This window comes from Kitasatospora sp. NPDC101801, assembly GCF_044766665.1.
Classification (GTDB): Bacteria; Actinomycetota; Actinomycetes; order Streptomycetales; family Streptomycetaceae; genus Kitasatospora.
The window spans coordinates 57672-172547 of sequence record NZ_JBIWML010000009.1 but is presented as its reverse complement, the minus strand read 5'-3'; the positions used below and the strand labels follow the sequence as shown (position 1 = coordinate 172547).

Here is a 114876-nt window from a genome sequence, read left to right as displayed (position 1 = left end):
CTTCTTCAACGTGCTGCCGCCGGCCGCACCGCTGGAGCTGCCCGACTGCTCGGTCGAGCAGCTGCCGTTCCCCGAGATCGACAGCAAGTTCGACCTGACCCTCTATGTCTCCACGGTGGACGGGCAGTTGGCCCTCGACGCGGTGTACGACGCGGAGCTGTACGAGGCCGAGCGGGTGACCGACCTGCTGGAGCAGGTCGGCCTGGTGCTGGCCCAGGCCGTCGCCGAGCCGGCCCGCCCAGTCGGTGCCTTCGCCCTCGCCACCGCCCGCGCCACCGCGCTCACCCCCGACCCGACCCTCGAACTGCCCGCCGGCTACCCGGGATCGGTGCTGGATCGGCTGGCCGCGCACGCCCGTCGGCAGCCCGACCGGCCCGCCCTGATCGGCCCGGACCGCAGCTGGACGTACCGCGAGCTCGCCGAGCAGACCGACCGGACGGCCGCGCGGTTGCTCGCCCACGGCGTCCGCCCCGGCGACGTGGTGGCGGTGCAGGCGACCCGTGACCCGGCCGTCGTGGTGGCACTGCTCGCGACCCTGCGCGCCGGGGCGGCCTTCGCGATCCTGGACGCCGACTACCCGGCAGCCGAACTCGCCCTGCGGGCCGCCGAACTGAAGCCGGTCGCATGGATCTCGGCCGCCCCCGGCCGGGCCGTCGAGAGCTTCATGACCGGCCCGGTGATCCCGTTCGACGCCACGGGTGACCCGCTGCCCGCTCCGGTCGGGCCGACCGCCGGGGACCTGGCCTACGTCAGCTTCACCTCCGGCACCACCGGGCGCCCCCAGCGGGTGCTCGGCGACCACGGCCCGCTCGCGCACTTCCTCGACTGGTACACCCGGACCTTCGCACTCGGCCCCGAGGACCGGTTCTCGGTGCTCTCCGGCCTCGGCCACGACCCCTTCCTGCGCGATGTGCTCGCGCCGCTCTGGGCCGGCGCCGGCGCCGTCTTCCCCGGCGCCGATCTGCGGGACACCGCCGCGCTGGCCGAGTCGCTGCGCCGGGACCGGATCACCGTCACCCACCTGACCCCCGCGCTGGGGGCCGCACTGGCCGCCGCGGACGGCGCGGGCTGGCCCGTCCTGCGGCTGGCCGGCTTCGGCGGCGACGTGCTCGGCCACCACACCGTGCGGGACTGGGCGGCGCTCGCCCCGGCCGCCGACCTGCTCAACCTGTACGGCGCCACCGAGACCCCGCAGGCCGTCTCGGTGCACCTGGCCCGGCGGGCCGGGCAGCCCGCGCCGGGCGGCGCCGGCCCGGTGCCGCTCGGCCCCGGGATCGACCAGGTACAGCTGCTGGTACTGGCCGGTAACCGGCCCGCCGCGATCGGCGAGATCGGTGAACTCGTGGTCCGCACGCCGCACTTGGCGCGCTACGGCGAGGGCACCGGCGGGTTCGGCCGGAGCCCGTTCGCGGCCGCCGGTCCCGACCCGGTCTACCGCACCGGCGACCTGGCCCGGCTGCGCCCCGACGGCCTGATCGACCACCTCGGCCGGGCCGACCACCAGGTCAAGATCCGCGGCCACCGGGTCGAACCTGCCGAGATCGAGGCCGCGTTGACCGCGCAGCCGACCGTCCGGCAGGCCGTGGTGCTGGCCGTGCCGGAACGCTCCGGCGGCCACCGGCTGGTCGGCTACCTGGCCACCGGCGGCCTCCGGCCCGACCTGGCCGGGCTGCGGGCCGAGCTGGCCGCCGCACTGCCCGAGCACAAGGTGCCGTCCGCCTTCGTCGTGCTGGACGAGCTGCCGCTCACCGCGAACCGGAAGACCGACCGGGCCGCGCTGCGCCGACTGGGCCGCGAGGAGGCCGCGGTCGGCCGGTACGTGGCTCCGGCCGGGGAGCTGGAGGAGCAGCTCACCGGGATCTGGCGGGAGGTGCTGGGCCGCGAGCGGATCGGCAGCCGGGACAACTTCTTCGCGATCGGCGGCCACTCGCTGCTGCTCAGCCAGGTGCTGGTGCGCGTCCGCCGCACGCTGGGCGTCGCCCTGTCGCTGCGCGAGCTGTTCCAGCACCCGACCGTCGCCGGGCTGGCCGCCCTGGTCGAGCGGACGGGCCGGGGCACGGGCGCCGAGCGGCCGGTCCCCCGGTCCGACGAGCACGCACCGGCGCCGCTGTCCTGGACCCAGGAGCGGCTCTGGCTGGAGGAGCAGCTGCGCCCAGGTGATACCGCGTACAACATGCCGTTGGTACTGAAGGTGCGCGGGCCGCTTGACCTCGGGGCCCTACAGGTCGCGGTGGACGCCGTACTGCGTCGTCACGCGGTGCTGCGGACCGGCTTCACGTCGGCCGGCGGAGCTCCGGTCCAGCAGCCCACGCCGGGGGCGAAGGTGACGGTGCGTGAGGTGGACCTGCGCACCGCGCCCGACCCGGCCGGGGCGGCGCTGGCCGAGGCGATGCGGGAGACCAAGCGGCCCTTCGACCTGGCCGTCGGCCCGCTGCTGCGGGCGCTGGTGCTGCGCAGCGGCGCGGAGGAGCAGCTGCTGGTCCTGACGGTGCATCACATTGTGTTCGACGGCTGGTCGTTCGGCGTGCTGCTCGACGACCTCTCCCGGGCCTACCGGGCGGCCCTGGCCGACGGTGCGGCGGAGCTCGGCTCCGGGCTGCAGTTCGCCGACGTGGCCCGCTGGCAGCGGGCCGAGCCGGACGGCGACGCGGCGGCCGAGCTGCTCGCCGGGTGGACGGCGCAGCTGGCCGGGGTACCGACCGTGCTGGAGCTCCCCACCGACCGGCCCCGACCCGCCGTCCAGGCGCACCGTGGCGCGCGCCGCCGGCTGGTGCTGGAGCCGGCCGTGTCCGAGCGGCTGCGCGAGCTGTCGCTGCGGAGCGGCGGCACGCTGTTCATGACGCTGCTCTCCGCGTTCGGCGTGGTGCTCTCGCGTTACACCGGCCAGGACCACCTGCTGGTCGGCACCCCGGTGGCCAACCGGGAGCGGGCCGAGTTCGAGGACCTGGTCGGCTGCTTCCTGAACACCGTGCCGGTCCGGCTCGACCTGCACGGCGAGCCCGGGTTCGACGAGGTGGTCCGCCGGGTCACCGACAGCGCGCTGGCCTCCTTCGCCCACCAGGAGCTGCCGTTCGGCAAGCTGGTGGCCGAGCTCGCGCCGGAGCGTGACCTCTCCCGGAGCCCGCTGGTCCAGGTGCTGTTCGCGCTGCAGAACGTCCGGCTCGGCGGCTTCGAGGCGCCCGGGGTGACCAGCGAGCTGGTCGAGGTGTCGGAGGCGAACAGCCAGTTCGACCTGAACCTGCGGATGCTGGACACCGGCGAGGAGATCCTCGGCTGGCTGGACTACGACACCGACCTGTTCGACCCCGCGACGATCGAGCGGCTGATCGGGCACCTCACCAACGTGCTGGCCGCCGTGGCGGCCGACCCCGCCGTGCCGGTGGCCACCGTTGAGCTGCTGGGCCGGGCCGAGCGCCACCGGGTGGTGCGGGAGTGGAACAGCACCGCCGTCGGCTGGGACCTGGAGCGCACCCTCACCTCGCTGCTGGAGGAGCAGGCCGAGCGCTCCCCCGAGCGGACCGCGGTGCGCATCGGCGGGCAGCAGGCGAGCTACGCCGAGCTGCACCGGCGGGCCAATCGACTGGCCTGGCGGCTGCGCGAGCTCGGGGTCGGCCCCGACGTGGTGGTCGGCGTGCACCTGGAGCGCTCGGTCGAGCTGATGGTCGCCCTGCTGGCGGTGCTCAAGGCGGGCGGCGCCTATCTGCCGCTCGACCCCGGCTACCCGCAGGAGCGGCTGGAGTTCATGCTCACCGACTCCGGCGTACCGGTGCTGCTCACCGGCGCCGACGGCGCGGCGGACGCACCGGCCGCCGACGGCGTCACGGTGATCCGGGTCGGCCCCGAGGCCGGGGCCGGGTACCCGGGGCACGCCCCGGAGCCGACCGCCGGTCCGGACCACATCGCGTACGTGATCTACACCTCCGGCTCCACCGGCCGCCCCAAGGGTGTCCAGGTGCCGCACCGGGGGATCGTCAACCGCCTGCTGTGGATGCAGGACGCCTACCGGCTCGGCGCGGACGACACGGTGCTGCAGAAGACGCCGATCAGCTTCGACGTCTCGGTCTGGGAGCTGTTCTGGCCGCTGCTGGCCGGGGCCGGGATGGTGCTGGCCGAGCCCGGCGGACACCGCGACCCGGACTACCTGGCAGGGCTGATCCAGCGCGAGCGGGTGACGGTGTGTCACTTCGTCCCGCCGATGCTGGAGACCTTCCTGACCGCCGCCGCGGCGCCGGACTGCCACTCGCTGCGGCTGGTGGCGTGCAGCGGCGAGGCACTGCCGGCCGAGCTGGCCCGGCGCTTCCACCGCGCCCTGCCGACCGCCGCCCTGGAGAACCTCTACGGGCCCACCGAGGCGTCCGTGGACGTCACCCGGTGGTCCAGCCGCCCCGGCTGGACCAAGCCCACCGTGCCGATCGGCGCGCCGATCGCCAACACCCGGGTGTACGTGCTGGACCGCTCGATGGCCCCGGCCCCGATCGGGGTGCCGGGCGAACTCTTCCTGGGCGGTGTGCAGTTGGCGCGGGCCTACGGCGGCCGGCCGGAGCTGACCGCCGACCGCTTCGTACCGGACCCGTTCGCCGAGCCCGGTGCCCGCCTCTACCGGACCGGCGACCTGGCCCGCTGGCGGCCCGACGGCACGGTGGAGTACCTCGGCCGGATCGACCACCAGGTCAAGGTGCGCGGCTTCCGGATCGAACTCGGCGAGATCGAGGCGGCGCTGGCCGGACAGCCGGGCGTCGGCCAGGCCGTGGTGATCGTCCGGGAGGACGAGCCGGGCGACCGGCGGATCGTCGCCTACCTGACGCCGACCGCCGACGGCGGCCCGGTGCCCGACCGGGCCGCGCTGCGGGCCGGGATCGGGCGGCTGCTGCCCGACTACATGGTGCCCGGTGCGTTCGTCGCGCTGCCCGCGCTGCCGCTGAGTCCCAACGGCAAGGTGGACCGCCGGGCGCTGCCGGTGCCCGACCGGGACCGGTCCTCGACCGCCGGGTACACCGCGCCGCGCGAGGGCACCGAGCAGCAGCTCGCCGAGCTCTGGCAGCAGGTACTGCGGCTGGACCGGGTCGGCGCCACCGACAACTTCTTCGAGATCGGCGGCGACTCCATGCACGCCGTCCGGGTCGTCGGCCTCGCCCGCGAGCAGGGCCTCGACCTCCCGCTGACCGAACTGTTCGCCCATCAGACGGTCGAGGCGGTGGCCGGCTGGCTGGCCTCCCGCACCGAGGTGGCCCAGGAGCAGCGCCCGGTCGCCGCCTTCGGCCTGCTCTCCCCGGCGGACCTGGCCAAGCTCCGCGCCAAGTAGCACGCCCCTCCCCGACCGTCCCTGGAAAGGACCGCCATGACCCTCGGCGACATCGTCGACGCCTACCCGCTGACCAGGCTCCAGTCCGGCATGCTCTACCACAGCCTGGTGGACCGGGACACGCCCACCTACCACGACATCTCCGCCATCCGGCTGGCCGGCCGCTTCGACCGGGCCGCGCTGGACGAGGTGTTCGCCGGGGTGATCGCGCGCTCCGACATGCTGCGCAGCTCGATCGACCTGACCAACTTCAGCGAGCCGATGCAGCTGGTGCACTCGGCCGTGCCGACCCCGCTGACCGTCGAGGACCTGCGCGGCCTGCCCGCCGAGGACCAGCGGCGGCGGGCCGCCGAGTGGACCGCCGCCGAGAAGGCCACCGCCTTCGACCTGGCCGTCGCCCCGCTGCTCAGGCTGCACGTCCTGGTCTTCGCCGACGACGACTTCCAGCTCAACCTGAGCTTCCACCACGCGATCCTGGACGGCTGGAGCCTGTCCCTGGTGACCTCGCAGCTGCTCACCGGCTACGACGCCCGGCTGGCCGGGCGAGCGACCGAACTCGAAGCAGGGGGCGTCTCCGCCCCGGCCACCCGGTTCCGCGACTACCTCGCCCTGGAGCAGCAGGCGCTGGCCGGCCAGGAGGCCAGGGACTTCTGGGCCCGCACGCTCTCCGACACCGAGTTCACCGGCCTGCCCCGGTACCCCGACCAGGGCCTGGCCGCCGAGCGCACCGCCCAGGTGTACGAGGTACCGCTGCCGGCCGACCTGACCGCCGGGCTGCGCGCGGTGGCCGCCCGGGCCAAGGTGCCGGTGAAGTCGGTGATGTTCGCCGCGCACGCCCGGGTGCTGGCACTGCTCTCCGGCTCCACCCGGGTGGTGACCGGGCGGGTCAGCAACGGCCGCCCGGAGACCGCCGACGGCGACCAGGTGGTCGGCCTCTTCCTCAACACCCTGCCGCTGGTGGCCGAGGTGGCCGGGGTCAGCTGGATCGAGCTGGCGCAGCAGATCCACCGTCAGGAGAGCGAGGCGCTCGCGCACCGCCGGTACCCGATGGCGCAGCTGCTGCAGGACCTGCGGCGCCCCGAGCTGTTCGAGGTCGTGGTGGACCACCGCAGCTTCCGCAGCTACGACATGACGCTGGAGCAGATCGCCGTCACCGGCGGCGAGTTCTTCGAGCAGACCAACTTCCCGTTCACCGCCAACTTCGGCACCGACCCGGCCACCGGCGAGGTCCGGCTGCGGTTCAACTACGACCGGGCCGAGTTCTCCGCCGGGCGGATCACCGAGATCGGCGGCTACTACGCCGCCGCGCTGGCCGCCCTGGTGGCCGAGCCCACCGCCCCGGCCCAGGCCGCCGGGCTGCTCGCGGACGAGCAGCTGACCCGGCTGGTGAGCGGCTGGAACGACACCACGACGCCGCGCACCCCGGGTCGGACCCTGCCCGAGCTGCTCGCCCGGCGCGCCGCCGAGCGCCCGGACGCGGTCGCGCTGCGCTCCGGCGACACCGTGCTGACCTTCGCCGAGCTGCACGCCCGGTCGAACCGGCTGGCCTGGCGGCTGCGTGAACTCGGGGTCGGCCCCGACGTCCTGGTCGGCGTGCACCTGGCCCGCTCGGCCGACCTGATCGTCAGCCTGCTGGCGGTGCTCAAGGCGGGCGGCGCGTACGTACCGCTCGACCCCGGGTACCCGTCCGAGCGGCTGGAGTTCATGCTCGCCGACGCCGAGGTGCCGGTGCTGCTCACCGACCCGGGGCTGGTCGGCGAGCTCGACCCGGCCGGCGCCCGGGTGCTCGCGGTGGACGCGGCCGCCACGGCCGGGTACCCGGAGCACGAGCCGCCCTTGGCGGTCACGCCGGACCACCTGGCCTACGTCATCTACACCTCGGGCTCCACCGGCCGCCCCAAGGGCGTGCAGATCCCGCACGGCGCCCTGCTCAACCTGCTGCAGTCCTTCGAGCGGGACCTGGAGATCACCGACCGGGACCGGCTGCTGGCGGTCACCTCGCTCTCCTTCGACATCGCGGGCCTGGAGGTGTACCTGCCGCTGCTGGTCGGTGCCGAACTGATCCTGGCCCCCGACATCGCGGTGGACGGTCCCCGGCTGCGCGACTTCCTGGAGACCAGCGGCGCCACCGTCATGCAGGCCACGCCGTCGAGTTGGCGGCTGCTGGTGGAGGCCGGGCTGCGGGCCGACCCGGCGCTGCGGGTGATCTCCGGCGGCGAGGCGCTGCCGGACGACCTGGCGGCCGAGCTGACCGCGCGGTTCCCGGTGGTCCACAACGCCTACGGCCCGACCGAGACCACCATCTGGTCCTGCCTCCAGCGGGTGCTGCCCGGTGCGCCGGTCACCCTGGGCGGCCCGATCGCCAACACCCGGGTGCACGTGCTGGACCAGACCTTCGGCCTGGTGCCCGAGGGCGTCCCGGGTGACCTCTGGATCGCGGGTGACGGGCTGGCCCGCGGCTACCTCGGCCGGGCCGACCTGACCGCCGACCGCTTCCTGCCCGACCCGTTCGCCGGCACGCCCGGCGCCCGGATGTACCGCACCGGCGACGTGGTGCGCCGACTGCCCTCCGGTGAACTGGAGTTCCTCGGCCGCTCGGACCACCAGGTCAAGGTCCGCGGCTTCCGGATCGAGCTGGGCGAGATCGAGTCGGTGCTGGCCCGGCACCCCGGCGTCGGCCGGGTGGTGGTGGTCGCCCGGGAGGACCGGCCCGGTGACAAGCGGCTGGCCGCGTACCTGACCCCGGTGGGCGACGCGCCGGCCACCGCCGCGCTGCGGGCCGCCGTCGCCGCCGAGCTGCCGGACTACATGGTGCCGAGCGCCTTCGTGGTGCTGGACGCCTTCCCGCTCACCCCGAACGGCAAGATCGACCGCAACCAGCTGCCCGCACCGGGCCGCGAGGAGTCCGCCGCCGGGGCCTTCGTCGAGCCGCGCACCGCGACCGAGCGGGCGCTCGCCGAGATCTGGTCCGACGTGCTCGGCGTGGAGCGGATCGGGGTCACCGACGCCTTCCTGGAGCTCGGCGGCAACTCGATCTCCGCACTGCGGGTCATCATGCGGCTGCCGGACATCACCGAGGTCGAGCTGCCGGTGGCGGCCCTGTTCGAGGGCGGCACCATCGAGCGGATCGCCCGGATCATCGACGGCGAGCAGGAGGTCGTCAACAGCGTGGTGGTCGCGCTGCGCTCGACCGGCTCCAAGCCGCCGATCTTCTTCGTCCACCCGCTGGGCGGCAGCGTGTTCAGCTACGCCGAGCTGGTCGAGGCGCTCGACCCGGAGCAGCCGTTCTACGCCGTGCAGGCCCCCGAGTACGCGGGTCCGGACGTGCCCAGGCCGGACACCATGGAGGGCATCGCGGCGCTCTACCTCTCCGAGCTGAGGGCGATCCAGCCCGAGGGCCCGTACCACCTGGGCGGCTGGTGCATGGGCGGGATGATCTCGTACGAGATGGCCCGTCAGCTCCAGGCCGGCGGCGAGGAGGCGGCGATGCTCACCATCGTCAGCGCGAGCATCGACGACCCGGTGCCGCCGCGGTACGTGACCTCGGAGTCGGCCGCGATCCTCGGTGCGTTCGGCCACAAGCTGCCGACCACCGAGGCGGTGCTGGAGGCGATGGACGAGGACGCCCGGCTCCGGTACGTCATCCAGCTCACCCACGGCACCGACGACGAGCGGGCCGACGCCGCCACCGTGGACGACCTGCGCCGGCTGGTCCGGCTCTACCAGCGGCACGCCCGGGCCCTGATCACCTACCGCGACACCCCGCGCGAGCCGTTCCGCGGCGACGCGCTGCTGATCCGCGCCGAGACCGAGCTGTTCACCGGCTGGGACTTCGGCTGGAAGGAGCGGGTGGACGGCCGCCTGCTCATCGACGAGTCGCCCGGCAACCACTTCTCGATGCTGGAGCAGCCCAACGTCCCGAAGGTCGCGGCCCGGATCGAGGCCGCCGCGGCGGGACGGCCGAGCGGCGTCGTCGCCGAGTAGCACCGCGCCCTCCGGCCGGCCGCGAGCAGTGCGGCCGGCCGGCCCTCCTCCCTCTTCCGCCCAACCCCCAGGAGCACCCGATGCCCACCACCACCGAGACCCCACCGGAACAGGCGCGGGACGCCCGTCCGAGCGTCTGGCGCAACGCCGACTTCACCAAGCTTTGGATCGGCCAGACGGCCTCGCAGTTCGCGGCCCAGATCAGCGACTTCGCCCTGCCACTGGCGGCGGTGCTGGCGCTGTCCGCCAGCTCGGCCGAGGTCGGCCTGCTCGCCTCGGTGATCCGGCTGCCCTACCTGCTGGTCTCGCTGTTCGCGGGTGTCCTGGTGGACCGGATGTGCCGACGCAACCTGATGGCCGCCGCGGACCTCGGCCGGGCCCTCGTGCTCGGCGCCGTCCCGCTGCTGTACTGGATGCACCAGCTGGGGATCAGCTGGCTGTACCTGCTGGGCTTCCTGGCCGGCTGCTGCACGGTGCTGTTCGACGTCGCCGCGCAGGCCTACCTGCCCCGGCTGGTCGACCGGGAGGACCTCGCCGCCGGCAACTCGGCGCTCGGGACCAGCCAGTCGGCCGCGACCATCGGCGGCCCGGCGCTGGCCGGTGTGCTGGTGCAGTGGCTGACCGCACCGGTCGCGGTGCTCGCCGCCTCGGTCTCCTACCTGGTCTCGGTGCTGAACATCTGGCTGATCAAGCAGCGGGAGCCGGCCGCCGAACCGTCCGGCGCCACCGGTGCGGCCGGGACGCTGCGTCAGGTCCGGGAGGGGCTCTCGGTGGTGTTCCGCAACGAGCCGCTGCGGACCACCACGATCATGGCCTCGATCTTCAACGTCTCGTTCACCGGCTTCGAGGTCGTCTTCGTCCAGTTCATGCCGCACACCCTGGGCCTGTCGGCGGGTCAGATCGGCCTGGTGATGGCCGCGCTCGGCCCCGGCTTCCTGGTCGGCGCGATGTTCGCGGGCCGGTTGCCGAAGAAGCTCGGCTACGGCCGCACCATGCTGATCACGGCGAGCGTGGCCAACCTGGTGATGCCGGCGATCGCCCTGGTGCACGGTGGCGGGGCGCTCGCCGTCGGCACCCTGATGGTGGTCAACTTCCTGTTCGCCTCCTTCGGGGTGGCCAACAACGTGACGATGCTGACGATCCGTCAGTCCATCACCCCCGACAGCCTGCAGGGCCGGGTCGCCGCCACCAACCGCTTCGTGGCGATGGGTGTCGCCCCGCTGGGCGCCCTGCTGGGCGGCGTGCTCGGCTCCGCCGTGGGCCTGCGCGGCGCCGTCCTGATCACCACCCTCGGGTTCGGCCTCGCGCTGATCCCCCTGGTCACCTCCTCGATGGTGCGGATCAAGCACCAGCTCCCGGACCCGATCTCCGCATGACCGTCCCCTCCTCCGTCGAAAGGCAGTACCACCCCATGTCCGAGCAGGAGTACCAGCCCGTGCACACCGTCGTCGTCAACGCCGAGGAGCAGTACTCGGTCTGGCCGGTCGTCACCCCCGTACCCGCCGGCTGGCGCGAGACCGGCCACCGGGGCACCCGCGCCGAGTGCCTGGCCCACATCGAGACCGTCTGGACCGACCTGCGTCCGCTCAGCGTCCGCTGACGGCCCGCGCGACCCCACCGAGGCTTCCCATGGATTTCAGTCTGTTCTACTTCGCCGACGGGGCGATCGGCGGCCCGCGCGGCCGGTACGACCTGCTGTTGGACGGTGCCAGGTTCGCTGACACCCACGGCTTCGCCGCGGTGTGGACGCCCGAGCGGCACTTCCACGAGTTCGGCGGGCTCTACCCCAACCCCGCGGTCACCGCGGCGGCCGTCGCCGCCGTGACCGAGCGGATCGGCGTCCGGGCCGGCAGCGTGGTCGCCCCGCTGCACCACCCGGTGCGGATCGCCGAGGAGTGGTCCGTGGTGGACAACCTCTCGAACGGCCGGGCCGGGGTCTCGCTGGCCTCCGGCTGGAACGCGGTGGACTTCGCGCTCCGTCCCGAGGGCTACGCCGACCGCAAGGACGCCGTGCTGGAGACGGTCCGGACCGTCCGCTCGCTGTGGCGCGGCGAACCGCTCGCCGTCACCGACGGCGCGGGCAAGCCCGCCGAGGTCAAGGTCTTCCCGCCGCCGGTCCAGGCGGAGCTGCCGATCTGGGTGACCAGCGCCGGCGGTCCGCAGACCTTCCAGGCGGCCGGCCAGGCCGGCGCGGGTGTCCTGACCCACCTGCTGGGCCAGGACTTCGACCAGCTCGCCGAGAAGATCGCGCTCTACCGCAAGGCGCTGGCCGACCGTCCGGACCACGACGGGTGGCCCGGCCACGTCGCGCTGATGCTGCACACCTACCTCGGCGAGGACGCCGACCAGGTCAGGGAGACCGTCCGCGAGCCCTTCACCGCGTACCTGAAGAGCTCGTTCCGGCTGATCGCCCGGTCGGCGACCAGCATCCTGCAGGGCTTCGACGTGGACAAGCTCCGCGAGTCGGACATCGACTTCCTGGTCCGCCGTTCCTTCGACACCTACTACAGCTCCAGCGGGCTGTTCGGCACGCCGGCGCAGGCGGCCGCGGTGGTGGAGCGGGCCAAGGCGGCCGGGGTGGACGAGCTCGCCTGCCTGATCGACTTCGGCATCCCGGACCGGACGGTGCTCACCGGCCTGGAGACGCTGGACGAACTGCGGCGGTCCGTCCAGTGACCGGCACCGACACCCAGCTCTTCCGGCAGGTGGCCGGCCGCTTCGCCACCGGGGTCACCGTGGTGACCACCCGGGCGGCCGACGGCCCGTTCGGCATGACGGCCAACTCCTTCGCCACGGTCTCCCTCGACCCCCGGCTGGTGCTGGTCTGCATCGGCGAGCGGGCCCGGATCCGCGAGCACCTGCTCGACACCGGCAGCTTCGCGGTGACCGTGCTCAGCTCCGGTCAGCAGGCCACCGCCCGCCGGTTCGCCGACCCCTCCCGGCCGAGCGGCACCGCCGCCTTCGCCGACGACGCCTGGGCGCCGGGACCGGTCACCGGGAACCCGGTACTGCTGGACGGCGCCGGCTGGTTCGACTGCGCCGTCCGGGACATCCACCCGGCTGGTGACCACTCGATCGTGGTGGGCGAGGTACGCGCCCTCAGTCCGCTCCCGGCCGAGCAGCCACTGATCTTCGCCGGCGGCGGGTTCCTGACCGCCACCCGTCCCACCCTGGAGGTACCCGCATGACTCCCCCCGCCACGGGCGACGTGATCGCCCTGGACCCGGCAGCCTCGCGCGGCCCGGCCCCGGCCCAGCCCGGCGCCCGCCAGGGCGGCACCCTGCACATCCTGCGCGACGGCGCGTACGACCACCTCGACCCGCAGCGCAGCTACACGCTCCAGTCGCTGGCCATCGGCCACCTGCTGTTCCGCACCCTGACGATGTTCCGCGAGGACGGCGCCGGTGGCCGGGTGCTGGTCGGCGACCTCGCCGAGACGCCCGGCCGGGACCTCGACGGTGACGGCCGCCGGTGGGAGTTCACCCTCCGACGGGGCGTCAGGTTCGAGGACGGCCGCGAGGTCACCGCCGCGGACGTAGCCCACGGCATCGCCCGCTCCTTCGCGCCGGAGATCTCCGACGGCCCCACCCACCTGCGGAACTGGCTCGGCGAGAACGGCGGTTACCGCGGCCCGTACCAGGACGGCCCGGACGTCCCCGGCCTCGAACTGACGGGCAGTCACGGCCTGGTGCTGCGCTTCCGCGACCCGCACCCCGACCTGCCGTTCGCCGTCTCCCAGCCGACCACCGCTCCGGTCCCCGCCGACGCCGACACCGGGGCCGACTACGGCCACGCACCGGTCGCCAGCGGCCCGTACCGGATCGCGGAGCACGTCCCCGGCAGGCGGCTCACCCTGGTCCGCAACCCGTACTGGGACGCCGCCACCGACCCCGTCCGGCACGACCACCCGGACCGGGTGGAGATCGAGATGGGCGTCGAGCACGGCGAGCAGAACCGGCGCACCCGGGCCGACCGGGGCATCGACGCGTACGCCGTGGCGGAGAACAACGCGCCCGAGTCGGTGGCCGCCGAGCTGATCGCCGACCCCACGCTGGCCGGCCGGCTGCGCCGCGACGCCACCCCGCTGGTCTGGTACCTGGCGGTCAACACCGCCCGGGTCACCGACCTCGACGTCCGCCGCGCCATCGCCCACGCCGTGGACCGCAGCGGCATCCGGCAGAACATGCTGGGCGAGGCCCAGGGCAGGCTGGTCCACACCCTGCTGCCCGCCGCCACCATCGGCCACCGCGACTACCCCGACCCGTACCCCGCCGGCGAGCACGGTGACCCCCGGGCCGCCGCCGAGCTGCTCGCCGGGCGGAGCCCCGAGCTGCGCATCCTCTGCCGCAGCGGCGACTACTTCATGGCCGGTGGCCGGGCGCTGGCCGAGAGCCTGGACCGGGCCGGTTTCCGCACCGAGCTGGTCGAGATCGACCGCCCCTCGCACAACGCCACGCTCAAGACCCAGGGCCACCCGTACGACCTCTACCTGATGTGCATGGCCGCCGACTGGCCCGGCGCGTCCACCCTGCTCGGCATGTTCGACGGCCGCACCATCGGCCCCACCGGCAACGACAACTTCGTCTACCTGGACGACCCCGGGGTCAACTCCGAGATCGAGCGGATCGGCCGACTGCCCGCCGCCGAGGCGGCGGCCGAGTGGGCCGCGCTGGACGAGCACCTGCTGCGCGACCACGTGCCGATGGTGGCCCTCTTCTCGTACCTGCACGTGGCCCTCAGCGGGTCCAAGGTGGGCGGGGTCTTCACCTCCTCCTTCCTCGGCACGCCGGTCTACTACAACGCCTACGTCGAGGAGGTCTGAGATGGCCGACCGGCCCACCCTCTACGAACGCTTCGCCGACACCGCCGCCCGCCACCCCGGGCTGGCCGCCCTCGAGCTCGGCGAGGAACGCCTCAGCTACACCGAACTCGCCGAGGAGGCCGCCCGGACGGCGGCCCGGCTGCTGGCCGCGCTGGACGGCCGACGCCCCCACCGGGTCGGGGTGCTGGCCAACCGCAGCGTCGCCGCGTACGCCGGCTACCTGGCGGCCAACCGGCTCGGCAGCGCCGCCGTCCCGCTCAACCCGGGCTTCTCCGCCGAGCGGCTGGCCACCACCGTGGCCCTGGCCGAACTGGACGTGGTGCTCGCTGACGCCCCCACCGCCGACCTGCCGGTGCCGGTGGTACGCGCCGACGCGCCGCTGGCCGCCGACGCGGCCGCGAGCGTGCCGGTCCACCTGCCCGGGCCGGACGACATCGCGTACATCGTCTTCACCTCGGGCTCGACCGGCACGCCCAAGGGCGTGCCGATCCAGCACGGCAACGTCGCGGCGCTGCTCGACTACGCGATCGCGCGCTACGAGCTCGGCCCGGGGTGCCGGCTGTCGCAGACCTTCGACCTGACCTTCGACCCGACGGTCTGGGACATGTTCTCGGCCTGGGGCTCCGGCGCGACCCTGGTGGTCCCCACCCGGAACGAACTGGTCCGCCCGGCCCGCTTCATCGAGCACCGCCAGATCACCCACTGGTTCTCGGTGCCCTCGGTCATCACCTACGCCGAACGGCTCCGGGACCTGACCCCGGCCGGCATGCCCAGCCTGCGCTGGAGCCTGTTCGGCGGCGAGCAGCTGACGCTGGAACAGATCCGGATCTGGCGGGCGGCCGCGCCGCAGAGCGTGCTGGAGAACCTGTACGGCCCGACCGAGGTGACGGTCGCCTGCACCCAGTACCGGCTGCCCACCCGGCCCGAGGACTGGCCGAGCTCGGCGAACGGGACGGTCCCGATCGGGACGCCCTACCCGCACCTGGACTTCCTGGTACTGGACGAGGACGGCAGACCGGCCGATGAGGGCGAGCTGTGCGTGCGCGGTTCGCAGCGCTTTCCCGGCTACCTCCGGCCGGCCGACAACAGCGGGCGGTTCCTGTCCTTCGCCGACGGCCGGGCCGTGCTGCACGAGGCTGGCGGTCCGCCAGGTCCGGAGCTCTACTACCGCACCGGGGACCGGGTGTCCCGGGTCGGCGACGCCCTGGTCCACCTCGGCCGGCTCGACCAGCAGGTGAAGGTCCGGGGCCACCGAATCGAGCTCGGCGAGGTCGAGGCCGCGCTGCGCGCGCTGCCCGGCGTCGGGGAGGCCGTGGTGCTCGCCCTGCCCGACGCCTCCGGCGAGGTGGCGCTGGAGGCGTGCTACACCGGGCCCGGCCAGGACCCGGTGGCCCTGCGCGGCGCGCTCGGCGGGCGACTGCCCGGCTACATGGTGCCGCGCGGCTTCACCCGGCTGGACGCCTTCCCGCTCAACCCCAACGGCAAGACCGACCGCCGGGCCCTCGCCCTCGAACTCGCCGAGCGGGGGCAGCGATGAGCGCGACCGTGGTGCTGATCGGAGCGGCGCCGATGGCCGAGGGGTACCTCAGGGCCGCCGAGCGGCTCGGGCTGCGGGTCGGTCTGGTGGAGACCGCCGACCGGGCCGCCGCGCTGCGCGGGCGGTACGACTGCGTGGTGGACACGGCCGAGGTCGACCCGGCCCTCGCCGGGCGTGACGACGGCTGGATCCGGCCCACCGACGCGCTGGTCCGGAGGCTGCGGCCGGACGGTGTGCTCGCCTCCTCGGAGATCCACGTGCTCGCCGGGGCGATGGCCCAGGAGCAGCACCGTCTGCCGGGCCCTGGGCTCGACGCGGCGGCGGTCTCCCGGGACAAGGCCCAGCAGCGCTTCCGGTTCGCCGCCGCCGGGCTGGCGCAGCCGGAGCACCTCAAGGTGCCCCGGCTGTCCGCCGCGACCGACTGGGCGTCAGCCCGGCTGCCCGTGGTGGTCAAGCCGCTGAACCGGGCCGGCAGCGACGGCGTGGAGCGGATCGGCAGCCCTGCCGAGTGGTCCGACGCGGTGCGCCGCCGGGAGGCGGAGGGGCAGCTGCTGGTGGAGGAGTACGTCGAGGGGCAGGAGTACTCCTGGGAGGGCCTGGTGGCCGACGGCCGGGTCTGCTTCGGCAGCCTGACCCGCAAACTCACCACCGGCGCACCGGACTTCGTGGAGCTCGCGCACTTCTCCGGGCACGAGCGGGTCGACCCCGGCCTCGGCCGGGCCGCCGACGCGCTGGGCCAGGCCGTCGCGGACGCGATCCGGATGCGCACGGGGATCATGTTCGTGGAGTTCCGCACCAGGGGCGACGATCTGGTGATCATGGAGGTGGCGGTCCGGGCGCCGGGCGACCACTGCATGGACGCGATGTCGATCGCCTACGGCGTGGACCTGTTCGGTGAGGTGCTCAACCTCGCGGTGGGCAGCGCCTTCCGGCCGGCCCCGGAGCTGGAGCCGAGGTACTCGGGCAGCTGCTTCCTGGTCGCCGACCGGCCCGGCGTGCTGGAGTCGGCCGGCGAGACCGAGTGGGCGGCCTGGCCCGGCGTCGTCCGCAGCGGCGTGGACGCCCGGCCGGGCACACCGGTCGGGCCGCCCCGGTCCTCCGCCGACCGGCTCGGCTGGGCCCTGCTGGACTGCCCCGATCCGGCCGAACTGACCCGACTGGTGCACCGACTGCGCTCGGTACGGCCCGTGTTGGCCCGATGAGCGGGGGCGCGGGCGCGGGTCGGGCCAGGGTCTGGCGGGTCGAGGTCACCGCACTCAGCGCTGCGGCGGCCACCGAGGCCCGGTGGGTGCTGGACCGGGAGGAGACCCGGCGGGCCGCGACCTTCGTCCGGGCCGCCGACCGGGAGCTCTACCTGGTCGCCCACGTGGCGCTCCGGGTGGTGCTGGCCCAGGCCCTGGGCCGGCCCGCCCACCGGGTGGAGTACGGCCGGGCCGACTGTCCGGGCTGCGGCGGGCCGCACGGCCGTCCGGTGGCCGTCGCCGAGCGGGCGCCGGAGTTCTCGCTCAGCCACACCGACGGGCTGGCGCTGATCGCGCTGGCCGACCGGCCGGTCGGGGTGGACGTCGAGCGACGCGCCGTCTTCACCGGGTCCGACGGCCCGGACATCGCGGCGCAGCTGCACCCGGCCGAGCGGGCCGCACTCGCCCGGCTGCCGGAACCGCGGTGGGCGGACGCGCTGCTGGCCTGCTGGGTCCGCAAGGAGGCGCACCTCAAGGGCACCGGCATCGGCCTGGCCGACGGCCTGGCCGGACACCACGTGGGCTTCGGCCCGGAGTCCGGCTCCTGGGCCGGCCCCACGCCCGCGGGGCCGGCCGGCTGGGGCCTGGCCGGGGTGCCGGTGCCGGCCGGGTACGGCGCGGCGGTCGCGCTCAGGTCGACGGCCGGGACCGCCCCGCAGGTGCGCACGGACGATCTCGACCTGGCCGGCGCGCTGGCCGCCGCTCGGTGCTGAGCACCGGCCGGCCGGTCACCTGCCGAGGAGCGTCACGTCCAGGTCGTCGGCCGCGTACTGGGCCCGGATGACCTTCTTGTCGAACTTGCCGACCGAGGTCTTCGGGACCGACTCGACGATCGACCAGCGCTCGGGCAGCTGCCAGGACGCGATCCGGCCGGCGAGGAAGGCCCGCAGCTCGGCGAGGCCGACGGAGGCACCGGGCCGCAGCACCACGGTGGCCAGCGGACGCTCGCCCCACTTCTCGTCCGGCACCGCCACCACCGCCGCCTCGGCCACCTCCGGATGGGCCATCAGGTGGTTCTCCAGCTCGACCGAGGAGATCCACTCACCGCCGGACTTGATCACGTCCTTGGCCCGGTCGGTCAACGTCAGGTAGCCGTCGGGGGTGATGGTGCCGACGTCACCGGTGCGCAGCCAGCCGTCCGGGCTGAACTTGTCCTCGGGGCGCTCGGGCTGCCGGCCCGCGCCGGCGAAGTACGCACCGGCGATCCACGGCCCGCGGACCTCCAACTCACCCGCCGAGACGCCGTCGTGCGGCATCCGCTCGCCGCCGGGCCCGATCAGCCTGGCCTCCACCGAGGCGGGGAACAGGCCCTGGCTGACCCGGTAGGGCCACTCCTGTTCCGGCGTCAGACCGGCCGGCGGCTGGGCGAAGGAGCCGAGCGGCGAGGTCTCGGTCATGCCCCAGGCGTGCACCACCCGGATGCCGTGCCGCTCCTCGAAACCGCGCATCAGGGCGGGCGGACAGGCCGACCCGCCGATCACCACCATCCGGATCGAGGAGGTGTCGTAGGAGCCCGCGTCCAGCTCGTCCAGCAGGCCGTTCCAGATGGTCGGCACGGCGGCGACCACGGTGGGCCGCATCCGGTCGATCATCTCGGCCAGCGGCTTGGGCTGCAGGAAGCGGTCCGGCATCAGCAGCCCGGCGCCGGACATGAAGGCGGCGTACGGCAGGCCCCAGGCGTTCACGTGGAACATCGGGACCACCGGCAGCGCCAGGTCACGGGCCGTCAGGGCGAAGCTGTCGGCGGAGTTCACCTGCATGCAGTGCAGGTAGACCGAACGGTGGCTGTACGCAACGCCCTTGGGGTCGCCGGTGGTGCCCGAGGTGTAGCAGAGCGCGGCGGCCCGGCGCTCGTCGATGTCGGTCAGCCACGGGTAGTCGGTGGGCCGGTCCGCGATCAGCGCCTCGTACTCGTGCACCCGGCCGGCGAAGCCGTCCAGCAGCGAGCGGTCGCCCGGGCCGTTCACCACGATGTGCCCGAGCGTCGGGTTGAGCTGCGGCAGCACCGCCGCGAGCAGCGGCAGCACACTGCCGTCGACCAGGATCACCCTGTCGGCGGCGTGGTTGACGATGAAGGACAACTGGTGCCCGGGCAGCCGCAGGTTGAGGGTGTGCAGCACCGCGCCCATCGACGGGACGGCGAGGTACGCCTCCAGGTGCTCGGCGTTGTTCCACATCAACGTCGCCACCGTGCTGCCCTCCACCACGCCGAGCTCGTCCCGCAGCGCGTGCGCCAACCGCCCGGCCCGTGCCCCGACCTCGGCGTAGCTGCGGGACACCGGGCCGGTGCCGTCCCAGGTGGTGACGGTGGAGTTGCCGTGCAGGGTCGAGCCATGCGTCAGAATCCGGGCGACGGTGAGCGGTACGTCCTGCATCGTGCTGAACACGCGGGTCCTCCTTGACCGGGCGGGCGGGGCAGCACGCCACGACTACTGGCGGGTAGTGAGATGCTGCTCGGCCCCGATTGTGACGTCAAGGCACCGGACTGTCAGCGGTGAAAGTCACCTCTCCGGGACGGATCGCCCGAGCTCAGGTCGCCACCGGCCCGTCCAGCTGGTTGCGGTCGATGCCGAGGGTGGCGCCGCCCCAGGTCTCCTGGACGTTGCCCTGGTACTGGTGGATGCGCCGGCGGTCGGACCACTGACCGGCATCCAGGCCGCTGACCCCCGCGGTGTCCGCGCGGCCGTCCCAGCGGGCGTACCAGATGGCGTCGGGGAGCGGGGAGCTGCCCGCGCGGGCGGCGGCGGCCAGGTCGGCGATACCGGAGTCCGCGCTGGAGTAGAAGCCGGAGCGGAAGCCCTCCTGGTGCAGCTTCTGCGTCCAGCCGACGGTGAAGTCCACCACGCTCTGGGCGCAGGCCCGGTCGCCCCGGGGATAGGACTCGATGTCCAGGTAGACCGGGCTGCCCGGGCCGAGGCCGAGCGCGCGCAGGGCGGCGGCCGCCTCGGCCGCCTCGGTCTGGCCCTGCCGGACGGCACCGGCCGGGTCGATCCGCTTCGGCTTGTTGCCGAGCGTGCTGCACGGGGCCTGCAGGCCGACGTGGGTGGGCATCAGCTGCCAGCCCATTCCCCGGATCCGGCGGACCCAGTCGGCGGTCAGCCGGGGCTGCGAGCAGCCGCGCTGGCCGCCGCTGACGTAGATGCCGACCGCACCGTAGGGGGAGCTCTGCTTCCAGGCCGCCATGGTCTCCGGCGACGGGGCGGTGCAGGCGTCGAAGCCCGGCCCGCTGAACACCTGCCGGGCCGCGAGCGCCCTCGTCCTGGAGCGGTCGGCGAGCACGGTGGCCCGGAGCACCACGGGGGCCGGGGCCGGCGGAGCAGCGGCGGCCAGCGGGGCAGCGGCGGCTGGCGCAGCGGCCGGCGCAGCGGCCGGGGGCGGCCCGGCCGGGCCGGGCGCGGCGACCGCCACTGGCTCCGCGGCCGAGGCGGTGCTGCCGTCGGGCAGCCCGTCCGTGGCGAGCAGCAGGACGAGGGAGGCCGCGGTGAGGGCAGCGGGGCCCAGAAAGCGCATCACCTTTCGATACTGACTGTTCGTCAGACAAATGCGAGATCCGACCGGTGAATTCACCCGTCCGCACCCGCCGGGTCAGGTGTTTGCCGGGCCTACGATCCTTACGCGAGACTGACCGGTATGTCCCGTCCCGACCTGTCCGCCGGCCCGGCCGACCGCGCCACCCCGCAGCGCACCGGCACCACCGGCACCGCGCTGCCCACCGCTCCCCGAGGCTCCGCCCGGATCCCGGCCCCGTGCTCTGCGTGGTGGCGATGTTCGCCGTGCAGCTCGGCATCGCGCTGTCCAAGCCGCTGTTCGGACAGCTCGGGGTCGGCGGGGCGACCTTCCTCCGGCTGGCCTGCGCGGCGGCGCTGCTGCTGGTGCTGACCCGGCCGGGACTGCGCGGACGAAGCGCGCGGGAGCTCGGCTCGACCGCCCTGCTCGGGGTGGCCTCGGCCGGGATGACCCTGCTGTTCGCCGGGGCGGTGGACCGGTTGCCGATGGGCACGGCCGCGACCATCGAGTTCCTCGGCCCGCTGGGCGTGGCGCTGGCGCTCTCCCGCCGGGTGACCCATCTGCTCTGGGCCCTGCTGGCGGGCGGCGGGGTCGCGCTGCTCACCCTGCTGGGCGAGGGCGGCCACGGGGGCGGCGGCGGTCTGGACCCGGTCGGGCTGGCCTGTGCCTTCGGTGCGGCCGCCTGCTACGCGGGGTACATCCTGCTGACCGACCGGGTCGGCGCCACCTTCCAGGGCTTCCAGGGGCTCGCGGTCTCACTGTCCGTCAGCGCGGTGCTGCTGGCGCCGTTCGGCGCGGTCGAGGCCTGGGACGGGCTGACCACCAGCGGCTCCCCGGTGCGGCTGCTGCTCGCGGTGGCCGGAGTGGCGCTGCTGCTGCCGGTGATCCCGTACGCGCTGGAGATGACCGCGCTGCGCCGGCTGCCGCAGCGGGTGTTCAGCGTGCTGGTCAGCCTGGAGCCCGCGGTGAGCGCGCTGATCGGTCTGCTGGTGCTGCACCAGCTGCTCGGACCAGCCCAACTGGCCGGTATCGCCTGCGTGGTGCTGGCCAGCCTGGGCGCCACCCTGAGCGGCCGGCGCTGACCGGTCGGCCCGGAGCGAAGGCCGGAGCGGCGGCCCGGACATGCCCGTGGGCGGTGCCGTCGAACGGCACCGCCCACAGAGGTCGTGCGCACTGAACCGGGAGTGAGTGACCCTCTCCACCCCGTACGGCTTCGGTCGGTCGTGCGGCCGGGTGCTCAGCTCACCCGGGGCCGCTCCCGCTGCCCGGCGCCCCCGCCGGACGGCTGGGGACCGCTCAGTGGAAGACCGGCGCGAAGACGAAGTTGAAGTCGCGGTTGCCCTGGTCGCTGAAGATGAACCCGGCGTTGTCCTTGACCTGCAGGTTGTTGTTCTGGTTCGACGCGCCGGAGCCGGTGGCCACCTGCTGGGTCTGGTTGTAGTTGCCGGTGACGGTGCCGAAGATGTTCCCGCTGCCGATGTTGGACACCACGCTGCTGTTGGAACCGTCTCCCGCCAGGGCTCCGTTGTCCGCCGAGGCGGCGCCGGCGCCCACGAGCAGCAGGGCGGCTGCGAGCGGGGCGGCGGCCAGCAGGCCGACCAGTCGGGTGGTGCGAGTGCGAGCCATGTAAAGCCTCCAGATAGCTGCTGCGGTACTTCCGGTACTGCGCTCACTGCTTGTACTGCACAGGTACTGCGGTCCTGCTTGCCGAAGTTCGCGGCCAGACGAACAACGACGGGGCTGCGACGCCGGGGACCACATTTCCGCAACAAATCGACAAAGCGCCAGTACCGGCCGGCCTTTTCGCCCATTAGCGTGACGTGACCCCGGATCCGCATAGTGCGGGAACCGCCGGTTCGTGGGCAGACACACCGGTGCCCACCTGCGGTTCCCTTCGAACGGCGGCAGCGCGGTGCGGCCTTGAGACCAGCGCGTCGAAAGGATCACCCACCCGTCGCGCGCCACCCCGGCGCACTCACCTGTCACGCACGCCCTCCGGGGCGCGAACCGGCCATTCCGGCCGGAGTGTTCGGCCATCGGACCGATGCATAGGACAGTGATTTGAATGACAGGAATTCTGTCATTCCGAGAAAACGCGGGCCGGACCCCAGGGGGCGTGGGGTCCGGCCCGCCGGCTCAGCGGACGGTGCCCGTCCGACGGCCGATCAGCGGCGGCTCGGTGACCCGGCCTTCGCCGACCCGGGCGCCGTGCAGCCACTCGACCTTCCGGTACAGCTCGTCGGGCCGGAGCGCGGCCAGCATCGCGTTGCGCTCCCCGGCCCGACGGCCCTCCGGGTGGTACAGCCGACGGCCCAGCTCCCGGGCGACCACCTGGGCTGCGGCGGTGCGCTCACGCCGCTCACCCACGAACTTCTCGAAGCGCTGCTCGAACTCCCCGGCCTCGGTGCCGATCAGCCCGCCCAGCACCACCGCGTCCTCCAGCGCCTGGCAGGCGCCCTGGGCCGCGTACTGCAGCATCGGGTGCGCGGCGTCGCCGACCAGCACCACCCGGCCGTCGGTCCACCGGTCCACCGGGTCGCGGTCGCAGAGCACCCAGGAGCGCCACTCCTCGCCCAGCTCCAGCAGCCGCCGGGGCACCTCGCCGAGCCCGGGGAAGCCGTTCAGCACCAGGTCCCGTCCGACCGGCACGGCGGTCACCGCCTGCCGCGCGCCGTCGTCCCGGGTCGCCGCCAGGTTCAGGTACCGGCCGCCGGCGATGGGGTAGTGCACGAAGTGCCACTTCGGCCCCGCCCACAGCGTGACGGTGTTCCAGCGCAGCTCGACCGGCACCCGCTCGATCGGGATGACGGAGCGGTAGATGGTGTGGCCGGAGACCTTCGGGGCGCCGTCGCCGACCAGCTGCCTGCGGACCGCCGAGTTGATGCCGTCGGCGCCGATCAGCGCGTCGCCGTGCACCCGCCCGCCGTCGGACAGCCGGACGGTGACGCCGTCCCGGTGCTGCCGGTAGCCCGTCACCGCGGCGCCGGTGCGGAGGTCGATGCCCGGCGTGGCCCGGGCCGCCGCCAGCAGCGGGGCGTACACGTCGGTCCGGTGCACCACCGCGTACGGGTTGCCGAACCGCTCCCGGTAGCCCTCGGTGAGCGGCATCCGCGCCACCGCCTCACCGGTGATGCCGTCCATGAAGCACAGCTCGTCGATGTGCACGGCGCGCTCGCGGACCTCGGCACCGACGCCGAGCCGGTCCAGGGCGTGGAAGGCGTTCGGGGCGAGCTGGATGCCCGCGCCGAGCTCGGTGAAGGTGTCACGGCTCTCCAGCACCACCACCCGGTGGCCCTGCCGGGCGACACCGAGCGCCGTCGCCAGGCCGCCGATGCCGCCACCGGCCAGCAGGATCTTCGCCATCGGAGCTCTCCTCACACGGTTCGGGGCGGATCGGTCGGATCGGACGGCGGGTCAGGCCGCGGTGCCGAACTCGGCCAGCCGGGCCAGCACCCGCTCCAGCAGCGCCGCCCTGGCCAGCCGCAGCCCGGCCAGCGCCTCGTGCTCGGCGGCGGCCAGCAGCTTCGGCAGGTCGACGCCGAACCGGTCCAGGTAGCCGAGCACCTGCTCGGCGTCCGCGTACCCGCCGGCGAACCGGGCCGCCGAGGCGGGCCGGCCGTGGTCGGCGAGGGCGGTCAGGGTCCGTTCGGAGAGCAGGGTGACCGAGTTCGGCGCCACCAGCTCCTCGGCGTAGCGGGTGTCCCGGTACCGACGGTCCATCACCTCGGTGGCGTCCCAGAGCAGTCGCTGCGGTCTGGCCCCGAGCGCGGCCAGGCCGCCCCAGCGGGCCGAGCCGAGCGCTCGCTCGTACCGCCGGTACGCCAGCCGGGCCAGCGCGATCCCGCCCTGGCCCCGGAACGCCCGGGCCTCCGGGGTGCCGATCAGGTCCAGCTCCCGGTCCAGCACGGTGTCCAGCAGGCCGACCGGCAGCCCGGCCACCGAGTTGATCCGGGAGACGTCCACGCCGTTCGCGACGGCCAGTTCGAGACCGGCCAGGAACGCCTCCAACACCTGGCGGTAGCGCTCCTCGGTGAGCACCAGCGAGACGTGCACGCCGATCCCCTCGCCCAGACAGCGGGTGATCGCGGGCAGCGCCTCGGGCGTGGCCGGGATCTCCAGCAGCAGGTTCGGCCGGTCCACCGCCAGGTGCAGCGAGCGGGCCTCGGCCAGCGTGAGGCAGGTGCCCTCGGCGAACGCGGGGTCGATCCTGGCCGAGACCAGCCCGTCCAGACCGGCCGTCCGCAGGTACACCGGCTCCAGCTCCTGGCAGGCCCAGCGCAGGTCACTGATCGTCAGCTCGCGCAGCGCCGTCGCGGCGGTGGCACCGCAGGCGGCCAGCGCGGCCAGCTGCTCGCGGTACGCGTCGCCGTCGCCCAGCGCACCCGTGACCCCGACCACGTACCGGTCGCGGACCAGCCCGGTCAGACCGCCGTCCGCCAGCCGGTCCCGGCCCAGGCCGTCCAACCAGAGCGACACGCCCTCCTCGGAGAGCTCGCGCAGGATCCCGCCCATCAGGCGGTGGCACCGCCGTCCAGCACCAGGTCGTGGCCGACCACGAAGCGGGCCTCCTGGCTGGCCAGCCAGAGCACCGTGTCGGCTATCTCCTCGGTCCTGGCCACCCGGCCGACCGGCAGGCCGGCCCGGACCCGCTCGGAGCGCTGCTGCTCGCTCTCGTCGGAGCGCCGGTCCGGGTCGGTGTCGACCGTGCCGGGGCTGATCGCGTTGATCCGGATGCCGTCCTTGATGTACTCCCGGGCGGCGGTCCTGGTCAGGGTGGAGAGCGCGGCCTTGGAGGCGGCGAAGGCGCCGAAGCCGGGCACCCGGCCGTGGATGCTGATGTTGGCCGCGGTGTTGATGATGACGCCGCCGCCGTTCGCCTTCATGTGCGCGATCTCGTGCTTCATCAGCAGCCAGGCCCCGGTCAGGTTGGTGGCCAGGATGTCGCCCCAGACCGCCTCGCAGACCTCGGCCAGCGGGCTGGCCTGTCCCATCACCCCCGCGTTGTTGAAGGCGATGTGCAGACCGCCGTGCCGCTCGACCGTGGAGCGCACCAGCTTGATGACGTCCATGCCGTGCGTGACGTCGGCCCGGGCGCAGTCGGCGGTGCCGCCCTCCTTCTCGATCAGCGCCACGGTCTCCCGCAGCTCGTGCGGCTCCCGGCCGGCCACCATCACGGTGGCTCCCTCACGGGCGAAGGCCAGCGCGGTGGCCCGGCCGATACCGGAGCCGCCGCCGGTGACCAGGGCGACCTTGCCGTCGAATCGTGCGGTCATCAGGTTCCTCCTGTGGGGGATGGGCGGGGCGGGTTCAGGCCGCGTCGGTCAGCCCGGCGGACGGCCCGGCGAGGGCCGGGCGGGCGGTCCGGATCTCGTCGATCGCGGCCCGCAGCGCATCGGTGAAGTAGGCGTCCGCGGCCTCCAGGAACCTGCTCTCCCGGACCGCCCGCTCGATCCCGGCCGGGGCCAGCTCGACCGAGATGGTCAGCGCCAGGTCGCCGTCCTCGGTCCGGTCGATCCGGTTGCCGATCGACTTGATCTCCGGGTCCCCCGGCTGCCGGTAGAGCACCGACTCCCCCGGCTCGACCTCGACCCGCTGGAACACCGTCCGGCCGTCCCGCACGATGCTGCGGGTGAAACCGCCGGAGAACCGGTCGAGCACCGTGCACTCGGTGATCGCGGGGAGGTACGGGACGGGGTTCTCCGCCTTCGCCAGCAGCTGCCGCCAGAGCCCGCGGGCATCGAGCTGTTGGTGCTCCGGGGTCGTCCCGGAATTGACCGGTACGGTCCAGGCGATGGTCACCGCTGACATCTGTCGTTCCTCCCACCGGAATTACCGAGCCGTGCTCTCTGCACAGAACTCTGGAGGAATCCGGCACCAGCGGCAACAATGGTTCGGCTACTTCGTCAGCTGGCCCGCCGGCCGAACGAAAGAGGGGATTCCGGAAGAATCCGGAATCCCCTGCGTCCGTTCACGGAAGATCGTCGCGACCGGCCTCAGATCGCGGCCAGGCCCACCTTCAGCGCCGTGGCGATCTGCACCGCGCGCCGGGTCTGGTACGCGATCGCGTCCAGGTTCTCGTCGTTCGGGGGACCGACCAGGTTGTTGGAGACGTGGCTGGTGCCGTACGGGTTCCCGTTGCTCGGCGCGAACTGGATGCCGTCCGAGTAACCGGGGGCCACGATGATCGCGCCCCAGTGGTAGAAGGTGTTGTTCAGCGCCAGCAGGGTGCTCTCCTGGCCACCGTGCAGGGTGGAGGTGGAGGTGAACGACGAGACCACCTTGTTCACCAGCTTGCCCTGGAACCACAGGCCACCGGTGGTGTCGATGAACTGCTTGAGCTGGGCGGCCGGCAGGCCGAACCGGGTCGGGGTGCCGAACAGGACCACGTCGGCCCACTCCAGGTCGTCGAGGACGACCTCGACCACGTCCTTGGTGGCCTCGACGTGCTCGGCCCACTCCTGCTTGGCGGCGACCACGGAGACGGGGGCCAGCTCGGCGACCTTGCGCAGCCGGACCTCGGCGCCCGCCTTCTCGGCCGCCGCGGCGGCCTCCTCCGCCAGCTTGTACACGTGGCCGGTGGACGAGTAGTAGATGATGGCGACGTTGGTCACGGTCGCTGCTCCCCTTCGGAATTCGTCAGATCCGGGATCCCTGCGGTCACCCCGTCCCCTCGACTGTCCCGCAGCCACCGAACGGGTCGCAATGGCGGATCATCGACTTCATCACCTTGCACCGTCGACGAATTGACGGTGCATTGGATTTCCGGAGCGGAGAAATCCGCCTGCTTCCGCCGCCGCCTTCGAACCCGTTCGAACCGCGCCGCCGGCGGCGAAAGTCCGGCGTCGCGCGGCGGAGATCGTCCGGACCCCGACCGGCGCCCGGGGCCGCCATTCTGACGGTTTCGGGGGGCGACTTCGTCAGGTCGTTCGCGAAGGTGACTCTGTGTCAACCCGGTCAACCGCTCCAGGTACCGAGTACCTATGGTGGGGGGGCAACGGGGACGACATTCGGAACTCAATGGTCCGGGCAGGCGTTCCCCTGGCGAAAGGAGCACCACCGATGCGCACCGAACAGCCACCCGTGCTGGAGAGCAGCGTGCCGCCTCGCCAGACGGCCCGCCGCGCGGCGGTACTCGGCTCCCCGGTCGGCCAGTCGCTCACCGCGGTCCTGCACCGCGCCGCCCTCACCGCGATGGGTCTGGACTGGAGCTACCAGAGCATCGAGTGCGACGAGACCGGCCTGCCCGGGGTGCTGGCGGGATCCACCGCCGGCCTGGCCGGGCTCTCCCTGGGCATGCCGCTGAAGCGCGCCGTGCTGCCGCTGATCGACGAGGTCAGCGACCTCGCGCTGGACGTCGGCGGCGCGAACACCGTGGTCTACCGCCGCGGCCGCAGCCACGGCGACAACACCGACGTGTACGGGATGCTCACCGCACTGCACGACGCCGGGGTCACCTCACCCGGCTCCGCGGTGGTGCTCGGCGGCGGCTCGACCGCCTGCTCGGCGCTGGCCGCCCTGCGGGAGCTCGGCGTGCTGGAGCCCGCCGTGGTGGTCCGGGAGCGCAGCCGCGCGGCCGAGGCCACGGCGGCGGCCGGCCGGCTCGGCATCGCGGTGGACGTGCACACCTTCGGGCAGCTCGACGAGCTGCTGCCCGGGGTCGGGCTGGTCGTCTCGACCCTGCCGGCCGGGGCGGCCGACACCTTCGCGGCAGCCGTGATGCACTCCCGCGCGGCGGTCTTCGACGTGGTCAGCTCGGCCTGGCCGACCCGGCTGGTGAAGGCCGCCGGTTTCGCGGGCTCCACCGTGGTCGACGGCCTGTCCTTCGCCGTCCACCAGGCCGCCAGACAGCTGGAGTTGATGACCGGCCGGAGCGACGTCCCGATCCAGGCGATGCGCCGGGCCGGCCAGGCCGAACTGCTGCACCGGGCGGACTGACCGCTCGGCCGCGCCCCGGCGCGGCGGCCGCCGGCCAGGGTCTCCTCCGGGCCGCCGCCCCCGCACACCCTCCGCGCCCGCCGTCATCAGGCCGACAGCTCCTGGGACTTGTCGAAGCCCTGCCGCCGCGCGGTGGAGAGCACCGAGATCGCGTGCGCCACCGAGCAGAGCGTCGCGTGGCGGTGCCAGCCGGCGTACGAGCGGCCCTCGAAGTCCCGCATCCCGACCCGTCCGCTGACCTCGCCGAAGTCCTTGGCCACCCGCCGGGTGAGCCGGCCCAGCCGGAGCAGGGCCACCGGCGGCACGTCCACCAGGTTGGAGAGCCAGAGCTCGGCGGGCCGTCCCTTGGCGCCCGACCAGCCGCCGACCAGGGCCAGGGCCCGCTCCGGCGCGGCCACGGTACCGGGCCGGCGGATCGTCGGCATGGTGACCCTGGTCCCGCTGACGAGTATCGACCTGGTGATCGAGTACTCCGGGTCCACCCAGCCGACCGGACGGGAGAACCGTTTCGCCCATTCGATCAACTGCTGGGCCTGGAAGACCCGTTCACCCCGCCCGGGCAGACTGCCGTCGAAGCCGACCAGCCGGGTCGAACCGCTCACCCGCATCACGAACGGGACGTTGCGGCGGCAGAACTCCTCGACCAGGACCGTCGCGTCGAGCTCCCGCGCGTCCAGCACGGCCGGGCGGCGGCGCAGCCCCCAGTCCGGCCCGGCCAGCTCGACCACGCTGTTCACCGCGCACAACTCCGGTGTGGTGGCCGAGACTTCGTCCGGGATCTTGGCGCGCTTGCGGCGCTCCTCGTTGGCCAGCCAGTCCGCCGGGAGCACCAGCCCCCAGTTCACCGGGGCGCTCATGTCCTCGCTGGCGAGCCACACCCCGTACGCCTGCTGGCTGTTGACCACCCGGCCGAGCTCGGTGCGGAAGGACTCCTCGACGCCGACCGAGTGCTCGCCGGCCTTCGGGATCGCCATCGAGTTGAGCACCCAGGCCTGCGGCAGCAGCACCCGGTCCAGGTGCTTGCCGAGCGCCTGGCGGACCGGGCCCCAGCGCCAGGAGGAGTCGCTGATGAAGTGGTGCAGGCTCTGCTCGGCGGCGCCGTAGCCGGCCACCGCCGCCAACGCCCGCATCGACTTGCGGCCCTGCACCGAGAGCAGCCCGGAGATGTACCACTCGCCCCTGGCGCGCTGGTCACGCCGCTTCAGCGAGGCGAGCATCCGGCGGGAGAACTCCGTGACGAAGTCATCCGCCACATCTCCCCAGATGTGCTCAGGAACGTTCTTGTCGCTTACACCTTCCACAGCCCCCGTCCCCTCTTCTGCGGTCGCGAACCTGGCGGGCTCCGAGCGCCGGATGGCGACGATGAGCCAGATGCGAGGTGCTGGTGATGGATACGATACAGAACCGACTGGTTGGTTTCATCTACTTCGTCATCTTGGCACGACCTCGGTCGGACCACAACGTCCGGGCGGTCCCGACCTGATGCAGCATACTAGATACCGCCCAGTTGGTTTGTTACGATGCGATACAACCACTTGAACTGTCGCCCGGACCGCCCGCAGGGGCCGGTCGGCGACCGACTCCCCGAGGGAGACCCTTGATGCCCCGTCAGGAACGGGCGCAGCGCACCCGCCGACTACTCATCGCGGCCGCCTCGGCCTCCTTCGACCAGGCGGGCTTCGCCATGACGGGCCTGAACGACGTGATCCGGCCCACCGGCATCTCCAAGGGCGCGCTGTACTTCCACTTCGGTTCCAAGGAGCAGCTCGCCGAGGCCGTGATGGCCGCGTCCCGGGACGGGCTGCGCGAGGCGATCCGCTCCGCCCGGCACTCCAGCGACTGCCCCCTGCAGTACCTGATCGACCTGAGCCACGGCCTGGCCAGGAGGCTGGCCGAGGACGTGGTGTTCCGGGCCGGCCTCCGGCTCACCGAGGACGGCGCGCTGGCCGAGAGCCTGCGGCCCAACCCGTACCCGGGCTGGGCGCTGATGATCGACCGGCTGCTGAGCCGGGCGGCGGCCCGCGAGGGTCTGCGGCCCGAGGTCAGCACGGCCGAGAGCGCGGCCCTGCTGGCGGCGGCCGGCGCCGGGGTGGAGACGCTGGCCCGGCGGGACCCGGACTGGCTCAGCCCCCGGATGATCTCGCTGCTCTGGCAGGCCCTGCTGCCCGCCCTGATCACCCAGGAGCGGCTGGCCGGGCTGCGCACCACGCCGGTCGAGCACGAGCGGGCCGCCCTGCCAGCGCCGGGCCGGGCGCACCCGACCGGCGAGCCGCCGGCCCGCCGGGAGCCGAAGCTCCCGGCGACGGGCCGGCCGCCGCAGGCCGTACCGGTCATCCGGGTCGGCCAGGACGCGCCCGGAACGCCGGACGGCCGGCCTCGGATCGAGGCCGGCCGCGCTGTCGCTCCCGGTCATCCGGCCATGCTGGCCGACGCGCCCGAGGGCGGCAGCAGTTCGCGGTACCACGGGACGTGAGCCGGGAACCGGGCCGCCAGGCCCGGGCCCGGGTCACAGCCGGTCCGCCGCCAGAGCCGGTCGCTCCGGTATCGGTGCTCGACCGCCAGCAGGGACAGCCGCCGTCCCCACGGAGCCGGCCCGACGCCCTCCAGCAGCCGTCGGGCCTCCGCCACACTGATCTCGCCCGAGGGCAGCGGCCGCCCCAGGGCAGCGCAGACCAGGGTCGCCAACTCCCGGACGGCGACCGGCTCCGGGTGGCTGGCGTGGTAGATCCGACCGCCCGGCACCGGCCCCCAGGGCTGCCGGGCCAGCGCCGCGATCGGCCTGGCCAGGTCCTCCACCGCGATGGCGGACATCCGCGCCCGCCCACCGTCGATCCAGTGCGGGATCCGGTCCAGGAGTTCCACCAGCGCGGGGATCACCCAGGTGTCCCCCCTCCCGTAGACCAGGTGCGGCCTGATCACCACACCCCCCGCCGCGAGGACCGCGCGCTCGGCCGCCAGCCTGGTCCTGCTGGTCTCCGAGGAAGGCACCAGATCGGGCTGATACTCCGTCAAGTCCTGGTGCACGCCGTCCTGGTAGACCGCCGTGGTGCTGAGCAACAGCACCCGCCGGACCCCGGCCCTGGCGGCTTCGGCGAGCAGCGCCTTGGTGCCGAGTTCGTTCACCCTCCGCAGCGAGTCCGGGTCACCACCGATCTGGGACGCGAGATGGACGAGCGTGTCCACACCTTCGCAGGCGCCGTACAGGGAGGCGGCGTCGGCGAGATTCCCGTGGAAAGGCTGAACGGTGCCGAATTCGGCAGCGGGCAGCGACCGGCGGTTCGTCAGCACTCTGACCGGATTCTCCGGGGTCGCCCCGGCCGTGAGCAGCCCGAGCACCCGGCTTCCGATGAATCCGGTGCCGCCGGTGAGCAGAATGCCTTTCGGCAGTTCCATCGTCAGCCGGCCTTCCGGACGAGCAGGGATTCCTCCCGGGATTCCTCCCGCATGATCTGCCGGGTCATCAACTGGCCGGTGGCCACCGACACCCCGTCCTGCTCCACGGTGATCCGGACGCTCATTTCGCCGTTCGGGCCGATCGGCCCGGGGAATGCCTTGACGATGACCGGCAGGTCGAGTTCCGCGTAGCGGACGAAATTGGTGTCCATCTCGAACGGGGCCACCGCGGCCGCCCCGGCGACGCTGTTGGCCGCCTGCCGCATCGCCTCGACGATCACCATGCCCGGCACGTGGTCGACCGGGTGGTCGAACAGCACCGGGTGCCGGCGGTCGGCCTGCAGCCGCCAGGTGTACCACTCGCCGGTCGGCACCAGCACCGAGTTGGCCTTGTCCTCCTGGTACTCGCCCTGCGGCGGCACCAGGTCGGGGAAGCGCTGGGACAGCTGGGGCGCGCGGAGCCGGGCATAGGTGTCGGGAGCCATGCAGTCCATCCTTAAGGTCCCCACACCCAGCCGGGTGGCACCACGGTGGACGACCGTCTCGTACTGCATTCCGGCCATGATTCCCCGGCGGAACCGGATGTCCTGGCAGGTCGCACTGATCGTCAGATTGGCCGGGGTCTGGCCGACCACCATGGCGGTCGGCTCGGCCCGGTACGACAGGCTCCAGAGCAGGAACGGGTAGTCCGTCGGAACTCCGTACCCGGCATGGGAGATCAGCATGGCTGACTGCCTGATCGTCTCGGCCAGCAACAGCGGGTCATAGCATCCTGCGACGGGCCGGTAAAAACTGTGTGTCCGCGGCCACTGGGCCCCCAGCAGAAACCGGTCCGCGCCGGTCTTCCGCCACCCGGTGAGCATGACCTCGGATATCGAGGCCCGGTGTACGAAACGCCGCGGCACAGTCTGCTCGTGGAGCTCCGGATCCATTTGGTCCGTTCCTGCCGACTGCGGCAGGCATCCGATTTCCGACAGCACTGACCCCATGTGCAATCTCCCCCAGGGATGGGTATTGAGTCGGCCACCCAATGGGCAGGCGGACTCGTGACGGCGGTCGGATGCTGTCCGAACCGCCGGGTAACCTCGGTGCGTGCGAACGTCGCGGAACCTACGGAGGACGCGAGGCTCAAAACAAAACCTGCTCCGTAGCCATTCATCGTGCACGCTGCCGCGCCAGGATAGGCTTTGGCAGCAGTCGTCGATCGACTCAGTCGTAGGTTCAGACGCAGTCGGTCGGCAGCGGCCCCGGGACGGGCCGCCCGAGCAAGTCGCATGCGAAGCACGTGGATCGACCAGACAGAAGCCTCGCCCTCCTCGGCCACTCATCGCGCCAAGCCCTGGTGCGCCCTCGCTCCAGGCAACGATAGAGTACCATCCGGTCGGTTTGTAGTGTGAGGGTGCGCACCAAGAAACAGGAGAACGATGGCTCAGCAGGCACGCGCAGTACACACCCGGCAGCAGATCCTGAACGCTGCTGCCCAGGTCTTCGCCAAGCGGGGGTACGCGGCGGCCACGATGGCCGAGATCCTGACCGTCGCGGGTCTGACCAAGGGCGCGGTGTACTTCCACTTCGCCTCGAAGGAGGAACTGGCTCTCGCGGTCACCGAAGCGCAGTCACCCTGGCTCGAGGAGCTCGACCTGGCGAGCGGCAGCTTCCAGAGCGTCATCGACCTGACCATCGCGTACGCGCGCGCGCTGCAGAACGACCCGATCATCCGGGCCACCGTCCGTCTGGTGATCGAGCACGGCGCCTTCGACAAGCCGCAGATCGAGGCCTGGGAGGTGAACATCAACCTGGTCCGGGACCTGCTGCTGGCCGCGCGGGAGGACCTGCTGCCGGGGGTGGACATCGCGGTGGCCGCGCCGACCATCACCTCCTCGTTCACCGGTATCCAGCTCACCTCACAGGTGCTGACCGGCCGGGCCGACCTGCTGGAGCGGGTGGCCGGCTGGTGGGCCCTGCTGGTGCCCGGGCTGGTGAAGCCGGAGCTGGTCCGCTCGCTTGAGCTCGGCGGCTCGGCGAGAACCACCGCCCACCTCACACCCGAGCGGATCGCCCGCGCCTCGGTGCGCCGCCGCGCCTGACCGGCCCGCTCCCCGGGGGCCGGCCTCGGCCGGCCCCCGGGGAGCGGGCCGGTCGGCCAGCAGGGTGACGATCCGGGCCACCACCAGATGGCTCCGGCCACCGGCCGGGACGGTCCAGGTGGCCAGCCGGCGGTAGATCGGGTTCCGCACCGCGAGCAGCGTACGCAGCCGGCCCTCGGGGTCGTCGGCGAGCAGCGGCCGGGTCGCGGCCGTGCCGATCCGGGCCGCCAACTGCTGCGGGGACACCGCCAGATGGACCACCCGGTGATGCCGCAGCAGCCGCTGGGTGGACTCCTCCAGCACCGCGCCGCCGCCGAGCGCGAGCACCCCGGGGTGTCCGGCCAGCGCCCGGTGCACCGCCTTGCGTTCGCGGACCCGGAAGTGCGCCTCGCCCTCCCGCTCCAGGATCTGCCCGATCCCGCACCCGGCCGCGCGCTCGATGTCGGAGTCGGTGTCCCGGAACGGGACCCCGAGGTACCCGGCGAGGGCCCGCCCGATGTGGCTCTTGCCCGCTCCGGGTGGGCCGATCAACACGACGACCGGACTGCTCATTTCAGGTCCCAGTGAACTCGAGGGCCGACAACGGGGCGGGCTGGCGCGCTGGTTCAGCGGCCGATCGGTGCGCCGAGCCCGGCCGGCGCGGGGCGTCGGCCGACCGGCAGGGCGAGCAGCATGCCGGTGATGACGCGCAGCCCGTCCCGGCTGAGCACCGACTCCGGGTGGAACTGCACCGACCGGAAGCTCGGGCCGCGCAGGGCGTGGACCTGCCCGGTCGCCGGGTCCCGGCTCACCTCGACGGTGCCGAGCGGGAGTTCGACCACGTCCCGGTCCGCCCGGCCGGCGAAGGTGTTGTAGAAGCCGACCCGTTCGGCCCGGCCGAACAGGTCGATGGTCCTGGCCACCCCCTGGTTCGGCCGGTCCCGGCGGACCAGGTCGAAGCCGAGCACCCGGCAGAGCACCTGGTGGCTCAGGCAAACTGCGAGGAACGGCCGTCCGGTGGGAAGGAGTTGGCGGACCGCGCGCTCCAGGTGGGCGATCTTCGGGTGGTCCGAGTCCTGCGGGTCGCCGGGGCCAGGGCCGAGCAGCACCAGGTCGTACCCCTCGACGCTGTACTCCTGGTCGAACCGCCGGACCGTGACCGCGAGGCCGAGGGCCCGCAACTGGTGGTCCCACATCGCGGTGAAGGTGTCCTCGGCGTCCAGCACCAGCACCCGACGGCCGATCAGTTCGGCCACCGGGTGGCCGCGTTCCCCGGCGGCGGTCAGCCAGAACGGCGCCAGCCCGACGTTGCGCTCCCGCAGTGCGTCGAGCACCGCCGGGTGGGCCGCGAACTCCGTCGGCGCGGCGGCCCGTTCCGGGGTCCGCCGGCGCGCGCCGAGCGCGGTCAGCAGGCCGGCCACCTTGGCCGCCGTCTCGGCCACCTCCGACTCCGGGTCGGAGTCCCGGACCAGGGTGGCCCCCACCCCGATGGTCAGCCGGCCGCTCGCGGAGATGTCGGCCGTCCGGATCAGGATCGAGGAGTCCATCGTCCGGCCGCCCTCGGCATCCCGGCCGATCAGCGCGGCCACCCCGCTGTAGTAGCCCCGGCCGCGCGGCTCGTACCGGCGGATCACCTTGGCGGCGCTCTCCAGCGGGCTGCCGGTGACGGTCGGCGCGAACAGCGTCTCGCGGAGGATCTCGCGCGGGTCGCGGGAGGTCTCCCCCTCGATGAAGTACTGGGTGTGCGCGAGCCTGGCCATCTCCAGCAGGTGCGGGCCGGTCACCCGGCCGCCCGCCTCGGTGATCCGGGCCATCATCTTGAGTTCCTCGTCCACCACCATGTAGAGCTCGTCGGCCTCCTTCGCGTCGGCCAGGAAGGACAGCACCCCGGTCAGCGTCGGCCCGGTCCCGGGGTAGCGGTAGGTGCCGCTGATCGGGTTCATCACCGCGACCCCGCCGGAGAGGCTGAGGTGCCGCTCGGGGGTGGCCCCGACGAAGGTCCGCACCCCCGTGCGGATGACGAAGGTCCAGTACGCGCCGCGCTCCCGCTCCAGCAGCCGGCGGAAGAAGGTCAGCGCGGCGGCCGGGGTGTAGTCGGAGATGTCCGCCACGAAGGCCCGGCGGATCACGAAGTTGGCGCCCTCGCCGGTGCCGATCTCGTTGGCCAGCACCCGGCGCACCACCTCGGCGTACGCCAGGTCGTCGACGTCGTACCGGCCTTCGGCCAACTCGATGTCCAGATCCGGCAGTTGGCCGAGCAGCTCGGCCAGCGGCACCGAGTCCTGCTCGGCCACGCCGAGGGCGAGCAGCGGGGCGCCGTCGTCGGCGACCGCGAAGCCGCGCTCGGCGATCTGCCGGTACGGGACCACCGCGAGCACCTCGTGCTCCGCCCGGCCGGTGGCCGGGCGGCCAGGCGCCAGCGGGAGGTCGGCCAGCCGGGACAGCTCGGTCACCGTGCCGCCGAGCACGTCCACCCGGTCCGGCGAACCGCTCACCGGGCGGTACAGCAACGCGAACTCGGGCTGCCGCCCGGTCAGGATCCGGCTCAGCAGCGCCTCACCCACCGGACTGTCCGTCATGTCCCGCTCCTCAAAGGCTGATGGTCGACTCGTACGCGGATCAGGCTCAGCCGAGGTCGGCGAGCACGGCCTTGGTGCTGACCGCCATCCCGCACCGCTCGGCCACCCAGCTCAGCGCCAGGCGGTGGTACTCCAGGCTGAAGTCGGCGACCGCGTCACCGACCAGGAAGGGCTGGACGTCGTGGCTGTAGGCGTCCAACGCACTGGCCAGCACCCCGACATGGGCGTACACCCCGCAGACGATCAGCTGGTCCCGGCCCTGCTCGCGCAGCGACTCCAGCAACGGGGTGCGGTGGAAGGCGCTGTAGCGCCACTTGGTCAGCACCAGGTCGCCCGGCCCCGGCCCGATCGGCTCGACCACCTCCCGGTCCGCCGCCGAGGGATTCATCCCAGGGCCCCAGAAGTCGGCGAGCAGGCCGCGCTGTTCGGAGGTCATGCCCCCCGGCTGCGCGGTGTACGCGACCGGGATCGCCAGCTCGGCGGCGCGTGCCCGGAGCAGCGTCACGTTGGCCACCAGCTCGGTGACCGGGGACTCGCCCGCCGGGAAGGGCCTGAGGAAGTACCGCTGCATGTCGTGGATCAGCAGCACGGCCCGCCGCGGATCGACCGTCCACCGGGCGGTGTTCTCGGGCAGGTCGCCCTGTTGCGGCATCGGGTACGGGCTGATGGTCGGGATGGCCATCCCGGCGTCCTCTCAAATCTCGTGGCACCGTGTGGAGTTGACGGTTTCGATAACCGACGGGCGGCGGGGGGCGACGGGCTGGTGGGGCAGCCCGCCGCCGGGGTCGGCCGGGGGTGGGGCGCCCGGGCCGGGGTCGGGCGGTCGGTCCAGCGGCAGGACGGGCGGGCCGGCTCAGTGGCCGAGGGCCGCACCGCCGTCCACGGTGAGGTCGTGCATGGTGATGTGGGCGGCCTGGTCCGAGAGCAGGAACAGCACCGCGTCCGCGATGTGCGACGGCTGGGCGATCCGGCCGAGCGGGATGCCGACCCGGTAGGCCGAGGCCACCCCGTCGATGGAGGCCTGGGCGGCGCTGTCGTCCTCCCAGAGCGCGGACAGCATCGGGGTGTCGGTCGAACCCGGCGCCACCACGTTGCAGCGGATGCCGAACTTCGACACCTCCAGGCCGAGGCACTTGGTGAACATGGTGGCCGCCGCCTTGGAGGCCGCGTATGCCGACATGTCGACCCGGGCGGTGCCGGCCGCGTTGGACGCCACCGTGACGATCGCGCCCCGTCGGCCGCCGGCCACCATCCGGTTGACAACCGCCCGGGAGATGAAGAAGACCCCGGTGGTGTTCACCGCGAAGGTGGCGGCCCAGTCCTGGTCGGTCAGGTCCTTGGCGGCGCCGAGCCGGAGCACCCCGGCGCCGTTGACCAGGTAGTCGATACCGCCGAGCTGCTGCTCGACGGCCCCGACCACGGCCTCCACCTCGGCGCTGTCCGTCACGTCGGCCGGGAACGCCTCGGCTCGGCCGCCCGCGTTGCGCAGTTCCTTGGCGAGCGCCGTCAGGCGGTCCCCGTCCCGGTCGACCAGGGCCACCGTGACGCCACGTTCGGAGAGCGCGCGCACCACGGCTCCGCCGATTCCGCCGGCCGCACCGGTGACCAGCGCGACCCTGTTTTCCATTCCATGGACACTCATAGCGACCCCAAAGCCCGAGGATGATCGACCGCTGCCGGCCGGTAATGACTGATCCGCAGAGCCGTTCAGCCCCGCCAGGCCGCCGCGACCTCAAGTGCCTGCCCCGGGTTGAGCCGGGGGTCGCAGAAGCTCGTGTACTTGTCCCCGATGTGCGCCAACTGCCTTTCGTCCGAAGCGCATTCGGTGACCTGGTCCGGCGTTGCCTCCAGGTGCAGGCCGCCCGGCACCGCGCCGACGCTCAGCAGGGCGAGCTGGAACCGGCGCACCTCGTGCACCACCGTCTCGACCAGCCGGGTCTTCAGGCCGCCGGGCCCGTTCACCGTGTTGCCGTGCATCGGGTCGGTCAGCCAGACCACCGGGTGGCCCGCCGCCTTGACCGCCGCGGCCAGCGCGGGCAGCCGGTCCTCGACCAGGTCGGCGCCCATCCGGGCGATCAGGGTGAGCCGGCCGGGCTCACGGCTCGGGTCGAGCCGCGCGCAGAGCGTCAGCAGGTCCGCGACGCTCAGGTCCGGGCCGACCTTGCAGGCCACCGGGTTGGCCACCGTGGCGAGCAGCGCCACATGGGCACCGTCCAACTGGCGGGTCCGGTCGCCGATCCAGGGCAGGTGGGTGGAGGCCAGGTAGACCCGGCCCTGGTCGGTGCGGCGGAGCAGCGGCACCTCGTAGTCGAGCAGCAGTGCCTCGTGGCTGGTCCACACCGGGGCCCCGGCGGCCGGCAGACCGGCCGCCGAGCGGGCCCGGAGCGCGGCGAACGCGGTCGCCGCCGCGTCGTAGCCGCTCAGCAGCCGGCCCGGGTCAGGGCGGCGCAGCTCCGGGTCGGGCTCCGGACTGTTCACCAGGTGCCCCCGGTAGACCGGGAGTTCGACCCCGTTGACGCTCTCGGTCGGACGGGACCGCGGCTTGCCGAACTGCCCGGCCAGCCGGCCGATCCGGACCACCGGACGCAGGGTGTTCATCGACACCACCCCGGCCAGCGCGTCCAACAGGCCGACCTTCCGGGCCACGTAGCCCGGCTCGCACTCGGCCGGATCCTCGGCGCAGTCCCCCGCCTGGACCACCTGGAGCCGCCCGGCCGCCACCTCGGCGAGCAGGGCGCGCAGCTCGATCAGCTCGGCGAAGCTCACCAGCCCCGGCCGGTCGGCCAGTTCGCCGGTGGCCTCGGCCAGCTGCCCGCGGTCCGGCCAGGAGGGCTGCTGCTGGGCCGGGAGCGACTTCCAGTAGTCGAGTTCGCTCTCCGACAACGGCGGACCGGACTCGGCCGACCGTGCCGCAATGACGTCGCTACTCACTCAGAAACCTCCGTGGTCGTTAATTCCTCAGCTGCCCGGAAAGTGCGGCTGCGAATACCGCCGCTGTGTTCCTGAACCGGTGCGGAGGGCAACCTTTCTTGAGTCTGGACAGGACAAACCACGAGGTCAACGGCGTGTTTCGAACTCCGTCAGGTGTCCGGCACTGTGTCATTGAATACCATCCGGTTTGGTTTTTTCGGAAAAGCCGACGCACCATGGTCGAATTCCCGGCCGGCCCGGTTCCGACATAGTCGAAGCGATGTGTCGTCAGATCCCCGCCGAGGGTGGCACGCGGTGCCGCGGCTCCCGCCGGCCCCGGGCACGACGAAGCGCCGCCCGGACCAGCCGGACGGCGCTGCGCGATGGTGGGTGACCGAGGGTCAGGCGGCCCGTTCCCTGGCCTTCGCCAGACTGCGGCGGGCCTGGGCGGCGATCCGCTCGGGGGTGAAGCCGAGCTGTTCGTACAGCGTCCGGTACGGCGCGGACAGTCCGGACCGGTCGAGCCGGACCGCCACCCCGGCCTCGCCGGCCAACGCGTGCCAACCGAGCACGGCCCCCGCCTCCACCGACACCCGGACCACAACTCCCCTCGGCAGCACGGCTTCCCGGTAGGCAGCGGGCTGCCGCTCGAACCGCTCCGCGCACACCATCACCACCACCCGGGTGGCGATCGCGTCACCCTCCAGGATCTCCCGGGCCCGCAGCGCCACCGCCAGCTCACCCCCGGTCGCCAACAGCACCACCGCGGGCACCCCGGAGCCCGCCTCCATCAGCACGTACCCGCCCCTGCTCGGTCCCCGGGTCTCCATCACGTGGTCGGTCCTCTCCGGACGGCGGGCATGGCCTACCAACCCACTGTCCCCACCCGCCCACTGACCCACCATCAGCCCATCCCGACTGCGTCAACTCCCCCGTAGAACGCCGACGGCCCCCGACCAGCAGGACTGGTCGGGGGCCGTGCTCCGGCGGAGAGTGTGGGATTTGAACCCACGGTGAGGGGTTACCTCACGACAGTTTTCAAGACTGGTCCCTTAGGCCGCTCGGGCAACTCTCCAGGCGGAGGTCAGCCTAACGGGTCCGGTGGGGTTCCGTGCACACCGTTTTGCCGGTGGGGTCAGTTGTCACCCTTGCGTTCGCCCAGGGTGACGGTGGTCTTGGCGGCCTTGCCGTCGCGGGTGTACTCGACCTCGACCTTGTCGCCGGGCTTGTACGTCCAGATCTCGCTGACCAGGGTCGGGCCGCTGTCGATGACGTGGCCGCCGAGCTTGGTGATCACGTCACCGGCCTTGAGGCCGGCCTGGTCGGCGGGGCCGTTGGGGGTGACGGCGGCGCTGTCGCCGACCGCGGAGCTGCGGATCTGCGCGCCGTCGCCCTTGTAGTCGTCGTTGCGCAGCACCCCGAGGATCGCGTAGACCGGCGTGCCGGTCTTGATCAGGTCGCCCGCCACCCGCTTGGCCTGGTTGATCGGGATGGCGAAGCCGAGACCGATCGAGCCGGCCCGGCCGTTGCTGCTGCTGTTGGACTGGATCGCGGAGTTGATGCCGATCACGGCGCCCGCGGCGTCCAGCAGCGGACCACCGGAGTTGCCCGGGTTGATCGAGGCGTCGGTCTGCAGGGCGTTCATGTAGGAGGACTGGGCGCCGGTCTCGTCGCCGGAGGCCACCGGGCGGTCCTTGGCACTGATGATGCCGGTGGTGACGGTTCCCTCCAGGCCGTACGGGGCACCGATCGCGACGGTGGCGTCGCCGACCGCGACCTTGTCGGAGTCACCGAGCGGCAGCGGGACCAGCTTGTCCTTCGGCGGGCTGTCCAGCTTGATCACGGCCACGTCGTAGCCCTGTGCCCGGCCGACCACCGAGGCCGGGTAGGACGAGCCGTCGGAGAACTTGACGGTCAGTTTGCCGCCGCTGGCCGCCGGGGCGACCACGTGGTTGTTGGTGAGGATGTGGCCCTCGGTGTCGAAGACGAAGCCGGTGCCGGTGCCGGACTCCTGCGAGCCCTGCGCCTTGATGGTGACCACGCTCGGCAGCGCCTTGCCGGCGATGCCCGCGACGGACTCCGGCGAGCGGTTGATCGCCTGCTTGTTCTCGCTGGCCTGGACGGTGGTGCTGCTGCCGCGCCCTGACGAGGAGTTCGATCCGCCGTCCCGGTCGCTCACCGCGGCGCCGATCGCGCCCCCGGCCAGACCGGCCAGCAGGGCGACGGCCGCGACCAGCGCGATCAGCCCGCCGCGCTTGCGGCGGGGGGCCGGGGCGGCACCCGAGCCGAACGGCTGGCCCGGCAGGCCGGGGCCGCCCGGACCGTCGAGGCCACCGGGCGGGGTGCCCCAGCTGCCCAGCGGGGTGCCCGCGCCGAACGGGTGATGCGGTGGCTCGGCGGCCGGGTGGGCCGGCTGGGTCGGCTGGGCCGACTGCACCGGCGGCAGCTCGGCGGCCAACGCGGCCGGAGCAGCCGGGGCCACCGGAGCGGCGTACGGGTTGCCGGCCTGAGCCGGCGGCGGCACCTCCGGGTGGGCGGCAGGCGCGGGCGCGGCCGGCGGCGGCGCGTCCAGGTAGGACGGCGCCGCGGGCACCGGCGGCGCGGGCGGCAGCACCGGCGGCGGTGCGTCGAGGTAGGACGGGGCGGCCGGGGCCGGCGGCGGGGTCACCTTGCCGAAGGCGACCGTCGGCGTCGGCTCGGCGGCCGGCGGGGCCGCCGCCGGGACGGCAGGAGCAGCGGGGACATCGGCCGACACGCTCTCAGCCGGACTCACCACCCCCTGGCCCGTGGAGGTGCGCTCCTCCTCGGGCCCGGTGGACCCACTCGCGTGCTCGGTGCTCACGGACGACCTCCATAGCTGACAGAACCTTGGTCCACAGTTTTTCGTATGCGTGATTCGGTTGTCGTATGGGGCCCGGTGAAGAACTCTTAAGAATCCTTACCCGTTCCCGACACGATCCCCCGGGGGTCCGCTTCGTCCCGCGATCCGGACGGCCACCCGCCCGCCTTGGTGTTCGGCCGCCCGGCCGCTAGCCTGGCGCTCCAAACTGACACGCGGGAGCTTGGACCGTCCAGGCTGAGAGTGCGCGGAACGACCGTACGCCATGCAGGTGCTGGCACTACGGCGAGGGAGCGCAGACCGCTCGAACCTGTCCGGGTAATGCCGGCGTAGGGAGCATCGGCCATGACGGCTGTTTCGCCTGCCCCTGTCCAGGAACCGTCCGCGCGCGCCGAGGCGCCGCTCGTCCTGGACACCGCACCTCCTCGCACCCTCGACTTCCGGGCGCTGTTCTCGCTCTGGGCCAACCTCGGGGTCAGCCTGATCGGCTTCACCAGCGCGGCCACCGTGATCGGCGCCAAGGGCTCCGAGCTCTCGCTGGTCGCCGCGATCACCGCCACCGTGGTGGGCACCGTGATCGGCACCGCGATGCTCGGGGTGACCGCCCTGATCGGCGCCCGGACGGGCGCGCCCGCGATGACGGTGCTGCGCGGCCTGTTCGGCACCCGGCTGTCCTACGTGCCGACCGTGCTGAACATCGCCCAGTGCATCGGCTGGGGCGTGTACGAGCTGCTGGTGATCGCGATGGGCGCCCAGGAGGTGACCGGCTCGCAGGGCTGGCGCTGGCTGTTCGTGGTGCTGGCCGGCCTGCTGACCACCGCGCTGACCATCTGGCCGCTCGGCGCGATCGCCGTGCTGCGCAAGTACGTGACGATCGCCGTCGGCATCGCGATGGTCTACTTCACCGTCCAGCTGGTCCGCCAGGGCGTGCCGAACCCCGGTGCGGGCAACTGGACCGGCTTCCTCTCCGCGACCGACGCGATCATCGCGGTCTCGATCTCCTTCGTGCCGCTGGCCGCCGACTACACCCGGCACGCCCGCACCGCCGGTGCGGCGTTCTGGGCCACCTTCTCCGGCTACACGCTGGCCCAGGTCTGGTGCTACCTGCTGGGCGTGGTGGCACTGCTGCAGTCCGACGGCGACCCGAGCCGGATCTTCTCCTCGTTCACCGGGGTGGCCGCGGGCTGGGCCTTCCTGCTGGTGCTGGTGGTCCGGGAGACCGACCAGTCCTTCGCCAACGTGTACTCGACCGCGATGTCGATCCAGAACCTGCTGCCGAAGGTCGACCGCCGGCTGCTGACCGGTGGGATCGGCGCGCTGGTGACCGTACTGGCGCTGCTCACCGACGAGTTCACCGCCTCGTACTACGCCTTCCTCGGCCTGATCGGCTCGGTCTTCGTGCCGATGTTCGCGGTGCTGGCGGCCGACTACTTCCTCGGCTCCGGCCGGCGCGGTTGGAACCTGGCCGAGGACGCCCCGGCCCGCTGGCTGATGCTGCTGCCGTGGGCGCTCGGCTTCGCGACCTACCAGTTCATCGCCCCGACCGCGATCGACGGCTGGAGCGACCGCTGGCACGACCTGCAGTCCGCGACCGGCTTCGAGGCGCAGCCCTGGACCTCGGCCTCGGTGCTCAGCTTCCTGGTCGCGGCGCTGGCCACCCTCGCGGTGACCCGCCGGAAGTGAGGCCGGGCGGCCGCCGCCCCGGGAACTTCACCCGGAGTTTCCCGTGGCGGCGGCCACCGGTCGTCCGGCTGCTCGTAGGGTTACCGGTGTGGATACCCGGAACCAGCCGTTGACCAGCCAGGACGCCACCGACCGCGGCGCCGTGAAGGTGATCGCGCACCGCGGCTCCTCGGCCGCCCGCGCCGAGCACACCCTGGCGGCCTACGCGCTCGCCGTCGCGGAGGGCGCCGACGGCCTGGAGGCCGACATCCGGCTGACCGCCGACGGGCAGCTGGTCTGCGTGCACGACCGGACGGTCCACCGGACCTCGGACGGCCGGGGCGCGGTCTCCGCCCTGACGTTGGCTCAGCTGAACGAGCTCGACTTCGGCTCCTGGAAGGACCCGGCGGCCCCCGAACCCAGCCCCGTCCTGACGCTGGCCCAGTTGCTCGAACTGGTCGCGGACGCCGGGCGGCGGGTGGAACTGGCCATCGAGACCAAGCACCCGACCCGGTTCGCGGGGCGCACCGAGGCCGAGTTGCTCCGGTTGCTCACCCGGTACGGACTGCTTCCGGACAGCCTGGAGGGGTCCGCGGTGCGGGTGATGAGCTTCTCCGAGCTCTCGCTGCACCGGATCCGCCGGGCCGCGCCCGCCGTTCCGACCGTCTACCTGTTCGACCGCAGGCTCCCGGTGCTCGGCCGGACCAAGGCGCTGCCCGGCGGCGCCCGGATCGCCGGGCCCGGCATTGACCTGGTCCGGTCCAATCCCGGGCTGGTGCGCGCGCTGCGCCGGGCGGGGCACTCGGTGCACGTCTGGACGGTGGACGAGGCCGCCGATGTCGAACTCTGCCTGGAACTCGGGGTGACCGCGATCATCACCAATCGGCCGCGCGCCGTGCTCGACCAACTCGGCCGATAAACGCCCCGCGCGAGGGGCGCGAACTGGCGCGAACTCCGGCGTGAAGTACCGGGAGTGGCCAATTCCGGCCGTTTGGACAACGGTCTGTGAGCGGCTAATCACCATTTGCGTACCGTGAGTTGCGGTGCCCGTTAATGTCCCGCCGCGATCGCCGGATGCCCGTTTCCGACCCATTACCAAGGGGCATCCATCCCTCGGCGAATGCTGAAGGAGGTCCGGGGGTGGCGTTGATGATGGCACAAGAGGTGCCGACTTCATCGACCATGGCGGTGCCGCACGGGCCCGCCGGGGTCGGAGCGGCACGACGCCGACTGCGCCGTGATCTCGGCGACCACGAGGTCGCCGACACGGTGATCGACGACGCGGTCCTGATCCTGTCCGAGTTGCTCAGCAACTCCTGCCGGTACGCCCGGCCGCTGGGCCGGCTGGCCGACCTGAAGGACGACGCGCCGGCACCGGTGCCGGCCCCCGTCCTGGTCGGTGTGCGGTCCGGCGAGGACGGTGAGCCCGGCGGGGTGACGGTCCGTTGGCAGCTGTCCGGGCGCGGGCGGCTGACCCTGGAGGTGACCGACGGCGGTGCGGTGACCAGGCCGCTGCCGGCCCGCCCCTCGCTCACCTCGCGCGGCGGCCGGGGCCTGACCATCGTCGGCCGGCTGGCGGACGACTGGGGCGTCCGGGACGCACCCGGGCAGGTGACGGTCTGGGCCGAACTCCCGCTGCGGCCCGCGCCCGGGGCGCGGAGCGCCTGACCGGCCGCCCCGCGCGGCCCCGCCGGACACCCGGACGAGGGTCGCCGGGCCGGAGCTGTCCGGTCGGCCCGGAAAGCTCAGTAGGCTGCCCGGGCAAGCACGTCGCCGTACCGGGAGAGCCGCACCATGGCCAAGAAGGCCGCGAAGAAGTCGCCGCAGAACCGTCCGTCCACCGCCGTGACCTCGGGCGAGATCCCCGTGGTCGGGGCTCGCGAGGACTGCCCGTGCGGTTCCGGCCGCCGGTACAAGGCGTGCCACGGGCGCGAGGCCGCGCACGCGGTCCAGGAGCTGGTCCACCGCCCGTTCGAGGGCCTGCCCGGCGAGGCCGACTGGGTCGCGCTGCGCGAGCTGGTCCCCTCCGCCACCGTCCCGCTCACCCTGGCCAAGGGCATCGCCGACGAGGCCACCGGCCCGGTCCCCTCGGTGACGCTGGCCACCGTGCTGCCGCTGGCCTGGCCCGCGCTGCGCCGTCCGGACGGCTCGATCCTGCTCGGCCTGCAGACCCAGTCCGCCTCCGGCGACCTGAGCCGCGACCTGGCGGACGCCCTGGAGCTGGCCCTGACCACCGAGCCGGGCAGCCCGGTGCCGGCCCGCCGGACCGTCCCCGGCGGCCGCCGCCTGCAGGAACTGCTCGACCTGGAGGCCGAGTTCGTGCCGGTCGTGCACACCGGCTTCGAGTTCTGGCTGGAGGACGCGGAGACCGCCACCGGTGACGTGGCCGCCTCGCTGGAGCAGGCCAACGCGGCCGCCATCCCGACCGAGAAGCTCAGCAGCGTGCCGTCCGCGTACTGGTGCGCCGCACCGGACAAGAACCACCTGCGCTGGGCCATGACCGTGCCGGAGGAGCAGCTGCTGAACGCGCTCGCCAAGCTGACCGCCGCCGAGCAGTCCTCGCTCGGTGCGGACACCCGCCTGGTCGGCTCGTTCCGCGCGCACGGGGTCACCGTGCCGGTCTGGGACCTGCCGCAGAGCATGACCGCCGCCGACTGCGAGGCGCCCGCCGCCGAGTTCGCCGAGCGACTGGCCGCCACCCTGAGGGACGAGGCTCCGCTCACCGCCGAGCAGCGCCGGGTCCGGGGTCACCTGGTGAGCCGTCAGGTGACGCTGAACTGAGGATTTTCCCCGGCGTTCCACCGGGAAAGTGACTCGCGTCACATTTTCCGACCGGAAGGAAAACTGCCAGGTGACAGAGTGTGCGGACAAATTGGCGCGCACGCGGATCTTTGTTACCATTTAAACAGTCCGGTCGCTGGTGCATCCCCCGTCGCCAGCGGCCGGATCTTCTTTTTCCGTACGGGAATTGAGCGCGGCCGGCCGTTCAGCCGGCCAGCCTGCTGCCGCCCGCCGCCGCCGAACTGGCCGCGATCAGCGCCCCCAGCAGAGCGCCCACCTCGGGCAGCCACGGACGCCCGCCGATCGGCGGCCGGATCCAGCGCACGGTGCCCTCGGCCGTCCGGCTGGGCGGCAACAGCAGATAGCCGTCCGGGCCGTGATAGCGCATCACCCCTGGCACCCACGGCTGTTCGGCCAGCAGCTCCCCCAACTCGGCCAGCGTGTACGGCGCCACCAGCAGCACGTAGCGGTCCTGGGCCAGCAGCACCGGGCCGACCGGCACGTCCAGCACCTCGAAGTACTCCAGTGCCCTGGCCCCCGCCTCGGCCGGCAGGCTGACCGCGCTGACCGTCCGGCCGGTGGCCACCAGCACCGAGGCGTCCGGCGAACGCTCGGCCCACCACCAGCCCACCATCCGGGCGTCGGTGGTGGCGGCCGGCAGCGGCGGCTCGTGCGGGTGCGCGCCGGGGGACGGACAGCCCTGGTCCTCGCAGGAGCAGGGCCCGAGCAGGCCGGGCACCGCGTACGCGCCGGGCAGCACCGGCCAGCCGTACCCGGCGGCGGTCCGGGCCGCCGCCAGCAGGGCCGCCCTGACCCGGCGCCGGCTGCCGGGCCAGCGCAGCCAGGAGGACCGGGTGGCGGGCAGGTTCCTGCGGTGCGCCTTGCTCCGGGTCCTGCTCCGGTTCAGACGGGGACGCGTCCATGGCATCTGCGCTCGTTCCTTTCCGCGACCGTGGGGCTCGGGCAGTCGGACCGTCGGCCGCGGCTGCGCCCCGGATGCGTGGGCGGCACCGGTGCACGGGCGGTTCGGCGGGAGTGACCGGGACGACAGGGTGGGCTGGGGCCTGGAGCGGACGGCCCCCGGAACGAGAATCCCGCATGCGACCAGATGGACGCCTGTCGGAGCCGGCTGGTTCCACCGTACGAGTGAGTGAGCACCGGCCCGGCCGGGCACTGGCTCCTCGAACCATACGATCCGGACGGCCCCCTGACGGAGCGTCGGGACGCGGCAGCCCTCCAGGGGCGGCCGATCCGCCCCGGACGGCCGCCACCGCACCCGCCGACCGACCTCGTCCCGAATCTGGACATGCCCCGATCGGCCTGTGTACAAGTGGTGGATTAATGCCGAGTAGTGACAGTAGGAATCGTTTTTGGGCGGTCCTGGTGGTTCTGCGTGACACATACCACTGTGTGGGGAGTTGGGACATGACCGACGCCAAGCCTCTGACGGCGACCGCCACCGTGCTGCCGGACCTCGGCTTCCTGGCCGTCAGCGAGACGGCCGGTCTGCAGGACCGTTTGGTCGGACAGCTGTCCGACCTCACCGTCCTCCAGGAGCACACCGAGCTGCTGGTCCGGGCCCGCGGACTGGCCGACACGCTGGCTGCCGTGCTGGCCTCCGGCGCCGCCCTGCTCGGGGCCCGCCGGGGCCTGATCACCACCACCGCCCGGGGCACCGGCCGCCCGGTCGGCCTCAACCTGGACCGGTCCGAACTCGGCGCGCTGGAGACCGTCCCGGCCGAGCACGGCCCGTTCTCCGGGCTGCTCAGCCACCCCGCCGCGCCCGGCCGGCTGCTGATCACCGACCTGGCCACCGACCCGGCGGCCGGGCCGAGGTTCCGTCAGGTGGCCGAGCAGCTCGGCCTCGGCGCCTGCTACGCCGTACCGCTCGGCACCGACCAGGACGGGCCGCTGGGCGCCGCCGTCTGGTTCTACGACGAGCCGGCCGAGCCCGACCCCGGCCGCCTCCTGCTGGTGCACCGGTACTGCGAGTTCGCCGCCCCGCTGCTGGCCAAGCAGTTCGTCTCGGACCGGGCCGAGCAGCAGGCCGAGGCGCTCCGCCGGGGCCTGCTGCCCGACCGGCTGCCGGTCGCCCCCGGCCTGCGGCTGGCCGCCCGCTGCGTGCCGGCCGCGCTGGAGCGTTCGGCCGGCAGCGACTGGTACGACGCCATCGCCCTGCCGGACGGCACCTTCGGGCTGACCGTCGGCAGCGTCTCCGGCGACGGCCCCGGGGCCGGGCCGGCCTCGGCCCCCGGCGCGGCCGCCGCGATGGGCCGGGTCCGGGCCGCGCTGCGGGCGTACGCGGTGCTGGAGGGCGAGGACCCGGTCTCGGTGCTCGGCGACCTCGAACTGCTGCTCAAGACCACCGAGCCGAACCGGACCGCCACCGCGCTCTACGCCTGGGTGCAGCCCGAGGAGCGCCGGATCACCCTGGCCGGGGCCGGGCACTGCCCGCCGATCCTGGTCACCCGGTACGGCGCCAACTTCGTCGAGACCTCGCTCTCCGCCCCGCTCGGCATGCTCAGCTGCTGGGAGGCCCCGGGCGTGGAGCTCGACGCCGAGCCCGGTGACCTGCTGGTGCTCTACACCGAGGGCCTGGCCCGCCGCTGCGGCCCGACCCTGCACGCCGGCCAGAACGCGCTGCGCCGGGCCGCCGCCGACGCCCCGCGCGAGCTGCGGCAGGAGCCGGACCGCCTGCTCGGCCACCTGCTCGGCAGTGCCCCGGCCGCCACCGACGGCTCGGACGACCTGGTGCTGCTGGCCGCCCGGTTCGATTAGGTTTCGCCCGTTTCTCCGGCTCCCGATCAGTCGTTCGTCCAGCGGTCCGTACGATGGGGCCTACGGCCGCCCAAGCGCGTCGCGATCCGATGCGTCCGGGGCGGAACCACTCGCAAGGAGGCGACGTACGTGACCGAGGACCGTAGCCCGGCGGCAGCCGAGAACCCCGAGGGTGCCGCAGGCGGTGACCAGGCCGAGGAGCAGCCCGTCAAGGGCCGCAAGAACGGACTGTACGGAGAGGTCTCCGACGAGCTGGCCGACTCGATGAAGTCCGGCTGGGCCGACACCGAGCTGCGCGGCCTGGAGCCGGTCGCCCAGGCCCCGTACGCGGCCGAGCGACGGGCCAGGCTGTCCGCCGCCTTCCCCGGCGAGCGCCTGGTGATCCCGGCGGGCAACCTGCGCACCCGGGCCAACGACACCGAGTACTCGTTCCGCGCCGCCAGCGAGTACGTGCACCTGACCGGTGACCAGACCGAGGACGCGGTGCTGGTGGCCGAGCCGGTCGACGGCGGCCACGAGTTCAGCCTCTACCTGCTGCCCCGCTCCAACCGGGAGAACGGCGAGTTCTGGCTGGACGGCAACGGCGAGCTCTGGGTCGGCCGCCGGCACAGCCTGACCGAGGCCGAGCAACTGCTCGGCCTGCCCTGCCGGGACGTCCGCAAGGCCGCCGAGGAGCTCGCCGCCGCGCCCGCCGCGCCGACCCGGATCGTGCGCACGTACGACGCCGGTCTGGAGGCCGCGCTGGCCGAGGTGCTGGACGAGGACCGGGACGAGGAGTTCAAGACCTTCCTGAGCGGCCTGCGGCTGGTCAAGGACGACTGGGAGATCACCCAGCTGCGCGCCGCCTGCGACGCCACCGTCAACGGATTCACCGACGTGGTGCGGGAGTTGGGCCAGGCCGTGGCCACCTCCGAGCGCTGGATCGAGGGCACCTTCTGGCGCCGCGCCCGGGTCGAGGGCAACGACATCGGCTACGGCTCGATCTGCGCCGCCGGTCCGCACGCCACTACCCTGCACTGGGTCCGCAACGACGGCGACGTCCGCCCGGGCGAGCTGCTGCTGCTGGACGCGGGCGTCGAGACGCACACCCTCTACACCGCCGACGTCACCCGCACCCTGCCGATCAACGGCCGCTTCAACGCGCTCCAGCGCAAGATCTACGAAGCCGTCTACGACGCCCAGGAGGCGGGCATCGCCGCCGTCCGGCCGGGCGGCCGGTTCCGCGACTTCCACGACGCCTCGCAGCGCGTGCTGGCCGAACGCCTGCTCGCCTGGGGCCTGTTGGACGCCTCGGTGTACGACGTCGAGAAGGTGCTGGAGCTCGGCCTGCAGCGCCGCTGGACCTTGCACGGCACCGGCCACATGCTCGGCCTGGACGTGCACGACTGCGCGCAGGCCCGCCGCGAGCAGTACGTGGACGCGCTGCTGGAGCCCGGCATGTGCCTCACCGTCGAGCCCGGCCTGTACTTCCAGCTGGACGACCTGACCGTCCCCGAGGAGTACCGCGGCATCGGCGTCCGGATCGAGGACGACATCCTGGTCACCGCCGACGGCAACGAGAACCTCTCGGCCGGCCTGCCGCGCCGGGCCGACGAGGTCGAGGCCTGGATGGCCCGGCTGACCGGCTGACGCTCCACCGGCACCACGGAGGCCGGACCCCGGGGCGGGGTCCGGCCTCCGGGCTACTTGACCCGGTGGATCGGGATGGCCCAGTGGTCGTCGCCGACCGAGGTGAACGTGCCGCCCTTGGTCGGCAGGTAGGCCGCTCCGGTGAAACTGAGACTGGCCATCTTGTCCTGGGTGGTGAGCTTCATCCGGTAGGTGACAGTGCGGCTCTGGCCCGGCGCCAGGGCGAAGGCCGCCGCCCTGCCGGTGACCGCGTGGTCCATGCCGCCTCCCGCCCGCAGTGAGGGGAGCTTGGTCCAGGAGTTGCCGTCCTTTCGTTCCAGGGTGCCTTCCGGAGCGTCGGCCGGGTTGGCCGGAGTGTCGCCCCCGAGCGAGTCGGCCGCCACCACGGGCTCCACGGAGGCGTACGCCGTGGCGCTGGCGTTGTACCAGGTGACCGGGAACGTGACGACCTCGGTCTCGCCCTCCCGGACCGCCGTCTCCTGCCCGAAGGAGACCTTGACGTCGTTCGAGTGCCCCTTCTTCGCGGGATCGGCGTGCTTGCTCAGGTCCAGGCTCTGCACGAGCGAGTCCAGCTCGTCCTGGTAGTCGCTGCGCAGACCGTTGGCGGCGACGAAGACCTGCTCCTTGTGGAAGCCCCACATCTGGGCGGTGAAGCGCTCGTTCGCGTTGCAGGCCACCTGCCACTCGGTCTTGTTCCCGCGGTGACCGTCGACCGTCAGGGTGGTGCGCTTGGGCTCGCCCAGCCGCTTGTAGCCGTCGCCTTCGGCGATGCCGTGCGGATTGCCCCACAGCGGGCAGTACGGCTGGTGGGACCAGCCGTCCGACGCGTCCAAGGCGGCCTCGGTCGGCCAGGTCGCGGTGTCCAGCTCCTCGGCACTGTTCCAGACGGCGATCTCCACGCCGTAGGGGACACAGCTCCCGTACCCCTTCGCCGGGATGACCGACTCCGGTGTGTCGGGAGCGAACACGCACACCCGGATGCCGTCCGCACCGGGGCCCTCGGTCACCGTCCGCCAGCCCGCCGGCACGTCGAAGGTGACGTTGCGGAAGGTGTACGGGGTCGCGGCCGGTGCGCTCGGGGTGGTCTCCTGAGTGGTCTCCGGCGAGGCGGAGGTGCTCGGCGAGGGTGACGGGGAGGGGGACGCCTCGGGCGTCGGCGACGCGCTCAGGCTCGCCGCCGGTGCCGGGTCCTGGTGGCTCGCGGTCGGGCTGCCGGCCAGCGTGAAGTACCCCGCCACCGAGGCCGCCAGGCCGAACATCGCCACGGCGGTGACCACCTGGACCGGCCGCAGCCTCCGCAGGCGCCGGCTCGGCGGCTCGGCCGGCCGGAGGTCGTGCGCCCCGATGGCGGAGGCCCGGACCGACAGGGCCTCACGGAGCAGCCGCTCGGTCGGCGACTCGACGCCGTCGGTACCGTTGTTCTTCTCGCTCATCGGGTCTTCTCCAACTGCTTCTCCAGGGCGTCCAGGGCCCGGCTGGCGGTGGACTTCACAGCGCCCCGGGACAGCCCCAGGGTCTCCGCGATCTGCGCCTCGGACAGGTCCGACCAGTAGCGCAGCACCAGCACCTCACGCTGACGCGAGGTCAGCTCCTGCAGGGCGACCAGCACCCGGCGGTGCTCGTCGTTGAGCACCGCGTGCTCCTCCGCCGAGGCGGCGTCGGCCTCGTGCGGGGGCACGTACTCCCGGGCCGTCTTCCGGCGCCGCAGCACCGAACGGGCCCCGTTCACCACCGAGGTGCGCAGGTACCCCAGCGCGTTGTCCAGATCGCCCAGGTCCTCCCCGTGCCGCTGGTACAGCGCCGTGAACGCCTCCTGCACGACGTCCTCGGCCACGTCCTGACGGTCGACCAGCAGTACCGCCATCCGCACCAGGCTCAACCGCTGTGCGTGGTACAGCTCGGTCAGCGTCGGCCGCTGCTCGTCGGCAGGTCGGCCACCGCGCAGCAGCCGGAAGCCCGAACGCCTCGCCTCCCCGTCCGGCCGGTCGAGCTCGGCGGACCCGGCAACGGCCTCGGCACCGAACAGGAGCCGCCAGGCTCCCCGGAACGCGCCGCGCCCGGAGACTCCGGGCTGCAGGGCGATCGCTATGGACATAGGTGTTCCACTCTCCCCCAGGACGGCACCCGGCCGGCGGGCCTGGTGCCGTCGAAATCAACTGTCATGGTCTGTGACCAGCGCGATTGTTCCATCGGGCCGCAACCCGTTCGGTGCCGGACCATCCGTTCCGGCACCGGTACCGCCCGCCTCGTCACCCCGGACCGGTCGGCACTCCGGGTGCACCGGTCTCAGCCGGCGGAAGCGACGGCGCGGAGGCTCCGCCGGAGCGAGGTCGTGCGCGCCGACCGCCGAGGCGCGGGCCGCGAGCGCCGCGCGGAGCAACCGCTCGGCCGGCGACCCGGTGCCGGCGGCGTCACCGCCGTTCCGGGTCATCGCGCCCTCGCCGGCCGGGGTCCCGGCGGTCCGGGTCTCAGACGCATCCGGTCGGGTCCGCGGTCGGCGCGACCACGAGTCGTCGGCCGCGGCGGGTCCAGTTGGTCGCGCCCATGACGTACTTCTCAATTCGGTGCAAAACGGTCGCAGGCATGACGTAGATCCCCCAAGGAGCCGTAACAGTCCGGTGGTTGGTGAGAACTGTCGGGCCGGTGCCTCCCGGCTTCCCTGGCTCTCAACCTGATAGACGTGCATCCCCTGGGGAGGTTGCAGGTCGGTTCAGAACTTTTTTCGGCACCCTGAGCAGGGCTCCGGTCAGCAGACCAGACCGAGGTCGGCCGGAGTGGCGGTCTTCGGGTCGACCGGGCGGCGGCCCTCGGTCGGCCAGCCCTCGCGGATCCAGTACTCCAGGCCGCCGATCATCTCCTTGACCTCACGGCCGAGTGCGGCGAGCTTCATGGCGCCCTTGGTGGAGCCGTTGCAGGCGGGGCCCCAGCAGTACACCACCAGGAGCCCGGCCGGGAGTTCGGCCAGCCGCTCGGCGGTGATCTCGGCGAGCGGCAGGCTGACCGCGCCGGGCAGATGGGTCCTGCGGTGGGCGCCCTCGGCCCGGACGTCGACGATCGTGAAGTCCTGCCGCCCGTCCCGCAGCGCGTACCAGACGTCCGCCGGGTCGGCCTGGCAGCCGAGCCGCTCGGCGAAGAAGGCGAAGGCGCGCTCGGGGGAGAGCGCCGGGATCTCGGTGACGGGGGAGGTGGCGGCGGCGGGGGCGGTAGTGGTCATGTCCGGGCTCCGGTCGGTCGGTTCTGCTCGCTGGCTGACGACTCCATCCTGCGATCCGGGCACCGGCACCCGACAGTGGCGGGCACGACTACACTCGCCAAGATCCCGCCAGCCCGTCCAGGAGCGTCCGATGGCCGCGCAGCCGCCCGCCCACCCCGTCGCCATCAGCATCGGCCCCCGCCCGGAGCCGGTGCACACCATCGCGGTGTACGCCTTCGACGGCATGGCCCCGTTCGAACTCGGCGTGGTGGTCGAGGTGTTCGCCCTCGCCCGGCCGGAGCTGACCGGTCTGCTGGCCACTCCCTGGTACGGCCTGAAGGTCTGCGCCGAGCACCCCGGCACCCCGCTGAACGCGGTCGGCGGCTTCTCCCTCACCGCCCACCACGGGCTGGACGAACTGGCCGACGCCGACACGGTGATCGTGGTCGCGGTGCCGAACACCTTCGGCGGCGAGGTCTCCCCCGCCCTGGTCGCCGCGCTGCGCACCGCGCACGAGCGCGGCGCCCGGATCGTCTCGATCTGCTCCGGCGCCTTCGCCCTGGCCGCCGCCGGCCTGCTGGACGGCCGGGAGGCCACCACCCACTGGCGGTACGCCGAACTCCTCCAGCAGCGCTACCCGTTGGTCAAGGTCAACCCGGACGTGCTGTACGTCGACCACGGCTCGGTGCTGACCAGTGCGGGCAGTGCGGCGGGCATCGACCTCTGCCTGCACCTGGTGCGCAGCGACCACGGCGCCAAGGTCGCCAACACGGTGGCCCGTCGGTTCGTCGTCCCGCCGCACCGGGCCGGCGGCCAGGCCCAGTTCATCGAGGCCGCGGTCCGCCCGGTCGAGGCGGAGGACGACGGCATCGCCCGCTCGATGCAGTGGGCGCTGGAGCACCTCGCGACCCCGCTGACGATCAGCCAACTCGCCCGCGCCGCAAGGATGTCCGACCGCTCGTACCTGCGGCACTTCACCGCCCGCAACGGCACCAGCCCGATCCGCTGGGTGATCACCCAGCGGATCGCGGCCAGCCTCCCGCTGCTGGAGGACCCGGACGGCACGGTCGAGGAGATCGCGGCGGCCGTCGGCTTCGAGTCGGCCGCCACCTTCCGGCACCACTTCGGCCGCACCATGCGGACCTCGCCCACCTCCTACCGCCGGGCCTTCGGGCGCGGGGTGGCCTGATCAACCGGCCTGGTGGGCGTCCGCGTTCGCCACGATCGCGTCCCGCAGCCACCGGGCCAGACCCGGCGCCACCCGCTCGTAGCCGGCGGTGAACCGCTCGTCGGCGAGGTACATCTCGCCCAGGCCGCGGTGCATCGCGTACCCGCAGTCGTAGTAGGTGTCGGTGATCTGCCGCCGGTGCTCCTCGGCCAGCGCCATGCCCGCGGCGCTCGCCGGGTCGGTCCCGGCGGCCAGGGCGGCGGCGCAGCGGGCGTTGAGCGCCTCGCCGTCGGCCTTGATCCGCTCCCAGTCGGCCTTGGTGTAGCGCGCGGTCCGGCGCCTGGACTGCTGCCAGGCGGCGGAGTCGCCGTACCGCTGCTCGGCCTCGGTCTCCCAGCTCTCCTGGTAGTCCGCGCCGAAGACCTCGAACTTCTCCTCCGGGGTCAGCTGAATGCCCATCCTGCTCGCCTCCATGGCGTGTTCGACGGCCGCGGCCAGGTCCTGGAGGTGGCTGATCCGCGCGTGCAGCAGGTCGCGCTGCCGGCGCAGGTGCTCGGTCGGGCTGACCGTGCCGTCGTCCAGGATGGCCGCGATCTCCTCGAGGGAGAAGCCGAGTTCGCGGTAGAACAGGATCTGCTGCAACCGGTCCAGGTCGGTGTCCCGGTAACGGCGGTACCCGGCCGGGGTCCGGCCGCCGGGTGACAGCAGTCCGATCTCGTCGTAGTGGTGCAGGGTCCGTACCGTCACCTTGGCGACGGCGGCCACCTGACCGACCGAGAGTTCCTCGCCCATCGTCCGCTCCCTCCTTGCTGACCCCGACTCTGCCGCCTCACGTCGCGTGAGGGTCAAGCCCGCACCCGGCGCACGCCGTACGAGTCTCCGAGCGGGGGCCCCGGCAGCGGTCCGACCTTGGGCGTACCGGCCAATTGTCCGGCGCCCGGGCAGTCGCGACGATGACCGCATGACAACCCCCTCGCTGCCCCGACGGCTGGCCGCCGAAGCCGTCGGCACCGCTCTGCTGGCCGCCGTGCTGATCGGCTCCGGCATCCGGTCCGCCGCCCTGAGCGCGGACGGCGGGGTGCAGTTCCTGGCCAACGTGCTGGCCTCGGTGCTGGCGCTGGCGGTGCTGATCGCGCTGCTCGCACCGGTCTCCGGCGCGCACTTCAACCCGCTGGTCTCGGCCGCCGCCTGGTGGACCGGACGCCGCACCGGCACCGGGCCGACGCTCCGTGAGCTGGGCGGCTACGTCGCCGCCCAGCTGGTCGGCGCGGTGGCCGGGGCCGGGCTGGCCAACACCATGTTCGAACGTCCGTTCCTCGAACTCTCCGGCCGGCAGCGCTCGGCCGGTCACCTCTGGCTGGCCGAGGCGGTGGCCACCGGGGTGCTGGTCCTGCTGGTGTTCGGCCTGCTCAGGTCGGGCCACGGCGGCTGGGCGCCGGTCGCGGTGGCCGGCTGGATCGGCGCCGCCTGCTGGGGCACCTCCTCCGGCAGCTTCGCCAACCCGGCGCTGACCGTCGGCCGTGCCCTGAGCGACAGCTACACCGGCATCGCACCGGCCTCGCTACCGCTCTTCGTGCTGGCCCAGTGCGCGGGCGCGGTGGCCGGACTGGGTCTGCTGACGGTGCTGTTCGGGCGCAGCCGGGACCGGGCACCGGACGACGCCCGGGAGTTGCTGGTCCGCTGAGCCCGGCCCTGCCCCTGCCCGGGGTCGGGGTCGGACGCCGGGGTCAGACGCCGGTGAAGAAGGTGTCCGCCTCGGCCAGCGCGAGTCCGTCCCGCTGCACGTCGCCCGGCCGGCCGCCGGTGCCCAGCAGCACGCCGCCCCAGCGCATGCCCATGTGGTCGCCGGTGAGCCGGAGGGTGTCGATCAGCGGGTCGGCGTCGGTGGGGTTGCCGGAGTGCGAGGTGACGCCCCACAGGGTGCGGTCCTTCATCCGGGCCCGGAAGTCGCTCCCCGGGACCCGGAGCCAGCCGGACCAGTGGTCGAGGTAGAGCTTGACGCTGGTCGAGAGGGTGTACCAGTAGAGCGGCGAGACGATCACCAGATCGGTGGCGCCGACGGTGGCCTCGAAGAGCTCCCGGCTGTTGCCGGTGAGCTCGGGGTAGGTCCCGTCGCCGGAGTGCCGGATGTCGTCGAACGGGTCCAGCGGAAGGTCGGAGAGGCGCAGCCAGCGCTGCCCGACCGTGGCGGGCAGGTGCTCCGCCGCTCGCCGGGCGAGCTGCTCGGTGTTGCCGTCGGAGCGGGCGGAGCCGAGCACGAAGAGGAACTGACGGTCCGTCGGAGCCAAGTCGCTGGAGATCATCCGGCGATCGTACCCAGGCCCCTCCCCGACCGGGTCAGTCGGCCACCGCACCGACCGCGGTGACCTTCTCGATCCGGATCCGGACCAGCAGTTCGCCGGGCACCCCGTTGCGGGCGCCGTACTCCTCGGCCCGGTCCTCGCCCATGTACCGGGCGGCGATCCGGGCCGCCCAGTCCCTGACCTCGGCCAGGTCCTCGCTGAGCGTGGCCCTGCCCCGGACCAGCACGAAGTCGAACGGCGGCCGGTCGTCGTCCACGCAGAGCATCACCCGGCCGTCCCGGGCCAGGTTGCGGCCCTTCACCGTGTCGGCCCCGGTGTTCAGCACCAGGTCGTCCCCGTCCAGCAGGAACCAGACCGGCGCCACGTGCGGGCTGCCGTCGGCCCGGGTGGTGGCGAGCTTGCCGGTCCGGGTCCCGGTCGAGAGGAAGGCGCGCCACTGGGGTTCGGTCATCTGAGGCATGCCCCCATCGTGGCCGAGCCCGCCGGGGCGCCGGGGCGCGGCGCGCCGGGTCAGCCGATCGGTTGATGCCGGGGACGCGGGCCCGGGTGAGGATGGGTACGAAACGGACAGTACCCAGGAGCGGAGGATCGGCCGTGTCGACCAGCGGCACCAGGGACCCGGGCACCGACCGGCTCACCGTGGTGATGTACGGCGCGTTCCTGCTGCTGCTCGGTGCCTCGCTGCTGCGCTACCTGCTCCGGCACGGCGAGAGCGACCGGGCGGGCTGGGTGATCGGGCTGAGCCTGGCCCTGGCGCTGGCCCAGCTCCCGGAGCTGCCCTGGCAGCGGAGCGGCTCCCGGTCCGGGCGGCGCCCCGGCCGCTGGTCCTGGCTGCGGCCCGGTTCGCGGCCGGTCCGGGTGGTCCGGCTGGCGGTGGTGGCCGGGCTCTGGGCGGTGCTGGTCCTGCTGGCGCCGAGCTTCGCCTGGTGCGCGGTGCCGCTGATCTACACCGCGCTGCGCACCCTGCCGGCCCGGGCCGCGATCCCGCTGGTGGCCGGGCTGACCGCGCTGGTGGTGTACTCCGAGGAGAAGCTCACCGGTCTCGACCCGGTCGGCCTGATCGCCCCGCCCGCCGTGGCCGGGCTGGCCACCCTGGTCTTCCTGCAGATGGAGCGGCAGGCCGAGCGGCAGCGGGCGCTGATCGAGGACCTGGTCTCCACCCGGAGCGAACTGGCCGCCACCGAACGGCGCGAGGGCACCCTGGCGGAGCGTCAGCGGCTGGCCATCGAGATCCACGACACGCTGGCCCAGGGCCTGTCCAGCCAGCAGATGCTGCTCCAGGCGGCCGACCGGACCTGGGACAGCGACCCGGCCACCGCCCGCTCCCACGTGCACACGGCGGCCTCGATCGCCGCCCGCAACCTGGCCGAGGCCCGCCGCTTCGTCCGCGACCTGGCCCCGGCCGACCTGGCCGACGGGACCGGGCTGGACCGGGCGCTGCACATCCTGGCCGACCGGGAGAGCGCGGAGAGCGGACTGACCGTCCGCTGCCACCTGGACGGCACGCCGGTGCCGCTGCCGGACGCCGTCCAGCGCGCGCTGCTGCGGATCGCCCAGGGCGCGCTGGCCAACGTCCGCGAGCACGCCGGCGCCCGGACGGCCGCGCTCACCCTGTCGTACCTGGGCGACCAGGTGGTGCTGGACATCGGCGACGACGGGCGGGGGTTCGGCGGCCCGACCGAGTCCGCGGGCCGGGGCCACGGACTGCCCGCGATGCGGGCCCGGGTCCGGCAGTTGGGCGGCACCCTGACCGTCGAGTCCACTCCCGGCGAGGGCACCGTGGTCACCGCCGCCATCCCCCTGGAGGCCCCGTGACCGCCGCAACTCCCGTCCGCCTGCTGGTCTGTGACGACCACGCCGTGGTCCGGGCCGGCCTGCTGGCGCTGCTCGGCAGCGCCGACGACATCGAGGTGGTCGGCGCTGCGGGCAGCGGCGAGGAGGCGGTCGCGCTGGCCGCCAAGCTGCGGCCCCAGGTGGTCCTGATGGACCTCCAACTCGGCGACGGCATCGACGGGGTGGAGGCCACCCGGCAGATCGCCGGCCGCCCCGGCGCACCCTACGTCCTGGTGCTCACCACCTACGACACCGACGCCGACATCAACCGGGCGATCGCCGCCGGGGCGACTGGCTACCTGCTCAAGGCCGAACGCCCGGAGGAGCTCTTCGCCGCCATCCACGCGGCCGCCGAGGGCCGCACCACGCTCTCCCCGCCGGTCGCCTCCCGGGTGATGGCACAGCTCCGCACCCCGGCCCCGCAACTCACCGAACGCGAACAGGAGATCCTCGCCAAGCTGGCCCAGGGACTCGGCAACCGGGAGATCGCCCGGGCACTCTTCATCAGCGAGGCCACCGTGAAGACCCACCTCGGCCGGATCTACGACAAGCTGGGCGTCGACACCCGCTCGGGCGCGGTCGCCGCCGCCAAGGAACGCCGCCTGCTGCGCTGACGGCCCGTCGGCCGGGCCGTCAGCGCCCGGGTCAGTTGGTGACCTTGAAGACCATGTCGGCCTGCTGGGCGTACGCGTTGCTCAGGGCGAAGGTGTGGCTGCTCGGACGGTAGATCCCGAAGGTCGTCCGGTTCCGCCAGGACCAGTCGCCGACCACCGGCAGGTCGCCCCGCTCGCCGTACGTGGCGGTGGAGACGGTGCCGTTGTCGTGCCGCAGGGCGAAGGTGTTCGGCGCACCGGGGGTCGCGCCGGGCCGGAAGATGCCGAACTGGGCGTGGCCGACGCCGTCCCAGTCACCGACCACCGGCAGGTCGCCCGGGTTGCCGAAGCCCAGGGTGGTCACCGAGCCGTTGTCGTGGCGGACGGCGAGCAGTCCGGTGCTCGGGCGGTAGATCGCCAGCTGGTGGTGGCCGTTGTTGTCCCAGTAGCCCGGCACCGGGAGGTCACCCGGGTCGCCGAACGGCACCGTGACGACGGAGCCGTTCGCGAGCTGCAGTGCGAAGGAGGCACTGCTCGGCCGGTAGACGCCCAGCTGGGCGGCGGAACCGTTCATCTCCCAGCGGCCGGTGATCGGGACGTCGCCGGCCTGGCCGAACGACGCGTTGAAGCTCGCCTGACCGGTGACCTTCTGGTAGCTGACGGCCCAGCGGCCCTGGTCGAACAGCCCGACGTGCGTGGTCGGGCCACCGAAGTAGCCGGTGACCGGCGTACCCGGCAGCGGGCCGATGACCAAGGGCTGCCGGGTGGCGGTCGCCGAGCGACCGTGGTCGTCGTACACGGTCTCGGTGACGGTGTACGTGCCACCGACGCCGTAGGTGTGGGTGAGTCTCGGTGGGGTCGGCCCGTTCGCGACCACCTTGGGGGTGCCGTCACCGAAGTCGACGACGTACCGGGAGACCGGCCAGGGGCTGGAGGACGAGTCCGTGAAGGCCACGGCCGGGACCGACCGGTCCGGCTGCGCGACCCCGAAGTCCGCCCGGAGCTCGGCCACTTCACCGATCGTCAGCGTCGCGGTGGCCTTCCGGACCACGCCCTGGGTGCTGGTCGCGGTGAGGGTGACGGTGTAGACACCGGTAGCCGCGTAGTCGTGGGTCGCCGGAAACGTCGGCGAGGCGACCGGGGTGCTCCCGTCGCCGAAGTCCAGTGTGACGCCGGCCGACGACCATCCCGCGTTGTAGCCACCCTGCGCCGTACCGCGCAGCGGGAAGCCCGGCGTGGCGCTGGGGTACGCCTGCAGGGAGTAGACCGTGATCGGGTCCTGGAGCTCCCGCGCGCCCCGGTCCGCGTAGCCCTTGCCGGTGCCGGTGTCGGCGACTCCCGGGTGGTCGACCCTGGGGTTGCCGTCGATGTCGGTGGTCAACTGACCGGGGGCGAACTCGTCCGCCGCGTCGACCAGACCCACGGCACCGGAGGAATCCGGGTCGACGTTCGTGTCGTGCTTCCCCTGACCGGTGGCCCTGAAGTCGGCCGCCGAAGCGTAGACCTTGCCGCCCCAGGAGTAGCCGGCCCTGCCGCTCTCGGGGTGGACCACGTTGTAGTCGAGGACGGTGCCGGTCGTCGACCCCGGCGAGACCGACAGTTCGGTGCCGTCCGGGACTCCCGCGCAGTAGGCGAGGCGCTGGGCCACGACGTTGTTCTCGACCGTACTCCCCGAGGAGTTCCCGGCCAGGGTGATCCCACCCGCGCAGTTCTGCTCGACGGTGTTGCCGGTCACGGCCGTACCGGGGGCGTCGGTGACCAGCACCCCGTGGTTCACGTTGCCGTCGACCGCGTTGGTGGTGACCACCGTCCGGACGGCACCTGCCTCGACCGCTATGCCGGCCGCGCCGCTGCCGGACACCTCGTTGCGGCTCACCGTGACGTCTGCGGTGGCCGCCCCGGTCACCCGGATGCCCGGGGTAGCCGTGGGGAAGGTGGGCGTGCCGTTCACGGTCGGCGGGACACCCGCGTTGGCGACCCCGCTGCGGTCCAGCACGATCCGCTGGGAATCCCGGACGAGCACGCCCTCCTGAGGGGTCGAGATGTAGAAGCCGGACACCGTGACGTCGTGCACACCCGAGATCAGGAACCCGTGCGGGACGGTCTGTGCCGCTTCGGGCGACCATCCGGTGCCGAGCATGACGTGGTCCTGGTAGAGAACGGGGACGCCCCGGAAGGTGATCGGCTTTCCGGGCGTCCCCGACGTGCGGACGGTGACCTGCTCGGTGTACGCCTTGTCGGTCCCGACGGCCACGACCTCGACCGTCTGACCGGGCTGCACGTCGTCTGCGGCGGCCTGGATGGTGCAGTACGGCTGCGCCGCGGTGCCGGAACCGGCGTCCGAGCAGCCGGCGTTCAGCTTGTCGACGTGCAGCACCGCTGCCTCGGCGTTCGCGGTGAGAACCGGGACCGAGGACCCGATGACGGCCGAGCTCACGGCGAGCGCGACGAAGCCGGCCCGGCGACGAATGGACACAGGTGATTCCTCTGGGGAAGAAGCGGCGCTGTCTGCGCGGACCCGATGGAGAACATGTGCACGACTCGGTCCGATGAGTCGGCGCTCAGTATCCACCACACCGCCACTCCTCACCACGGAATTCCCACCGCCCGGCCCCAGCTCAGGAGGCGCGAAGCCCTCCGGCATACTGATCGCCGCGCCATCGGATTGATTCGTTCACACGTTCTCCATCGTGGCGCCCCGACAACTGCCTGGGGGATCAGTAGTGTTCATCCATCGCCGCGCCGGAATCGCCGCGGCACTCGTGAGTTCGGCCGTCATCGGGACGTCGCTGCCGGCCCTGACCGCGCACGCCGACACCTCGGTGCTCTACGTCAACAACCGCAACAGCAAGTGCTCTGACGCCGGCACCGGCGCCCAGGCGCAGCCGTACTGCACCATCCAGGCCGCCGCCGACGTCGCGCAGCCCGGCCAGACCGTACGGATCACCGGCGGGTACTACCAGGAGCAGGTGGTCCTCAAGCAGTCCGGCACCGCACAGAGCCCGATCGTCTTCGAGGGCGAGCTCAACGGCACCCGGCAGTCGGCCACCCGCCTGGTCGGCGGTGCCCTTTCGCGCAACGCAGCCCTCCCGCACTCCGTCACGGCGATCGGCGTCCACGACGTCGTCCTGAAGGACCTGTCGTTCCAGTCGCTGCAGGAGGCCGTGGTCGTCAAGGACTCCGACCGCATCACGATCACCGGCAGCGTCTTCACCCTCGTCGGGACGACGAGCCCGTCCTTCGCGACCGCCGCACCGGCGGTCCGGCTCAGCGGGAAGACCACCGGCACCACCATCAGCCGCAACCGCTTCGGCGCCAGCGGCGGCGCCGGCCTCGCGATCGACGCGGGTGTGGCCGGGACGGTCGTCACCACCAGTGCCTTCAACGCCAACCGGGGTGGCGGCATCACCGTCACCGACGCTCCCGGCACCGTGCTGACCTCCAACACCGTCGTGGAGAACTGTGGTCACGGCATCGCCCTGCTGGGCGACTCCTCCGGCGCGGCGATCCGCAACAACGTGGTGGCGCAGAACGCGGAGGGGGAGAACGACTTCGGCCCGGCCTGCCCGGACGAGGTCGATCTGAGCGTCTCGGCGGGCTCGGTCCCGAACACCGTCGTCGACCACAACCTGGTGCACCCGAACGCCGGTGCCGTCGCCTACTCCTGGGCTGGTACCCGGCACACCACGCGGGCCGCCTTCACCACGGCGACCGGCCAGGGGAAGCACGACGTCGACGTCGACCCGAAGCTGAACCTGTACGCCCAGCCGAACACCGACTTCGTGCCCACCACCGACACCGCCGCGATGGACTCGGCCGACGAGTCCGCCACCGGCCAGCTGGACGTCGACCTGCTGGGTCGGCCCCGGGTCGACGACCCGCTCGTGCCGAACACCGGCACCGGCACCGGCCACCACGACCTGGGCGCCTTCGAGTACCAGAAGCCGTTCGACGTCGGGCTCGACCTGCGGGCGAGCACCGCGCCCGGCCATCCCCTGGACGCGATCATCGGCGGTACTGTCAACTCCCCGTGGTACCCAGCGGTCACCACCCTGGACCTCGGCGACGGCAGTGCCCCGGTGACCTCCCCGGTGTTCCCGCTGACGCACACGTACGCCCCGGGCACCTACTCCCTCAAGCTGACGGTGACCGACAGCACGGGGGCCACCAAGACGGCCGACGAGAGCATCACCATCCAGCCCGTCGGCTCCATCGCCGCCGGCCTGACGGTCTACCACAACCGCCCGGGGCACGGCCCCGACTACGTCGAGGCGGACGTCTACCCCGTCACCAGCCCCTGGCCGGTCCGCAGTTACAGCATCGACTTCGGTGACGGCACCCCGGCCGAGGTGCGCTCCGGGCCGGACGGCTCGGGCATGATCCCGCACACCTACACGGCCCCCGGGCGCTACTACGTCCGGCTGACCGTGACCGACGACCACGGCCGCCAGGGCACCGCGGACGGCTGGTCGCAGATCAACTTCGCCGTGCCCGGTGACATCGCGATCGCCGGCCGCTGGGGGCCCGGACGGCCTTCGGCGAACGGCATCTTCAACGGCGGTTCCTGGGCCCTGCGTTCGACCGGCCAGGGCGGACTGGCCGAGGTGACCAAGGTGAGCTTCGGCCGACCTGGTGACCTCCCCGCCATCGCCGACTGGGACGGCAAGGGCCACGACCAGATCGGGGTGTACCGCAACGGCGTCTTCCTGCTCCGTCACCTCGACGGCAGCGCCACCACGGTTCCGTTCGGCGACCCGGGTGACCTCCCGGTGCCCGGCTACTGGGACGGCAACGGCCACGCCCAGCTGGCGATCTTCCGCCCGAGCAGCCGCCTGCTCGCCGTCCGCCACGACAACGGCACCGTCACCTCACTCGGGTTCGGCAACGCCGGCGACATCCCGCTGGTCGGCGACTGGGACGGCGTCGGCCACGCCCAGCTGGGCATCTTCCGCTCCAGCAGCGCCACCTTCGCCCTCCGCCACGACAACGGCACCGTCTCCACCGCCATCTTCGGCAACGCCGGTGACCAGCCCATCGTCGGTGACTGGCTGAACAAGGGCCGCGCCACCTTCGGCATCTACCGGGCGAGCATGGCGACCTTCGCCATGAGCGGCGCCTACGCCGGCACCTGGGGCATGGCCAACCAGCTGTACTGAGCCACCACCGCAAGCTGCTCGCACCGTGGGGCCCACCGGACATCTCCGGTGGGCCCCATGGTCGTCCCCGGCCGCACTCTGGCGGGTCGGTGGTGCTCTCCGGCTGCCCTGGTCCACGTCACCCCGACCGACCGGCCCGGAGCCCCGACCCCGGGAACGACGCAGCACCCCGGCCACTGGAACTCGCCGGGGTGCTGCCAAGAGGTGGGCCGCCAGGGGCTCGAACCCTGAACCTACGGATTAAAAGTCCGCAGCTCTGCCAATTGAGCTAGCGGCCCGTCAGCCTGCGCCCCCGTCATACCTGGGCGCCGCCACCGAGATCTTACCCGGTGCCCCCTGCTCTCTGGCCACCCGATTGACGTGCGCGCCGCGCCCGGCGTCAGGCGGCGGCCGCGAGGTGGGCGGCCCGGACCCGGCGGAGCCAGGACTCGACCGGGGCCTCGTCCGGGGCGGCCGGCAGGACGCCCGGCCGGGCGAAGCGGTCCTCGGCGTCGGCGAGCAGTGCGGTGGCGAGTTCCGGACGGTCGGCGATCCGTTCGCCGAAGGCGCGTACCTCGGCCGGGTCGGCGAGCCGGATCTCCAGGCGGCCGGTCTCGTGCAGACCGACGCCCTGGCGGACCAGCCGGATCAGGTGCCGGGCGTGTTTGGCGGCCCGGGCCCGGGTGACCGGGTCACTGGTGTCCCGGGTGGTCAGCTTCCTGAACTGCTGGGTGGCGTAGCCGAGATAGGAGTTCCTGACCGCCCGCTCGCTGAGCAGCCCGGTACGGATCGCGATCAGCTCCTCGCCGAGCGGCGTCCGGACCTCGTACAGCTCCTCGGGCAGCCAGACCAGTTCCGAGGCGGTCGGGTTGCCGCCGAGGGCGAGCCGGCACCACTTGGCCGCCTCGTGCAGGGTGCGGTCCGGCGAGGTGGTGACGTGCGACTCGGACGGGCGGTGCAGGCCGTGCAACTCCTCGGTCGGGGCGGCGAACAGGCCGAGCCGGTCGAGGTCCGAGCCCGCGTGCGCGAGCCCGTACGCGGTGGATCCGACGATGCCGGAGAGCAGGACGTGCACGGGGGTTCGCCTCCTCGGCGGCCGCTGACGGGTCACCTCAGTCTCGCCGCCCCGGCACCCCCGGGTCGAACGGTTATCCAGGCCGGAAGCACCACGCGGCCGGCCCACCGGGGCGGGCTGCACCACGCGGCCGACCCGCCGGGGCAGGCTGCACCCGCCCCGGCCGCAGCCCGCCGATACTGGCCCCATGGCGAACAGCGGGATCCCGACGGCGAAGCTCCGCGCCTGGTGGGCGCACCGGCAGTGGCTGGACGGCGGCCGGCCCGGCGCCTCGCCCGCCGAGGTGCTGGCGGCCACCGGCTGGGCCCGCTCGGTCGGCGGCACGGCCCCGTACCTTGGCCTGTTCGCCCGGGCCGGCCTGGACCGGGCGGCGGTGGACGCGGCCGTCGCCGCAGTGCAGGTGCACGAGCTGCCGTCCGCCCGGGGCTGCACGTACGTGCTGCCGGCCAGCGACTACGCCCTCGGCCTGGCCGCCGGGGCCGCGGTGCCCGAGAGCGATGTGGCGATGGCCGGGAAGCACCTCGGCGTGAGCCGGGACGAGATCGAGAAGCTCCGCCTCGCCATCTCCCAAGTCCTGTCCGAGACCGACCCGTTGGCGCCTTCGGCGATCCGGGCCGCAGTCGGTGACGCGGTCCGCAACCTCGGCGAGCCGGGCCGCAGACGCGGCCGGACCACCACCCTGCCGATCGCCCTCGGCCTGCTCCAGGCCCGGGGCCTGATCCGCCGGGTTCCCGTCAACGGCCGTCTGGACCAACAGCGTTACGGCTACGTCGGCTGGGACCAGCCGGTCCACGGCTCGGCCGCCGAACTGGCCGAGCGGTACTTCTCCTGGGCCGCCCCGGCCTCGATCGGCCACCTCCGCTGGTTCACCGGCTTCACCGCCGCCACCGCGAAGGCCGCCACCGCCCCGCTCGACCTGGTCGCCCTGCCCGGCACCGACCTGCTGATCCCAGCCGAACTCCGGTCCGAACTCGACGAGTTCACCGTCCCCGGCACGCCGTCGTACACGTTGCTGGCCGGGATCGACGGCCTGCACCTGCTGCACCGCGACCTCGCCCGGCTGCTCGACCCCGCCGACGCCGAACGCCCCTCGCCCGCTGCCAAGGGCGGCCGGAGTTTCGGCGGCGAGGCCGACCCGCAGAGCCACCTGGTGGTGGACCGGGGCCGGATCGTCGGGATCTGGGAGTACGACACCGAGGTGGGCGAGATCGTCCACCAGCTCTTCGTCCCGGCCGACGAGGCGCTGCGCGAGGCGGTGGCCCGGACCGAGACCTTCGTCCGGGACCAGCTCGGCGACGCCCGCGGCTTCAGCCTCGACTCGCCGAAGAGCCGCGCCCCGAAGATCGCCGCCCTCCGGGCCCGGTCCCGTTGAGGGCGGGCCCCCGGGAGCCCGCGCCGGCCGGTCGGTTACGGTCGGGGCCATGAGTGATGAAGTGATCCTGATCACCGGCGGCGGCCGGGGCATCGGCGCCGCGACCGCCCTGCTCGCCGCCGAACGCGGCTACCGGGTGTGCGTCAACTACCGCTCCGACCAGGCCGCCGCGGCCGAGGTGGTGGAGCGGATCGAGGCGGCCGGCGGCACCGCCCTCGCGGTCCGCGCGGACGTCAGCCGGAGCACCGAGGTCGAGCGGCTGTTCCGCACCGTCGACGAGGAGTTCGGCCCGCTCACCGCACTGGTGAACAACGCCGGGACGCTGGAGCAGCAGGGCCGCCTCGACGCGCTGGACGAGGACCGGCTGGCCCGGATCTGGGCCGCCAACATCACCGGCCCGTTCCTCTGCGCGGGCGCCGCCGTCCGCCGGATGTCCACCCGGTACGGCGGCCGGGGCGGGGCGATCGTGAACGTCTCCTCCGCCGCCTCCCGGCTCGGCTCGCCGAACGAGTACGTCGACTACGCCGCCTCCAAGGGCGCGTTGGACAGCATGACCACCGGCCTGGCCCTGGAGGTCGCCCCCGAGGGCATCCGGGTCAACGCCGTCCGGCCCGGCCTGATCCACACCGACATCCACGCCCTCGGCGGCGAACCCGCCCGGGTCGACCGGCTCGGCCCGAACCTCCCGATGGGCCGGGGCGGACGGCCCGAGGAGGTCGCCGAGGGCATCCTCTACCTGCTCTCCCCCGGCGCCTCGTACGTCACCGGCAGCTTCCTCGACCTGGCCGGCGGCCGCTGACCGACCGCCCTCCGGGTTGCCGGAATTCCCCGGTCCCCCCGCGCCGCGCACGCTACCGTGACGGCCATGACGACCGACCGTGAGTTCGACGCCGCGTCCACCCTGCTCGACGTACCCGACGTGCAGAACTTCCGCGACGCGGGGGTGGGCGGGCTCCGCACCGGCCTGCTGTACCGCTCCGGCTCGCTCAGCCGGCTGACCCCGGACGGCGCCCAGCGACTCAAGGCCCTCGGCGTCCGGACGGTCGTCGACCTGCGCACCGCGGCCGAGCTCGCCGTCTGGCCGGACGAACGCCACGGCCTGACCTACCGGCTGCACCACCTCCCGCTGGTCCCCGACGGCGACGGCAGCAAGCCGACCTGGCCCGCCACCCAGGCCGAGGCCTACCCCTTCATGGCCGAGGTCGGCGGCCCCGCGGTGGCCGGCACCGTCCGCCGGCTGGCCGAGCCCGACGCCTTCCCCGCAGTGATCCACTGCGCCGTCGGCAAGGACCGCACCGGCCTCACCATCGCCGTCATCCAGTCCCTGGCCGGCCTCTCCGAAGCCGAGATCATGGCCGACTACCTGCGCTCCAACCGCAACCTCGGCCTGGACAACGGCCCGATCCCCTACACCGACGAACACGGCCGCCAACAGTTCGCCCACCCCGTCCGCCCCGACCACCTCCTCGCCGCGCTGGCCCGCCTGCACGACCTGCACGGCTCCATACCCGCCTACCTCCACGCCCACGGCGTGACCGAGGCGGACCTCGACGCCCTGCGCGGGGCACTGGTCTCCTGACGGCCCGGCACCTCCCGGCCCGTCAGACCCCGAAGCGCGCCTCGAAGGCGGCCCGGTTGGCCGACACCGGAGTGCGGTCCCAGACCGCGAAGACCACCCGGTCGAAGGTCGCGCCGTACGTGCCGAGGGCCGCCGCGAACGCCTCCGCCACCTCGGCCGGGTCGTTGCGGAAGACGCCGCAGCCCCAGGCCCCGAGCACCAACTCCCGTACCCCGTGCGCCGCCGCAACCCCGAGCACCCGCCCGGCCCGCTCCGCCAGCACCGCCCGGACGTCCACCGGCCGGCCCTCCGAACGGAGCGCCAGCTGCCCGGCGTTGGGTGCGGGCGAGGTGAGGAAGGAGACGGTGTACGGCTGCCCGAGCAGCTCGCGCCGGTCGTCCCGGATCACCGGCACCGCCGGGGACCAGATCACCCGGTGGCTGTAGTGGAGGTCCGAGGAGGCGCGGTGGGCCTCGTAGTAGTCGGGCGCGGCCAGCAGGCAGTGGTGGAGCAGGGCGCTGCGGCACAGGTCCTCCTCCTGCGCCTTCGCCCCGCGCAGGTAGCCGCCGCCCGGATTGCGGGCCGAGGCGAAGTTGAGCACCGCGACCCCCGAGCCGCCCTGCTCCGTCAGCCGCCGGGCGGCCTGCATGCTGCCCTCGGCCGTCACCTCCGGCACCCCGCCGAACTCCCCCGTGGCCACCGGCCGATGGTCCGGACCGTAGGACACCGTGCCGGCCCGGGCGGCGGACAGCAGCCCGCCCACCTCGACCTCGACGGCGCCGGCCAGGTAGCTCCCCCGCGCGGCGATCTCCTCGTTGACGGTGGCCACTTCGTGCAGTCTGCTGCTCATGCCGAGGACGCTAGCGGCACCCCGCGCCCGCAGCACGCCAATAAGCCGAACGGGCCCGCCCCACCGAAGTGGAGCGGGCCCGTCCCAGGAGTTGCTACCGAGCGTCAGTTCTTCCAGCGCGGCTTGTTGCGGTCGCCGCCACCGTTGAAGCTGCCGCCGCCACGGTTGTCACGGTCGCCGAAGGACGGGCGGCCGCCACGGTCGTCACGGTTGAAGCCACCGCCGGTGCCACCGGTCTGCGGACGGCCACCGGAGCGGTGGTCGTCGCGACGGGCGAACGGACGGCTGCCGCCACCGCGGTTGTCGCGGTCACCGAAGGACGGGCGGTCGCCGAACGAACGCGCCGGGCGGTCGTCACGGTTGAAACCACCGGTACGGGGGGCGCGGTCGTCACGGTTGAAACCACCGGAGCGGTTGTCCCGGTCGCCACCGAACGAACGGCCACCGGACGGACGGTCATCGCGGTTGAAACCACCGGTACGCGGCGCACGGTCGTCACGGTTGAAACCACCCGAACGGCCACCACGGTCATCGCGGTTGAAGCCACCGGAGCGGTTGTCCCGGTCGCCACCGAACGAACGGCCACCGGAGGGGCGGTCGTCACGGTTGAAACCACCGGTACGCGGCGCACGGTCATCGCGGTTGAAACCACCCGAACGGCCACCACGGTCATCGCGGTTGAAGCCACCGGAGCGGTTGTCCCGGTCACCGAACGAACGGGCCGGACGGTCGTCGCGGTTGAAACCACCGGTACGCGGGGCGCGGTCGTCACGGTTGAAACCACCCGAACGGCCACCACGGTCGTCACGGTCCCGGTTGAAACCGCCACGCTGCTCGCGGTCACCGTACGAGGGGCGCTCGTTGCGCGCCTCGCGGTAGGCCGGGGCGCGGTCGGCCTCGACGGCGGCCGGCGCGGCCACGGTCTCGGCGGCCTCGTCGCCCTCCGGCACCTCGACGGCGGCGGTCTCGACGACCGGCTCGTCCTCGATGCCCAGCTCGGCCCGCTCGCGAGCGGCCCGGGCGGCCAGGCGGTCGGCCTCCTCGCGCAGCTCGTTGGCGCGACGCTGCGCGCGCTCCAGCTGGCGCGCCATGTCGGCGACCTCACGCTCGGCGGCACCGGCGATGCCGGCGGCCGACTCGGCCTGCACCTCGACCAGCGAGCGGGCACCGGTGATCCGGGTCACCTCGGGGTCGAAGGCGTGGTCGAGGATGTGACGCGAGGCGTCCACGCCCGCGTCCTCCATCAGACGGAAGACGCCGCGGCGCTGGTGCGGCAGCACCAGGGTGACGACGGCACCGGAACGGCCCGCGCGGGCGGTCCGGCCGGAGCGGTGCAGGTAGTCCTTGTGGTCACCGGCCGGGTCCACGTTCAGCACCAGGTCGATGTCGTCCACGTGGATGCCACGGGCGGCGACGTCGGTGGCGACGACCACGTTGAGGTAGCCGTCCTTGAAGTCACCGAGCACCCGGGTACGGGCGCCCTGGGTCATCCCGCCGTGCAGCGCGTCGGCCTTCACACCGGCCTCGATCAGCTGCTCGGCCACCCGGTCGGCACCCATCTGGGTACGGACGAAGATGATCGTGCGGCCCTTGCGGGCGGCGATCGCGTTGGTGATCGGGGCCTTGTCCTTGGGCTTCACCACGAGGATGTGGTGGCTCATGGTGGTGACCGCGCCCTGGGCCGCGTCGACCTCGTGGGTGACCGGGTTCTTCAGGTAGCGCTTGACCAGGCTGTCGATCTCGTTCTCGAGGGTGGCCGAGAACAGCAGGCTCTGGCCGCCGCTCGGGACCTTGTCGAGGATCTCGGTGACCTCGGGCAGGAAGCCCATGTCGGCCATCTGGTCGGCCTCGTCCAGGACGGTGACCATGACCTCGTCGAGCTTGGCGGTGTTGCGGTTGATCAGGTCACGCAGTCGGCCGGGGGTGGCGACCAGGACGTCGACACCGCGCTCCAGCGCGTAGATCTGGTTGGACATCGAGGTGCCACCGCAGACGACCTTGAGCTTGAGGCCGAGCACCGAGCCGAACGGCTCCAGCGCGTCGGCGACCTGCATGGCCAGCTCGCGGGTCGGGACCAGGATCAGGCCACGCGGGTGCTTGGGCTTGGTGCGGCCCTCGGCGGCGGCGATCCGGGTCAGCATCGGAAGACCGAAGCTCAGGGTCTTGCCGGAGCCGGTACGGCCACGGCCCAGGACGTCCTTGCCGGCCAGCGCGTCCGGGATGGTCGCGGCCTGGATCGGGAACGGGGTGGTGACGCCCCGCTTGTTCAGGGCCCGGACCACGTCGTCGTGCAGACCGAGGTCGCCGAAGGTGACGGTGGGCTCGGTCTCCTCCGCGGCGGTCTCGTCGACCAGCTCGGCGGAGTCGTCCAGCAGGGTGTCGTCGAGGATCTCGACCTCGGGGGTCTCGACCAGGGTGTCGAGGGCGTCCGAACCGTTCGCGGGCATGGCGAAGCGGTCGTTGTCAACGAGGGACATGCAAAACCTTCCGGAAGTGGCACGCGCCAAAGTCCGGGGTTCTGTTTACAAACCGCCTCTATGCGGTCAGCCACCGAATCGCCGGAACGCGCCAAGGGCGCCAGGGATTTCAGGGCGCCAATCAAATGAATCAAAGTAACGATCTACCACCATACGGCAGCCTGTGGATCTAAGGCAAACCTGCTGGCCAGACCGCTATTGCCCGGCGGAGCTGGGGCTCGGGGCCGCAGATCCGGGGTCACTTCCCGAGGGTACCGGAGAGCTGGGGCCAACCGGGGTGGGTGTGGCGCTCGCCGCACTGCTGGGCGAGGGCTGCGGGTGGCCGCTGGGGCCCGGCTCGGAGCCGCCCGAACCCGGCCTGGGGCCGGTGGCCGCCCCGCTGGGGGCGCCGCTCGGCGACTCGCTCCGGCCGGGTAGGGCGGGTGCGCCGGGCGCCGGGGTCACTCCCGGCACCACGGGCGTGGCCTCGCTCACTCCGGCGGGCGTAGACGGGCTCGCGCCCCCCAAGTGCTCCACCCGCTGCCCGCTGCTGCCGCGCCCCGGCAGGTGCGCCCCGCTCCCACCCTTGCCCGGCAAACCGCTCCGGCCCGCCGGAGCGTTGCTCGGCAGGGTGTCGGTGGAGTCACCGCCGACCGACATGCAGCCCGTCAGCCCGGCTCCCGCCAGGGCCAGCACCAGCACTCCCGCGACCCGCCGCCCCGTCCGCATCCGCACCGCCGCCACCTGGGCACCTCCCCCTGCTCACCAGCCGCGCCCGGCCGCCTGTGGTGACCAACGCGCACCGGCCCGCCAGGACACGGCCCGCCCCCGATCTCCGCAAGCCGCCCCGCCGGGCACCGGGTTGACGCCGGGTCAGCGCCCACCGGTCCGCCCCGGTCCCTCAGAGCGCCCCGGCCAGCTCGGCCCCACCCCAGGCCGCGCCGATCCCGGCCACCAGCGTGCCGGCCAGGTAGACCGCCGCCCGGCCACGGGTACCGCCCTCAACCAGCCGCAGCACGTCGTACGAGAAGGTCGAGTAGGTGGTCAGCGCCCCGCACAGCCCGGTGCCGAGCAGCAACAGCCCGCGCGCCGAGCAGATCCCGGCGAACACCCCGAGCAGCAGCGACCCCAGCACGTTGACCGTCAGGGTGCCCCAGGGGAAGCCGCCGCCGTACCGGGCCCGCAGCAGCCGGTCCGCCAGGTAGCGCGCGGGCGCGCCGACCGCGGCCCCGGCGGCCACCAGCAGCCAGTTCACCGGGGCACCGCCAGCCGCCGGGTGACCGCCGTCCCGGCCCAGACCGCCGCCAGCGCGGAGACCAGCGTGCCGCCGAGGTAGGCGATCCCCCGGGCCGGCTCGCCGCCCGCCAGCAGGCGGTGCACGTCGACCGCGTACGTCGAGAAGGTGGTGAACCCGCCCAGCACCCCCGTGCCGAGGAACGGCCGGACCAGCGGATGGGGCGTCAGCACCTCGGTGACCAGCACCATCAGCACCCCCATCGCCGCGCAGCCGACCACGTTCACCAGCAGCGTGCCCCAGGGGAAGGCCGACGCTCCGGCCGGCCGGAGCAGCCCGACCCCGTACCGCGCGCAGGCGCCGAGCACCCCGCCCGCCGCGACCACGGCCAGCACCGGCCCCTCGTCCCGCCAGCTCACCCGGTCGCTCAGCACCGGTCCAGTGAATCACCGGCGTCGATGATCTGGCACGGCGTCACCCCACACCCGACAATGAGTCGGTGGACATGACCCGGGACGAGTTCGAAACGCTGGTCGCCGATGCCCTGGACCAGATCCCGCCGCAACTGGCGGCCATGATGGACAACGTCGCCATCTTCGTGGAGGACGAACCGGACCCGGCCGACCCCGAGCTGCTCGGCCTGTACGAGGGCACCCCGCTCACCGAGCGCGGCGAGTGGTACGCCGGCGTGCTGCCCGACCGGATCATCGTCTACATGGGCCCGACCACCCGCCTGTGCGAGACCTACGACGAGATGGTCCAGGAGGTCCGCACCACGGTCATCCACGAGGTGGCCCATCACTTCGGCTTCGACGACCACGAGTTGCACGAACTCGGCTGGTCCTGAGCCCGCCGCCGATCCGGGCGGCCGAAACCGTTTTGGCGTTCCCGCCCGGCATCCCATATGCTTCTCACGTCCCCGACCGCTGCTGGTCAGCCGGGCGGGCCGCAAGCCCTCATCGTCTAGTGGCCCAGGACGTCGCCCTTTCAAGGCGGTAGCACGGGTTCGAATCCCGTTGGGGGCACGGCAGTACCGTAGTAAAGTCGGCGTCGCAAGACGCCGAAGCGGATGTGCTCCGCACGAGGTCCTGTGGAGCAGTTGGTTAGCTCGCCACCCTGTCAAGGTGGAGGTCGCGGGTTCAAGTCCCGTCAGGATCGCTCGTCTCGCAAGAGGCGGTGCAGTACGGCCAGGTAGCTCAGTTGGTACGAGCGTCCGCCTGAAAAGCGGAAGGTCGCCGGTTCGACCCCGGCCCTGGCCACCTGCTGAGAATCCCCCGGTGAGTTCACTCACCGGGGGATTTCTCGTTCTCCGTCACCCACTCCACCCGAGGGCGCAGCGAATCCCCGGCGGACCGGGACCGGACAACAGTGCAGCCCCCGAGTGAAGCACTCGGGGGCTGCGACATGCTGCCCCAGGTCGCCTAGGCGACCGTACGGGCATAGGTCTTACTAGAGCGGGCGAATGTTCTCCGCCTGCGGGCCCTTCTGGCCCTGGGTGACGTCGAACTCGACCTTCTGGCCCTCGAGCAGCTCACGGAAGCCGTTGGCGTTGATGTTCGAGTAGTGGGCGAACACGTCAGGACCGCCACCCTCCTGCTCGATGAAGCCGAAGCCCTTTTCCGAGTTGAACCACTTCACGGTGCCATTAGCCATTTAAAACTCCTTCAGGGGACTGTCCAAAGCTCACGTTTCGCAAGCTCCGCGTCGCCGTGATGGGCCCGCCCGGGGAAAGAGCCGGGAAACAAAAAACGCGCCTGCGGTCACAACCAGCAGGCGCACACAAGTTCATGGGAACCACAACTGCAACTACCACGACTGTAGCAGGGATCCTGCCACCGCGGGGGGATCCGACGCGCCGAGTCTGCGGGCCCGCCCCCGGGCGACCGCCGCCCTGCCTGCTGCGGCACCGAAAAGTCCATGATCCACAAAATCCGAAAATCCGTTACCCGGCGGCAGGTCCCAGCGCCCGGATTTGGGCGCATACTGAAACGGATGACGAATTCAGCGCCACGGCGCCATCTCCCCACCAGCCCCTTCCGCCCCGCGCCCACGCCGCAGATCAAGCGGTTCGCCGTCGGCGATCGGGTCTCCCACGACGAGTACGGCCTGGGCCGGGCCATCGCCGTCGAGGGCGAGCTCGCGGTGCTCGTCGACTTCGGCTCACGGCAGGTGCGGATCACAGCACCCTTTGCCAAGCTCTTCCTGCTCTGACCTCGGTCGGTCACCGCCACGCGGCGGTGACCGACCGACGGCTCAGAGGTCCTTGCGGCGGTAGAAGCCGTACCGGTTGTCCATCGTCGACACCCGGGAGACCGTGCCGGCCTGCCCCGCGTTCTCGATGGCGATGTACTTGGTGTGCTCGGCGTTCGCCCACCCTCCGAAGAGGATGGTGTGGTCGCCGTTGATCAGCGCGTCCCCGGGCTGCAGGTCCTTCTTGCTGATCTCGTACGAGTACTTGCTGGTCATCAGCGCGTCCGTGTTGAGGCCGCCGTAGGAGCCCGGCGGGATGCCCCAGGCCGCGCTGACGAAGCCCGAGCAGTCCACCCGGTAGCCGTCGGTGATCGCCCCCTGGCTGTAGCCGAGCTTCATGTCCACGCGCTTCATCGCCCGCTCGAGGATCTCCTTGCGCTCGGCGTCCAGGCCCTCCATGTTCGGCCGGACCAGCGCGCCCTTGCCCTCGCCGTTCCTCGGGTGGGTCTTGGTGTTGCCGTTCCAGTCCTCCCAGCTGTCACCGTTGATGTACTTCACACCACGGTCGCCGGTGCTGTGGTCGCCGTACTTCCCGTGGTTGCCGTCACCCTGGTGCTTGGTGTCGCCGCCCCCGTTGCCGCTCCCGCCGTTCCCGTTCCCGCCGTTGCCGTTCCCGCTGCCCTTGTCCGTGCCGTTGATCCGGGTGGACCCGTCGTCACCCTTGGGGCGGGACTTCTCCTTCTCCTTCAAGTCCTCCTGGACCTTGCGGTCCGCCTCGGTGTACGCCTTGATCACCGATTTGATCTTTTCGGTGTCCTCGGCGATCGCCTTGGTGAGCTTCTCCTTGGTCTGCATCAGGTGCCGAGCCCTGGACTCCACGTCCTTGGCGTCCCGGAGCACGTCGAAGGCGATCCCGAAGCCCGCGATGCCGGCCAGCGGACTGGCGGCCAGGTCGACCGCGACCGCCTTCGCCAGGGTGTCCTGGATCTTGCCGAGCCTCTGCTGCAGCTCGGCCATCCGCTGGCTGGTCTGCTGCCAGTCCTGCTGGATCCTGCCGAGCTCCTGCAGCTCTACGCCGAACTGTTCACCGGCCATGGTTCCCCGTATTCCCTTGCCCTCGTGATGATCTTCCGGCGGAGACTCAGAAGCTGGCCAGGCGTTCGACCGCCTTGCTCAGTCCGGTCAGTTCGTCCGCCACCCCGGCCATCTCCCGGACCCGGCCCTGGGCGTGGGTGGTGAACGCGTCGGCGGCCTCGCCGTGCCAGGTGAGCTTGCCGAGCGCGGAGTTGACCTCGGTGCCGAGCTTGTCGAACTCCTTGCCGAGGTCGGCAAGCTCCTTGGCGATCTGGCGCAGCTCGTCCTCGCCGCCGCCGAACATCTCGCCCAGGGCCCAGCGGGCGATCTCGGCGGGTGCCATGACGATGTCCTTGACCACCCTGGCACCCGCACCGACCAGGTCCTTGGCGTCGTCCCATGCCTCGCTGATGAAGTTCAAAATGGCTCCCCCGGAACCTCGTACCTGCAGGATGACAATCCGTCAAAAGGCTATCCGAACACCGCAGTCCCGGGGAGCCCGCCCGCACCCCGGACTCCGGCGGTGCCGCAGCCGTCGCCCACCGGGCGACCCGTCCGGCGCCGCCGCCGCGAGCGTCGGGCGCTCCGGGTGCGAACCGCCCGGATCATCCTGCCGCAGCCTACGACGGGGGTCGGTCGGCGGTCTGTGACACTGGAGGTGCTCGAAAACCGAGGTGCGTCAGCCCGCCCCTCCTTGCGAACCTAGAGGGATGTCCGCAGTGAGTTCTCCCCAAGTCCAGCCCACCGAGGTACCCACCGTCGGGGAGCTGGCCGCTCGGCTGCCCGAGCTGACACTGCGTGACCAGCAGCGGATCGGCCGTCGGCTGGACGGAGCGCGCCGGGTCCGCCAGCCGGAGGCCCGCGACCGGATCGCGGCCGAGCTGGCGGCGGAGATCGGCCGCGCCGAACTCCGGGTCGAACAGCGCCGGAACGCGGTGCCGGAGATCACGTACCCGGCGGAGCTGCCGGTCAGCCAGAAGAAGGACGACATCCTGGCCGCGATCCGGGACCACCAGGTGGTGATCGTCGCGGGTGAGACCGGCTCCGGCAAGACCACCCAGATCCCGAAGATCTGCCTGGAGCTCGGCCGGGGTGTGAAGGGCCTGATCGCGCACACCCAGCCGCGCCGGATCGCCGCCCGCACGGTGGCCGAGCGGGTGGCCGAGGAGCTGCACACGCCGCTCGGCGAGGCGGTCGGCTGGAAGGTCAGGTTCACCGACCAGGTCGGCCCGGACACCCTGGTCAAGCTGATGACGGACGGCATCCTGCTGGCCGAGATCCAGACCGACCGGGAGCTCCGCCAGTACGACACCCTGATCATCGACGAGGCGCACGAGCGCAGCCTCAACATCGACTTCATCCTAGGGTACGTCAAGCAGCTGCTGCCGCGCCGACCCGACCTCAAGGTCGTGATCACCTCGGCGACCATCGACCCGGAGCGGTTCGCCAACCACTTCGGCGACGCGCCGATCATCGAGGTCTCCGGCCGCACCTACCCGGTCGAGGTGCGCTACCGCCCGATCCTGGAGGAGGGCGAGGAGGACACCGACGTCGACCGCGACCGCGACCAGGTGCAGGCGATCTGCGAGGCCGCCCAGGAGCTCCAGGCCGAGGGGCCGGGCGACATCCTGGTCTTCCTCTCCGGTGAGCGGGAGATCCGTGACACCGCCGACGCGCTCAACAAGCTCAACCTCAAGTTCACCGAGGTGCTGCCGCTGTACGCCCGGCTCTCCTCGGCCGAGCAGCACCGGGTCTTCCAGCGCTCCAACAGCCGGCGGATCGTGCTGGCCACCAACGTGGCCGAGACCTCGCTGACCGTCCCCGGCATCAAGTACGTGATCGACCCCGGCACCGCCAGGATCTCCCGCTACAGCCACCGCACCAAGGTGCAGCGGCTGCCGATCGAGGCGGTCAGCCAGGCCAGCGCCAACCAGCGCAAGGGCCGCTGCGGCCGTACCTCGGACGGCATCTGCATCCGGCTGTTCTCGGAGGAGGACTTCCTTTCCCGCCCCGAGTTCACCGACCCGGAGATCCTCCGCACCAACCTCGCCTCGGTGATCCTGCAGATGACCGCGGCCGGGCTCGGCGACATCGCCGCCTTCCCGTTCCTCGACCCGCCGGACTCGCGCAACATCAAGGACGGCGTCAACCTGCTGCACGAGCTGGGCGCCCTCGATCCGGCCGAGAAGGACCACCGCAAGCGGCTCACCCCGCTCGGCCGGAAGCTGGCCCAGCTGCCGGTCGACCCCCGGATGGCCCGGATGGTGATCGAGGCCGACCGGCTCGGCGTGGTCCGGGACGTGATGGTGATCGCCGCCGCGCTCTCCATCCAGGACCCGCGCGAGCGCCCGGCCGAGAAGCGCCAGGCGGCCGACGAGCGGCACCGCCGCTTCAACTCGGAGACCTCCGACTTCCTGGCCTTCCTGGCGATGTGGCGGTACGTCAAGGAGCAGCAGAAGGAGCTCTCCTCCTCGGCCTTCCGCCGGATGTGCAAGTCCGAGTTCCTGAACTACCTGCGGATACGGGAGTGGCAGGACATCTACACCCAGCTGCGCACGGTCGCGAAGCAGCTCGGGGTCACCATCGAGGAGCCGCACGAGGACGCCGAGCCGGACGCCGACCGGATCCACCAGGCGCTGCTGTCCGGCCTGCTCTCGCACCTCGGCCTGTTCGACGTGGAGAAGCGCGAGTACGCCGGCGCCCGGGGCGCCCGGTTCGCGGTCTTCCCCGGCTCGGGTCTGTTCAAGAAGCCGCCGCGCTGGGTGATGTCGGCCGAGCTGGTGGAGACCTCCCGGCTGTGGGCCAGGATCAACGCCAAGATCGAGCCCGAGTGGGTCGAGCCGCTGGCCGAGCACCTGATCAAGAAGAGCTACAGCGAGCCGCACTGGGAGAAGAAGGCCGGCGCGGTGCTGGCGTACGAGAAGGTCACCCTGTACGGGATGCCGATCGTCGCCCAGCGGAAGATCAACTTCGGGAAGATCGACCAGGAGCTCTGCCGCGAGCTGTTCATCCGCAACGCGCTGGTCGAGGGCGACTGGGAGACGCACCACCGCTTCTGGGGAGAGAACCGCCAACTCCTCAGCGAGGTGGCCGAGTTGGAGAACCGGGCGCGGCGCCGGGACATCCTGGTGGACGACCGGACCCTGTTCGACTTCTACGACACCCGGCTGCCCGAGGACATCGTCTCCACCCGGCACTTCGACGCCTGGTGGAAGAAGGCCCGGCACGACCAGCCGGACCTGCTGAACTTCGAGAAGTCGATGCTGATCAACGACTCGGCGGACGGCGTCACCGAGGCGGACTACCCGGACCACTGGCAGCAGGGCAAGCTCCGGTTCAAGCTGACCTACCAGTTCGAGCCCGGCAGCGACGCGGACGGCGTCACCGTGCACATCCCGCTCCCGGTGCTCAACCAGGTCACCGCCGAGGGCTTCGACTGGCAGATCCCCGGCCTGCGCACCGAGCTGGTCACCGCGTACATCCGCTCGCTGCCCAAGGCGCTGCGCCGCAACTTCGTGCCCGCCCCGGACTTCGCCGCCGCCGCGCTGCGCCAGGTGAAGGACCGTCAGGAGCCGCTGCTGCCCACCCTGGAGCACGTCCTGAAGCGGATGTCGGCGATCACCGTCCCGCCGGAGGCCTGGGACGACGAGCGGGTGCCGGACCACCTGCGGATCACCTTCCGGGTGGTGGACGGCAAGAAGAAGCTGGCCGAGTCCAAGGACCTGGAGGACCTGCGGCTCAAGCTCAAGCCCAAGCTCAAGGAGACCCTCTCCTCGGCCGCCTCCGGCCAGGGCATCGAACAGACCGGCCTGACCGGCTGGCCGGCCGGCCTGCCGGTGCTCCAGCGCACCTTCGAGCAGCGCTCGCGCGGCCACTCGCTGCGCGCGTACCCGGCCCTGGTGGACGAGGGCGACTCGGTGGCGATCCGGCTCTTCGACACCGCCGAGGCCCAGCAGCAGGCGATGTGGGCGGGCACCCGGCGGCTGCTGATGCTGAGCATCAACTCCCCCGCCAAGGCCATCCAGCAGCGACTCGGCAACCAGGCCAAGCTGGCGCTCTCGTACAGCCCGCACGGGTCGATCCCGGCCCTGTTCGAGGACATCGTGGCGGCCGCCACCGACCGGCTGATGGCGCTGCACGGCGGGCCGGCCTGGGACGAGCCGTCCTTCACCAAGCTGTACGACAAGGTCAGGGCCGACCTGTACGAACTGTCCGCCGACACCACGCTGAAGACCGCCACCGCGCTGATCGCCTTCCACAAGGCGTCCAACCGGCTGAAGAGCGTCTCCAGCCCGGTGCTGCTGACCGCGGTGAACGACGTCCGGCTGCACCTCGCCTCGCTGGTGCACCCCGGCTTCGTCACCGCCACCGGCTGGCAGCGGCTGCCCGACCTGAAGCGCTACCTGCTCGCGGTCGACCGCCGGCTGGAGGCGCTGCCCAACCACCCGCAGCGCGACCTGCTGCACCTGCACAAGGTCCAGCAGGTGCAGGACGCGTACGGCGAGCTGCTCGGCAAGGTCCCGGCCGGCCGGGAGCCGTCGGCCGAGCTGCGGGCGATCCGCTGGATGGTCGAGGAGCTCCGGGTGAGCTTCTTCGCGCAGGGTCTCGGCACCCCGACGCCCGTCTCGGAGAAGCGCATCCTGAAGGCGATGGAGGCGGCGGGCGCCGGGCTGTAGGGCCGCTCTCCCGGATCGCGCCGGATCAGCGGGCGGCGTCGGGGTGCGGGCCTCGGCGTCGGCCGCCCGGCGCGATCCGGGAGAGCGGCCCTGGAGCCGGTTCGACCTGGGGGGCCAGGATGCAGTACGATCTGTCTTGTTCGCGAGCGAGAAGCAGACGGACAAGGCAGATCGCAGTAACACTCTGGTCCTGTGGAGCAGTTGGTTAGCTCGCCACCCTGTCAAGGTGGAGGTCGCGGGTTCAAGTCCCGTCAGGATCGCCGTACCGAAGAGGCTCGGAGCCGTCAGGCTCCGGGCCTCTTCGCGTTGCCGCTGACCGGGTGTCAGCTCCTACGCCACCGTAGGTCTAGACCACAAGATAACGCCGCTGTGATGGTCATCACTTATCTTTTCTTGAGACCGGACAGGTCCGACCCCTCTCCCGGGGTCGTTGATTTAATATATAAAATTGCACATGCATTCCCCGGCTTTTCCCCCACCTCACACCAGCCCCAATAGGAACACTGCATTCCGGGCAAGCCGAAAGGGGCCGCATCCTCGACCCGGCGGAGTCAGGGATGCGGCCCCTTGCAGTGAGCTGCGAAAAGGCCCCGGAGGGGCCTTCTCAGGCTTCGGTGCGCTGTGCCGGAATACCGGCCAGCAGTGCGCGCACCTCCGCCTCGCGATACCGGCGGTGGCCGCCGAGAGTGCGGATGGACGTGAGCTTGCCCGCCTTGGCCCAGCGAGTGACCGTCTTGGGGTCAACGCGGAACATGGTGGCGACCTCTGCCGGCGTCAGCAGGGGCTCGGCGTCAGGCGTACGAGCGGTCATGAGCGGCCTCCTCGGGAGAACCGAACCAGGGCGGTTCTATCCTTCAAATTCTGCACCTTGGCCCGCGATGCCCGAAATGGCATAGACGGGCCGAGTCGGTAATAGGACGAACGGCTTGTCCTGGTGTCTACAACTACACCATTCGTCCAGCCCCATCGGCCAAACCGCCAAAATTGACCCCTCACGGGTTCAAGAGCGACGGATGGCCATGGACCGTCCCATAGCGGACAGTCACCAATCGGTGACAAGCGGTTAGGAGAGGACCAGACCCTTCGTTTCCCCGCAAAACAGACACTGCTCCCAGATCCCCTCAGAAGTGGATACATCTGAGTGAACTTGGGCTGGTTGTCCCATTTTTACACATAGGCGTAAGTAAGCGTCAACGGTGAGTAGTGTCACGTTCGCGGGGTATTGACCCGAACCGGGACCTTCGTCCCGGACCCCAGGCCCAAAGGTCCCAACCATCATCGCCTGCCGCACTGACACCGTCCCCCAACCGGACTGACGTCGCGTCAGCCCGTCCTGGGTCGATCCCCCTCCACCGCTCCCCCGCCACCGCTCCCCCGCCGTCAGCTCGCGTACCGGAGCGCGTGCACCCGCCGCCAGCGCTCGGTCACCGTCTCGTACATCCGGGCCGCCTCCCGCCCGTCACCGGCCCGCAGCGCGGCCACCCCCGCCTCGATCTCGCCGACCGAGTCCTCGTCCGGGAGGTCGGTGCCCAGCAGGTGCACCAGACCGCCGTAGTCCAGCTCCACCAGCGAGCGCGGGTGGAACTCCTCCAGCCACCGCCCCAGCTCCTCCACCCCGCTGGCCAGCGCCCCGCTCGGCACCCGCTCGCGCAGCGCCCGGTACCCCCGGGCCACCCGGCGACGGGCCTGCGCCATCGGCGTCAGGTAGAACAGCGCGGCCGGCCGGTCCGGCGGGCCGGCCGGCAGGAAGCAGCGGTCCTCGGTGCCGAACGGCAGGAACCAGCGCACCGGCACCTCCCACCGGTTGGTCAGGATCCACGGCCGGTCGTCCGGGTGGGCCGCCCGCCAGCGCTCCCGGTCGGCCTGCGCGGCCGCCCGGACCACCGGCGGCAGCACGGTGTCCAGCAGGGCCGCCGGCAGCGACTCGGCCAGCTCCTCCATCGCCTGCCAGCTGCGCAGTCTGGTCGCCCACGGGCAGACGTAGGTCACCCCGTCCACCACCCGGACGAAGGCCCGCTCGCTCTCCCGCTCGGGCAGCGCCCGGGGCGTCCGGGCCAGCAGCTCGGCCAGCGCGCCCCGCTGCTCGGCCAGCACCGCCGGTGCCACCGCCTGGGCCGCCTCCACCGCGTCCGGGCCGTACCGGGCCGCGTAGGCCTGCCAGCGGGCCCGCTCCGGGCCCGGATAGGCGGCCAGCGGCTCGTACACGCGCAGATGGGCCGCGTAGGGCGGGAGCACCGAGGTACGCACAGCGGTCACATCCGGCATCGTCGCACGGGGGAGCCGACGGGGTACCCCGGACGGGGCTGAATCGTTGTGCCGAGGGGCAGAACCGGCCGCGGCCCCAGGGCTAGGCTTCCTTTCAGGCGCCCACACCACAGCAGTGGGCCACAGATACTGGAGTCACCACAGTGACCGACGTACAGACCCTGTCCGCTTCGTACCCCGCACCCGGCGTGCTGAGCAGGATCTTCCGTACCGAGCTGGACGGCGCGCCGAACGACGGCCACGAGCAGGTCGTGCTGTGCCACGACCGCAGCTCCGGCCTCAAGGCCATCATCGCCATCCACTCCACCGCCCTCGGCCCGGCCCTCGGCGGCACCCGCTTCTTCCCGTACGTCTCCGAGGAGGCGGCGCTGGAGGACGCGCTCAACCTCTCGCGCGGGATGAGCTACAAGAACGCGCTCGCCGGGCTCGACCTCGGCGGCGGCAAGGCCGTCATCATCGGCGACCCGACCACGGCGAAGAACGAGGCGATGCTGCGCGCCTACGGCCGCTTCGTGCAGTCGCTGCGCGGCCGCTACGTGACCGCCTGCGACGTCGGCACCTACGTGCAGGACATGGACGTGGTGGCCCGCGAGTGCGACTACGTGACCGGCCGCTCGCCCGAGCAGGGCGGCGCCGGCGACTCCTCGGTGCTGACCGCCTTCGGCGTCTTCCAGGGCATGCGCGCCTCCGCCCAGGCCAGCTGGGGCCAGCCCACCCTGCGCGGCCGCCGGGTCGGCGTCGCGGGCGTCGGCAAGGTCGGCCACTACCTGGTCGGCCACCTGGTCGCGGACGGCGCCACCGTGGTGGTCACGGACGTCTCCGAGGCCGCCGTGAACCGGGTCAGGGCCGCCTACCCGGACGTCGAGGTGGTGGCGGACACCGCCGCCCTGCTGCAGGCCCGACTGGACGTCTACGCCCCCTGCGCACTCGGCGGCGCGCTGGACGACCACACCGTCGGCGCACTCGGCGCGGCCGGCACCGCGGTGGTCTGCGGCGCGGCCAACAACCAGCTGGCCCACCCGGGCGTGGAGAAGGACCTGGCCGGCCGCGGCATCCTCTACGCGCCGGACTACCTGGTGAACTCCGGCGGCGTGATCCAGGTCGCCGACGAGTTCGAGTCGCAGCACAAGGGCGGCTACAACTTCGACCGGGCCAAGACCAAGGCCACCAAGATCTTCGACACCACGCTGGAGATCTTCACCCGGGCCGCCGCCGACGGCGTGCCCCCGGCGGTGGCCGCCGACCGGCTGGCCGAGCGCCGGATGCGGGAGATCAGCGCGCTCCGCTCGGTGCTGCTGCCCGGTGCCCGCCGGAGCTGAGCCGTGACCGCGGGGGAGGCTCTCCTCCCCCGCATCACGATGTGGAACCGGATTCTCGATCGGTAGCCCGAACGGGCGATGTCGGGCCCCCTCCCGGGGGATAATCGGTCGTGGAACAACTGGCCTGGGCAGGCTCTGAACAGCCTGCGAAAGCCCGAAAATCCCCTCGTGACCTGGAAGGACCTGGTTTCGGGGGGTGGCAGTGCGCGCCACGTCACACCGGCGACGTACCGTTCGGCGGCGGAAACAGGTACCGTTAATGCTCCAAGGGACGGTTCTCCCACTTCGGGCAGACCGCTCCTGATCATGAACACGTGTCAGACTCGGGGCCGTGAGCCCCATCGTTGAGGGGGTCGACCCATGGGGCGCGGCCGGGCCAAGGCCAAGCAGACGAAGGTCGCCCGCGAGCTGAAGTACAACGGCGGCGGCTTTGACGCCAACCGTCTGTCCAGCGAGCTGGGTGTATCGCCCTCCACCGCTTCGATCAAGCCAGAACCGATCGAAGAAGAGGAAGAGGACGATCCCTACGCGGCGTATGCGGACCTCTACGCCGACGAGGATGACGACGCGGAAGCGGACGCGGGCAGCAGCCAGTCCCGCCGCCGCGCGTAAGAGCCTGACCTGACCGGCTCGGTGCCCACGGGCGCCGAGCCGGTCTTCGGCGTTCCCGCACGGTCCGGCGCCCCGGGGCTGCCGCGGAAACGCCTGAGGGCCCCCGCAGGGGCCCCCAGGGACGGAACCGGGCTCAGCTGAGCTGGAAGCCGTCGTACGCGTTGTAGAGCGTCGCCGCGTCACCGTGCTCGTCGGTGCGGTCCACGATGTCGCCCAGCAGCCAGGCCTCCACGTCGCGGTCCTCCAGGATCGCGAGCACCGTGTCGACCGACTCCGGCGGGACCACGGCGACCATGCCGACGCCCATGTTCAGGGTCTTCTCGATCTCCAGGGCGGCCATGTTGCCGACCTTGGCCACGGTCTGGAAGACCGGCAGCGGGGACCAGGTGCCGCGGTCCAGCCGAGCGTGCAGACCGGTCGGGATGACCCGGGCCAGGTTGGCCGCCAGGCCGCCGCCGGTGACGTGCGAGAAGGCGTGGATCTCGGTGGCCCGGGTGAGCGCCAGGCAGTCCAGCGAGTAGATCCGGGTCGGCTCGAGCAGCTCCTCGCCGAGGGTGCGGCCGAAGTCCTCGACCTTGCGGTCCAGCTTCCAGCCGGCCTCGTTCAGCAGCACGTGCCGGACCAGCGAGTAGCCGTTCGAGTGCAGGCCCGAGGCGGCCATCGCGATCACCACGTCACCGGCCCTGACCCGCTCCGCACCGAGCAGCGCGTCCGCCTCCACCACACCGGTGCCGGCGCCCGCGACGTCGTACTCGTCCGGGCCGAGCAGGCCCGGGTGCTCGGCGGTCTCGCCGCCGACCAGCGCGCAGCCGGCCAGCACGCAGCCCTCGGCGATGCCCTTGACGATCGCCGCGACCCGCTCCGGCACGACCTTGCCGACGCAGATGTAGTCGGTCATGAAGAGCGGCTCGGCGCCGCACACGACCAGGTCGTCGACGACCATGCCGACCAGGTCGTGGCCGATCGTGTCGTGCTTGTCCATCGCCTGCGCGATGGCGACCTTCGTCCCGACCCCGTCGGTGGCGGAGGCCAGCAGCGGGCGGGCGTAGCGCTTGAACGCGGAGGCGTCGAAGAGCCCGGCGAAGCCGCCGAGTCCGCCGACCACCTCGGGACGGTCCGCCTTCTTCACCCACTGCTTCATGAGCTCGACGGCGCGGTCGCCCGCCTCGATGTCGACACCTGCGGCGGCGTAGGTGGCGCCGCTGCTCTGGTTGCTGGTCACTGCTGACGGCCCTCTCGGGTCGGGGGTTGGTGAACTACGGACGCCGGAGCGCGTCGGCTGCGCCGTGGCCACCGAGCAGGGACTGGACACCGTCCAGGTCCGAGCCGGTCGGCTTGGTGCGCACTGCGGGCTGCTGCTTGCCACCGGCGATCTCGGCCTCGAGCAGCAGCTTGCCGAGCAGCGCCGGGTCCGGCAGCTCCATCGGGTAGACGCCGTCGAAGCAGGCCCGGCAGAGGTTGTCCTTGGGCTGCGTGGTGGCCTCGATCATGGCGTCGATCGAGATGTAGGCGAGGGAGTCCGCGCCGAGCGTGCGGCCGATCTCCTCCACCGTCATGCCGTTGGCGATCAGCTCCGCGCGGGTGGCGAAGTCGATGCCGAAGAAGCACGGCCACTTGACCGGCGGCGAGGAGATCCGGATGTGCACCTCGGCGGCGCCCGCCTCACGGAGCATCCGGACCAGCGCGCGCTGGGTGTTGCCACGGACGATCGAGTCGTCCACGACCACCAGGCGCTTGCCCTGGATGACCTCGCGCAGCGGGTTCAGCTTCAGCCGGATGCCGAGCTGACGGATCGTCTGGCTGGGCTGGATGAAGGTGCGGCCGACGTAGGCGTTCTTCACCAGGCCGGAGCCGTACGGGATGCCGCTGGCCTCGGCGTAGCCGATCGCGGCGGGCGTACCGGACTCGGGAGTGGCTATCACCATGTCGGCCTCGACCGGGGCCTCCTTGGCCAGCCGACGGCCCATCTCCACCCGGGAGAGGTGCACGTTGCGGCCGGCGATGGAGGTGTCGGGGCGGGCCAGGTAGACGTACTCGAAGACGCAGCCCTTGGGCTTGGCCTCGGCGAAGCGCGAGGTGCGCATGCCGTTCTCGTCGATGGCGATCAGCTCGCCGGGCTCGACCTCGCGGATGAAGGACGCGCCGCAGATGTCGAGGGCGGCCGTCTCGGAGGCCACCACCCAGCCGCGCTCCAGGCGGCCGAGCACCAGCGGGCGGATGCCCTGCGGGTCACGGGCCGCGTAGAGGGTGTGCTCGTCCATGAAGACCAGCGAGAACGCACCCTTGACCTTGGGCAGGATCTGCTTGGCGGTCTCCTCGATCGAGAGATCGGGGTGGCCCGCGAGCAGCGCCGTCACCAGGTCGGTGTCGTTGGTCGCGGCCGAGCGGCCGGAGCGCGAGACGTGCTCCTCGCCCGGCAGTGCGGCCACCATCTCGGCGAGCTCGGCGGTGTTGACCAGGTTTCCGTTGTGGCCGAGGGCCAGCGAACCGTGAACGGTCGCCCGGAAGGTCGGCTGGGCGTTCTCCCAGACCGAGGACCCGGTGGTCGAGTAGCGGGCATGTCCGACGGCGATATGACCGTGCAGCGAACCCAGCGAGGCCTCGTCGAAGACCTGGGACACGAGTCCCATGTCCTTGAAGACGAGAATCTGGGCTCCGTTGCTGACTGCGATGCCCGCGGATTCCTGTCCGCGGTGCTGCAGGGCATAGAGGCCGAAGTACGTGAGCTTTGCGACCTCTTCGCCGGGAGCCCAGACACCGAAGACGCCGCAAGCGTCCTGGGGGCCTTTCTCGCCGGGAAGAAGATCGTGGTTGAGTCGTCCGTCTCCACGTGGCACGTCTTCGAGTCTAGGGCAGTTCCGTACGCCTTCCCGAACAGCGAACGGGCGGTGAATTGGCCGATCCGATAGCGACGCGCGTAGACAAAACCCCTTACCGCTCCCGCGTTTTTCCCGGCAACAATTCGTTGAATGCGCGTCGGGCCTTGTCGCACCCGGACTGTGGCCCGGTCGGCGGCCTGACGGGCCGTCGGGCGGGCGCTCCGGACGTGACGCTGCTCACGTGACCGGGAGCAGCAGCTGCCAGACCCCGGGATGGACGGTCCAGACCCGGGACCGGACCGGGCCGACCCGGCGGCCGTCCGCCTGGTAGCCGAAGCCCCGGCCGGTCACCGCGAGCCGGGTGGCCCGGACGGTGTGCGGGCCGCGGGCCAGCTGGAGCAGCAGCTCCATGTCGCCGGAGCCGACGGACAGGGCGGCCCGCAGCCGGTGCACCGGCTCGTCCAGGTCCACCAGCAGCCGGCCGTCCGCCTCGATCCGGAGCCTGGGGTCGTCGGAGCCGAGTGGGGTCGCCTGCTCGGCCGCAGCCAGTTTCGCCCATAGCGAACGCAGTCCGGCCGGGCGGCCGAGGCCGTGGGTGTGGATGCTGACCCCGCCGAACGCCACCCCGCCACCGTCGTCCACCAGCAGGTCGAGCTTGCGGGCGGCCCCGTGCAGGACCGCCCTGGCCGCCGCCACCGGCTGGGCCGGCACGCCCAGCGATCGGCCGGCCGCCACCGCCTCGGGCCGCCCGACCGGGACCAGGCCGACCGGGTCCGTGCCCAGCTCACGCTGTCGGTGCAGGGCCCCCAGCACGCGTTGCAGCGCCAGATCGGAACCGATCACAACCGGTCGGCGGCGGCCGCGATGGGCCAGCACCCGGTCCAGTTCGGACGGGCTCTCCGGCAGCGCGACCTTCACGTCCGCACCCCCGCAGAGCACGTCCCGGGCGATCCGGACCGACTCGCCGTCGGCCTGCCGGGCCGCCGGGTCGAGCAGGACCAGCAGCTGACCAGGGGCGTCCGGATCGACGGCGCGGTCTTCGGGCGTGGACAGCGACGACACGACCGGTCCTTCCTCAGGTAATCTCTCGGTGCAAGAGCCCCTTGCGCTATTGCGCCAGGGGCTTCGTCTATCTCGGGGCAGACTGCGGCCTACGCAGGATGCCCCAACCGGAAGGGGTGTACGCCTGTGCCGGCACTCGTGCTCGTTGGTGCCCAGTGGGGAGACGAGGGCAAGGGGAAGGCGACGGACCTCCTCGGCGGCTCCGTCGACTACGTCGTTCGCTACCAGGGCGGCAACAACGCCGGTCACACGGTGGTCATCGGCGATCAGAAGTACGCCCTGCACCTGCTGCCTTCCGGCATTCTCAGCCCGAACGTGACGCCGGTGATCGGCAACGGTGTGGTGATCGACCCGGGCGTGCTGCTCTCCGAGCTGGCCGGCCTGAACGACCGCGGCATCGACACCTCGAAGCTGCTGATCTCGGGCAACGCCCACCTGATCACGCCGTACCACCGCACCCTGGACAAGGTCACCGAGCGCTTCCTCGGCAAGCGCCGGATCGGCACCACCGGTCGCGGCATCGGCCCCACCTACGCGGACAAGATCAACCGCGTCGGCATCCGGGTCCAGGACCTCTTCGACGAGTCGATCCTCGTCCAGAAGGTCGAAGCGGCCCTGCACGACAAGAACCAGCTGCTGGTCAAGCTCTACAACCGCCGCGCCATCCCGGCCGACCTGGTGGTCCAGGAGTACCTCGGCTACGCCGAGAAGATTCGCCCCTTCCTGGCCGACACCACCCTGGTCCTGGACGAGGCGCTGAAGGCCAACAAGGTCGTCCTGCTGGAGGGCGGCCAGGGCACCCTGCTGGACGTCGACCACGGCACGTACCCCTTCGTCACCTCGTCGAACCCGACCGCCGGTGGCGCCTGCACCGGTGCCGGCATCGGCCCGACGAAGATCGACCGGGTCATCGGCATCCTGAAGGCGTACACCACCCGGGTCGGCTCGGGGCCGTTCCCGACCGAGCTGCTGGACGCCGACGGCGACGCGCTGCGGCGGATCGGCGGCGAGCGCGGTGTCACCACCGGGCGCGACCGGCGCTGCGGCTGGTTCGACGCGGTGATCGCCCGGTACGCGACCCGGGTGAACGGCCTGACCGACTTCTTCCTCACCAAGCTGGACGTGCTGACCGGCTGGGAGGAGATCCCGGTCTGCGTGGCGTACGAGATCGACGGCAAGCGCGTCGAGGAGCTCCCGTACAACCAGTCGGACTTCCACCACGCCAAGCCGATCTACGAGAACCTCCCCGGCTGGACCGAGGACATCTCGAAGGCGCAGACCTTCGCCGACCTGCCGAAGAACGCGCAGGCGTACGTGAAGGCGCTGGAGGAGATGTCCGGCGCACCGATCTCGGCGATCGGCGTCGGCCCCGGCCGGACCGAGACGATCCAGATCAACTCGTTCGTCTGACCGGGTAGCCGAACAGGAAGGGCCCCGCGCAATCGCGCGGGGCCCTTCGTCGTCGGTCGGGGCGTTCCCGGAGCCTTCACACTGACGATCCTTTGCACTAGTGCAAATATGTGTTGCACCTAGTTCAATGACTGGATAGCGTGGCGGCATGACCGCGAAGCTGCCCTACCCCGTCGTCCTGACCGGCCGTCACGTCCGGCTGGAGCCGCTCACCCCCGCCCACGCCCCGGACCTCTTCGAGGCGGCCGGGGGCGACGAGGAGGTGTTCCGCTGGATCCCGGTGGCCATCCCCGGCACACCGGCGGAGATGGTCACCAACGTGACCGACCGGATCGAGGACCCGAACTGCCACCCGTTCGCGGTGATCCGGCTGGACACCGGCCGGGCGGTAGGCATCAGCTGCTACTTCGACGCCTCCGACCGCGACGAGAGCCTGGAGATCGGCGGCACCTGGTACGGCCGCGAGGTCTGGCGGACGGCCGTCAACACCGAGTCCAAGCTGCTGCTGCTCACCCATGCGTTCGAGGATCTCCGGATGGGCCGGGTCTGCTGGAAGACCGACCACCTCAACGAGCGCTCGCAGAACGCGATCAAGCGCCTCGGTGCCCGGTACGAAGGCACCTTCCGCCGCTCCCGCCAGCGCCGGGACGGCAGCTGGCGGGACAGCGTGTACTTCTCGATGCTCGTGGACGAGTGGCCCGAGGCCAAGGAGCGCCTGACCGACCGGCTGGCGGCCGGCTGACCGGAACTACTCCAGACCCGCGAGCACCAGCGGCAGCCGGCCGACGCCGGACTCGGTGATCCGGATCGGGACGCCCCAGTCCTGCTGGTGGACGTGGCAGGCCGGGTACTCGATCTCCGGGTCGTCGTCGCAGGAGGCGGCCATCGCGGAGACGTGCAGGACGCCCTCGGTGAGCTCGCCCGAGAGGACCAGCTCACGGGAGAGGTCGGAGTCGGCCCCCGCACCGGAGAGCAGCAGCTCGGGCGGGGTGGAGCTGACCAGCAGCCGGGTGGACGGGCCGTAGCGCTCGTCCAGCTTCTGGCCGCTCGGGGCCTGGAAGACCACCTCGAGGCGGAGCGCGCCCGGCGCCACCTCGGTCGCCGCCCGCTGGGTGCGGTGCGCGACCGCCGCCACCCGGACCGCCTCCTCGGGGAGCCGGAGCCTGGTCAGCCGGTGCCGGGCGGACTCCACCACCACGATGTCGCCGTCCACCAGCACCGCCCCGGAGGGCTCGCGCAGGTCGGTGGCCAGCGTGCTGACCTCGCCGGTGGCGGGGTCGAAGCGGCGCAGCGCGTGGTTGTAGGTGTCGGCGATCGCCACCGAGCCGTCGGGCAGCACGGTCACCCCGAGCGGGTGCTGGAGCAGCGCCTGCTCGGCGGCGCCGTCCCGGTGGCCGAAGTCGAACAGGCCGGTGCCGACCGCGGTGTGCACGGACCATGTTTCACGTGCCCCGCCTGACTTCTGGAGCCAGCGCACCGCCGAGGTCTCCGAGTCGGCCACCCAGAGCCGCTCGCCGTCCGCCGAGACCGCCAGCCCGGACGGCTGGGCGAACCACGCCTCCGCCGGCGGGCCGTCCACCAAGCCCTCGTTGGTGGTGCCGGCCGCCACCGCGACCGTCTCCGTCGCCGGGTCGTACGCCCAGAGCTGGTGCACCCCGGCCATCGCGATCCAGACCCGGCCGTCGAAGAACGCCACGTCCCACGGCGAGGAGAGGTCGACCCCGGTGGCCGGCCCCTCGGTCGGGGAGCCCTGCCACCACTGCTTGCCGGTGCCGGCCAGCGTGCTGACCGAGCCGTCCGAGAGCCGGACCGCGCGCAGCGCGTGGTTCACCGTGTCGGCCACCACCACGTCGTAACCGAGCCCCTCGGGGGCCAGCGCCAGCCCCTGCGGCTCGCTGAACCGGGGCGCCGTGCCGTCCACGAAGCCGCGCTCGCCGTCGCCGATCCGCCGCACCACCGTCTCGCCGTCCTCGGCCAGCTCGACCAGCGAGTGGTGCCCCGAGTCCGCGACCAGGTAGTGCCCGTCCGGCAGCTGGACCGCCTTGCCCGGGAACTTCAGGTCCCCCGCGACCGCCTCAGGCGCCACGTACGGGCCGTCGCCGCGGCGCAGCGTCCCCTTGGCCGCGTGCTCCGCCTCCAGCTCCTCGACCAGCTTCGCGATCGCGTGCGCGTGCCCCTCCCCGGCGTGCTGGGCGACCACGTACCCCTCCGGGTCGACCACCACCAACGTCGGCCAGGCCCGGACGGCGTACTGCTTCCAGGTCACCAGCTCCGGATCGTCCAGCACCGGGTGGTGCACCTCGTACCGGGCCACCGCGTCCACCACGGCCTGGTGGTCGGCCTCGTGCACGAACTTGGGCGAGTGCACGCCGACGATCACCACCGTGTCGCGGTGCTTCTCCTCCAGCTCCCGGAGTTCGTCCAGGACGTGGAGACAGTTGATGCAGCAGAAGGTCCAGAAGTCGAGGACCAGGATCTTGCCGCGGAAGTCAGCCAGCGACAGATCCTTGCCGCCGGTGTTCAGCCAGCCGCCCTTCCCCACCAGTTCGGGGGCGCGGACACGTGCACGAGTAGCCATGTTCCCATCCAACCGCATGACCCTCCGGCAGTATTTCTCCGCAGGGGGATCCGACACGACGTCAGGCGGTGCGGGATGAAGTACGTGGTCAGGGAGCGGCTGTTCACGGTCGGGGACGACTACTGGATCGAGGACGAGGACGGTGCCAAGGCGTTCCTGGTGGACGCCAAGGTGCTGCGGCTGCGGGACACCTTCGAGCTGAAGGACCCGCAGGGACGGCTGGTCGCGGTGATCAAGGAGAAGGCGCTGACCGTCCGGGACGCCATGAAGATCGAGAACAGTGGCGGGGACGTGATCGCCACCGTCCGGAAGAAGCTGTTCACCCCGTTCCGGGACAAGTTCCACGTGGAGCTGGCCGACGGCGGCGAGCTGGAGATCCACGGGAACCTGATCGACAAGGAGTACCGGATCGAGGCGCACGGGGACACCGTCGCCGAGATCTCCCGCAAGTGGTTCCGGTTCCGGGACACCTACGGGGTCCGGGTGGCCGACGCCGCGGACGCCGGACTGCTGCTCGCCGTCGCGGTCTGCGTCGACCACCTGGTGGAGGAGGACTGACTCACCGTCAGCGGATCAGGTGGGGCCGGAAGCGCGCGCCCTGGTGGGTGATCGGGCTGTCGGGGTGCGTGGCTCGGCGGCGCCGAGGAGGGAGTCCACGCGGAGCATCGGCGACCGACCAGAAGCCGGCGAGCCACGCACCCGGTGCCGCCCGGGCGAGCGGCCCCTACCCCCCGCCGGAGCCGGAGGAGCCGCTCGGGGAGCCGAAGCCACCGCGCTTGGTGTCGCCCTTGGCGAAGGCGCCGCCGGTGGCGATGCCGGAACCGGAGCCGCAGTGGTACCAGCGGCCGGCCGCCGCCGTGCCGTCGGAGCAGGAGTGGTTGTCCGGCACCTTGAGGCTGCCGGGGCCGACACAGCGGCGCGGGGTGCTGCCGCCGGAGGAGCGGCCGGTCAGAGCGAGCGCCAGGATGCCGACCTGCCCAGGGAGACGAAACCCGAGCGTCTGCGCCCGGGGACCGGAGTGGAGGCCATGGCCGACGGTGCTCCTGGGGAGGTCCGGAAACCGGTCCCATGGGATATCTTTTGGCCGGTCCCGGGCCGGGACACCGACTCGTTCCTCCCTGGGGGCTCACCGTGCACGACATCGTCAACGGGCTTGGCGCGGCAGCGGTTTACGGCGCGGTCGGGGTGGTCCTGCTGCTGCTCGGGGTCGGCCTGGTCGACCTGCTGACGCCCGGCAAGCTCGGCCACCAGATCTGGGTGGAGCGCAACCGCAACGCCGCCGTGGTGCTCAGCTCCGCGCTGCTCGGGATCGGCGGGATCGTCTTCACCGCGATCATGTACACCTACGACGACTTCGGGAAGGGCCTGGCCGCGACGGCCACCTTCGGCCTGCTCGGCCTGGTGCTGATGGCGGTGGCCTTCTGGCTGCTGGACGTGGTCACCCCGGGCAAGCTGGGCGCCATCCTGGTCGACCCGGAGCCGCACCCGGCGGTCTGGGTGACCGCCAGCTGCAACCTCGCGGTGGCCGCGATCATCGCCGCCTCGATCGCCTGACCGCGTCCGAGCGCGTCCGAGCGCGCGTCACGAAGGGGGCACCCACCACCCGGTGGGTGCCCCCTTCGGCGTCGGTCAGCCCTCCAGGAACGCCTTGAGCGCCGCCGCCAGCAGGTACGGGTCGTCCGCCCCGCAGAGCTCCCGGGCCGAGTGCATGGAGAGCGCCGCGATGCCGCAGTCGACGGTGGTGATGCCGAGCCGGGCCGCGGTGATCGGGCCGATGGTGGTGCCGCAGGGCATCGAGTTGTTGGAGACGAAGGTCTGCCACGGCACGCCGGCCTTCTCGCAGGCGGCGGCGAACACCGCCCGGCCGACCGCGTCGGTGGCGTAGCGGTTGTTGACGTTGACCTTGAGGATCGGCCCGCCGTTCGGCATCGGGTGGTGCCCGGGCTCGTGCCGCTCGCTGTAGTTGGGGTGCACGGCGTGCCCCATGTCGGAGGAGAGGCAGATCGTCCCGGCCAGCGCGCGGGCGCGGTCCTCCAGGGAGCCGCCCCGGGCGTGCACGCTGCGGTCCAGCACGTTGCCGAGCAGCGGGCCCTGGGCGCCGGTGTCGGACTCGCTGCCGTTCTCCTCGTGGTCGAAGGCGGCCAGCACCGGGATGTACGGCAGGTCGCCACCGGCCACGGCGGCCAGCGCGGCGGTGCCGGCGTGCACCGAGAGCAGGTTGTCCAGCCGGGGCCCGGCCAGCAGCTCGCGGTCGCGGCCCAGGTACGACGGCGGCTGCACGTCGTGCGTCATCAAGTCCCAGCCCACCACGGCGTCCGCGGCCACGCCGGCGCGCTCGGCCACGTACTCGATCAGGGAGCCCTCGTTGACCGCGCCGATCCCCCAGATCGGCGTCAGGTGACGCTGCTTGTCCAGCTTGAGGCCCTCGTTCACCTGCCGGTCCAGGTGGATCGCCAGCTGCGGCACCCGCAGCAGCGGCTCGTCGAGCTGAACCAGCGTCACGCTGCCGTCGCGCAGCGCCAGTCGGCCGGACAGGCCGAGGTCGCGGTCCAGCCAGGTGTTCAGCGGCACGCCGCCGTAGATCTCGACCGCGACCTGCCGCCAGCCGGACGTACCGGTGTCCGGCACCGGCTTGACCCGCAGGTTGGGCGAGTCGGTGTGGGTGCCGACCACCCGGAACGGTGTCTCGGGGCCCGCGCCCTCGGGGACGTACCAGGCGATCAGCGCCCCGCCACGGATGACGTACCGGCCGCCGGCGGCCGCGTCCCAGGCCTCGGTCTCGGCCACTCGACGGAAGCCGACCTTCTCCAGCCGCTCGGCCGCACTGGCCACCGCGTGGAACGGTGACGGCGAGGTGCCGAGGAAACTGATCAGGTCATCGGTGTGCGTTCGGTCGAAGGAGGCCGGGCGGGCGGCGGTCGACATGCTGCTCCTGAGTTGAGGGAGGGCGGAAGCCGGATGGGGGACCGGTCTTCGCACCCGAGCATATGCCCGTACACGGACATGACGTTGTGAACTCAACAACGGTGACACAACGGTGAAGCGCCGGTGTCAGGGGTGCGGCTGCCGGAGCCGCGGCACCGGGAACCGGTCATGCACCACGGGGCCCGGTCCTGGTGGACCGGGCCCCGTGGTGCTGAGGGTGTGTCAGGCGGTATGGGGGGCGGGCCTCAGAAGGCCTCCTCCGCGAGCTCCATGATCTCGTTGTCGACACCCTCGGCGATCAGCCGCTGCGGGGTGACGGTCGGCAGCACGTTGCGGGCGAAGAAGCGGGCCCCGGCGACCTTGCCCTGGTAGAACGCGACGTCCTTGCCGGTGGCACCCGCCTCCAGCTTGGCCAGCGCCACGGCGGCCTGGCGGAGCAGCAGCCAGCCGACCACCACGTCGCCGGAGACCATCAGCAGGCGGGTGGTGTTGAGGCCCACCTTGTACATGTTCTTGACGTCCTGCTCGACCGAGGAGAGGTCGGCCAGCAGCTTGCCGACGATCGCCTCCAGGTCACCGGCGGCCTTGCCGAGCAGTTCGCGCTCGGTGGCCAGGGCGTCGCCGCCCTCACCGGTGGCGAGGAACTTCTTGATCTGCTCGGAGACCACGGTGAGCGCCTGGCCGCCGTCCTTGACGATCTTCCGGAAGAAGAAGTCCAGGCCCTGGATCGCGGTGGTGCCCTCGTACAGGGTGTCGATCTTGGCGTCCCGGATGTACTGCTCGATCGGGTACTCCTGCAGGAAGCCCGAGCCACCGAAGGTCTGGAGCGACTGGGCCAGCTGCTCGTAGGACTTCTCCGAGCCGTAGCCCTTGACGATCGGCAGCAGCAGGTCGTTCAGGCGCTCGGCGGCGTCGTCGTGCTCGCCGCGCAGGCGGGCGGCCACCAGGTCGTCCTGGACCGAGGCGGTGTAGAGCACCAGGGCGCGCATGCCCTCGGCGTACGCCTTCTGGGTCATCAGCGAGCGGCGGACGTCCGGGTGGTGGGTGATGGTGACGCGCGGGGCGGCCTTGTCCAGGAAGTTGGAGATGTCGGCGCCCTGCACCCGCTCCTTGGCGTACTCCAGCGCGTTCAGGTAGCCGGTGGAGAGGGTGGCGATGGCCTTCGTGCCGACCATCATCCGGGCGAACTCGATGATCTTGAACATCTGGCGGATGCCGTCGACGCTCTCGCCGACCAGCCAGCCCTTGGCGGGGTGCTTGGCGCCGAAGGTCATCTCGCAGGTGTTGGACGCCTTGAGGCCCATCTTGTGCTCGACGTTGGTCGCGTAGGCACCGTTGCGCTCGCCGAGCTCGCCGGTCTCCCAGTCAAAGTCGAACTTCGGCACGATGTACAGGCCGAGGCCCTTGGTGCCCGGCTTGCCGCCCTCGGGGCGGGCCAGCACCAGGTGGATGATGTTCTCGGACATGTCGTGCTCGCCCGAGGTGATAAAGCGCTTCACACCCTCGATGTGCCAGGAGCCGTCCTCCTGCTTGATCGCCTTGGTGCGGCCGGCGCCGACGTCCGAACCGGCGTCCGGCTCGGTCAGCACCATGGTGGCGCCCCACTGGCGCTCGACCATGTGCCGGGCGACCTTCTGCTGCTCCTCGGTGCCCTCGTCGTAGACGACGCCGGCGAACGCCGGACCGGAGGAGTACATCCAGATCGCCGGGTTGGAGCCGAGGATCTGCTCCGCGTAGGCCCAGATCAGCGAGGACGGGGTGACCTGGCCGCCGATCCCCTCCGGGATGCCCAGCCGCCACCACTCGGCGTCCATGTACGCCTGGTAGCTCTTCTTGAAGGTCGCCGGGATCGGCGCCGTGTTGGTCTCCGGGTCGAAGACCGGCGGGTTGCGGTCGGCGTCGACGAACGAGGCGGCGAGGTCGTTCTCGGCGAGACGCGAGATCTCGGCGAGGATGTTCTTCGCGGTCTCGACGTCCATGTCGGCGAACGGACCGGTGCCGTACACCTGGTCACGGCCGAACACCTCGAAGAGGTTGAACTCCACGTCACGCAGGTTGGACTTGTAGTGACCCATGACCGTTTCTCCGGTTCGTCGCTTCCGGGGTCCGCCGCCTTCGAGCGCCCCACTTACCCACCAGTAGGCACCATGATGCTACCCGTAAGTAACTTGTTCAAGCCCCTCGACGTGAAAGGGCTATGAACACGGTCACGTCCCCCGATAGCCTTGCCCTTGTGTACGGCTACGAGCAGACCGGGTATCAGGGCGACCCCTACCAGCAGCAGGCGCAGCAGCAGCACGCCCAGCAGCAGGGGATGAACGGCATGCCGGGCCCCGGCCAGTACGGCGAGCAGCCACCGCAGGCCGCCCCCCAGCAGTCTCTCTACCCCGAACCCTCACCGCCATCCCTCGCGGACGCGGTCCGGGCCTTCACCACCGGGTCGATGCCGGTCGAGGACTTCCAGGCGATCTTCATCACCTCGAAGGTGCACTGCCCGCGCGGCGACCGCCCGGGCTTCCTGGCCCTGCACAACACCCCGACGCCGGTGATCCCGATGTTCAGCTCGCTCAAGGAGCTGCGCCGGTACGCGGGCAAGGACTCCAAGCACTTCAGCGTCACCGGCGCCGAGGTGCTCGACCTGCTGCCGACCGGGTACGGCTTCGCGCTGGACATGGAGGGCGAGCACCGGATGGTGTTCGACGCCAAGGCCGTGGAGCAGATGGTCGACTTCACCATGCGCCGGATGTACGGCTGAGTTCCGCCCGACTCAAGCCCGGCCGGCCCACCGTGATGTGGTTCAACTTTCAACTTGCTTCTTGTTGAGAGTTGAACTACCTTTGCGGATGTAGGCCACAGACCCCAGAAGGAGGCCGACCGACATGCCCGCCGTGACCGTCGAGAACCCGTTGACCCTTCCGCGCGTCGCCACCCCCGACCCCACGACCAACGTGTCGCGGCCGGTCCTGACGGTGGTCACCGCTCCCGAGGGCTTCGAGGGCGAGGGTTTCCCGGTCCGCCGGGCCTTCGCGAAGATCAACACCAAGTACCTCGACCCGTTCATCATGATGGACCAGATGGGCGAGGTGGACTATGCGGCTGGTGAGCCGAAGGGGACCCCTTGGCATCCGCACCGCGGCTTCGAGACGGTCACGTACATCATCGACGGCACCTTCATCCACCAGGACTCGCACGGCGGCGGCGGCGTCATCACCGACGGCGACACCCAGTGGATGACGGCCGGCTCCGGCCTGCTGCACATCGAGACCCCGCCGGAGTCGCTGGTGATGTCCGGCGGTCTCTTCCACGGGCTGCAGCTCTGGGTGAACCTGCCCGCCGCGGACAAGATGATCGCGCCGAAGTACCAGGACATCCGGGGTACGAGCGTGAAGCTGCTCGCCTCCGAGGACGGCGGCGCGCTCGTCCGGCTCATCGCCGGTGACATCGCTGGCCACAAGGGCCCCGGCGCCACCCACACGCCCATCACGATGATCCACATGTCCGTGAACCCCGGTGCCCAGGTCACGCTGCCCTGGCGGTCCGACTTCAACGCCCTGGCGTACGGCCTCGCCGGCACTGGCTCCGCAGGTGCCGAACGGCGCCCGTTCCACATGGGGCAGTCCGTCGTCTTCGGTGAAGGCGACTCCCTCACCATCAGGGCCGACGCCGCGCAGGACTCCCGAAGCGCCAACTTCGAGGTCGTCCTCCTCGGCGGTCTGCCGATCAGGGAGCCGGTCGCCCACTACGGCCCGTTCGTGATGAACAGCCACCGCGAACTCCAGCAGGCCATGGAGGACTTCCAGGCAGGCCGCCTCGGAACCATCCCCGCGGGCGCGATCTGATTGCACGACAGGTGAGCGGCGGGTCGGTGCCCGATTCCGCCGCTTCCTGATGCGGCCCGCTCCTCCGATCACCGCGAACCATAGGGAAGTGGTAGCGAGGGGCCGCTGTGACCTGGCTCAATAGCAGGATGGAGATCGGCGAGAACTGGGCCTACCGAGCCCAGCCCAAGATGCTAGGCGGCGCGGTCCGCCGAGTGGAGATCGTCCGGGTGGGCGGCCCGCGCCGTTCCACACAGGTGCACGTCCGGTTCCTCGAAGGTGAGGACGCCGGGCTGCAGGACTGGGTCGCTCCGGCATCACTGGTCGCGTTGTGGGACGACGTCGCGCTCTTCCAAGGTGACGACGCTGCTGAACTGGCGTTGACCGAAGCGTCCCGGCAAGTGCGGAAGACCGCAGAGTTCGAGACAGCCCGGATGGTTCTCGGCTTCGTCCGCCCCAAGAACCAGATTCGGCTGCGCACGACGGCGGCCGATGCCGGCGTTCTGGAGCTCACTGCTCTCGATGCCACCGCTGACCGGCTCGGGCTCGATGCTGCTGAGCTGCGTGCCGACCCGATGCTTCATGAGACCCGGAGCGGCCTGTTGCTGGCAGGCTGGCCGGTCACCGAGCGGATCGCACGGCGGGCTGCGGAGGTCCTGGCTGAGGAGATCCTCCCGGAGGTCGAGCGCCGGCAGGAGGCCCTCGACCAGGAGCGTGCGCAGCCCTCATGGCAGTCGTGGAACCGCCGGGACGACCGGAAGCTACAGGCTGAGGACGAGATGCTCCGGACGGTCCGCGAGTGGTGTGGTCAGGAGCGGGTGGAGCGGTTCGACGAGTTGCTCGCGCTGCGGGCCGAGGTCGAGCGGCTCGGCAGCATCGTCGAGCGGTCCTTGAAGGCCCTGCGCGACCGAGGGCACGGTGTCATCGCCTCCACCATTGAGCGCGACCTTGGGGTCCGTGTCTCCAGCCTTGGTCCCGAGGTGCGGCGCTGACCTCGCGCCACGGATCGGCCTGCTGCCGCGACGGGGCGGGCTCGGCGGGTGGCGCCTCTTTCTCCGGCCGGTGCGGGCTCCACCCGTTGAGAAAGGGCCGGAGCGCGTCGCCCGTGGGCTCGGTGTCGAAAACCTCGACGCCGAGCCCGATTCCGGGAGCCGTCGGGTCGATCCGATCCGCCTCCGCTCTGCCCCAGGCGGACCACTCGCGAAACCGCTGTGCCTCTGCCACATCGTCAGCTCGGCTCGCGGCTTCGTCCAGCGCCGTGCAGAACTCCCTGATCTCCCGCGCTCCCTGCCAGCGCTCCAGGGCTGAACCGAACCGTTCGAGGCGTGCGGCTTCTACGGCCTTGCTGCCGGCCGCCGCCACTGCGGCCTGCCAGTCCCGCTGCTGGCGCTCCTTCTGCTCGGTCGCCAGCCGTTGCCGCTCGGCCTCCGCCTTCTCGCGTTCTTCCCGCTGTCGGCGTTGCTCGGCTTCGCGCTCCAGCTGGAGGCGCTCCTGTTCCTCGGCGCGGGTCTTCAGCGCCCGGAAGAGCGAGCTGATCTGCTCCTCCAGCGGCCGCTTCGGAGTGTCGGCGCAGTCCTTCTTCCAGCCACCGCTGTACCCGTAGCCGTAGGGGTGCGGTTCGATCACCTGAAGGTCGAGTTCGCCGGACGGCTCGGACCGGTGGGCGGGAGTCACCCGCTGCCACTCGTACGTCTTGCGCCGGCCCTTGGCCTGCGGCACGAACTGGACCTGCTTCTGCCGCTCCTTGAAGCTCAGCTCCCACGTCCTGCCGTGGACGGAGAGCATCGGCCGCGGCTGCTTCCGCTTCTTGGTCACCGTCACGTCACCATGCCGCACCGCCGCCTCCTGAGCGATGAGCCGGACGATCGACAGCACCCGGGGCAGCACGTCCTCGGAGACCTCGAAGGCACTGTGATCGGCTTCCAGCGCCGCGATCACAGCGTCCACGTCCGTGATGACCCGGCTGCGCTGGAGGCGGATCCGGTTCCACTCGGTGTCGTCCAGCCCGTTGTCGCGAAGCAGGCCGAGGAAGAAGTCGCCCTTCTCCCGGCCGCTGTACTTCAGCTGGTATCCGTCAGGCACGCAGGTGCGAGCCGCATCGAAGGACCGGCGTAGCCTTGCCCGCTCCTCCGGCGCCGGATCAGGGATCGTCAAGAAGCGGCCCGCCTGCTGGACTTGCTCGATCAGCGCCGGTCCGCTCACGGCCCTGGATTCCTTCGGCGACTTCGGCGGCCGCCGCTCTGCAGGCGCCCGAACGGCGGCCTGCTCACGCGGCAGGACTGTCTGCTTAGGTTCGCTCTGCGATGCCGTGTCGGCGGAAGTCCGGGCCGTGCTCTTGGACTTCGGGGCAGGGCGGTCCGGATGATGCCCGTGCTCCAGGTAGAAACGGCCTACCTCGGTGATCTCCGCTCGCCACTTCACCCCCTCGGCCTTCGGCATGCTGATGAGCCTGCGCTCCTTCAAAGCACGGGCGGTAAGGGCGAGTTCGGACTCATCCGAGGTGACCGGGTTCCCACCCCCGCCGATGCGAGCCAGAAGTGAGAGCTGACGCTCATTCAGAGGTGACCAGCGATGCATGCTGCCGTCGTACCTCACCAACGCGAGCTGAGACAAGCGCGTCAGGCCAAGTCATCAACAGCACATGAGCTTGGGAATCTTTGGCCCTCCGAGCCGCAAACGGCCTCTGACCTGCGGCGCTACCGCGCCGGATGGGCCCTTTGGCCGCCCGGTCTGACCGACGATACCCTTCGCTCACCACCCTTTCTGGCACGGATCTGGCACACCGCCGACCGGTAGCGTCATGAGTCCTTCCTGGGGCCACCCGGGACTGTCAGCCGGCCAGGTGATCTTGGCTTCTCTTCAATAGCCGCTCAACCGCGCAACTGGCGAAGTTCCCTACGAGTCCCTTTGGGACCTAAGCCAAGCCTCGGCATCGGCGATGAACTCGCCCATTGCACCGAGCGATGACGGGTTCATCGTGTACTGAGCCGACAAATTGACCTCGTACAGCTTGTACGCAGGCCTCGCATCACGCGTCGCCGCAGCGACAGCTGCCAGCACGTCGATTGCATCGTCGCGAGAGTGGGCCTCGACCGACTCGATGAGAGTGGGCCAGAGGTTGTCTCCGATGTAGTCGACGAGCTCCCTCAGATGCACGCCAGCCGAGTGAGCACGGCTCCGGATAGCGTCCTGCTCGGCACTCCAGTGGTCATCGGCCCACTGGTCGTCCTGCTCGGCTGGGTCCGACCAGTCGGCCATCTCGGTCTGGAACTGCCGGTCGAGGTCCTCCTGAGTCAACCGCGGGTGCTCGAAGGCGCGCATTTCGGCCGCCTTGAACAGCTCGATCGGCACCGTGAGGTCGGGGGTAGGCGTGGCCTCCAGGAGCGCGGTCAGCAGCAACACCGCGTCGATCTTGGGAAGGATCTCTGCGATGTCCACCAGCGCCTCAAGGGCTCCGACTGCCTGTTCGACAGCCGAGTAGTCATGCTCGGCGATCTGGTTATCAAGGTCGAAATGGAGCTCGAGGATCGCGCTGCCGATGCCGCGGAGTTCGTCCAAACGTGCGTCGATCTCGGTCTCAACACGTTCGACGGTCTGTCGGAGTTCGCGAGCCTCGGCGGCCTGCTCCTCAAGCGCGGCTACTGCTTTGGCAATCTCACTCACACTGTTCCCCTGTCCCATGAGGATCCGAGCCAACTTCATAGCCTAACAACCCTATTACCAACCGCGCACCTCCCGTCCGTGTTGAGTTTCGGGTGCAGCAGTGCGTCGGCCACACAGCTGCCGGCTGCCTTGGCGCCCCGCCGACGTTCAGATCCCACAGCGTTGGTGCTCCCAGTGATGCTGTCCCAGTGCGGTCATCGTGTTCCCAGTGCGCGGAGTCCAGTAACACCGTCAGCTGGTCCTTGTCGGCCGCTGGCTCAAGAGGACTGTGCCACAAGCGGTCGATGACCCTTCTGTCGGGTGGCATCCAACTGATCACGGATCAGGATCCCGCTGACAGTGTGACTGTATGCCCCGCACGCATCGAGGGAATCACCCTCTGACAATTGGGGATAGCAACCCAAGCGGCCAGGGCCTCGGGGAAGTACCGGTCTTCCAGGACTGAGGCCAGAGGTGTTCCGGCTACGCCTTCAAGCGTGCGGAGCACATCGGGGAAACCTGACTGACGCAATCGTACGGCCGTGCGCGTAGCTGCCTCGACCTTCCCGAGCCGTACCTGGTCATGCCACCGGACGATTTCGGAGATGAATACCCCGCAGGCATCCGCTCGGCCTTGCCGCAGCATGGGGCGGTTCAGCCCGAAGACCTCGATGCTGCGCCGCCCCTTGGACGTGCGCCATTTCAGCTCCCCCGACTTCAGCAGCAACTTCAGATGGTCCGCTGGGTCGTCCACCGTCGGGTCGATGAGCAGACAGGCGCCGGTTGCGGGATCGCAGGGGAATAGGTCGCGCTTCACATTACTGTTGCAGTAAGAACAAGCGAGCACGTGGTTATCCCAGCAGAAGGTGCGTAGCGGGGTGCGAGCCTTCGGCTCGAAGTGGTCGATATCGGTGCCCTGGTTGTCCAGGCAGTACATGCAGCGGACGCGACCCGGTGCCATCTGTTCAAGCAGACCCTTGATATGAATTCGGGCAGCCTTCGCGGCCTTCCATTGTTCATGGGCGGCCTGGCTGGTGGCTCCCGCCTCCCGAATCTTCTCCGTGCGGAAGTCGCACAGTTTAGTCATCGTGTGCGTGGCAGGCAGTCGATGTACGGGGATCACTCGCCACCCGCCAGGTGCGCCGCCATCTCGTAGACCCGTGCTGTGCGGGAACTCGTCAACTCGGCCGCCAACTTCTTGTACTCCGCGACTTCGTTGTCGTCCGCCTCGCCGTCGAACACCTTCTCTTCCAGGCGTACGAGGAGCCTTCGCAGCTTGTCCGCACGCTCGGAGTACGGGGTCTCCAGGCCGAAGAGCTCGGATAGGACGGCGTCCTCACCACTGCCGTACACGATCCGCTGGTACAGATCTGGCGCGACTACCTCCGGCGCTCGCTGCTCTTCCGGCCCCGGCAACCGGATCAGCCCGCCCGGGTCCGCGGCCTGGCAGATGTACGGACTGTGGCTGGTGACGATGAACTGGATCCTCGGGAAGTGGCTCTTCAGCCAGTCACCGATACGTCGCTGCCAGGTGACGTGCAGATGCGCGTCCACCTCGTCGATGATGACCACACCCGGCATTCGTACGACTGGCCGGCCAGCGTCGTCCGTTCCAGCGTTGAGGGTTCCATACGCGGTTTGGAGTTGTCGGACCAGATCGAGGACCAACGCCACGACGGTTCGGAAGCCGTCGCTCATCTCCCGCAGCGGATAAGCACGATCCGGGGTGTCGGTCGGGGCCACCCAAAGTCCCTCAGACGAGACCCGCAGCGCCCGGTAGCCGTCGGGCAGTAGGCCGTCGGAGAGCAATTCCTTGACGAAATCCAGCAGTTCAGTGGCTTCCTCGCGGCCCTCCAAGCTGCGCAGTCGCAACTCCTTGAGCCAGCTGACGCCCTCGGCTAGCGAGGCGTCCTCGTGGAAGAGCGAGGCCATCCGCCCGGCAGGCCCCGGCGCGAGCATTAGGCGTTGGGCTTCTCCGCTGCCGCCCACGAGACGCCGGAACGGGCCGTACGCGGCGCAGAACCAGCCTTGCGGATGGTCACGCCAGGGGCCGCGGGCAGACGAAGGAGAACCGTAATTGACACCGTCATACGGGGACAGTGAAGGCTGTACGGGGTTGCCGAATGGGTTGCCGAACGTGGCGTCACCGATGTCCGGCAGCGTCCAGTCCAGGCCGAGCACCATGCGACCGTCCGGTCCTCGACCTCGGCCGGTGAGTTGGTCGACCGTGTAGTCGGGTGAGACGGTTGCCTGGCACCAGGCAGCCGTCTCACCGGTGGTGATCCAGCCGCCGAAATCCTGGCCGAGGGCGCGTGCCACCTGTGGGCCCGCGAGTGCGAGGGCCAGGGCGCGTAGGAGCGTGGACTTTCCGGAGCCGTTCCGGCCTGCGATCACAGTCCAACTGCCGCCATCCTCGGGCTGGGGCAGCACGAGCGCGTCCACCGCACGGGCCCCATGGAAGCTCCGGACGTTGGAGAGGCCGAACTCTGTGACGTACACCCCGCCCCCTGGTCGATCATCTGGTCCCCGTACGGGGATGGCGGGATCAGCCTCTCACGGGGCACCGACCATGGGGAGGGGGCGGTGGATTGACCAAGCGGGTGCCTTGGCGATGAAGACGAGCGGAGCGCGGGGTGGCCCGGCCGAGGTCGGGCAGCTCTACGTTGCTACCTCCGGGGGGGGGGGGGGGGGGGGGGGGGGGGGGGGGGGGGGGGGGGCGGGGGGGGGCCCCGCCGCGCCCCCCCCCCCCCCCCCCCCCCCCCCCCCCCCCCCCCCCCCCCCCCCCCCCGCCCCCCCCCGCCTCGCGGGCCAGCAGCGCCCCTGCCTCGTGCAGCCAGCGCGGCGCATCCTGACGCGCCGTCACGGAGCTGCCGGCGAGCCCGGTCAGCGTCACCGCCACGTCCTCGTCGGACTCCCCCGCGACGATGCGGGCACTCACCCCGGCCCGCGCCGCCCGGCCCACCACCTCGCCGACCACCTTGCCGAGCAGACTGGTGGCGTCGTACCGGCCCTCGCCGGTGATCACCAGGTCCGCGTCCGCAAGAGCCTCGTCCAGGCGGAGCAGTTCGGCGACCGCTGCCGCCCCCGGCGTGACGACGGCACCCCAGGCGGCCGTCAACCCGTACGCGGTGCCCCCGGCGGCGCCGGCGCCCGGCTGGTCCGGGTCACCCCCGAGCAGTTCGACCAGGCGGGTGAGCCCCCGCTCGAGCTGCTCGACGTCGGCCGGGCCGGCGCCCTTCTGCGGTCCGTACACGGCGGCGGCACCGTCGGGGCCGAGCAGCGGATTGCCGACGTCGGTGAGCAGGTCGACGCCGTCGCGGGGGGCGGCCCGGAACCGGCCCCGGTCGATCCGGTGGGCCCGGGAGAGTGCGCCGCCGCCGTCCGGGAGCGGTGCACCGTCGGCGTCGAGCACCGACAGGCCCAGGCCGGCCAGCAGGCCGGTTCCGCCGTCGGTGGAGGCCGAGCCGCCGAGGGCGACCACCAGGCGCCGGGCACCCTGGTCGAGTGCGGCGGCGACCAGCTCACCGGTGCCCCGGGTGGTGGCGGTGAGCGGGGCGGGATCCGCCGCCAGCGGCAGGCCGCTGACGGTGGCGAGCTCGACCACGGCGGTGCCGTCCGGGAGGAGCGCGTACGCGCCGTCGACGGGCCGGCCGTCGGGGCCGGTGCAGCCCTCCACCCGGATCAGGACGGTTCCCGGGTGGGCGGCCGCGACGGCGGCGAGGGTGCCCTCGCCGCCGTCGGCCATCGGACGGAGCACCAGCCGGTCGTCCGGTCTGACGGAGCGCCAGCCGTCGGCCAGCGCCCGGGCAGCGTCCCCGGCCGTGACGGTGCCCTTGAAGGAGTCGGGGGCGATGACCACCCTCACGGGGCGATCACATGGGCGAGATGACGCTCGATCACGGTCCTCAGGGTCTGCTCGCCGGGCGTCCGCCAGACGTCCTCGTTGAAGATCTCGACCTCGACCCAGCCGGTGTAGCCGGCGGCGGTGACCTGGTCGGTCATGGCGCGGAAGTCGATGTGGCCGTCGCCGACGTGGCCCCGCCCGAGCAGGGCGTCGGCGGGCAGCGGCAGCATCCAGTCGCAGACCTGGTACGAGGCGATCCGGCCGCCCGCGCCGGCCCGGGCGATCTGCGCGGCCAACTGCGGGTCCCACCAGACGTGGTAGCTGTCGACCACCACGCCGACCTGGTCGGCGGGGAACTGCTCGGCGAGGTCGAGGGCCTGGCCCAGCGTGGACACCACGGCCCGGTCGGCGCAGAACATCGGGTGCAGCGGCTCGATGGCCATCCGGACACCGAAGTCACCCGCGTGCGAGGCGAGTTCGGCCACCAGGTCGGCCACCCGGGACCGCGCCCCCGCCAGGTCGCGATCACCGTCGGGCAGACCGCCGACCACCATCACCAGCGTGTCGGTGCCGAGTTCGGCGGCCTCCTCCAGGGCGCGGAGGTTCTCGGCCAGCGCGGCCCGGCGGCCCGCCGGGTCGGTAGGGGTGAGGAACCCGCCCCGGCACAGGCTGCTCACCGCTAGCCCCGCGTCGCGCACCAGTGTCGCGGCCGTGGCGACCCCGACCTCGGCGACCTTGTCGCGCCACAGCCCGATCGCCGGGATCCCCGCTTCCGCGCAGCCCCGGACGGCCTCCGGCAGGCTCCAGCCCTTGGTGGTGATCTGGTTCAGCGACAGGCCCTTCACGACTCCACCCCCGCGACGGCGCGGAAGCGGCCCATCCGCTGGGCGGCGAGAACCGGGTCCGGCAGGATGCCGGCCGCCTCCGCCAGGCGGGACAGCTCGATCAGGTGCGGGACGGAGCGGCCGCTCTGGGCGCCGGCCACCATCGTGAAGTGCCCCTGGTGCCCGGCGAGCCAGGCCAGGAAGACAATGCCCGTCTTGTAGTGGTACGTCGGTGCGGCGAACAGGTGCCGGGCCAGCGGCAGCGTCGGTGCCAGCAACCTGTCGTAGCCGTCGAGGTCCCCGGCGTCGAGGGCGCGCAGGGCGGCGGCCGCGACCGGGGCGATCGGGTCGAAGATCCCCAACAGGGCGTGACTGTGACCGAGTTCGTCACCGCGGATCAGCTGCGGATAGTTGAAGTCGTCACCGGTGTAGAGGCGGACGCCCTCGGGCAGGGCCCGGCGCAGGGCGATCTCGTGGTCGGCGGCCAGCAGGGAGACCTTGATGCCGTCGATCCGGTCGGCGTGCTCGCGGATCAGGTCCAGCACGGTGCCGGTGGCCCGGTCGAGGTCGGCCGAGCCCCAGTACCCCGCCAGTGCCGGGTCGAACATCTCGCCGAGCCAGTGCAGGATGACGGGCTCGCGCGACTGGGAGAGCAGCCGGCCGTAGACGTGCAGGTAGTCCTCGGGCCCGTCGGCGGCGGCGGCGAGCGCACGGCTGGCCATCAGGATCGGCTGGGCGCCGGCTTCCTCCACGACGGCGAGCTGCTCCTCGTACGCGGCCAGGATCTGCGCCAACGACGCGTCGGGCGAAGTCAGTTGGTCGGTGCCGACGCCACAGGCCAGCCGGCCGCCCACCGTGCGCGCCTCGGCCCCGGAGCGGGTGATCAGCTCCTTGGTGGCGGCCCAGTCCAGGCCCATGCCGCGCTGCGCGGTGTCCATCGCGTCGGCCACGCCGAGGCCGAGCGACCACAGGTGGTGGCGGAAGGCGAGCGTGGCGTCCCAGTCGACGGCCGCGGGTGCTCCCGGGGCGTTCTCACCCCGGGGGTCGGCCACCACGTGGGCGGCGGCGAAGGCGATCCGGCTCAGCGGGGCCCCGCCGGGCTGCGGCGGCAGGCCGTCGTCGGCCGTGAGGATGCTGGTGACCATGGGTCAGATCTCCAGCTCGGGCACGTCGAGGCGGCGGCCCTCGCGGGCGGAGCGCAGCCCCAGTTCGGCGAGCTGGACGCCCTTGGCGCCCTCCAGCAGGTCCCAGCGGTACTCCGACCCGGTCGCCACGTGCCGCAGGAACAGCTCCCACTGGATCTTGAAGCCGTTGTCGAACTCGGCGTTGTCGGGCACCTGCTGCCACTGGTCGCGGAACGACTCGGTGACCGGCAGGTCCGGGTTCCAGACCGGCTTGGGGGTCGAAGCCCGGTGCTGGAAACGGCAATTGCGCAGGCCCGCCACCGCGCTGCCCTCGGTGCCGTCGACCTGGAACTCGACCAGCTCGTCCCGGTCCACGCGCACCGCCCAGGAGGAGTTGATCTGCGCGGTGATGCCGCCGTCGAGCTCGAAGATGCCGTACGCGGCGTCGTCGGCGGTGGCGGCGTAGGGCCGGCCCTGCTCGTCGACCCGCTGCGGGATGTGGGTGGCCGTGTGGGCGTAGACCGAGCGGATCGGGGCGACGATGCCCTCCAGCACGTACTGCCAGTGCGGGAACATGTCCAGGATCATCCCGCCGCCGTCCTCGGCGCGGTAGTTCCAGGACGGGCGCTGGGCGCTCTGCCAGTCGCCCTCGAACACCCAGTAGCCGAACTCGCCGCGCACCGACAGGATCCGGCCGAAGAAGCCGCCGTCCACCAGTCGCTTGAGCTTGAGCAGCCCGGGCAGGAACAGCTTGTCCTGCACCGCGCCGTTGCACACCCCGGCCGCCCGCGCCAGCCGCGCCAGCTCCAGTGCCGCAGCCAGCGATTCGGCGGTCGGCTTCTCGGTGTAGATGTGCTTGCCGGCCGCGATGGCCCGACGGATCGCCGGCTCGCGGGCCGGGGTCACCTGGGCGTCGAAGTAGACCTCGGCGAGCGGGTGGGCGAGCGCCTCGTCGAGGGAGGTGGTCCAGTGCGCCAGCCCGTGCCGGTCGGCGAGCTCCTTGAGCTTGGACTCGCTGCGGCCGACCAGGATCGGCTCGGGCCACAGAACCTCGCCGTTCGCCAGGGCGAGGCCGCCCTGTTCGCGGATGGCGAGGATCGAACGGACCAGGTGCTGGCGGTAGCCCATCCGGCCGGTGACACCGTTCATGACGATGCCGATCACTGTGCGGGGCATGGGACTGGTACTCCTCTTGTCGTGGTGGGTGGGCACCTGCCCGGGCGGCGGGCGTCCCGTCCGGGCTGTCACCAGGGGTGACAGCCCGTCAGGCGCTGCGGTGGATGTCCTGCGGCAGGACCGGGTGGGCGAAGGGCAGCCCGGCGGCGTAGCGGGCGAGTTCGTCCGCGGCGGCGCCCGCCATCCGGTGCAGTTCGCTGCCCAGGGAGCCGGCCGCGTGCGGGGTGAGCAGCACGTTGGGCAGGTCGTAGAGCGGGGAGTCGGCCGGCAGCACGTCGGGGGTGGTGACGTCGAGCACGGCGTTGAGGCGGTCGGCCGCCAGCTCCTCGATCAGGGCGTCCTGGTCGATCAGGGAGCCCCGCGAGGTGTTGATCAGGGTGGCGCCGTCCTTCATCAGGGCGAGCCGACGACGGTCGATCAGGTGCCGGGTGGCGGGGAGTTCGGGTGCGTGGACGCTGACCACGTCGCTCTGCTCGCAGAGTTCGTCGAGGCCGACGGGCCGGGTGCCGAGGACGGCTGCCTGGCCGGCGTCCAGGTAGGGGTCGTGCAGCAGCAGGTCCAGGTCGTACGGCCGCAGCAGTTCGATGACGCGGCGGCCGATCCGGGAGGCGCCCACGATGCCGACGGTGCGGCGGTAGTTGCCGATGGTGGGGTGGCTGTGGATCCAGTCGCCGGGGGCGCGGTGCTGGCGGTACTCGGCGGCCAGCCGGAGGATCTGCTTGTTGGCGAACAGGACGGCCGCGACGGTGTACTCGGCGACCGGGAGGGCGTTGGCCCAGGCGGCCGAGGTGACCTGGAGGCCACGCTCCCAGCAGGCGTCGGTGACGTGGTGCTTGACCGAGCCCGCGGCGTGGATGACGGCCCGCAGCTGCGGAGCTGCGGCGAGGACTCCTTCGTCGATCGGCGGGCAGCCCCAGCTCGACAGGATCACCTCGGTGTCGGCGAGCGCGGCGACGGCCTCGGGGGTGCTGAAGTCGTCGACGACCACGGCCGGATCGAAGCTGGCCAGGCCGGTGAGCCGGCCCAGGGTGAGGGGGTCGAGGAGTTGGGGGGCGAGCGTCGGGTGCATGGCGAGCAGGGCCCGGGGCCGCCGGCCGACCGCTTGCTCCGGGCTGGCGGAGCCGGTGGACACGGTCTGCTGGTGGGGCACTCGGGTCTCCAGTCGTGCTTCGGGATGGGCCGGTGGCGTGGTCATTTGACGCTGCCGGCGGTCAGTCCGGCCTTCCAGTGCCGTTGCAAGGCGACGAAGGCGACGACCAGCGGGAGGACGGCGAGCAGCGAGCCGGTGACGACCAGCGGGTAGTACTCGGGGAAGGCGTGCGTCTCGGTGTTCCACGTGTAGAGGCCGAGGCTGACCGGGAAGAGGTCGTTGTCGGAGAGCATCACCAACGGCAGGAAGAAGTTGTTCCAGATCGCGGTGAACTGGAACAGGAACACCGTCACGAAGCCGGGCATCACCATCTTCAGACCGATCGACCAGAAGATGCGCAGCTCGCCGGCCCCGTCCATCCGGGCGGCCTCCAGCACCTCGCCCGGGATGTAGCCGCCGCAGAAGACGCGGGAGAGGTACACGCCGAAGGGGAAGACCAGGGAGGGCAGGAAGACCGCCCAGAAGGTGTTCACGATGCCGATCTTGGAGGCGATCAGGTACATCGGCAGGGCGGTGGCGGTGGTGGGGACGAGGACGCCCACCAGCACCAGGCCGAAGAGCTTCTCCTTGCCGCGGAAGGCGTAGACCTCGAAGGCGTAGCCGGCGCAGACGCAGACGAACGCGCAGAGCAGGGCCCCGAGTCCGGCGTACAGCAGGGAGTTGAGGTACCAGCGGAAGTAGATGCCGTCGTCGGCGCTGACCAGGTGCTGGAGGTTCTCGCCGAGGTGCCAGCGGGCGGGGGTGAGGGTGTTGCCGACCAGCAGGTCGCCGGTGTTCTTGGCGGCGGCGGTGAGCAGCCAGGCCAGCGGCAGCAGGGTGTAGAGGGTGGCCAGGAGCAGGGCGCCGTTGACCACGGTCTTGGAGAGGGTCCACGGGCGGCGGCCGGCCGGGCGCTGCGGCCCGGGCCGGGCGGGTCGGGAGCGGGAGATCATCGGGTGGCCTCCGTACGTCGGTCGGACCGGCTGCGGCTGATCCGGGTGACGATGAGGGAGAGGGCCGCGGCGGCGACGGCGAGCAGGACGGAGGACGCGGCGGCCAGTCCGTAGTCGCCGCGCTCGAAGGCGGCGGTGTAGGCGTACATGTTGGGGGTCCAGGCGCTGGTCACGCCCGGGGAGGTGCCGTGCAGGATCATCGGTTCGGTGAAGAGCTGGAGCGAGCCGATCACGGTGAAGAGTCCGACCATCGTGAGCGAGGCGCGGATCAGCGGGATCTTGACGCTGAACGCGGTGCGCAGCGGCCCCGCGCCGTCCACCACGGCGGCCTCCAGCACCTCGCGCGGGATGGCCTGCAGCGCGGCGTAGAAGATCACCATGTTGTAGCCGGTCCACTCCCAGGCCGCGATGTTGACCACGGCGGCGAGCGGGTGGCCGAGGATGTCGCCCTCGGCGCCCGCGGCGTTCAGCGCGTCGATCACCGGGCTGATGCCGGGGGTGTAGAGGTACATCCAGATCAGCGCGGCGATGATGCCGGGCACCGCGTGCGGCATGAACAGCGCCAGTTGGAAGAACCGGCGGGCCCGGGCCAGCGTGGAGTCGAGCAGCAGGGCGAGCAGCAGCGAGAAGCCGACCATCACCGGGATGTAGACCAGGCAGTACTGGGCGATGTTCGCGAAGCCGTCCAGGAAGGCGTGGTCGGTGAGCGCCCGGGTGTAGTTGCCGATCCCGGTGAAGACGTTCTCGCTCCCGCCGAACCCCAGGCCGGAACGGCGTTCGCTGAACAGGCTCAGGTAGATCGCGTAGCCGATCGGGATCAGCGTGCACCCGGTGAACAGCACGAAGAACGGCGCCAGCAGGAGCGCGGGGGCCCCGCTCCTCCCGCGCCGCCGCTCGGTGGCGGCGCGGGAGGGCGTGGTGGTGTGGCTGGTCACTGGGCGACCTTGAGTCCGCGGTTCTTCATCTCGGCGACGGTGGCCTGCTGGCCGGCGTCGACGCCGGCCTGGACGGTGCCGCCCTGGGTCAGCTTGCCGAACGCGTCCTTGATCGAGCCGTTGGTGGCGGCCATGGCGGGGCCCCACTGCCAGTTCGGCTTGATCGACTCGGCCGCGGCGCTGAAGACGGAGTAGATGTCCTGGCCGCCGTAGAAGTCGGTGCTGAAGGCGGCCTTGGCCACCGGCACCAGCGCGGGTGCGGCGGGGAACATCGAGGAGGTGCCGGAGGCGATCCGGGCCTGGATGCCCTCGGGCGTGGTGGTGGCCCAGGTGGCGAACTCGAGGGCGGCCTTGGCCTTCTTGCTCTCCTTGGAGACCGCGAAGGTGGTGCCGCCGAGCATGCCGCTGGCGGGCTTGCCGTCCCAGCTCGGGACCGGGGCGACCGCCCACTTGCCGGCGGCGTCGGGCACGGTGCCCTTGAGGACGCCGCCGCCCCAGGCCGCGCCGACGTAGGCGGCGGTCTCGCCCTTCTGCAGCGAGGCGGTCCACTGCTGGCTGAAGGACGGCTGGACGCGGACCAGGTCGTCCGAGATCAGCTTCTGCCAGTAGTCGGTGACGCGGTTGGTCTCGCCCCCGTTGAGCTCCACCCGCCAGGCGTCGCTGACACCGGTGAACCAGTGCGCCCCGTTCTGCCAGGCCAGTGCCTCGAGGGTGCTCGGGTCGTCGGGGAAGAAGGTGCCGATCCGGCTGTCGGGGACGGCCTTCT

Annotated in this window: 94 protein-coding genes, 6 tRNA genes, 1 pseudogene and 1 riboswitch (2 of these 102 running past the window's edge); of the genes and pseudogenes, 44 read left to right on the top strand and 57 right to left on the bottom strand. The window is 72.0% G+C overall.

Features of this window, described 5'->3' with window-relative positions; translation table 11 throughout:
* From ACIRPK_RS14430 to ACIRPK_RS14385, 10 genes are all read left to right on the top strand, one after another.
* Positions 1 to 5302: the 3' portion of an amino acid adenylation domain-containing protein gene (locus tag ACIRPK_RS14430; protein WP_403037752.1), read on the top strand. 1097 nt of this gene lie to the left of the window's left edge; the window shows 5302 of its 6399 coding nt (coding positions 1098–6399); its start codon lies off the left edge, out of view; the stop codon is at positions 5300 to 5302.
* 36 nt (positions 5303 to 5338) lie between these two features.
* Positions 5339 to 9286 (top strand): amino acid adenylation domain-containing protein, encoded by a 3948-nt coding sequence (locus tag ACIRPK_RS14425; protein ID WP_403037749.1) that lies wholly within the window; start codon positions 5339 to 5341, stop codon positions 9284 to 9286.
* A gap of 80 nt (positions 9287 to 9366) precedes the next feature.
* Positions 9367 to 10662, top strand: coding sequence for an MFS transporter (locus ACIRPK_RS14420; RefSeq protein WP_403037747.1), 1296 nt, complete (start codon positions 9367 to 9369; stop codon positions 10660 to 10662).
* A 35-nt stretch (positions 10663 to 10697) separates the two neighbouring features.
* Positions 10698 to 10886 (top strand): MbtH family protein, encoded by a 189-nt coding sequence (locus ACIRPK_RS14415; RefSeq protein ID WP_403037856.1) that lies wholly within the window; start codon positions 10698 to 10700, stop codon positions 10884 to 10886.
* Between the two features lie 29 nt (positions 10887 to 10915).
* Entirely contained in the window at positions 10916 to 11962 is a 1047-nt protein-coding gene (locus ACIRPK_RS14410; RefSeq protein WP_403037744.1) for a MupA/Atu3671 family FMN-dependent luciferase-like monooxygenase, read from the top strand.
* Positions 11959 to 12474: a flavin reductase family protein gene (locus tag ACIRPK_RS14405; RefSeq protein ID WP_403037741.1), complete on the top strand. Its 516-nt coding sequence runs from the start codon at positions 11959 to 11961 to the stop codon at positions 12472 to 12474. Before ACIRPK_RS14410 ends, ACIRPK_RS14405 begins: the two co-directional genes overlap by 4 nt.
* Positions 12471 to 14108: an ABC transporter substrate-binding protein gene (locus ACIRPK_RS14400; RefSeq protein ID WP_403037738.1), complete on the top strand. Its 1638-nt coding sequence runs from the start codon at positions 12471 to 12473 to the stop codon at positions 14106 to 14108. Before ACIRPK_RS14405 ends, ACIRPK_RS14400 begins: the two co-directional genes overlap by 4 nt.
* Before the next feature lies 1 nt (position 14109).
* The gene (locus ACIRPK_RS14395; RefSeq protein WP_403037735.1) at positions 14110 to 15645 is read left to right on the top strand and encodes an amino acid adenylation domain-containing protein; all 1536 of its coding nucleotides are present in this window, start codon (positions 14110 to 14112) and stop codon (positions 15643 to 15645) included.
* Positions 15642 to 16847 carry an ATP-grasp domain-containing protein gene (locus ACIRPK_RS14390; protein WP_403037732.1) on the top strand — a complete coding sequence of 402 codons (1206 nt, stop codon included), beginning with the start codon at positions 15642 to 15644 and terminating at the stop codon, positions 16845 to 16847. Before ACIRPK_RS14395 ends, ACIRPK_RS14390 begins: the two co-directional genes overlap by 4 nt.
* The gene (locus tag ACIRPK_RS14385; RefSeq protein WP_403037729.1) at positions 16844 to 17599 is read left to right on the top strand and encodes a 4'-phosphopantetheinyl transferase family protein; all 756 of its coding nucleotides are present in this window, start codon (positions 16844 to 16846) and stop codon (positions 17597 to 17599) included. The genes ACIRPK_RS14390 and ACIRPK_RS14385 overlap by 4 nt, the downstream gene beginning before the upstream one ends.
* Positions 17600 to 17614: 15 nt before the next feature.
* Here the strand turns inward: ACIRPK_RS14385 and ACIRPK_RS14380 are convergent, their stop codons facing one another.
* Both ACIRPK_RS14380 and ACIRPK_RS14375 read right to left on the bottom strand, forming a co-directional pair.
* Complete coding sequence (locus ACIRPK_RS14380) at positions 17615 to 19273, bottom strand: long-chain fatty acid--CoA ligase (RefSeq protein WP_403037726.1); 1659 nt, start codon at positions 19271 to 19273, stop codon at positions 17615 to 17617.
* Positions 19274 to 19415: 142 nt separating this feature from the next.
* Positions 19416 to 20396: a DUF1906 domain-containing protein gene (locus tag ACIRPK_RS14375; protein ID WP_403037723.1), complete on the bottom strand. Its 981-nt coding sequence runs from the start codon at positions 20394 to 20396 to the stop codon at positions 19416 to 19418.
* A gap of 236 nt (positions 20397 to 20632) precedes the next feature.
* Between ACIRPK_RS14375 and ACIRPK_RS14370 the strand changes: the two genes are divergently transcribed.
* A complete protein-coding gene (locus ACIRPK_RS14370) occupies positions 20633 to 21475 on the top strand; it encodes an EamA family transporter (RefSeq protein ID WP_403037721.1) in 843 nt (280 codons plus the stop codon).
* Between the two features lie 214 nt (positions 21476 to 21689).
* Here ACIRPK_RS14370 and ACIRPK_RS14365 read toward each other — a convergent pair whose 3' ends face one another.
* The 6 genes from ACIRPK_RS14365 to wrbA form a co-directional block, all read right to left on the bottom strand.
* Positions 21690 to 22019 (bottom strand): hypothetical protein, encoded by a 330-nt coding sequence (locus ACIRPK_RS14365; protein WP_403037718.1) that lies wholly within the window; start codon positions 22017 to 22019, stop codon positions 21690 to 21692.
* A gap of 510 nt (positions 22020 to 22529) precedes the next feature.
* Positions 22530 to 23756, bottom strand: a complete 1227-nt coding sequence (locus ACIRPK_RS14360) for a 3-hydroxybenzoate 6-monooxygenase (RefSeq protein ID WP_403037716.1) — start codon at positions 23754 to 23756, stop codon at positions 22530 to 22532.
* A gap of 51 nt (positions 23757 to 23807) precedes the next feature.
* Positions 23808 to 24905 carry a transaldolase family protein gene (locus ACIRPK_RS14355; RefSeq protein WP_403037713.1) on the bottom strand — a complete coding sequence of 366 codons (1098 nt, stop codon included), beginning with the start codon at positions 24903 to 24905 and terminating at the stop codon, positions 23808 to 23810.
* Complete coding sequence (locus tag ACIRPK_RS14350; protein ID WP_403037711.1) at positions 24905 to 25666, bottom strand: SDR family oxidoreductase; 762 nt, start codon at positions 25664 to 25666, stop codon at positions 24905 to 24907. The genes ACIRPK_RS14355 and ACIRPK_RS14350 overlap by 1 nt, the downstream gene beginning before the upstream one ends.
* A 34-nt stretch (positions 25667 to 25700) precedes the next feature.
* A complete protein-coding gene (locus ACIRPK_RS14345; RefSeq protein WP_403037708.1) occupies positions 25701 to 26201 on the bottom strand; it encodes an AtaL-like protein in 501 nt (166 codons plus the stop codon).
* A gap of 185 nt (positions 26202 to 26386) precedes the next feature.
* On the bottom strand, positions 26387 to 27004 hold the full coding sequence (gene wrbA / locus ACIRPK_RS14340; RefSeq protein ID WP_403037706.1) for an NAD(P)H:quinone oxidoreductase: 618 nt from the start codon (positions 27002 to 27004) through the stop codon (positions 26387 to 26389).
* A 448-nt stretch (positions 27005 to 27452) separates the two neighbouring features.
* Here wrbA and ACIRPK_RS14335 point away from each other — a divergent pair, with 448 nt between their 5' ends.
* A complete protein-coding gene (locus ACIRPK_RS14335) occupies positions 27453 to 28328 on the top strand; it encodes a shikimate dehydrogenase (RefSeq protein ID WP_403037703.1) in 876 nt (291 codons plus the stop codon).
* Between the two features lie 86 nt (positions 28329 to 28414).
* Here the strand turns inward: ACIRPK_RS14335 and ACIRPK_RS14330 are convergent, their stop codons facing one another.
* A complete protein-coding gene (locus ACIRPK_RS14330; protein WP_403037700.1) occupies positions 28415 to 29581 on the bottom strand; it encodes an IS701 family transposase in 1167 nt (388 codons plus the stop codon).
* A 347-nt stretch (positions 29582 to 29928) separates the two neighbouring features.
* On the opposite strand from ACIRPK_RS14330, the gene ACIRPK_RS14325 reads away from it, so the two are divergent.
* Positions 29929 to 30801, top strand: a complete 873-nt coding sequence (locus ACIRPK_RS14325) for a ScbR family autoregulator-binding transcription factor (RefSeq protein ID WP_403037697.1) — start codon at positions 29929 to 29931, stop codon at positions 30799 to 30801.
* On the opposite strand, the gene ACIRPK_RS14320 is transcribed toward ACIRPK_RS14325, so the two are convergent.
* Together ACIRPK_RS14320 and ACIRPK_RS14315 are read right to left on the bottom strand one after the other, a co-directional pair.
* Positions 30738 to 31721, bottom strand: coding sequence for an NAD-dependent epimerase/dehydratase family protein (locus tag ACIRPK_RS14320; protein WP_403037694.1), 984 nt, complete (start codon positions 31719 to 31721; stop codon positions 30738 to 30740). The two genes, ACIRPK_RS14325 and ACIRPK_RS14320, sit on opposite strands and share 64 nt — an antisense overlap.
* A gap of 2 nt (positions 31722 to 31723) precedes the next feature.
* Entirely contained in the window at positions 31724 to 32653 is a 930-nt protein-coding gene (locus tag ACIRPK_RS14315; protein ID WP_403037691.1) for a ScbA/BarX family gamma-butyrolactone biosynthesis protein, read from the bottom strand.
* 492 nt (positions 32654 to 33145) lie between these two features.
* On the opposite strand from ACIRPK_RS14315, the gene ACIRPK_RS14310 reads away from it, so the two are divergent.
* A complete protein-coding gene (locus tag ACIRPK_RS14310) occupies positions 33146 to 33808 on the top strand; it encodes a ScbR family autoregulator-binding transcription factor (RefSeq protein ID WP_403037688.1) in 663 nt (220 codons plus the stop codon).
* A 75-nt stretch (positions 33809 to 33883) separates the two neighbouring features.
* Here the strand turns inward: ACIRPK_RS14310 and ACIRPK_RS14305 are convergent.
* The 8 genes and pseudogenes from ACIRPK_RS14305 to ACIRPK_RS14270 all read right to left on the bottom strand — a co-directional run.
* A pseudogene (locus tag ACIRPK_RS14305) lies at positions 33884 to 34360 on the bottom strand (shikimate kinase); the annotation flags it as partial.
* Between the two features lie 53 nt (positions 34361 to 34413).
* A complete protein-coding gene (locus ACIRPK_RS14300) occupies positions 34414 to 36366 on the bottom strand; it encodes an anthranilate synthase family protein (protein ID WP_403037685.1) in 1953 nt (650 codons plus the stop codon).
* A gap of 46 nt (positions 36367 to 36412) precedes the next feature.
* Positions 36413 to 37048: an isochorismatase family protein gene (locus tag ACIRPK_RS14295; protein ID WP_403037682.1), complete on the bottom strand. Its 636-nt coding sequence runs from the start codon at positions 37046 to 37048 to the stop codon at positions 36413 to 36415.
* A 171-nt stretch (positions 37049 to 37219) separates the two neighbouring features.
* Entirely contained in the window at positions 37220 to 37993 is a 774-nt protein-coding gene (locus ACIRPK_RS14290; RefSeq protein WP_403037680.1) for a 2,3-dihydro-2,3-dihydroxybenzoate dehydrogenase, read from the bottom strand.
* 80 nt (positions 37994 to 38073) lie between these two features.
* A complete protein-coding gene (locus ACIRPK_RS14285) occupies positions 38074 to 39249 on the bottom strand; it encodes a 3-deoxy-7-phosphoheptulonate synthase (protein ID WP_403037677.1) in 1176 nt (391 codons plus the stop codon).
* Between the two features lie 428 nt (positions 39250 to 39677).
* Positions 39678 to 40106, bottom strand: coding sequence for a transketolase-like TK C-terminal-containing protein (locus tag ACIRPK_RS14280; protein ID WP_403037853.1), 429 nt, complete (start codon positions 40104 to 40106; stop codon positions 39678 to 39680).
* A gap of 157 nt (positions 40107 to 40263) precedes the next feature.
* Positions 40264 to 40351 (bottom strand) — tRNA-Ser (locus tag ACIRPK_RS14275).
* A 60-nt stretch (positions 40352 to 40411) separates the two neighbouring features.
* Positions 40412 to 42118 carry a S1C family serine protease gene (locus ACIRPK_RS14270; RefSeq protein WP_403037674.1) on the bottom strand — a complete coding sequence of 569 codons (1707 nt, stop codon included), beginning with the start codon at positions 42116 to 42118 and terminating at the stop codon, positions 40412 to 40414.
* Between the two features lie 202 nt (positions 42119 to 42320).
* Positions 42321 to 42468: riboswitch (TPP riboswitch) on the top strand.
* Here ACIRPK_RS14270 and ACIRPK_RS14265 point away from each other — a divergent pair.
* The 4 genes from ACIRPK_RS14265 to ACIRPK_RS14250 all read left to right on the top strand — a co-directional run bounded on the left by ACIRPK_RS14265 (position 42461) and on the right by ACIRPK_RS14250 (position 46558).
* Complete coding sequence (locus ACIRPK_RS14265; protein ID WP_403037671.1) at positions 42461 to 43798, top strand: purine-cytosine permease family protein; 1338 nt, start codon at positions 42461 to 42463, stop codon at positions 43796 to 43798. (Overlaps the previous riboswitch by 8 nt.)
* 88 nt (positions 43799 to 43886) lie before the next feature.
* Positions 43887 to 44696 (top strand): glycerophosphodiester phosphodiesterase, encoded by an 810-nt coding sequence (locus tag ACIRPK_RS14260; protein WP_403037668.1) that lies wholly within the window; start codon positions 43887 to 43889, stop codon positions 44694 to 44696.
* A 221-nt stretch (positions 44697 to 44917) separates the two neighbouring features.
* A complete protein-coding gene (locus ACIRPK_RS14255) occupies positions 44918 to 45445 on the top strand; it encodes an ATP-binding protein (RefSeq protein ID WP_403037666.1) in 528 nt (175 codons plus the stop codon).
* Positions 45446 to 45571: 126 nt separating this feature from the next.
* On the top strand, positions 45572 to 46558 hold the full coding sequence (locus tag ACIRPK_RS14250; RefSeq protein WP_403037664.1) for a DUF5926 family protein: 987 nt from the start codon (positions 45572 to 45574) through the stop codon (positions 46556 to 46558).
* Between the two features lie 205 nt (positions 46559 to 46763).
* Here ACIRPK_RS14250 and ACIRPK_RS14245 read toward each other — a convergent pair whose 3' ends face one another.
* Entirely contained in the window at positions 46764 to 47486 is a 723-nt protein-coding gene (locus tag ACIRPK_RS14245; protein WP_403037662.1) for a bifunctional DNA primase/polymerase, read from the bottom strand.
* 497 nt (positions 47487 to 47983) lie between these two features.
* On the opposite strand from ACIRPK_RS14245, the gene ACIRPK_RS14240 reads away from it, so the two are divergent.
* Entirely contained in the window at positions 47984 to 49336 is a 1353-nt protein-coding gene (locus tag ACIRPK_RS14240; protein ID WP_403037659.1) for a PP2C family protein-serine/threonine phosphatase, read from the top strand.
* Between the two features lie 129 nt (positions 49337 to 49465).
* Positions 49466 to 50965, top strand: coding sequence for an aminopeptidase P family protein (locus tag ACIRPK_RS14235; RefSeq protein WP_403037656.1), 1500 nt, complete (start codon positions 49466 to 49468; stop codon positions 50963 to 50965).
* 53 nt (positions 50966 to 51018) lie between these two features.
* Here the strand turns inward: ACIRPK_RS14235 and ACIRPK_RS14230 are convergent, their stop codons facing one another.
* The 3 genes from ACIRPK_RS14230 to ACIRPK_RS14220 form a co-directional block, all read right to left on the bottom strand.
* Complete coding sequence (locus tag ACIRPK_RS14230; RefSeq protein WP_403037653.1) at positions 51019 to 52398, bottom strand: hypothetical protein; 1380 nt, start codon at positions 52396 to 52398, stop codon at positions 51019 to 51021.
* Positions 52395 to 53060 (bottom strand): SigE family RNA polymerase sigma factor, encoded by a 666-nt coding sequence (locus ACIRPK_RS14225; RefSeq protein ID WP_403037650.1) that lies wholly within the window; start codon positions 53058 to 53060, stop codon positions 52395 to 52397. The genes ACIRPK_RS14230 and ACIRPK_RS14225 overlap by 4 nt, the downstream gene beginning before the upstream one ends.
* A gap of 651 nt (positions 53061 to 53711) precedes the next feature.
* Complete coding sequence (locus tag ACIRPK_RS14220) at positions 53712 to 54179, bottom strand: rhodanese-like domain-containing protein (protein WP_403037647.1); 468 nt, start codon at positions 54177 to 54179, stop codon at positions 53712 to 53714.
* Between the two features lie 130 nt (positions 54180 to 54309).
* Here ACIRPK_RS14220 and ACIRPK_RS14215 point away from each other — a divergent pair, with 130 nt between their 5' ends.
* Positions 54310 to 55347: a helix-turn-helix domain-containing protein gene (locus ACIRPK_RS14215; protein ID WP_403037644.1), complete on the top strand. Its 1038-nt coding sequence runs from the start codon at positions 54310 to 54312 to the stop codon at positions 55345 to 55347.
* Here ACIRPK_RS14215 and ACIRPK_RS14210 read toward each other — a convergent pair whose 3' ends face one another.
* A complete protein-coding gene (locus ACIRPK_RS14210; RefSeq protein ID WP_403037641.1) occupies positions 55348 to 56118 on the bottom strand; it encodes a MerR family transcriptional regulator in 771 nt (256 codons plus the stop codon).
* 169 nt (positions 56119 to 56287) lie between these two features.
* Between ACIRPK_RS14210 and ACIRPK_RS14205 the strand changes: the two genes are divergently transcribed.
* Positions 56288 to 57010: an aquaporin gene (locus ACIRPK_RS14205; protein WP_403037638.1), complete on the top strand. Its 723-nt coding sequence runs from the start codon at positions 56288 to 56290 to the stop codon at positions 57008 to 57010.
* A gap of 43 nt (positions 57011 to 57053) precedes the next feature.
* On the opposite strand, the gene ACIRPK_RS14200 is transcribed toward ACIRPK_RS14205, so the two are convergent.
* Positions 57054 to 57629 (bottom strand): flavodoxin family protein, encoded by a 576-nt coding sequence (locus ACIRPK_RS14200; protein ID WP_403037635.1) that lies wholly within the window; start codon positions 57627 to 57629, stop codon positions 57054 to 57056.
* 34 nt (positions 57630 to 57663) lie between these two features.
* On the bottom strand, positions 57664 to 58080 hold the full coding sequence (locus ACIRPK_RS14195) for a PPOX class F420-dependent oxidoreductase (protein WP_403037850.1): 417 nt from the start codon (positions 58078 to 58080) through the stop codon (positions 57664 to 57666).
* 101 nt (positions 58081 to 58181) lie between these two features.
* On the opposite strand from ACIRPK_RS14195, the gene ACIRPK_RS14190 reads away from it, so the two are divergent.
* Positions 58182 to 59444, top strand: a complete 1263-nt coding sequence (locus ACIRPK_RS14190; protein WP_403037632.1) for a sensor histidine kinase — start codon at positions 58182 to 58184, stop codon at positions 59442 to 59444.
* The gene (locus tag ACIRPK_RS14185) at positions 59441 to 60076 is read left to right on the top strand and encodes a response regulator (protein ID WP_403037629.1); all 636 of its coding nucleotides are present in this window, start codon (positions 59441 to 59443) and stop codon (positions 60074 to 60076) included. The genes ACIRPK_RS14190 and ACIRPK_RS14185 overlap by 4 nt, the downstream gene beginning before the upstream one ends.
* A gap of 31 nt (positions 60077 to 60107) precedes the next feature.
* Here the strand turns inward: ACIRPK_RS14185 and ACIRPK_RS14180 are convergent, their stop codons facing one another.
* Entirely contained in the window at positions 60108 to 62531 is a 2424-nt protein-coding gene (locus tag ACIRPK_RS14180) for a PKD domain-containing protein (RefSeq protein ID WP_403037626.1), read from the bottom strand.
* Positions 62532 to 62817: 286 nt separating this feature from the next.
* Between ACIRPK_RS14180 and ACIRPK_RS14175 the strand changes: the two genes are divergently transcribed.
* Positions 62818 to 65211, top strand: a complete 2394-nt coding sequence (locus tag ACIRPK_RS14175; RefSeq protein WP_403037623.1) for a PKD domain-containing protein — start codon at positions 62818 to 62820, stop codon at positions 65209 to 65211.
* 205 nt (positions 65212 to 65416) lie between these two features.
* Here the strand turns inward: ACIRPK_RS14175 and ACIRPK_RS14170 are convergent.
* Together ACIRPK_RS14170 and ACIRPK_RS14165 are read right to left on the bottom strand one after the other, a co-directional pair.
* A tRNA-Lys gene (locus ACIRPK_RS14170) sits at positions 65417 to 65489 on the bottom strand.
* A 101-nt stretch (positions 65490 to 65590) separates the two neighbouring features.
* Complete coding sequence (locus tag ACIRPK_RS14165; protein ID WP_403037622.1) at positions 65591 to 66265, bottom strand: DNA polymerase beta superfamily protein; 675 nt, start codon at positions 66263 to 66265, stop codon at positions 65591 to 65593.
* Between the two features lie 187 nt (positions 66266 to 66452).
* Here ACIRPK_RS14165 and ACIRPK_RS14160 point away from each other — a divergent pair, with 187 nt between their 5' ends.
* From ACIRPK_RS14160 to ACIRPK_RS14150, 3 genes are all read left to right on the top strand, one after another.
* Entirely contained in the window at positions 66453 to 67637 is a 1185-nt protein-coding gene (locus tag ACIRPK_RS14160) for a DNA glycosylase AlkZ-like family protein (RefSeq protein ID WP_403037620.1), read from the top strand.
* Positions 67638 to 67686: 49 nt separating this feature from the next.
* A complete protein-coding gene (locus ACIRPK_RS14155; protein ID WP_403037617.1) occupies positions 67687 to 68436 on the top strand; it encodes an SDR family oxidoreductase in 750 nt (249 codons plus the stop codon).
* 66 nt (positions 68437 to 68502) lie between these two features.
* Positions 68503 to 69216: a tyrosine-protein phosphatase gene (locus tag ACIRPK_RS14150; protein WP_403037615.1), complete on the top strand. Its 714-nt coding sequence runs from the start codon at positions 68503 to 68505 to the stop codon at positions 69214 to 69216.
* Positions 69217 to 69238: 22 nt separating this feature from the next.
* Here ACIRPK_RS14150 and ACIRPK_RS14145 read toward each other — a convergent pair whose 3' ends face one another.
* From ACIRPK_RS14145 to crcB, 4 genes are all read right to left on the bottom strand, one after another.
* The gene (locus ACIRPK_RS14145; protein WP_403037613.1) at positions 69239 to 70045 is read right to left on the bottom strand and encodes a TIGR02452 family protein; all 807 of its coding nucleotides are present in this window, start codon (positions 70043 to 70045) and stop codon (positions 69239 to 69241) included.
* Positions 70046 to 70149: 104 nt separating this feature from the next.
* Complete coding sequence (locus ACIRPK_RS14140) at positions 70150 to 72522, bottom strand: DEAD/DEAH box helicase (protein WP_403037610.1); 2373 nt, start codon at positions 72520 to 72522, stop codon at positions 70150 to 70152.
* 880 nt (positions 72523 to 73402) lie between these two features.
* A complete protein-coding gene (locus tag ACIRPK_RS14135; RefSeq protein ID WP_403037607.1) occupies positions 73403 to 73756 on the bottom strand; it encodes a fluoride efflux transporter FluC in 354 nt (117 codons plus the stop codon).
* On the bottom strand, positions 73753 to 74169 hold the full coding sequence (gene crcB, locus ACIRPK_RS14130) for a fluoride efflux transporter CrcB (RefSeq protein ID WP_403037604.1): 417 nt from the start codon (positions 74167 to 74169) through the stop codon (positions 73753 to 73755). Before crcB ends, ACIRPK_RS14135 begins: the two co-directional genes overlap by 4 nt.
* Before the next feature lie 71 nt (positions 74170 to 74240).
* On the opposite strand from crcB, the gene ACIRPK_RS14125 reads away from it, so the two are divergent.
* From ACIRPK_RS14125 to ACIRPK_RS14110, 4 genes are all read left to right on the top strand, one after another.
* Complete coding sequence (locus tag ACIRPK_RS14125) at positions 74241 to 74582, top strand: metallopeptidase family protein (protein WP_403037848.1); 342 nt, start codon at positions 74241 to 74243, stop codon at positions 74580 to 74582.
* Positions 74583 to 74687: 105 nt separating this feature from the next.
* Positions 74688 to 74760: transfer RNA gene (locus tag ACIRPK_RS14120), tRNA-Glu, on the top strand.
* Positions 74761 to 74819: 59 nt separating this feature from the next.
* A tRNA-Asp gene (locus tag ACIRPK_RS14115) sits at positions 74820 to 74893 on the top strand.
* Positions 74894 to 74920: 27 nt separating this feature from the next.
* Positions 74921 to 74994: transfer RNA gene (locus tag ACIRPK_RS14110), tRNA-Phe, on the top strand.
* Positions 74995 to 75184: 190 nt separating this feature from the next.
* Here the strand turns inward: ACIRPK_RS14110 and ACIRPK_RS14105 are convergent.
* Positions 75185 to 75388 carry a cold-shock protein gene (locus ACIRPK_RS14105; protein ID WP_045694210.1) on the bottom strand — a complete coding sequence of 68 codons (204 nt, stop codon included), beginning with the start codon at positions 75386 to 75388 and terminating at the stop codon, positions 75185 to 75187.
* A gap of 339 nt (positions 75389 to 75727) precedes the next feature.
* Here ACIRPK_RS14105 and ACIRPK_RS14100 point away from each other — a divergent pair, with 339 nt between their 5' ends.
* Positions 75728 to 75946 (top strand): hypothetical protein, encoded by a 219-nt coding sequence (locus tag ACIRPK_RS14100; protein ID WP_057234322.1) that lies wholly within the window; start codon positions 75728 to 75730, stop codon positions 75944 to 75946.
* Positions 75947 to 75988: 42 nt separating this feature from the next.
* Here ACIRPK_RS14100 and ACIRPK_RS14095 read toward each other — a convergent pair whose 3' ends face one another.
* Entirely contained in the window at positions 75989 to 77020 is a 1032-nt protein-coding gene (locus ACIRPK_RS14095) for a hypothetical protein (protein WP_403037602.1), read from the bottom strand.
* A 46-nt stretch (positions 77021 to 77066) separates the two neighbouring features.
* Complete coding sequence (locus ACIRPK_RS14090; RefSeq protein WP_403037600.1) at positions 77067 to 77420, bottom strand: WXG100 family type VII secretion target; 354 nt, start codon at positions 77418 to 77420, stop codon at positions 77067 to 77069.
* 289 nt (positions 77421 to 77709) lie between these two features.
* Between ACIRPK_RS14090 and hrpA the strand changes: the two genes are divergently transcribed.
* Positions 77710 to 81675 carry an ATP-dependent RNA helicase HrpA gene (gene hrpA, locus ACIRPK_RS14085; RefSeq protein WP_403037598.1) on the top strand — a complete coding sequence of 1322 codons (3966 nt, stop codon included), beginning with the start codon at positions 77710 to 77712 and terminating at the stop codon, positions 81673 to 81675.
* Positions 81676 to 81861: 186 nt separating this feature from the next.
* Positions 81862 to 81935, top strand: a tRNA-Asp gene (locus tag ACIRPK_RS14080).
* A 344-nt stretch (positions 81936 to 82279) separates the two neighbouring features.
* On the opposite strand, the gene bldC is transcribed toward ACIRPK_RS14080, so the two are convergent.
* Together bldC and ACIRPK_RS14070 are read right to left on the bottom strand one after the other, a co-directional pair.
* Positions 82280 to 82486, bottom strand: a complete 207-nt coding sequence (gene bldC, locus ACIRPK_RS14075; RefSeq protein ID WP_014137253.1) for a developmental transcriptional regulator BldC — start codon at positions 82484 to 82486, stop codon at positions 82280 to 82282.
* Positions 82487 to 83055: 569 nt separating this feature from the next.
* Positions 83056 to 83940: a hypothetical protein gene (locus ACIRPK_RS14070; RefSeq protein ID WP_403037596.1), complete on the bottom strand. Its 885-nt coding sequence runs from the start codon at positions 83938 to 83940 to the stop codon at positions 83056 to 83058.
* A gap of 143 nt (positions 83941 to 84083) precedes the next feature.
* Between ACIRPK_RS14070 and ACIRPK_RS14065 the strand changes: the two genes are divergently transcribed.
* Both ACIRPK_RS14065 and ACIRPK_RS14060 read left to right on the top strand, forming a co-directional pair.
* Positions 84084 to 85259 carry a Glu/Leu/Phe/Val dehydrogenase dimerization domain-containing protein gene (locus tag ACIRPK_RS14065; protein ID WP_403037594.1) on the top strand — a complete coding sequence of 392 codons (1176 nt, stop codon included), beginning with the start codon at positions 84084 to 84086 and terminating at the stop codon, positions 85257 to 85259.
* A 360-nt stretch (positions 85260 to 85619) separates the two neighbouring features.
* Positions 85620 to 85871 (top strand): DUF3073 family protein, encoded by a 252-nt coding sequence (locus tag ACIRPK_RS14060; protein ID WP_057234333.1) that lies wholly within the window; start codon positions 85620 to 85622, stop codon positions 85869 to 85871.
* Positions 85872 to 86004: 133 nt separating this feature from the next.
* Here ACIRPK_RS14060 and purM read toward each other — a convergent pair whose 3' ends face one another.
* The 3 genes from purM to ACIRPK_RS14045 all read right to left on the bottom strand — a co-directional run bounded on the left by purM (position 86005) and on the right by ACIRPK_RS14045 (position 89752).
* Positions 86005 to 87093 (bottom strand): phosphoribosylformylglycinamidine cyclo-ligase, encoded by a 1089-nt coding sequence (purM, locus tag ACIRPK_RS14055; protein ID WP_403037591.1) that lies wholly within the window; start codon positions 87091 to 87093, stop codon positions 86005 to 86007.
* Between the two features lie 34 nt (positions 87094 to 87127).
* Entirely contained in the window at positions 87128 to 88708 is a 1581-nt protein-coding gene (gene purF, locus ACIRPK_RS14050) for an amidophosphoribosyltransferase (protein ID WP_403037589.1), read from the bottom strand.
* Positions 88709 to 88927: 219 nt separating this feature from the next.
* Positions 88928 to 89752, bottom strand: a complete 825-nt coding sequence (locus ACIRPK_RS14045) for a diacylglycerol kinase (RefSeq protein ID WP_403037587.1) — start codon at positions 89750 to 89752, stop codon at positions 88928 to 88930.
* Positions 89753 to 89878: 126 nt separating this feature from the next.
* Between ACIRPK_RS14045 and ACIRPK_RS14040 the strand changes: the two genes are divergently transcribed.
* Positions 89879 to 91162 (top strand): adenylosuccinate synthase, encoded by a 1284-nt coding sequence (locus tag ACIRPK_RS14040; RefSeq protein WP_403037584.1) that lies wholly within the window; start codon positions 89879 to 89881, stop codon positions 91160 to 91162.
* A 148-nt stretch (positions 91163 to 91310) separates the two neighbouring features.
* A complete protein-coding gene (locus tag ACIRPK_RS14035; RefSeq protein ID WP_403037581.1) occupies positions 91311 to 91904 on the top strand; it encodes a GNAT family N-acetyltransferase in 594 nt (197 codons plus the stop codon).
* A 6-nt stretch (positions 91905 to 91910) separates the two neighbouring features.
* Here ACIRPK_RS14035 and ACIRPK_RS14030 read toward each other — a convergent pair whose 3' ends face one another.
* Positions 91911 to 93740 carry an NHL domain-containing thioredoxin family protein gene (locus ACIRPK_RS14030; RefSeq protein WP_403037578.1) on the bottom strand — a complete coding sequence of 610 codons (1830 nt, stop codon included), beginning with the start codon at positions 93738 to 93740 and terminating at the stop codon, positions 91911 to 91913.
* 75 nt (positions 93741 to 93815) lie between these two features.
* Between ACIRPK_RS14030 and ACIRPK_RS14025 the strand changes: the two genes are divergently transcribed.
* A complete protein-coding gene (locus tag ACIRPK_RS14025; RefSeq protein ID WP_403037576.1) occupies positions 93816 to 94298 on the top strand; it encodes an LURP-one-related/scramblase family protein in 483 nt (160 codons plus the stop codon).
* Positions 94299 to 94464: 166 nt separating this feature from the next.
* On the opposite strand, the gene ACIRPK_RS14020 is transcribed toward ACIRPK_RS14025, so the two are convergent.
* The gene (locus ACIRPK_RS14020; RefSeq protein ID WP_403037573.1) at positions 94465 to 94629 is read right to left on the bottom strand and encodes a hypothetical protein; all 165 of its coding nucleotides are present in this window, start codon (positions 94627 to 94629) and stop codon (positions 94465 to 94467) included.
* A gap of 242 nt (positions 94630 to 94871) precedes the next feature.
* On the opposite strand from ACIRPK_RS14020, the gene ACIRPK_RS14015 reads away from it, so the two are divergent.
* Complete coding sequence (locus ACIRPK_RS14015) at positions 94872 to 95294, top strand: DUF350 domain-containing protein (protein WP_403037570.1); 423 nt, start codon at positions 94872 to 94874, stop codon at positions 95292 to 95294.
* Between the two features lie 75 nt (positions 95295 to 95369).
* On the opposite strand, the gene ACIRPK_RS14010 is transcribed toward ACIRPK_RS14015, so the two are convergent.
* Together ACIRPK_RS14010 and ACIRPK_RS14005 are read right to left on the bottom strand one after the other, a co-directional pair.
* Entirely contained in the window at positions 95370 to 96665 is a 1296-nt protein-coding gene (locus tag ACIRPK_RS14010) for a M18 family aminopeptidase (protein ID WP_403037567.1), read from the bottom strand.
* A gap of 245 nt (positions 96666 to 96910) precedes the next feature.
* Positions 96911 to 98740 (bottom strand): acyl-CoA dehydrogenase, encoded by a 1830-nt coding sequence (locus ACIRPK_RS14005; RefSeq protein ID WP_403037565.1) that lies wholly within the window; start codon positions 98738 to 98740, stop codon positions 96911 to 96913.
* 158 nt (positions 98741 to 98898) lie between these two features.
* On the opposite strand from ACIRPK_RS14005, the gene ACIRPK_RS14000 reads away from it, so the two are divergent.
* The 3 genes from ACIRPK_RS14000 (at position 98899) to ACIRPK_RS13990 (ending at position 101475) form a co-directional block, all read left to right on the top strand.
* Positions 98899 to 99420, top strand: a complete 522-nt coding sequence (locus ACIRPK_RS14000; RefSeq protein WP_057234384.1) for an SseB family protein — start codon at positions 98899 to 98901, stop codon at positions 99418 to 99420.
* Between the two features lie 124 nt (positions 99421 to 99544).
* Complete coding sequence (locus ACIRPK_RS13995; protein WP_403037562.1) at positions 99545 to 100504, top strand: pirin family protein; 960 nt, start codon at positions 99545 to 99547, stop codon at positions 100502 to 100504.
* Between the two features lie 128 nt (positions 100505 to 100632).
* A complete protein-coding gene (locus ACIRPK_RS13990) occupies positions 100633 to 101475 on the top strand; it encodes a PE-PGRS family protein (RefSeq protein WP_403037559.1) in 843 nt (280 codons plus the stop codon).
* Here ACIRPK_RS13990 and ACIRPK_RS13985 read toward each other — a convergent pair.
* The 12 genes from ACIRPK_RS13985 to ACIRPK_RS13930 all read right to left on the bottom strand — a co-directional run.
* Positions 101405 to 102922, bottom strand: coding sequence for a PE-PGRS family protein (locus ACIRPK_RS13985; RefSeq protein WP_403037556.1), 1518 nt, complete (start codon positions 102920 to 102922; stop codon positions 101405 to 101407). The genes ACIRPK_RS13990 and ACIRPK_RS13985 overlap by 71 nt on opposite strands.
* A gap of 456 nt (positions 102923 to 103378) precedes the next feature.
* A complete protein-coding gene (locus tag ACIRPK_RS13980; RefSeq protein WP_403037554.1) occupies positions 103379 to 104146 on the bottom strand; it encodes a hypothetical protein in 768 nt (255 codons plus the stop codon).
* Positions 104147 to 104468: 322 nt separating this feature from the next.
* Entirely contained in the window at positions 104469 to 105212 is a 744-nt protein-coding gene (locus ACIRPK_RS13975) for an HNH endonuclease (protein WP_403037552.1), read from the bottom strand.
* Positions 105213 to 105244: 32 nt separating this feature from the next.
* The gene (locus ACIRPK_RS13970) at positions 105245 to 106624 is read right to left on the bottom strand and encodes an AAA family ATPase (RefSeq protein ID WP_403037550.1); all 1380 of its coding nucleotides are present in this window, start codon (positions 106622 to 106624) and stop codon (positions 105245 to 105247) included.
* 46 nt (positions 106625 to 106670) lie between these two features.
* Positions 106671 to 107990, bottom strand: a complete 1320-nt coding sequence (locus ACIRPK_RS13965) for a glycerate kinase (RefSeq protein ID WP_403037547.1) — start codon at positions 107988 to 107990, stop codon at positions 106671 to 106673.
* Positions 107987 to 108814, bottom strand: a complete 828-nt coding sequence (locus ACIRPK_RS13960; protein WP_403037546.1) for a sugar phosphate isomerase/epimerase family protein — start codon at positions 108812 to 108814, stop codon at positions 107987 to 107989. The genes ACIRPK_RS13965 and ACIRPK_RS13960 overlap by 4 nt, the downstream gene beginning before the upstream one ends.
* The gene (locus ACIRPK_RS13955) at positions 108811 to 109938 is read right to left on the bottom strand and encodes a dihydrodipicolinate synthase family protein (RefSeq protein ID WP_403037544.1); all 1128 of its coding nucleotides are present in this window, start codon (positions 109936 to 109938) and stop codon (positions 108811 to 108813) included. The genes ACIRPK_RS13960 and ACIRPK_RS13955 overlap by 4 nt, the downstream gene beginning before the upstream one ends.
* 3 nt (positions 109939 to 109941) lie before the next feature.
* Positions 109942 to 111093, bottom strand: a complete 1152-nt coding sequence (locus ACIRPK_RS13950) for a Gfo/Idh/MocA family protein (protein ID WP_403037541.1) — start codon at positions 111091 to 111093, stop codon at positions 109942 to 109944.
* Positions 111094 to 111181: 88 nt separating this feature from the next.
* Positions 111182 to 112162, bottom strand: a complete 981-nt coding sequence (locus ACIRPK_RS13945) for a hydroxyacid dehydrogenase (RefSeq protein WP_403037846.1) — start codon at positions 112160 to 112162, stop codon at positions 111182 to 111184.
* Between the two features lie 122 nt (positions 112163 to 112284).
* Complete coding sequence (locus tag ACIRPK_RS13940; RefSeq protein WP_403037538.1) at positions 112285 to 113175, bottom strand: carbohydrate ABC transporter permease; 891 nt, start codon at positions 113173 to 113175, stop codon at positions 112285 to 112287.
* Positions 113172 to 114110, bottom strand: coding sequence for a carbohydrate ABC transporter permease (locus ACIRPK_RS13935; protein WP_403037535.1), 939 nt, complete (start codon positions 114108 to 114110; stop codon positions 113172 to 113174). The genes ACIRPK_RS13940 and ACIRPK_RS13935 overlap by 4 nt, the downstream gene beginning before the upstream one ends.
* Positions 114107 to 114876, bottom strand: the 3' portion of a protein-coding gene (locus tag ACIRPK_RS13930; protein ID WP_403037532.1) for an ABC transporter substrate-binding protein. It continues 574 nt past the right edge of the window; the window shows 770 of its 1344 coding nt (coding positions 575–1344); its start codon lies beyond the right edge, outside the window; its stop codon occupies positions 114107 to 114109. Before ACIRPK_RS13930 ends, ACIRPK_RS13935 begins: the two co-directional genes overlap by 4 nt.

Bases quoted from the DNA above. Each gene is read 5' to 3' on its own strand.
- ACIRPK_RS14425 (WP_403037749.1), top strand. From the start codon at position 5,339: ATGACCCTCGGCGACATCGTCGACGCCTACCCGCTGACCAGGCTCCAG.
- ACIRPK_RS14420 (WP_403037747.1), top strand. From the start codon at position 9,367: ATGCCCACCACCACCGAGACCCCACCGGAACAGGCGCGGGACGCCCGT.
- ACIRPK_RS14415 (WP_403037856.1), top strand. From the start codon at position 10,698: ATGTCCGAGCAGGAGTACCAGCCCGTGCACACCGTCGTCGTCAACGCC.
- ACIRPK_RS14410 (WP_403037744.1), top strand. From the start codon at position 10,916: ATGGATTTCAGTCTGTTCTACTTCGCCGACGGGGCGATCGGCGGCCCG.
- ACIRPK_RS14400 (WP_403037738.1), top strand. From the start codon at position 12,471: ATGACTCCCCCCGCCACGGGCGACGTGATCGCCCTGGACCCGGCAGCC.
- ACIRPK_RS14395 (WP_403037735.1), top strand. From the start codon at position 14,110: ATGGCCGACCGGCCCACCCTCTACGAACGCTTCGCCGACACCGCCGCC.
- ACIRPK_RS14390 (WP_403037732.1), top strand. From the start codon at position 15,642: ATGAGCGCGACCGTGGTGCTGATCGGAGCGGCGCCGATGGCCGAGGGG.
- ACIRPK_RS14385 (WP_403037729.1), top strand. From the start codon at position 16,844: ATGAGCGGGGGCGCGGGCGCGGGTCGGGCCAGGGTCTGGCGGGTCGAG.
- ACIRPK_RS14375 (WP_403037723.1), bottom strand. From the start codon at position 20,396: ATGCGCTTTCTGGGCCCCGCTGCCCTCACCGCGGCCTCCCTCGTCCTG.
- ACIRPK_RS14365 (WP_403037718.1), bottom strand. From the start codon at position 22,019: ATGGCTCGCACTCGCACCACCCGACTGGTCGGCCTGCTGGCCGCCGCC.
- ACIRPK_RS14360 (WP_403037716.1), bottom strand. From the start codon at position 23,756: ATGGCGAAGATCCTGCTGGCCGGTGGCGGCATCGGCGGCCTGGCGACG.
- ACIRPK_RS14355 (WP_403037713.1), bottom strand. From the start codon at position 24,905: ATGGGCGGGATCCTGCGCGAGCTCTCCGAGGAGGGCGTGTCGCTCTGG.
- ACIRPK_RS14350 (WP_403037711.1), bottom strand. From the start codon at position 25,666: ATGACCGCACGATTCGACGGCAAGGTCGCCCTGGTCACCGGCGGCGGC.
- ACIRPK_RS14345 (WP_403037708.1), bottom strand. From the start codon at position 26,201: ATGTCAGCGGTGACCATCGCCTGGACCGTACCGGTCAATTCCGGGACG.
- ACIRPK_RS14335 (WP_403037703.1), top strand. From the start codon at position 27,453: ATGCGCACCGAACAGCCACCCGTGCTGGAGAGCAGCGTGCCGCCTCGC.
- ACIRPK_RS14325 (WP_403037697.1), top strand. From the start codon at position 29,929: ATGCCCCGTCAGGAACGGGCGCAGCGCACCCGCCGACTACTCATCGCG.
- ACIRPK_RS14320 (WP_403037694.1), bottom strand. From the start codon at position 31,721: ATGGAACTGCCGAAAGGCATTCTGCTCACCGGCGGCACCGGATTCATC.
- ACIRPK_RS14315 (WP_403037691.1), bottom strand. From the start codon at position 32,653: ATGGATCCGGAGCTCCACGAGCAGACTGTGCCGCGGCGTTTCGTACAC.
- ACIRPK_RS14310 (WP_403037688.1), top strand. From the start codon at position 33,146: ATGGCTCAGCAGGCACGCGCAGTACACACCCGGCAGCAGATCCTGAAC.
- ACIRPK_RS14300 (WP_403037685.1), bottom strand. From the start codon at position 36,366: ATGACGGACAGTCCGGTGGGTGAGGCGCTGCTGAGCCGGATCCTGACC.
- ACIRPK_RS14295 (WP_403037682.1), bottom strand. From the start codon at position 37,048: ATGGCCATCCCGACCATCAGCCCGTACCCGATGCCGCAACAGGGCGAC.
- ACIRPK_RS14290 (WP_403037680.1), bottom strand. From the start codon at position 37,993: ATGGAAAACAGGGTCGCGCTGGTCACCGGTGCGGCCGGCGGAATCGGC.
- ACIRPK_RS14280 (WP_403037853.1), bottom strand. From the start codon at position 40,106: ATGGAGACCCGGGGACCGAGCAGGGGCGGGTACGTGCTGATGGAGGCG.
- ACIRPK_RS14265 (WP_403037671.1), top strand. From the start codon at position 42,461: ATGACGGCTGTTTCGCCTGCCCCTGTCCAGGAACCGTCCGCGCGCGCC.
- ACIRPK_RS14250 (WP_403037664.1), top strand. From the start codon at position 45,572: ATGGCCAAGAAGGCCGCGAAGAAGTCGCCGCAGAACCGTCCGTCCACC.
- ACIRPK_RS14245 (WP_403037662.1), bottom strand. From the start codon at position 47,486: ATGCCATGGACGCGTCCCCGTCTGAACCGGAGCAGGACCCGGAGCAAG.
- ACIRPK_RS14240 (WP_403037659.1), top strand. From the start codon at position 47,984: ATGACCGACGCCAAGCCTCTGACGGCGACCGCCACCGTGCTGCCGGAC.
- ACIRPK_RS14230 (WP_403037653.1), bottom strand. From the start codon at position 52,398: ATGAGCGAGAAGAACAACGGTACCGACGGCGTCGAGTCGCCGACCGAG.
- ACIRPK_RS14225 (WP_403037650.1), bottom strand. From the start codon at position 53,060: ATGTCCATAGCGATCGCCCTGCAGCCCGGAGTCTCCGGGCGCGGCGCG.
- ACIRPK_RS14220 (WP_403037647.1), bottom strand. From the start codon at position 54,179: ATGACCACTACCGCCCCCGCCGCCGCCACCTCCCCCGTCACCGAGATC.
- ACIRPK_RS14215 (WP_403037644.1), top strand. From the start codon at position 54,310: ATGGCCGCGCAGCCGCCCGCCCACCCCGTCGCCATCAGCATCGGCCCC.
- ACIRPK_RS14210 (WP_403037641.1), bottom strand. From the start codon at position 56,118: ATGGGCGAGGAACTCTCGGTCGGTCAGGTGGCCGCCGTCGCCAAGGTG.
- ACIRPK_RS14205 (WP_403037638.1), top strand. From the start codon at position 56,288: ATGACAACCCCCTCGCTGCCCCGACGGCTGGCCGCCGAAGCCGTCGGC.
- ACIRPK_RS14200 (WP_403037635.1), bottom strand. From the start codon at position 57,629: ATGATCTCCAGCGACTTGGCTCCGACGGACCGTCAGTTCCTCTTCGTG.
- ACIRPK_RS14195 (WP_403037850.1), bottom strand. From the start codon at position 58,080: ATGACCGAACCCCAGTGGCGCGCCTTCCTCTCGACCGGGACCCGGACC.
- ACIRPK_RS14190 (WP_403037632.1), top strand. From the start codon at position 58,182: ATGGGTACGAAACGGACAGTACCCAGGAGCGGAGGATCGGCCGTGTCG.
- ACIRPK_RS14160 (WP_403037620.1), top strand. From the start codon at position 66,453: ATGGCGAACAGCGGGATCCCGACGGCGAAGCTCCGCGCCTGGTGGGCG.
- ACIRPK_RS14155 (WP_403037617.1), top strand. From the start codon at position 67,687: ATGAGTGATGAAGTGATCCTGATCACCGGCGGCGGCCGGGGCATCGGC.
- ACIRPK_RS14150 (WP_403037615.1), top strand. From the start codon at position 68,503: ATGACGACCGACCGTGAGTTCGACGCCGCGTCCACCCTGCTCGACGTA.
- ACIRPK_RS14145 (WP_403037613.1), bottom strand. From the start codon at position 70,045: ATGAGCAGCAGACTGCACGAAGTGGCCACCGTCAACGAGGAGATCGCC.
- ACIRPK_RS14140 (WP_403037610.1), bottom strand. From the start codon at position 72,522: ATGTCCCTCGTTGACAACGACCGCTTCGCCATGCCCGCGAACGGTTCG.
- ACIRPK_RS14125 (WP_403037848.1), top strand. From the start codon at position 74,241: ATGACCCGGGACGAGTTCGAAACGCTGGTCGCCGATGCCCTGGACCAG.
- ACIRPK_RS14105 (WP_045694210.1), bottom strand. From the start codon at position 75,388: ATGGCTAATGGCACCGTGAAGTGGTTCAACTCGGAAAAGGGCTTCGGC.
- ACIRPK_RS14100 (WP_057234322.1), top strand. From the start codon at position 75,728: ATGACGAATTCAGCGCCACGGCGCCATCTCCCCACCAGCCCCTTCCGC.
- ACIRPK_RS14095 (WP_403037602.1), bottom strand. From the start codon at position 77,020: ATGGCCGGTGAACAGTTCGGCGTAGAGCTGCAGGAGCTCGGCAGGATC.
- hrpA (WP_403037598.1), top strand. From the start codon at position 77,710: ATGTCCGCAGTGAGTTCTCCCCAAGTCCAGCCCACCGAGGTACCCACC.
- bldC (WP_014137253.1), bottom strand. From the start codon at position 82,486: ATGACCGCTCGTACGCCTGACGCCGAGCCCCTGCTGACGCCGGCAGAG.
- ACIRPK_RS14070 (WP_403037596.1), bottom strand. From the start codon at position 83,940: ATGCCGGATGTGACCGCTGTGCGTACCTCGGTGCTCCCGCCCTACGCG.
- ACIRPK_RS14060 (WP_057234333.1), top strand. From the start codon at position 85,620: ATGGGGCGCGGCCGGGCCAAGGCCAAGCAGACGAAGGTCGCCCGCGAG.
- ACIRPK_RS14035 (WP_403037581.1), top strand. From the start codon at position 91,311: ATGACCGCGAAGCTGCCCTACCCCGTCGTCCTGACCGGCCGTCACGTC.
- ACIRPK_RS14030 (WP_403037578.1), bottom strand. From the start codon at position 93,740: ATGGCTACTCGTGCACGTGTCCGCGCCCCCGAACTGGTGGGGAAGGGC.
- ACIRPK_RS14025 (WP_403037576.1), top strand. From the start codon at position 93,816: ATGAAGTACGTGGTCAGGGAGCGGCTGTTCACGGTCGGGGACGACTAC.
- ACIRPK_RS14010 (WP_403037567.1), bottom strand. From the start codon at position 96,665: ATGTCGACCGCCGCCCGCCCGGCCTCCTTCGACCGAACGCACACCGAT.
- ACIRPK_RS14005 (WP_403037565.1), bottom strand. From the start codon at position 98,740: ATGGGTCACTACAAGTCCAACCTGCGTGACGTGGAGTTCAACCTCTTC.
- ACIRPK_RS13995 (WP_403037562.1), top strand. From the start codon at position 99,545: ATGCCCGCCGTGACCGTCGAGAACCCGTTGACCCTTCCGCGCGTCGCC.
- ACIRPK_RS13990 (WP_403037559.1), top strand. From the start codon at position 100,633: ATGGAGATCGGCGAGAACTGGGCCTACCGAGCCCAGCCCAAGATGCTA.
- ACIRPK_RS13985 (WP_403037556.1), bottom strand. From the start codon at position 102,922: ATGCCGAAGGCCGAGGGGGTGAAGTGGCGAGCGGAGATCACCGAGGTA.
- ACIRPK_RS13975 (WP_403037552.1), bottom strand. From the start codon at position 105,212: ATGACTAAACTGTGCGACTTCCGCACGGAGAAGATTCGGGAGGCGGGA.
- ACIRPK_RS13955 (WP_403037544.1), bottom strand. From the start codon at position 109,938: ATGGTCACCAGCATCCTCACGGCCGACGACGGCCTGCCGCCGCAGCCC.
- ACIRPK_RS13950 (WP_403037541.1), bottom strand. From the start codon at position 111,093: ATGCCCCGCACAGTGATCGGCATCGTCATGAACGGTGTCACCGGCCGG.
- ACIRPK_RS13945 (WP_403037846.1), bottom strand. From the start codon at position 112,162: ATGCACCCGACGCTCGCCCCCCAACTCCTCGACCCCCTCACCCTGGGC.
- ACIRPK_RS13940 (WP_403037538.1), bottom strand. From the start codon at position 113,175: ATGATCTCCCGCTCCCGACCCGCCCGGCCCGGGCCGCAGCGCCCGGCC.